The following is a 115,343-nucleotide window of genomic DNA, read 5'->3' as shown; positions in this document are numbered from 1 at the left end:
GAAGATCTGAACACTGTTGTTGAAGAGTTAAGAGGGAAACTTACAACATTTAAATTGGATACACCAATAAGGCTGAGACATTTTTTCGCTCAAATTAAAGGTGAGGTTGGTGCTCAAATGAAAGGAAAAACCGAAAGTTTTCAATTTTCCCCTGCTACGCTGAGATCGTTTAGCTCTTATTATCGGGCAAATCACACCGAATCTGAAGAGGATGGTTATGAGAAAAATTCGGCAGGGAGAATTATTCGCGGAGCTAATGAGCAGGCTATTGGAAGAAAACATTATTTACGATTGAATGGGAATAGGCAATCTAACCCCGATGATGGATATAACTTTAGAGGAAGAGGACTGATTCAAATTACAGGATACGAAAAGTATCATGGATTTTCTCTGGAGTATAATAATTATTGGAGTGATGCTGTACCTGACACAGTAAATCATCCTGAAAAAATTAATGAAATGCCTTATGCTATTCGTAGTGCGCTGTGGTTTTGGACAAAATATAAGCCTTACAGGGCAGATTCAAACAGAGGTTATGATGATGTTGAAAGTATTACAAGAGAAGTTAGTTTATTATCTATCAGTGCTGATGGGAAATGGTGTAAGGCAAGGTATATTAATAATAAAAATAAATCTATGGATAGTAATATGCTATGTTCAGATTTAAGTATTTAGCTAGTTACGCATGAACTGATATATCATAAAATAGTCAACTTACTATATTTATAGATCCTTATTTTGATTTATACGCAATTTACGTGAAGGCATGTGGCTGGACTGTTGAAAGAACAGGGAATTCAGCCGTGATTTATTATAGTGATGGCTTGTTAACTCAGGGGAAAAGAATAACCACCACAGAATTGAAAACTTTGTTAAGGCTGGGGGGCACAGAAAACACACGCAACCAGAAGGTATATAATAAACCTCTTGCCGCACTCGTGAAAGTTCTGGCATTGCTTGAGTATTTAGATATTCAAGTTTAATATTTTATAGAAAGGCTTCACAGTGCAGAAAACAAAGTGGTTTTAAATACAGGTAATAAAAAATTAAAGATTTTGTAAAAAGTAGTTTTGGCAGAGTTGTTGTTCTGGATGATTCAGTTAATCGTCGAGGATATGTGTCGACTGATTTTAAAAAAGCTATCGAAAATTTCATGCAAATAATCCATCTGTAAGTTTAGATCCCCAGTCGTGGGGGAGTGAAAGTACATTATATGAAAGCAAACTTCTGGAAGAGTATAAATTAACCAAGAGAATGACTGATTCTTCTCTTCGTTTTAATACGTTAAAGGCAAAGTTATGATTAATAGAATGTATGCGAGCGTTGTGCTATTCTCTTTTTTTTACTAAAGCAAGCTATGCAGATATAACTATCCAATCTCCGGTTGGAGGGAGTTTTACTTTTCTCAGAAAAAATAATGAGCACTACGATGATCACTTATGGGGGGGGTTATTTTTTCCAATCATGATTACTCTGCTGATCTCAATCGGGATGATCGAACTTACATTGAGGATGGTACTTCAAAAGTGTCTCCATCCGGAAAATATCTTATTGTTAATAGTGTTTCTGGTGGAACTGTGAAGTTCGACGATGGCACTACAAAGTATACCGATAGAGCTTATTGTAGCGTCGTTGACATGAGCAATGGGTGTATTGTTAGTGACTGGGATGGAGAAGTATGCGGGTATACCTGGATGGAAGGGAAAGATGTATTGGCCAATTCTGAAGATGCCGGTACTGATGTTTTTGATTTTAATTCAATGCGACCTTCAATCAATAAAATTAAAAATAAACTATCGTCAATGGATATCAGGCGTACAAGTAATATGCTTCGTTGTGATAAGCCCTCTAAAATAAACATAAATAACTATCAGCAATTGGTGAGGGAGGATAAAAATATAAAAGCGTTGTAACAAACGCCATTTCTTATTATTTGCATACTATTGAGAATCAATCATCAATAAATAGTAAGTCGTATTTATTTAATTCTCCAGATAATCATACTCAAACTAAATCCTATCTTGTGTCTGGAGACAAAGTAAAATCATACAATATTCTTCTGATAATTAATGAGTGAATATTGGTTATAATAATTCGGGGAATGTTCCGATTGTTGCCTGTATCAAGTCTGATTCTCTAATTAAATAAATGTTTATTTAAAAATCGGGTGACAAAGACAGCCCGTATTATCTTGATAATATCCAACAGATTAATAGAGGCAAAGGTGTTGCAAATTATTCGAAAAGGCGACAAAACCACCCACGGTGGTTCCGTAATGACCTGTTCCGAAACCATGATTTTTGGTGGAATTGGCGTGGCACGTAAAGGTGACAGGGTTTCCTGCCCGATACCTGGACATGGTCCGACAACGATTATCGAAGGTAATCCCAACTATTTGGATAATGGTATCCCTGTTGCTTTTCACGGCCACAGGTGCGGCTGCGGCTGCACTTTGATCAGTTCTTTTGTTCCTGCAAAGGTTGGTTGAACATGCCCGTCTGGCTGGACGCCATTCCCGAAAAAGCGCCGAAAGTTATGCGCCCCAATCCCCGGCGTTGGTTGCTGTTTCTGGTACTTATGCTGGTGACTGGTATCACGTTAACGTTCTGGCAATGGACCTCCGGTAGAAACGGATTCATTTTCTGGTTTACCGCGCTGGGGCTGCCATTTTGTTTATGGGGATTGCTCTTTTCCCTGCGGCGGTTTGCGTACAAAGCGGAACAGGTCGGGGCTGAATCCCGTAATGCTGAGCGGGAAGCGCTGATTCAGCAGGAAATCCGCCGTGGTCAGCGTTGCGGCAGGGTGCTGGGTTATCACATTCAGCACCCTGCAGGAAATAAGCCCGGAGCATTAATGCAGACGGCTAGCCATACTATGCCCATAGTGCAGTTCTCAACGCCGCGAGGCAGTAAAGTCGCTGTCAGATATGCAGCCCTGACAGGATTTCAGGTTGACCTGGAGGCTGAAATCATTGCCACCACCTCAACACTTGCCGCCCGGGTGCAGGATATTACCGCAACACTCCCGACGGATATTCCCTGCTGCCTGATGCTGGACTGTGATGACGATATCAGGCAATGCGTTGAGTCACATCTCAAAAATGAGCTTGCTGCCAAAACAGGGAGAAGTTTCAGGCTCCTGTCTGGCAAAGGTCTGTCGGCGTTTGATGCCTGGCTGGACCAGCGCTGGGAAAACCCGGGCATTCTTGCCGCTGTGACATTCTCGGTACCAGCGTATCCCAGTCAGGGTGACGCCGATGCCATCACACTGGTGGTGCTCTGCAACCGAAAGGCTGCTGCTTATCCTCACGCAGTGTGCCTGCACCGCCCGGAAAAAGGCAAAGAGCCCGCGCTGGTAAAAACGCTGAACCGGGCACTGCTTTGGTCCGACACAGACCCTGAATCACTGAAGGCTGCATGGCATACAGGACCAGCTCTTGCCAGCGGGAGCGGGTGGAACAAAGCTTGTGAAGATAACGGAGTGACATTCAGCCTGTCAGATGACAATCGCAGTATTGATTACGCTATGGGATATACCGGGCGAGCCGCTCCCTGGCTTGTCATTATTCTTGCTTCTGCCGCATGTCACGATAATGGCCCACAGGTCATCGCAGCCCAATCAGCAGCAGACGAAGAAGATGTCTGGGTAGCCGTCGTTAATAAAAAAGACGTTCGTAAGGAAAATCAAGGGAATGGCTAAGGTAAAAGTCAAAACGCTCATTGGCGCAACGGCTGGAGTTCTGTTTTTTTTGACAGCGACCGTCGCATTTCTGTTTTATGCGTTCCCGCAATGGCTGGCATCTGCCACCGGGCTGGGACCGTATGATGGACAGCGCATCCTGACATTTTGCGCATTGTTGAATGCAGCCATATTCCTGTTGGGATGGATGACAGAAAAAGCGTTCAGCTATGCGGGGAAAGCGGGTCTTTATCTTCACTGGGGAAATAGCCAACGGCAGGCCATGGCGCATTCAGCAGAGATCCCGTCTGCTGATGGTGATGGGCAGGTAGCCACTTACAGTGATGAACAGATGTCAGAACATCTGGAAATGCGCTATGGACGTCGCTGGCGGTCTAAGGTCCGGATCCTGCTTGTGCAGGGTAATACTGACGAGACGGAAAAAGCTGCGCCCGGACTTTGTCACGACCTCTGGCAGGAAGGTGACGGTAATGTTCTGGTATATGGCGGCGATGCGCAGTCTCTTCCCGACGAGCACTTCCTGTCCCGGTTAAAACGCCTGCGTCCTGGCAAACCTGTGGATGGCATCATCCACGTAATGGATACCGCAGCGTTGCCAACCGATACAGAGCGCGATGCGTTTTTACGGTGCCGCCAGAAAGCCGATTATCTTCTGGGCTGGCAGGCTCCCGTCTGGCTATGGCTGATCGACAGGACAGCTACTTCCGGCGATCAGGCTGACCCTGTAGCGACCGGCGCGTTATTTGGCCCTGGCGTGACCTCGCAGGATGCGCTCAGCACGCTGGATACGCTGGTTCCGCATTTACGCCAGGTCGGGATGTCAGAGGTGCTGAACAACCCGCATCATAGCTGGCTGCTGCAACTCTCGTCCCGCCTGCAGGGGGACCTGAAGGCAGGCCTGCACGCCCTGTTTGACGGGTTGATGCAGGGCTCTGCTGCTTATCGGCTCCGGGGAGCGATGTTCAGCCCTGAACTGGCCGTTGCCGGTTCAGTACCCAATACCCGGCTTGATACGCCCGGCTGGAAAGCCGTTATTGATGACTGCTCTACCATCCGCGCCAGAAAATTAACCTTCGACTGGCTTAAAGGGCTGCGTTTACTTGTGCTTGCCCTGATTGTCCTCTGGGGAGCCGGTACACTGCTGTCGCTTGCCGTCAACCGGGCGCAGATATACCAGGCTCAGAGTACCGCCCGTCTTGCCGCGGATACTGAAAGTCCGCTGACAGAGCGTCTGCGTAACCAGCTTGTGCTCCAGCAGGCGATTGCCCGACTGCAGAACCGGGAAGCAACCGGTGCGCCCTGGTACACCCGCTTTGGACTCAATCAGGACCACGACACGCTGGTGGCCCTGTGGCCGCTGTATGCCCGTAATAATGCGCTGTTGGTACGGGATGCCACAGCTGCGCACCTGAAACAGCAGCTTCAGGCTTTTGTTAATCTCCCTCCGGCCAGTGATGCCCGTACGCAGGGAACACAACGGGCTTACGATGTGCTGAAAAGTTATCTGATGCTGGCCCGACCGGACAAAGCCGAAGCAGGATGGCTGGCGAAGAATATGCTGAAGGCCTGGCCGAAACGGCAGGGTATGTCAGATGGCGCCTGGCAGGAAATGGCACCCAAACTGCTGGGCTTTTACGCTCAGAATCTTCCTTCACATCCGGAATGGAAAATTAAGCCTGATGCCGGACTTGTCACGACCGTGCGCCAGATCCTCCTTAAACAGATTGGCCAGCGTAATGCTGAATCCGGGCTGTACCAGGACATGCTGAAGCGCGTTTCCAGCAACTGGCCTGATTTAACGCTTGCCGATATGACCGGCGACACGGATGCCTCCACCGTCTTCAGTACAGAAGAAGTGGTGCCGGGCATGTTTACCCGCCAGGCCTGGGAAGAACAGGTGCAGGATGCAATTGAGGAGGTGGTTAAAACCCGCCGCGATGAAATCGACTGGGTGCTGACGGATAAAACTCATCAGCCCGGAAGCGATATTTCGCCGGAAGCGCTGAAGTCCAGACTGACCGAACGTTACTTTACCGATTTCGGGAATGCCTGGCTGAATATGGTCAACAGCATCCAGTGGCACGAAGCGGCCTCGCTCTCTGACGCGATCGCCCAGCTTAATCTGATCGGTGACGTGCGACAGTCGCCACTGGTGGCGCTGATGAATACCCTGGCATGGCAGGGAAAAACCGGCGAGAAGGGGGAAGCGCTGGCGGATTCGATAGTGGATTCGGCGAAAAAGCTGGTCGGCCGGAAAAAGAACGTGAAGCAGTTTATCGAACAGGCGCAGGGACCGCGCGGTCCGCTGGACGATGTGTTTGGTCCGCTGACGGGATTCATGGAGGGAAAAGAGGGAACCGGACGTAACGGTAACCTGAGTTTTCAGTCCTGGCTTGCCCGTATTACCCAGGTACGCCTGAAACTCCAGCAGGTCACCAGCGCGCCGGATCCACAGGCAATGTCTCAAATGCTGGCTCAGACCGTGTTCCAGGGCAAGGCTATTGATCTGACCGACACGCGTGACTACAGCAGTCTGGTGGCGGCGAGTCTGGGCCAGGAGTGGAGCGGGTTCGGCCAGTCACTGTTTGTTCAGCCGCTGGATCTGGCCTGGCGGCAGGTGCTGACCCCGGCAGCAGAAAGCCTCAATACCCGCTGGCAGACGACCATTGTCGAACAGTGGAATAAAGCGTTTGCCGGCCGCTATCCGTTTAAAGCCACCGGAAGTGATGCTTCCTTACCACTGCTGGCGCAGTTCCTGCGCGGCGATTCAGGTCGCATCGCCACGTTCCTGAAAACCAGCCTTGGCGGCATTCTCCACCAGGAGGGGAACCGCTGGGTGGTGGATCCTTCTGCAAGCCAGGGAATGGAAGTGAGCCCGGATTTCCTGCGGGCAATTAACCAGCTGGCCGAACTGTCGGATATCGTTTTTGCCCAGGGCGATGCGGGCGTTCGCTTTGAATTAATGGCGCGTCCTTCCCGTGATGTGGCCCGTATGCAGCTGACGCTTGATGAACAGAATCTGGACTTCTTTAACCAGATGGAAAGCTGGCAGAGCTTTACCTGGCCGGGAAACACGTATTACCCGGGTGTCAGCCTTCGCTGGCGCAGCGTGAACAGCGGGATGCAGCTCTACACCAGCAACCAGGGGAACTGGGGATTCATCCGGCTGCTGGATAAGGCATTAATTACACCTCTTGATGCAAGCCGCACACAGCTGGTCTGGATCACCCCCGACGGTAATCCGCTGAAGTTTGTTATGCGTAGTGAGCTGGGTGACGGTCCGCTTGCCCTGCTGAAGCTCCAGGGATTTACGCTGCCTGAAACCATCTTTACGGTTGTGGCCAGCGCTGAAGATGTCGAATAAAGACAAGACAAGGAAAAACATGAGTTCACCGGAAGCCCTGTTATCGGCATGCACCACTAACCACGAAGCGCAGTTGCGCCTTACTGAAAGCGCCTCCGGCACCCTGTCCCTCTGGGAGAACTGGTTAAAACCGATCCGCCCTGGGGAGGAAACGGGTGACGATCCGGCCTGTGACGATGATTTCCAACTGATGCGTGAAGAAATCAACAAACTTTCGGGCACCGATCCGGAGTTGCTCTGCACGCTGGCGGAAAAAATACTGTGTGAATGCGCCAAAGATATCCGTGTTGTTACCTGGTATACCCAGGCCCGGCTGAGCCGTGACGGCGAGAAAGGCCTGGCGGAAGGGATACTGCTGCTGGTCGCGATGTTGTCCCGCTATGGCAGACACTGTCATCCGCTGCGCCCGAATGCCCGGAAAGCCGCGCTGGAGTGGCTCAACAGTACAAAAGTACTTGATACGCTCTCGCGCTGGCCGGAAGTCGAACGGGAAGATGCCGGCCTGACGGCCGGAGCGGTCACTCTGCTGAGTAAGGTGGTCTCAGACTGGCCTGAAAATGAAAAACCCGCATTCGCTGGCCTTTGTAGCGCGCTGGAAAACCGTCTGGCGCGTTCTGGCGGGGTGACAGCGCTAATCCCCCAGAACAGCAGCACTCAGGATACCGGGTATGACGCTGTCTTTTCTCCGTCGCCACTGCTGACGGACGTGAAGTCGGGGCGCGATTTGCTGGATCAGGCAAAGGTACTCTCCCGCTGGCTCGGAGAACAACCCCAGGGGTGGCTGGCCTCTCACCGGCTGATGAAAACCGTTCGCTGGGATACCGTCGATCAAATTCCACCGCTGGACAGCAGTGGACGTACCCGGCTGATTCCGCCTAAACCAGAGTACCGGGCGCAGCTGAAGCGTCTGTACCTGCAAAAAAGCTGGGCTGAGCTGGTTGAGCAGGCCAGCCAGATGTACTGCGAAGGGGTGAATCATTTCTGGCTCGATCTCCAGTGGTACCTCTGGCAGGGACTCAGCCATGCGGGACAGCCCTGGGAGAACCTGGCGGAGTCAGTCCTGCTGGATCTTCGGTTCCTCCTCAGGCGTCTGCCCGGGCTTGAAAGCCTGGCCTGGAATGACGGTACCCCGTTTGCCGATGAGGTGACAACGGGATGGATTGCGGAAAAGGTGAATGAGGAAGGGCTGTCATTCGGTAGCGAGCCGGTCACGACGGCAACCGGATACGGGGACGAGGTGCTGTCACTTGAGGCCGAGGCGATGGAGAAGGGTGACAGTGAGGGGCCCGAAGCGGCTCTGACGTGGCTCCAGACCCGCCCCGGACTGGACTCTCCGCGAAATCGCTGGCTGATACGTCTGCTGATGGCTCGTGTTGCGGAACAATACGGGCGTAACGACATGGCGCTTCATCTGCTGGCTGAACTGACATCCTGTGCGGCGCAGTTGACGATGGGGGACTGGGAGCCGGGCCTGATGTTCGAAGTTCAGGCCCGCCGTCTGAAACTGTTGCGCATGAAAGCCGGTCGCAGCGAGTCCGATAAAATCCGGCTGATGCCTGAGATGGATGCCCTGCTGGCGGGGCTGATTACCATCGATCCTGCCCGTGCCATGGTGCTGTGTGGCTGAATTTTGTCTGTTAACTATCAGGAATACCGAGCATGGATGATTTAACCCTGCGCTATTTTGAAGCCGAAATGCGCTATCTGCGCGAGGCAGGAAAAGAATTTGCCCGGGCACATCCGGACCGGGCGGCAATGCTCAATCTCGATAAGCCCGGAGCCCGGGATCCGTATGTGGAACGCCTGTTTGAAGGCTTTGCCTTCCTGATGGGCCGTCTGCGAGAAAAGCTGGATGATGATCTGCCGGAACTGACTGAAGGACTGGTGAGTCTGCTGTGGCCGCACTATATGCGGACTATCCCGTCGCTGGCCATCGTTGAGTTTTCGCCTGACTGGCGTGGTCTGCGTCAGGCCGAAATGCTGGCTGAAGGCTTTTCCGTTTTGTCACGTCCTGTCGGGCCGCATAAAACCGCCTGTCAGTACCGGACGACCCGCGATGTTCCGCTACAACCGCTCCACCTTGCAGATGCCCGCCTGCATACTGAAACGGATGGCCGCTCTGCTATCCGTCTGCGCTTCGAATGCCCTGAAAAAGTGGACTGGAGTAAAGCCGGGATCGACAAGGTCGCCATATTCCTTAACGCAGAGAGTCCTGTGAGTTCTGCGCTGCATCTGGCAATGACCCGGCGTGTACATGCCATGTATGCGCGTCATGCCGGGACGCATACTGAACGTCATCAGTTTGATGGCTGGTGCAAACCCATGGGCTTCGATGACAATGACGGCCTGTGGAAAAAAGCCGATACGGCCTTCAGTGGTTACCAGCTGCTGCTGGAGTATTTCAGCTTCCGTCCAAAGTTTATGTTTGTGGAGCTGCGCGGTCTCGACACTATCGGGCTCACTGCGGCCAGCACCTGGTTTGAAATCGACATTGTACTCAGTGAAGCCTGGTCATCCGATCTGCCCTTTGAGACGGAAGACTTCCGGCTGCACTGTGCGCCGGTTATCAACCTTTTTACCCTGGAAGCCGACCCGCTGACGCTAAATCCGCTGGAGAACGAATACCTGCTCAGGCCATTGCGTCTTCAGGATGGTCACACCGAGATTTACAGCGTCGATAATATTCACGGCGCGGTGAAGAATGGCAAACACCCTTATGTGCCGTTCACCAGCTTTCGCCACCGGGGCGGCATGATGCGCCACGATGCCCCTGAACGTTATTACCATACCCGCGTGAAACGCGGTCCCTCTGGCCTGTATGACACCTGGTTAATTCTCGGTGGCAGCTCGTTTGAACTGGAGCAGTTGTCCGAAAAACCGGAGTCACTCTCGATGCGAATAACCGGGACCAACGGTCAGCTTCCGCGTAAGGCACTGGAAAGTACCCTGCTGGATAGGGTGGTCAAATCCGGCAAGGTGCCCGTCAGGGTCCTCAACCTCACAGCACCGACGATGCCGCTGTATCCCCCGGCAAACGACCGTTTTCACTGGCGAGTGATGAGCCACCTCGGCTCAAACTTCCTCAGCATGATGGACAATCCTGAGGTCCTGCGGGGCACGCTGGCGCTGTACGACTGGACCGACGATGAAATGAACCGCCGCCGGCTTGAAGCAATCGTCGCCGTGAAGCACACCCTGATCCGCCGTTTTGAGAAGGGCTTTATGCTGCGGGGAGTGGACATTGAGGTCACGCTGAATATGGACAATTTTGCAGGCGAGGGCGATGTGAATCTCTTCGGCGAGATGCTGCACCGGTTCTTCGCGCTCTATGCCGATATTCACCTCTTTAACCAGCTCACGCTGGTACTGCAACCGACAGGGAAACGACTGAGATGGCGCGAGAATCACAGCCAGCACGTACCGGGCTGACGTTAGCTCTTGATAAAGACATCTGGCGGGTCAATTTCTATCGTTTCTGCCAGTTGCTGGAGCAGGAAAATCCGGGCGCGCCAAAACTGGGCACCACCAGCCATTCGGGCAACGACCCGGTACGTTTCAGACCCTGGCCGGGAATGGGTTTCCCGGTCAGCACCCTGAAAGCGGTTGAGACCGACGAAGACCACCCGACATTGCCCCCAACGGTCCGCACGACTTTTCTGGGGATGTATGGCGTGGACTCCCCTCTGCCGACGTCTTATCTGGATGACATTGCGCAGCGCCGGGAAGGCTATGAGGCGGTCACCTCGTTTCTGGATATCTTCAGCCACCGCATCACCACGCAGTATTACCGGATCTGGCGAAAATACGCGTATCCGGCCACTTTCGAGGCGGGGGGGCGCGATGCCACATCGCAATGTCTGCTGGGTCTGGTGGGACTCGGTATACCGGGCACGGCTGATCAGGTGGCAACACCGGTTTCCCGTTTCCTGGCCTTGCTGGGTACCATGCGATTGCCCACCCGCAATGCTGAAGGCATCCGGGCTCTGGTGAGCCTGCTGGCACCGAATACCCGGGTATTTATCACCGAACCGGATCCGGTAAAGGTCCATATCGATAATCGCAGTGGGTTGGGTACCGGAAACCGCGTCCATCTTTCACAGCGGGCCACGCTGGGTAAAACGGGCAGAGAAGCCTGTAGCAGAGTGCTGGTGACACTGGCCACGGAAGATCCCGGCGAAGCCGAAGGCTGGTTACCCGGTGGCATCCTCCATACCGATTTGCTGGTCCTGATGCGCGTCTATCTTGGTTACCGCAGCAATGCCCGACTGCGCCTCACTGTACCCGTGTGGTTGTTGCCTGAGCCGCGCCTTGGCAAAGGCAGGCGTATTCAGCTCGGGCGTACCGGCCTGCTCGGACTGAAGGACGGCAGACTCAGCGATAACCGGGAAACACTGACTGTCAGTCTGGGCTGCTATGAAGGGCTCCGGTGTTCTGCGTTCCCTCCCGCTGAAGACGGACATTACCGCTTCGACTAAACGTATTCACATTCTCAATAAAGGAACTTTTGAATGGCAACAGTAACCCGCTGGCGGGCGCTGACGCTTATTGCCTGTGGTCTGCTCACAGGCTGCGGTCTGACACAGACCGTCACGGACGGTACGGTCAGCATCACGAAATCCATCTTCTACAAGAAAATTAAAACGCTGCATCTGGATTTTACCCCGCGCAAGGCCATAAACGCCGATGGCGCACAGACGCCGCTGGCGACGATGGTGCGGGTCTACCAGCTTAAAGACCGTAAGAATATTGATACAGCAGACTACCAGACGCTGCTGCGTAAGGCCGATACGGTCCTGAAAGAGGACGAGCTGGCGTCAAAAGAGCTGCTGGTAATGCCCGGGGGCAGCGTGACGCTCAATATGCCCATGGATGAAGACGCTGAGTTCGTGGCGGTGGTGGGGCTGTTTAACCGTCCCGACATGCAGGACAACCGCTGGCGGCTGGTACTGACCCGTGACGACCTCGACCCGGACAAACCCCGTACGATTGAACTGGGTGATGGCTGGCTCAGCCTCGTTCCGGTAAAGGAGTGATGTAATGGATAACTGGCTGGCGCTTTTTGACGGACAGACGCGTTATTTTCTGGATATTAATGACAGTACCATGACGGCGGATGTTTTACGCTTTCGCGGCAGGGAAGCCCTGAGCGAGCCCTTCCGGTGGGACATTGAGTTCACCTCCGGGCAAGCAAACATTCCCCCGGAACAGGTGCTGATGAAATATGCCACCTTCCGGATGCGCAGCGGCAAAAATGTTCACGGTATGGTGACCCGCCTGCAATGGCTGTCCACATCAAAAGACCAGTCTCACTACCGGCTCACGCTCAGTTCCCGGCTGGCGCTGCTGGGATACACCCGGCAGTGCGCCGTATTTCAGAACCAGTCCGTGCCGGAGGTGGTGGAGCAGGTTCTGCGTCAGCACGGGCTGGAAGGGCCGGACTTTGAGTTTCGTCTGGAGCGCAGCTACCCGGCGCGTGAACTTATCACCCAGTGGCGGGAGACGGATTTACAGTTTATCCAGCGCATTCTGTCAGAGGTGGGGATTTACTGGCGTACGGAGATGGATGATGTGCGCGGTCTGGATACGTACATTTTTGCCGACAGCCAGCTTAACTACCGGTTTGACGTGCGCCTGCCGTACCGTGAGCCATCGGGTCTGTTTGACGGTGCGGCGGAGTCAGTCTGGGATGTGCGGACCTGGCACAGGGTAGTCACCGGCACCGTCGCCACGCGGGATTACAACTACCGGACAGCCACCACGCCGATGGATGCGACGGTCAGCGTGCGCAGTAATGCGGTGACGACGGGCGAGCACTACCGCTACGCCGCGCCGTACCGCACGGCAGGGGACGACAGCGACCCGGAGCCGGAAACCGAGTCCGGTGCCTTTTATGCCCGGCTTCATCACGAGCGGGAACTCAATAAATCAGCCCGCATTCACCTGTTCAGCAATGCCTCACTCCTCGCGCCCGGTCAGGTGCTGGAGCCGCAGGGCGATGTCATTGATGCCCTGAAAGAGGGGGTCATCCTCACGCTGGTGACCTTCCGGGGAGCGCGGGATTCCCGCCTGCATGTGTCGGTCCGGGGAATGCCCTACACTGAGCGCTACTGTTTCCGCCCGGCGGATAGCCCGCGCCCGGAAATTCACGGCACGCTTCCGGCGCGGATTGAGAGCCGTGAGAAAAATGACATTTACGCCCATCTGGATGAGCACGGACGCTACCGCGTCAGGCTGGACTTTGACCGGAACGATGCAGAACAGGGATTCGCATACCTGTGGCTGCGGATGGCGAAACCGTATGCCGGAGAGACGTACGGCTGGCATACGCCACTGACCGACGGGACCGAAGTGGCGATTGCGTACAGCAACGGCGACATCGACCTGCCGTACATCGCGTATGCGCTGCACGACTCGGAACATCCTGACCCCGTGACCCGCGACAACCACACCCGCAACGTGCTGCGCACTCCGGCGAACAACAAGCTGCGGATGGAGGATAAGCGCGGTGAGGAGCATATCAAGCTCGCGACGGAATATGGCAAAACGCAGCTTAACACTGGTCACCTGGTGCACGCTCAGGGAAAAGCCCGCGGTCAGGGAACGGAGCTGCGCACCGATGAGTGGGGAACCCTGAGAGCAGGGAAGGGGTTGTTTGTCAGTGCGGATGCGCAGGCGAAAGCGCAGGGTGCTGCACTGGACATGGATGCCGCACTGAAGGAAATCGGCCGGCTTAACCAGCAACTGCAACAGCTGGAAATGGCGGCAGAACAGGCGCAGGCGCTGAAGGCGGATGTTGACAGCCAGATACAGATGTTTGAGCAGCGGTTGAAGCCTCTCAATGAGGCGCTGCTGATGTCCGCCCCGGAAGGGATGGCGCTGACCAGCGGGGAGCACCTGCAAATTGCCGCCAGCAAAAACGTCGCCATTAACGCCGGGGGCGATATCAGCATTGGAACAATGGGCAATGCGACCCTGCTTACCGGGGAGAAACTGGGGCTGTTTGCCCGCACCGGACAACTGAGCCTGAAATCCGGGGAAGGGCCTGTGGAGGCGCAGGCGCAGAACGGCAATATGAGGCTGTTTGCGGAGAAAAAGTTGACGCTGAGCTCGGCGGGTGACATCTCCCTGACCGGGAAAAAACGCATCACGCTGATTGGCGGCGGGAGCTACCTGCGGCTGGAGGCGGGGAAGGTTGAGTACGGTACGACAGCGACGTATCTGCGCAAAGTTAAGCGGACTATGGTGGCGGCCTCTAATAATTTACAAGTCACAACAAAGCCAATGCCATTTATTGATGATCTGAGAAAAGATGGTTTATATGATGAGCAATTCCGTGTCCTGGATGATAATGGCAAGCCTTTAGCCAACGTTCCGTACTTTATCCGTAACGAATATAATGAAACATTTAAAGGTGTCACCGATGCTCAAGGTTTATGTAAACGCGTTTTTACAAAGGAACCATCCAAACTAAGGAAGGTGCGAATAAGCGGGGAAATTCTTCTCGGCTGACTCAGTCATTTCATTTCTTCATGTTTGAGCCGATTTTTTCTCCCGTAAATGCCTTGAATCAGCCTATTTAGACCGTTTCTTCGCCATTTAAGGCGTTATCCCCAGTTTTTAGTGAGATCTCTCCCACTGACGTATCATTTGGTCCGCCCGAAACAGGTTGGCCAGCGTGAATAACATCGCCAGTTGGTTATCGTTTTTCAGCAACCCCTTGTATCTGGCTTTCACGAAGCCGAACTGTCGCTTGATGATGCGAAATGGGTGCTCCACCTTGGCCCGGATGCTGGCTTTCATGTATTCGATGTTGATGGCCGTTTTGTTCTTGCGTGGATGCTGTTTCAAGGTTCTTACCTTGCCGGGGCGCTCGGCGATCAGCCAGTCCACATCCACCTCGGCCAGCTCCTCGCGCTGTGGCGCCCCTTGGTAGCCGGCATCGGCTGAGACAAATTGCTCCTCTCCATGCAGCAGATTACCCAGCTGATTGAGGTCATGCTCGTTGGCCGCGGTGGTGACTAGGCTGTGGGTCAGGCCACTCTTGGCATCGACACCAATGTGGGCCTTCATGCCAAAGTGCCACTGATTTCCTTTCTTGGTCTGATGCATCTCCGGATCGCGTTGCTGCTCTTTGTTCTTGGTCGAGCTGGGTGCCTCAATGATGGTGGCATCGACCAAGGTGCCTTGAGTCATCATGACGCCTGCTTCGGCCAGCCAGCGATTGATGGTCTTGAACAATTGGCGGGCCAGTTGATGCTGCTCCAGCAGGTGGCGGAAATTCATGATGGTGGTGCGGTCCGGCAAGGCGCTATCCAGGGATAACCGGGCAAACAGACGCATGGAGGCGATTTCGTACAGGGCATCTTCCATGGCACCGTCGCTCAGGTTGTACCAATGCTGCATGCAGTGAATACGCAGCATGGTCTCCAGCGGATAGGGCCGTCGGCCATTGCCCGCCTTGGGATAAAACGGCTTGATGACAGCGGTCATATTCTGCCATGGCAGAATCTGCTCCATGCGGGAGAGGAAAATCTCTTTTCGGGTCTGACGGCGCTTAGTGCTGAATTCACTATCGGCGAAGGTGAGTTGATGGCTCATGATGTCCCTCTGGGATGCGCTCCGGATGAATATGATGATCTCATATCAGGAACTTGTTCGCACCTTCCCTAACTGTTTGGTTAGGTGTTCATGCTCTGGAGAAGTGGTAAATGACTGAACAATCAGCTTTAACCAATGAAACCCCACATTCAACATATGATATAACTGGGTTGTTAATGCCCGCTCGAGCATTTTTTTTACTGTTGTTGATGAGCCAGGTAAAGATGGCTTCTTGGTTAGGAAAATATATGCTTCTAATTCTGATCCTTACCTTTCAAAAATGGATTTATCAGAGGCAAAGATGCTTTCTGAAACTAATCCAGAGCGATATGGTTTAATTCCAAAGGATTTTTCTGCTTCCTATTCTGTAGCAGAGCATGTGATGGGCAAGAATGCATCAGCTTATATTTCTACTAGTTCTGCATTTCCGGAAGGATCTCCAAGGTTTGAAGGTAAAACAATTATTGTTGATATTGATAAAGCCGTTAAGTCAGGTGCGAAATTAATTTCTACAGAAGAGATACTTAAGAGTCTTGACGACTACAAGAAACAAAACCCACATCTTGGGAAACGCATTGACAAAATATCAAATTATGTTAGGGACATAGATAAGGAAGTATTGTTGCACGGTGAAAAAATACCAGCTGCTGCGATTTTTACTCCAGAAACGTTAAAATACACAAAGTATTTTACACGTGGTGCTCGTGTGGTACAGGTAACAGGGATTGTCTTTACAGCCTATGATCTAGAGCAGGCGTCTGAAAAGTCGCTTAAAAACGGTAGCGTTAAACCAATAACTGCTGAGGTCATCAGACAAGCTGGAGGATGGGGGATGGCTGTTGCTGGAGCAAAAATAGGTACAGCGGCAGGTGCGGCGGTTGGTATTGAGACAGGGCCAGGGGCGGTGCTGACGGGGCTCGTTGGTGGGATTATATTCGGAACTGCAGGTTACTTTGGAGCAGATTGGGTGGCGGATTACATTGATGAAAATTAACATATTTAATTTGTTTAGAAAAAAAATGAATTTCAGGATGATTTTCCTATGGCACAATTCAGCGCTTTGCCAAGGGGGGGGGCTACATATCCGTCATTTTTATCTTTGGAAAAAAATAATATACATGCTTATTCAGCACGGTTTATGATAAAGCCTGAAGATCTATCAGCTATTGAATGTTTAATTGGGTTATTTTTTCATGGAAAAGTTAAAATAGATGAGAGGGAAGAAAAGGTTATAGACCATAATAAAGTTCTCATTTGTTATAAATTTAAAGAATTTGGACAGGATATAGTAAGGATTATTACGAATAATAATGAATTTATCAAATGCCTTTGTGAGAAAGGCTTAGAACCTCCAGGGCCAGAAAATGTATTTCCTGATAAGGATTTTGGTAATTATGGTAGCCTGCAAGGAGATATGGCATTCTGGTGGGATGTATATTGGGAGCCGTTTTGGAAAAGCTTAAGAGAGGAAGAGAAAAAACAATATATCGAGCGAAATAATTTCTCGGTTGATACCATTCAATTTTTGGAGTACCGCCATTAGCTAAAATATATACAACATCATTCACCTCGATTATCCAAAATTCTCTACCTAAAATTTATTAGTGCCCTCTATTAGTGTTAGGTCTGCTCGTAAGCCAGCACTGACGGTGGGGTCTGGCAGCTCAGGGATTGTAAAGCGGTTGATGCCGCCGATTACCAGACGCTGCTGCGCAAGGCCGATACGGTACTTAAGGACGATATGCTGGCGTCAAAAGAGCTGCTGGTGATGCCCGACGGCAGCGTGACGCTCAATATGCCCATGGATGAAGACGCTGAGTTCGTGGCGGTGGTGGGGCTGTTTAACCGTCCCGACATGCAGGACAACCGCTGGCGGCTGGTACTGACCCGTGACGACCTCGACCCGGACAAACCCCGTACGATTGAACTGGGTGATGGCTGGCTCAGCCTCGTTCCGGTAAAGGAGTGATGTAATGGATAACTGGCTGGCGCTTTTTGACGGACAGACGCGTTATTTTCTGGATATTAATGACAGTACCATGACGGTGGATGTTTTGCGCTTTCGCGGCAGGGAAGCCCTGAGCGAGCCCTTCCGGTGGGACATCGAGTTCACCTCCGGGCAGGCGAATATTCCCCCGGAACAGGTGCTGATGAAATATGCCTCCTTCCGGATGCGGAGCGGCAAAAGTGTGCACGGCATGGTGACCCACCTGGAATGGCTTTCCACCTCAAAGGACCAGTCTCACTAACTTATCATTCATTTGAATAAGGTAGATAAGCAGGAATATATTTACTGGAAAGAGGTGAATATAAATGCATAGCTTTATAAAAAAAACGTGCTGCTTCATGTTGATATCAGTTTTCTTCTTTTGCGTTTTGCTAATGGTGATTAAGATCATGGCTTATCAAAACGCAATCAAGAATGATACTATATGGAGTCGAGATAATAAATGCGAACTGACTACTTATATTCCTGACTATCGACCATATGGTGGTATCGGGAGAGTGTTACGGTTGTTTTCCAATCAATCTTTTTTTGTTGTATATGATTCCAATGGGAATAAAATAAAAAGCTCTGCATGGCACTTTTGGCAAGCTCAGTTCTCTGATTCGGTTGCACCAGAATGGCACGGGAAATATGCAATGTATCCAACAAGTGAAGGGTGGGCTGGATGGAAAATTCCAGAGTGTGGTTAACGTTTAAAATGCCAATTCCCTTCGCCCCCTTGGTCAGAATTGACCTGGAAACGCGATTAAGGCAATGAAATAGTATGGGCTATAGCGACTTATTACCATAAGTACGGTAAGGATCATATCAGTATCCGGTCATACTAATCGCTGATACGGATGAATATAAACTCTTAACAAATGGGTGAATACTGAAAGGTTGCTCTGGCGGCCAGTGTAATGACAAAGACAGGTAAGACCAGGACTCACTACACCTGAATCAGTCACTGGGCTTAAAGCCGCGAAGGAAATAAGGGTGAATCAGCGAATTACATTGGGGCTGGCAGCGTTATAGCTGCAAATAAGCCAGGAATAATGTTGAACCCTACCCGTCAATGTCTAAACAATGGATGCTTTGCAAACGGAATGTGTTCATATAATGACTTATGCCACAGGGACACAACACGCCATCGCTGTATGAAATGCTGAGCGGCAATTTCTCAGGTGGCCTGAGCCTCAACCAGGTCAGCGAACAGAATCAGGTGATTTTATCAGTACTCGATAACATGCAGCGCATCCTCAACTGCCGCGCCGGTACGCTGGCTCACTTGCCGGACTACGGCCTGCCGGATATGACAAAAATCCTCCAGGGAATGCCCGGTACCGCCCATCAGCTGATTACCACACTGTCGGCCATATTGCTGAAATATGAGCCGCGCCTGAGCCGGATTAACGTGGTGATGCAGGAACAGATTCAGCCCGGTGAACTCCGCTACGCCATTGATGCGGAGCTGAAGGGGGTCGGGCTGGTGCGCTACGGCACGGAATTTATGCCCGAGGGCAGGGTATTAATCCGTCATCTGAAACAACAGCAATACCTCAATGCACGAGCCGCCATCTAGTTATTACTCAGGTTAAAACAGTTATGACAATAAATTCTGAACGCCAACTTAAAACCGGCGGGGATCCGCGCACACTTGCGGATTACGCTGCCTTGCGCGAAGAAATGAACAAGCTCACCCATCCGGCACGCCCGGATGTTAACTGGCAACACGCGGAAACGCTCTGTCTGTCACTGTTTGAGCATAACGGTGTGGAGCTACAAACGGCTGCCTGGTATACGCTCGCCCGCACGCATCTCGCCGGACTCTACGGCATGAATGAAGGGCTGGCGCTACTGGCTGCACTGGTCGTCCGTCAGTGGGGTAGCCTCTGGCCACAGCCTGTCCATGCGCGAGTTGAAATCCTCAGTGCACTGAGCAAACGCCTGCAACAGGTGGTGAGAACGCTGACGTTGACGTATGCCGATTTAGGACAACTTTATCAGGCTGAGGAGAATCTGAACGCTCTGAGTGACATGTTGCAGCGCCTCGAACTTAAGCATGCTGCTCAGCTTGATGCTCTGCGCACGATGATGCAGAACGCAGCAGTGCGTCTGGAAAACAGTGAAAATTCGGGCGTAAGTCTGCCGGGTAACGCGGTAGGCGCCGCGGAACTCCACCTCACAGAACCGACAGAGCGTTGTAAATGGGTTTATGTGGTTCAGCCCGAACCGTTGCCGAATAAAGAGCCTCCTGTGCCCGTGAAGCAGTGGAAACCATTTGCTGCGGGTATGTTGTCCATGCTGGTGGCTGCCAGTGTTGTCGTAGTGGGATGGCAGATGATGCATGCGCCAGATTCGGCGCAAATGCAGCTGGCTGCGACTCTGACTCCTTTACCTGAAGGACTTTCTTCAGCACAGTTGCAGGCGCTGCAACAAACGTCACCGCCACCTGAACCGGGGATCAGCAAGACACAGCAGCTGTTAGCGCAGCTTTTACGCCTAAAACCAGACTGGGCAATAAGCTACGGCGACCGTCTGGTGCAGCAGACGCTGACGTTGTGGCCTGAAGAGGCCAAACCCCTGGCACAACAGTGGCACAAGCAAATTAGCGTTGCCGGACTTGCAGAGTCAGATCTGAATGGCTGGCATCAGGGAATGACGCAGTTACAGCAGTTGACGAACAGGCTAAACGCGCTGGATGAACAGAAGGGGAAGTACATGACGGTCAGCGAACTGAAATCAGCCGTGTTTGCCATGTCGCAGTCCTTCAGCCATACCGTTCCGCTTGAGGAGCGGCTTCGTCTGCTTTCCATTTTACCTGCCGGGCAACCCCTGTCAGCAGCGCAGCTAAACCAGACCGAACAGCATCTTCAGCAGTTGATTGCCAGCTATGCCCTGCTGAAGCACCAAAAAGAATAATGAGACTGGCGAAAAACACGGAGTTGACATGTCAGCAAGAGAGCGATTTTTTAAGAAAGTGCAACAGAATATCGGGGACAAACCAATCTATGTTAATACGGCTGAGGCCGAAGTCAGGGCGTTTTGTGAGCGGATGGAGGATCTTGCGCAGCAAATCATTACATGGTTTGAAGGTTCTGGTATTGAAATATTTTTATCTAAAAAACATATCACCGATTTAAGTATGGTTGGCTACAGCCTCAGTAACGGTATATGTCGTTATGCCATTACGACGATCATTTTGCAAAATGGGGATCGCAGCGTCACCATTATGCCAGAACAGGTGATCAGGGGGCCGGAGAAGGGGTGTGTGACGATGAGTATTAATGTCCCCGATAGTCTGTCGGGGGCGAGGATATTCCATTTAAGCATGGCGCCTGAAACAGGCTGGTATATTCGTCGCGGGCATCAAAGTCCAAAAGAGAATATCCTCATGACAGAGGACCGTTTTTTCCAGACTATCGACTGTCTGGCCTGAACGTAAGCCACTCTAACGAGAGGAGCGCGTATTAACTACGTTAACTTATTAAGCACCACTAAACAACGGCGCCCTACAGTACCCCTCCTTAAATATATAATTGCCATTTTTGAAGGGGTATCAGCAACCAAACGACAAGCCAGACATTTAGCGTAAAACATGCTTTTTATCCGCCTTAAGTAAAACTGCGCAAATCAAACTGCAAAACAACAAACCAGCGACGAACGTGAGGACAAATTCGTATGGCAATGCTATAACCCTTAATGCCAACCAAAATATAATGTCCCAGGAAAACGTATGCTAAGAAATATTAGTGTCAGAACGTTCATTGTCTATTTCCTTTTATGTGTATTTTTGGTAAGTGATGGAGTTATAGCGCTATTTTCACGGAATTCTTCGCTTTTTATTGCAGTCATAATTGTACAATTCATCGCCTTATTTTTACTCTGGGCGTACATGACCAAATATCTTGTGACGCCGATCAATACGGTGAAAAAAAGTATTGAAGAAGTGACGTCAGGCAAACTTGGCGTGTCGATACCTGAATTTGGCAACAACTGTGCGGGACGACTGATCCCGGGGATTAACAGTCTCTCCAGCAACATTGCAACGCTGGTCCGTGAGATCCGCGCCTCCTCGCAAACCGCGATGACCCTGTCAGATCAACTCTCTTCACGCAGCGCGCAGCTTTCCGTCAAAACAGAACAGCAGTCAGCTTCGCTGGTGCAAACGGCAGCCAGCATGGAAGAGATGGCTGCAAGTACAAAAAATAATGCCGACAATACCCGTTTAGCCAGCGAGCAGGCGAATATCGCGACGTTGCAGGCGCGTAAAGGCGGGGAGTTAATGGGGCAGGTCGCGAACAATATGCAGTCGATTACCGACTGCGCCCAGCAAATGACAGAGATTATCTCGCTGATTGACGGTATCGCTTTTCAGACCAATATTCTGGCGCTCAACGCCGCCGTTGAAGCGGCAAGAGCGGGAGACCATGGTAAAGGGTTTTCTGTGGTCGCGGGTGAAGTGAGAAGCCTTGCGCATCGTAGCGCCGAAGCGGCAAAAAATATTAAGTCATTGATTGAAGTAACCAGCCATAACGTGACGCAGGGCGTTAACGTGGTCTCTGAAGCCGAAAAAAACATGCATGATATTGTTACCGGTTCGGGCAATGTGAGCAGACTGATGGATGAAATATCCGCCTCAACATCAGAACAGGAAAAAGGTATTTCACAAATTACGCAGGCATTGTCAGAGCTTGAACGCGTAACGCAGAGCAACGTGTCGATGGTTGAGGAACTCAATGGGTCGTCAGATGTGCTGCGCAATCAGGTGATTGAGCTCCAGACACGAACACGCAATTTCCGTCTGGAAAATGAGTTCCAGACTGACAATGCGTTAAGAAGCCGCGAATGGGCGGTGAATTCCTGAACGTATTCAGGACGATGCCTCACATAATTATTGCTTAACCCTCGGCGAAAGCTAGACTGACACCGAAAGAGATAAAACGGTGGAGGCGCTGTGGAGAGCATTAAAGGGTCTGAGGTTAACGTACCTGACGCAGTTTTTGCATGGGTGTTTGATGGACGTGGCGGCGCAAGGCCGCTTGAAGATCAGGATCACATCGACAGCGAACATCCATGCTGGCTGCACCTCAACTACACGCACCCGGACAGCGCCGAGTGGCTCGCGTCCACGCCGCTATTGCCCAACAACGTTCGGGATGCGCTGGCGGGAGAAAGTCTCAGACCCCGCGTCAGCCGGATGGGTGAGGGGACGCTAATTACGCTGCGTTGTATAAACGGCAGTACGGATGAGCGTCCGGATCAGTTGGTGGCAATGCGTGTTTATATGGATGAACGGCTGATTGTTTCCACCCGCCAGAGAAAAGTGCTGGCGCTGGATGACGTCATTAACGATCTGAAAGAGGGCACCGGACCTACGGATTGCGGCAGCTGGCTGGTGGATGTGTGTGATGCGCTGACCGATCATGCCAGCGAGTTTATAGAAGAACTTCACGATAAAATCATCGATCTGGAAGATAACCTGCTCGATCAGCAAATCCCCCCACGTGGTTTTCTGGCGCTGCTGCGTAAGCAGCTCATCGTGATGCGCCGCTATATGACCCCTCAGCGCGACGTTTATGCGCGGCTGGCCAGCGAACGCATGAGCTGGATGAACGACGATCAACGCCGCAGAATGCAGGATATCGCTGACCGGCTCGGACGTGGACTGGACGAGATTGACTCATGTATTGCCAGAACGGCAGTCATGGCGGATGAGATAGCCCAGGTAATGCAGGAGTCGTTAGCCAGGAGAACGTACACCATGTCGCTGATGGCGATGGTCTTTTTACCGAGTACCTTCCTGACGGGGTTGTTTGGCGTAAACCTCGGAGGGATCCCCGGCGGTGAATATCACTATGGCTTCACCACGTTTTGCGTCATGTTAGTGGTTTTGATTGGGGGTGTTGCATGGTGGTTGCATCGTAGTAAATGGCTGTAAATTTACGCTTTTCTGAGGCAGAGTCGGCTTCAAAACGACATTTTAATTGAGCGAAGTCAATAAACTCCGACCATGTTAGGTGCAATATTACTCCCGCAGGTGAATGCAACGTCAAGCGATGGGCGTTGCGCTCCATATTGTCTTACTTCCTTTTTTTGAATTACTGCATAGCACAATTGATTCGTACGACGCCGACTTCATAGTCGGCTTTTTTTTTGCCTCCTGTTTATCTGCGTCTACCCTTTAGGGGTCAGCACCCTAATCTGGAGGAAAAGATGAGTATGCTACTTGCCCTGCAACGCCTCAACACCTGGCAGTCCGATCCGGTGCCCACCGATCCGACGCCGATACCCGATCCTGTCCCACGTCCGCAGCCGATGCCGGATCCGCCGCCCGATGAAGAACCGATTAAATTGTCGCATCGTTAGCGCAGATCTGCGAGGATACGCGCCATCTGACTGCAATCATTACCACGAGAGTATATTGTGACCGCTTTTTCCACGCTGAACGTTCTGCCTGAAGCCCAACTGACTAACCTGAATGAGTTGGGCTACCTCACTATGACCCCTGTCCAGGCCGCCGCGCTGCCGGCTATCCTTGAAGGCCGTGACGTGCGCGTGCAGGCGAAAACCGGCAGTGGAAAAACGGCTGCATTCGGGCTAGGCCTGTTACAACACATTGATGCAACCCTGTTTCAGACTCAGTCCCTGATACTCTGCCCGACGCGCGAGCTGGCCGACCAGGTCGCGGGTGAGCTGCGTCGTCTGGCGCGTTTTTTGCCTAACACTAAAATTTTAACGCTCTGTGGCGGGCAACCGTTCGGTGCGCAGCGCGATTCCCTTCAGCACGCGCCGCATATCATTGTGGCAACGCCGGGCCGTCTGCTCGATCACCTGCAAAAAGGCACTGTTTCACTCGATGCACTGCAAACGCTGGTGATGGATGAAGCTGACCGCATGCTGGATATGGGCTTCAGCGATGCGATTGACGAAGTGATCCGCTTTGCCCCAGCCACGCGTCAGACGCTGCTCTTTTCTGCCACCTGGCCCGAGGCGATTGCAGCGATCTGCGGGCGCGTGCAGAAGAACCCGCTGACCATTGAAATCGATACTGTCGATGCGTTACCGGCGATTGAGCAGCAGTTCTTCGAGACATCGCAGCACGGCAAAATTCCACTGCTACAAAAATTGCTGAGCCAACACCAGCCAGCGTCCTGCGTGGTGTTCTGTAATACCAAAAAAGATTGTCAGGCGGTGTGCGATGCTCTGAATGATGCCGGACAGAGCGCATTATCGCTGCATGGCGATCTGGAACAGCGCGATCGCGATCAGACTCTGGTGCGTTTCGCTAACGGCAGCGCTCGCGTGCTGGTTGCAACGGATGTGGCGGCCCGTGGCCTGGATATTAAATCGCTTGAGCTGGTGGTGAATTTCGAACTGGCATGGGATCCGGAAGTGCATGTCCACCGCATCGGGCGTACCGCGCGTGCAGGTAACAGTGGTCTCGCCATCAGCTTCTGCGCACCTGAAGAGGCGCAGCGCGCCAATATTCTTGCGGAAATGCTGCAACTGAAACTCAACTGGGTGAATACCCCTGGTAATATCAGCATCGCTCCGCTGGCGGCGGAAATGGCCACCCTGTGCATCGACGGCGGTAAAAAGGCCAAAATGCGTCCCGGTGACGTTCTGGGGGCGTTAACTGGGGATATCGGTCTCGACGGGGCAGATATTGGCAAGATCACGGTCCATCCTGCGCATGTCTACGTAGCGGTTCGCCAGTCGGTTGCGCATAAGGCCTGGAAACAGTTGCAGGGCGGGAAGATTAAAGGGAAGACCTGCCGCGTTCGACTGCTGAAATAAGCTTAAAACGCGTCTCAGAAACGATATTTGAGACGCTGCCAGGTTACTTGACTTCTACCACGTTCAGGCGCAGTTCATCGAATTGCGCATCCTCTTCCTCTGGCTGCCAGCCAGCAGGCTGCATCGGGATCTCTTCGCGGTCAAACGCCAGATCCCCGCCATTCACCACCTCTGAACCGTGGTTAATCCCTTTGAAATCGAACAGTTCAACGTCGGCAAGGTGCGAAGGCACCACGTTCTGCATGGCGCTGAACATGGTTTCGATGCGGCCCGGATAGCGTTTATCCCAGTCACGCAGCATGTCGCCAATGACCTGACGTTGCAGGTTCGGCTGTGAGCCGCACAGATTGCACGGAATGATAGGGAAGGCTTTGGCCTGGGAGAAACGCTCAATGTCTTTCTCGCGGCAGTAGGCGAGTGGGCGGATCACGATGTGTTTGCCGTCGTCGCTCATCAGCTTCGGTGGCATTCCCTTCATTTTGCCGCCATAGAACATATTCAGAAACAGCGTTTGCAGAATGTCGTCCCGGTGATGACCAAGCGCAATCTTGGTGGCGCCCAGTTCGGTTGCGGTGCGGTACAGAATGCCGCGACGCAAACGTGAGCAGAGCGAGCAGGTCGTTTTGCCCTCTGGGATCTTCTCTTTAACAATGCCGTAGGTATTCTCTTCTACGATTTTGTACTCAACGCCCAGGTTCTCAAGGTACTCCGGCAGGATATGCTCCGGGAAGCCCGGCTGTTTCTGATCGAGGTTAACCGCGACCAGAGAAAAGTTCACCGGTGCGCTTTGCTGTAGATTGCGCAGGATCTCCAGCATGGTGTAGCTGTCTTTACCGCCCGACAGGCAGACCATGATGCGATCGCCTTCTTCAATCATGTTGAAGTCTGCAATGGCTTCGCCCACGTTACGGCGCAGTCGCTTTTGCAGTTTATTCAGGTTGTACTGTTCTTTCTTGTTAATTTCTTGATTTTGTTGCATCTATTCGTTACTCAGATCTCAAATGGGGCACAGGGTGAGGAAAACGATTTCAAAGCGTCAGCTTCGTGTTCATCTCTTCTATCCATGTAGCATAGATTTCATACACCATCTGCGCATGTACGTGCCCCATCTGGTTAGCGATAAAAGACGGGTATGCGGCTACCGGTAAAAACCAGCATGCGAAAGTGTGTCGTGTATGGTACGGATTGCAGCGCCGAATGCCAGCACGATTTACAAATGAGCTCCACAGGAGAAGTTTGGTTAAGACTGAAGGGTTGTCTACACTTACAGCTTACGCAGTAAAAACGGAGGTGAAAATGACTGACCGTCCCGTTAATGGTGACCATCCTGATTATAATCCCAGCCCGGATAACCCGGACAAGGATGGAAAAAAACCGAAAGATGATCCTGGCTCAGCGCCTGAATCAGGCGATAAAGATCCAGAGTAATGACCTGCCGCCTTTTCGAAGGCGGTTTTAACACCCATTCGGCCTCTCTACGCGCACCGCTATTCATGTTGTCCTCTTCAACGTTGTCTGATAACCGCTCAGAACCCCTACTGTTTTGCCTGGCGAACAGCTGAGATACAGCACGGATCTCATTCCCGCGTACCAGCGCGTTTTACAGTTCTCCTGCTACGCTTTTGAGGGGGACAAGGGAGCGCTTCTATGAAAAATAAAGACGAGCAGACAGGATTAGTTGGGCTGGCGATTGGTGCCGCCGTTATCGGGCTGGTTTCATCCCAGAAGATCATCAACCGTGAAAGTATTGTCGCTGAGCTGGTAAGGCTCGGCAGGCAGAAGGGGGATGGTGTCGAAGATGAGGTCTTTTTAAAAGCGGCTGAGTTAGTGAGAAAAGGAGTATAACAATGGCTGATATTCGTCATGCACAGTGTCATTGTGGGGCGGTGAAATTTACGGTTGAGCTGACGGACGGCCTGAATACCGCACGTCGATGTAGTTGCTCGTTTTGCAGGATGCGTGGGGCGGTAGTGGTTTCAGCGCCTTTGACGGGCATTAAGGTGACGCAGGGCGCGGACACGCTCACAGAGTACCGTTTCAACACCGGCACGGCGCGCCATTTCTTCTGTTCGATCTGCGGTATTTACACGTTCCACCAACGACGTTCCAATCCCAATGAATATGGTGTGAATGTCGCCTGTCTGGAAAATGTCACGCCATTCGACTTCCCGGAAGTGGCGGTAATGGATGGAGTAAATCACCCTATGGATGGCGACAGCGGGGTAATTGGTTATCTCTCTTTTCGCAAAGAACAGGCGAAACAGCGATAAAATTAGCCCGCAGATCGCTGCGGGCTAACGGGATTAGAACTGGTAAACCAGACCTAACGCTACGATGTCATCCGTACCGATACCATTGTTTTTGTAGAACGAATCATCTTCATCCAGCAGGTTGATTTTATAATCAACATAGGTGGACATGTTTTTGTTGAAATAGTAGGTAGCACCGACGTCAGCGTATTTCACCAGATCTTTATCGTCCTGGCCATTGCCCAGGTCTTTACCTTTGGACTGTAAATAGGAAATAGCCGGACGCAGACCGAAATCGAACTGATATTGTGCGGTGACTTCGAAGTTCTGGGTTTTGTTTGCCACCGCATCTGCATTGTCGCCGTACGGCGTCATATTGCGGGTTTCGGAATACATTGCCGCCAGATAAATGTTGTTGGCATCGTATTTCAGACCTGCGGTCCATGCATCCGCAGTATCGCCGCCCGCAGTAGTGTAATTTACCTGATCGTTGGTACGGTCAGATGAAGTATATGCCGCACCTGCGCTGAAGCCCATGCCGAAATCGTAGGTTGCGGATATACCGTAACCGTCACCATTTTCATGACGTGTATCACGACCGTTGTTGGTCCCTTCATTGGTAGAGCAGAAATTCTCGTCGCAGTTATTACCTTCATTATTACCCTGATACTGCACCGCGAAGTTCAGACCCTGCACCAGACCAAAGAAGTCGGTGTTACGGTAGGTAGCCACGCCGTTTGCACGACCGGTCATAAAGTTATCGGCATAAGTATAAGAGTCGCCACCAAATTCTGGCAGCATATCGGTCCAGCCTTCAACGTCGTACAGGACGCCATAGTTACGGCCGTAATCGAAGGAGCCGTAATCGCCCACCTTCACACCCGCGAAGGCCAGACGCGTCCAGGACTGATTGTCAGACCCTTCGGTGTTGTTTGCCTGAATGTTGTATTCCCATTGTGCGAAGCCGGTCATCATGTCGTTGATTTGGGTTTCACCTTTGAAGCCCAGTCGCATATAGGTTTGATCGCCATCTTTAGACGCGTCGTCAGAGAAATAATGCAGACCATCTACTTTGCCATACAGATCCAGTTTATTGCCGTCTTTATTATAAATTTCAGCTGCGTGAGCGGCGCCAGCCATTAACAAAGCGGGGATCATCAGTGCCAGTACTTTTCTTTGCATTTTGATTATTCCTTTGCAGTTATTTTTTTATTACTTCGTGAACTTTCCGGGCTGGAAAGCTGTCCCATGCTAAATCACTCTGACGGCGGATGAATAAAATATAATTGTTACGGGTTAAGTAAAATCTAAACCAAATGATGCGGTAGAAATAACGATTGATGCCATGAATGAATTATTATAATCAATACAAAATAAAAATTATTAATTACGTGGAAAACAAGGTAACCTTCACGCCGTTATATGCCTTTAAGATTTTTTCATCCATAATTCACGTGAATATTGTTCAGAACATTGAGGCAATTTTCACCGATCTTCTGGATTCGCCCGGTGCACGTGCATCGGGCTTTTTTTGGCAAAAAAATGCCCGGACATGCCGGGCATACAGGTTATTCGCTGGTCGATTTTTCGGCTTTCCCCGCCAGTTGCGCCAGGAAGTCATACCGCTTCTGTAGATCCGCTGCCGCATCCTTCCATAGCTGCTCTGCCACTTCTGGCTGTTGAGCGTTCAGCCTGCGGAAACGCTGCTCCTGAAGTAAGGTTTCGGCAAGGGCGTCTGACGGCGGACGCGAATCCAGCGCCAGCGGCAATTTCCCTTCATCGGCACGGCGCGGGTCAAAGCGGTACAGTGGCCAGAAGCCGGTTGCGGTGAGCTGACGCATCTGGTCGTGGCTGAGCGCCAGATCGTAACCATGCTCCTCACACGGACTGTAGGCGATAATCAGCGACGGCCCTGGATACGCTTCCGCTTCCTGAATGGCTTTCACCGTCTGGTTGAGCTGTGCCCCCAGCGAAATCTGCGCGACGTAGACGTGTCCATACATCATCATGCTGACGCCCAAATCTTTACGCGCCTTGCGCTTGCCGTGCTCACCAAATTTCGTGACCGCCCCCAATGGCGTTGCTTTCGAGGCCTGTCCGCCGGTGTTGGAATAGCACTGAGTATCAAGCACCAGAATATTGACGTTTTCGGTCAGGCTCAGGACATGATCAAGACCGCCGAAACCAATATCGTAGGCCCACCCGTCGCCGCCGATCAGCCAGATAGATTTTTCAACCAGCGCGTCAGCATCAGTCAGGAGTTGTTCAGCCCCTTCAACACCCTTAAGCGCGTTGCGCAGTTCAGCAACCTGCGCGCGACGAACGTCAGGTGTGGCCTCCGCATGCAGGGCATCATTCAGTTCTGCCGGGATCTTATCGGCAAACTGTGCGAGCAGACGCATTACGCGGGCGCGGTGCTGATCGACCGTCAGACGGAATCCCAGACCAAATTCTGCGTTGTCCTCGAAAAGCGAGTTTGCCCACGCCGGGCCGCGACCGTTCGCGTCGGTGGTGTATGGCGTGGACGGCAGGTTACCCCCGTAGATCGACGAGCAGCCCGTCGCGTTGGCAATCAGCATTCGGTCACCGTAAAGCTGAGTGAGCAGTTTGATATACGGTGTTTCGCCGCAGCCGGAGCACGCCCCGGAGTACTCGAAGAGCGGGGTGATGAGCTGCGAGGTACGAATGTCAATGCGTTCCAGCTTGTTGCGATCGATTTCGGGCAGGTCGAGGAAGAAATCATAATTCACTTTCTCTTCTTCAACATGTTCAAGACGCGACATCATATTGATGGCTTTGATTGACGGGTCCTGACGATCTTTCGCCGGGCACACCTCGACGCACAGGTTACAGCCGGTACAGTCTTCCGGCGCCACCTGTAGGACATATTTCTGACCACGCATATCGCGGGATTTTACATCCAGCGAGTGCAAACTTTCCGGCGCGCCATCTAACGCTTCTGGCGACACCACTTTGGCGCGAATGGCCGAGTGAGGGCAGGCCGCCACGCAGTGGTTGCACTGGGTGCACAGCTCTTCTTTCCAGATGGGAATCGCTTCGGCAATGTTGCGTTTTTCCCAGCGGGTCGTGCCCATCGGCCAGGTGCCGTCAGGCGGAAGCGCAGAGACGGGAAGGGTGTCGCCTAGTCCGGCAAGCATCGCCGCCGTGACGGTTTTGACGAAATCCGGGGCGGCGTCAGACACCACTGGCGGCCGGTTCGGACTGCTGGCATTGACCGGCTGCAACGGCACCGCGAACAGCGATTCGCGGGCCAGCGCCAGCGCCTGCCAGTTGCGCTCAACCAGTTCCTGACCTTTGCTGCTGTAGCTTTTGGCGATTGCACCCTGAAGCTCCATCAGCGCGCTGTCGCCCGGCAGAATATTGGTCAGGTGGAAGAACGCCATCTGCATAACCGTATTGATGCGCGCCGCCAGGCCGCATTCGCGGGCGATCTTCGCGGCGTTAATGACATACAGGCGCGCCTGTTTCTGGTTAAGCACCGCCTGCACTTCCTGGGGCAGGCGTGCCCAGACCTCGTCGGCGCTGTAAGGGGTGTTGATCAGGAAAATACCGCCGGGCTTCAGGCGCTCGGCCATCTGATATTTATCAATGAACTGGAGCTGGTGACAGCCAACAAAATCTGCCTGAGAAATCAGGTATGCCGAACGGATCGGGTGTTCGCTGACGCGCAGGTGGGAGACGGTCAGTCCGCCCGCTTTTTTGGAGTCGTAGACGAAATATCCTTGCGCATACCACGGCGTAGAGTTGCCGATAATTTTGATGTTGTTCTTGGTCGCCGAGACGCTGCCGTCGCTACCCAGACCGTAGAACAGCGCTTCCAGTTTCGCATTCGAGGGCAGGGTGTTTTCCGGCAAGGGCAGAGAAAGGTTAGTCACGTCATCATAAATGCCGACCGTAAAGCGCGGCTTCGGTTTTGCCTCGCGGAGTTCAGCAAATACCGCCAGGACGCACTCCGGTCCGAACTCTTTGGAAGACAATCCATAACGCCCGCCAATGACGCGCGGCAGCGTTTCGCGCTCACCGCGGTTAAACGCCTCAGCCAGAGCGGTCATCACATCCAGATAAAGTGGCTCAGCCTGTGCGCCAGGCTCTTTGGTGCGGTCCAGTACCGCCACTGCACGCGCGCTATCCGGCAGGGCTGCGAGCAGGTGTTTCGCTGAGAAGGGACGGTAGAGGCGAACTTTGAGCACGCCAACTTTTTCACCACGCGTCAATAGCTCATCAACCACCTCTTCACAGGTGCCAATGGCGGAGCCCATCAGGACGATCACGCGCTCGGCCTGCGGATGACCGTAATATTCAAACGGCTTATATTCGCGGCCCGTCGCAGCGGCAAAATCGTCCATCGCCTGTTCAACGTGTTCATAGACCGCGTTGTACCACGGGTTCGTCGCCTCGCGGGACTGGAAATAGGTATCCGGGTTCGCAGAGGTACCCCGGATCACCGGATGTTCCGGATTGAGGGCGCGAGCGCGATGCGCATCGATGTCAGCCTGCGGCAGCAGATTAAGAATAGTGTCGTCCGGTAGCGGAACGATTTTATTGATCTCGTGGGACGTACGGAAACCATCGAAGAAATGAATAAATGGCACTCGGCTTTTCAGCGTGGCGATATGCGAAATCAGCGCGAAGTCCTGCGCTTCCTGCACGCTGCTGGCGCAGAGCATAGCGCAGCCGGTCTGACGCACGGCCATCACATCTGAGTGGTCGCCAAAAATAGAGAGAGCGTGAGTGGCTACGGTGCGTGCGGCGACGTGCAACACAAACGGCGTTAATTGCCCTGCCAGCTTGTAAAGCGTGGGGATCATCAACAGCAGCCCCTGAGACGACGTGAACGAGGTCGACAGGGCACCGGTCTGCAACGCACCGTGCACGGTGGCAATGGCACCGGCTTCGGACTGCATTTCTACAACTCGCGGGACATCGCCCCAGACGTTTTTTATCCCATTACCAGCCCAGGCGTCAGCCTGTTCAGCCATCGTGGAGCTGGGAGTGATGGGGTAGATGGCGATCACTTCGCTGGTACGAAACGCAACAGACGCGACTGCACCATTGCCGTCAATAGTTTGCATAGGACAACACCCTTACATTGCGCAAAAAGAGGGGCCTGAAAAACGACGACAGACCCTGAATATTATCTGTGTATTTTAGCAAAGCTCAGGTTTTACGATTTTCGCTTTTGTGTCCTTGGTATGCGCTGTATCAATGACTCGATGGCTACTCGCGTTAAAAAATTGCGAGAAATTGTTACCAGGGCGCATAAATACGCACATCCGCTCTCGACGATGCGGCGCGTGATGCCTATTATGCATAGGTTTCGCGTTAATTATGGGGAGGAAGGTATGCGTTCAGCATTTTGGGTCGGATGTGCCGCGTTACTGTTGTCGGCATGCAGCAATGAACCTGTACAGCAGGCGACAGCGGCACACGTTACGCCAGGTATGCGGGCGGCTATGTCCAGTTCAGGTCAGGCCAACTGCGCAATGATCGGCGGTTCACTCTCCGTTGCCCGTCAGCTCGATGGCTCCGCCATCGGCATGTGCGCATTGCCAAATGGCAAACGCTGTAGTGAGCAGTCGCTTGCCGTAGGTTCGTGCGGAAGCTACTGAGTTATTCAACTCGCTTAAACATCAATGTCTTATTGGCTGTCGCCAGGGTTAACTGGTCTTCGGTCAGGTCTACCTGTGCGCCTGTGCGTAGCATATCGGCGATGGTCTGATCCAGTTCATTTAGCTGCGGCTCGGTGCAGAGTTTCCGCGTCATTGCCAGCGTTTTGACCGTCAACTCTCCTTCGGACAGTTTCCCCTGGCCGTTGAAGCCGTTGCACATTGTGCCGGAGACGACAATGTTGTTAATCAGGCTGATATTGGGTTGCGCACTGAAGCGAATTTCAGGCTGGTTTTTCCCGCCTTTAACCGCTTTGCCATCCACATTTTCCAGAACGAAACGATGATTCTCTAGCTGTTCGGTCTGAACGGAGGCTTTACCAGGATTAACGCATCCAGCCAGTGCGAGGCTGATTAAACTTACTGCCGCGAGCTTTTTCATTTTTTTTCTCAAACTATCAATACCGTAAATATTTTTTCAGTGTAACCATACCCTCCTGAGTGTTAATGGGGTTTATCTGAAAGTGCGGGAAGGGACCGGGCGGCGGCGCACCCGGTCAGTGAGTTAGTGCGATTTAAATCCGGCTGCGGCCATCAGCATTTTAAAGAGCATACTTACGCAGGCCAGCGCCAGAACGCTGCCGCCCCAGATGATGGCAAGCCACATCAAACGTTTCCATACAGGTTGTTGCATCAGTGATAACCCTCCCCATGCTGTACTTTTCCGCGAAAAACGTAATAACTCCAGAAGGTGTAGACCAGAATCACGGGAATGATCAACAGTGCACCCACTAACATAAAGCCCTGGCTTTGGACTGGCGCAGCGGCCTGCCACAGGGTAATGTCCGGCGGGATAATATGCGGCCAGATGCTGATCCCAAGCCCGCTAAAGCCAAGAAAAACCAGCCCTAATGTCATAACAAACGGCAGAGTATGGCTCGCAGGATCGTTCAGGCAGCGCCACTGGCACAGACTCAGGATCGCAACCAGCGCAGGAACGGGCAGCAGATAAAACAGATTCGGCAGCGTAAACCAGCGCGCAGCAATAGCTGGTTGGGCGAGAGGGGTCCAGATACTGATTACTGCAATGAATACCAGAAGCAGGAGCAGAAGCACTTTCGATACCTGACGCATCCGCTGTTGCAGGGCATTTTCGCTTTTCATTACCAGCCACGTTGAACCTAGCAGCGCGTAAGCCACTACAAGACCCGCACCGCAGAAAAAATTGAACGCGGTAAACCAGTCAAACGGACCACCGCTGTAAGCGCGACCAGTGATGCTGAACCCATGGATGACCGCGCCGACGGTGATGCCCTGGCTAAAGGTCGCCACAATTGATCCGCCAATAAAGGCCTTATCCCAGAACGGGCGGTGCGCCGGAGTGGCCTTGAAGCGAAATTCGAAGGCGACGCCACGAAATATAAGCCCGATCAGCATTATTGTCAGTGGAATGGTTAGCGCGTCGATGATAACCGCATAGGCGAGAGGAAAGGCGCCAAACAGGGCCGCACCGCCAAGCACCAGCCAGGTTTCGTTGCCATCCCAGACGGGAGCCACGCTATTGACCATCACGTCGCGGTCGTCCGCATTCGGCGTTGCCGGAAACAGGATGCCTATCCCCAAATCAAAACCGTCCATCACGATATACATCAACGTGGCGAAAACGATAATCACGAACCAGATAATGGAAAGATCGATACCCATTACGGTTACTCCTTAAATTCAGTGGTGACGGCAGAAAGCGGACGAGCAGGGCGGCCATCGGATTCAGTCGCGAAGGATTCATGGGGCTGCGGCCCTTTTTTAATCAGACGCACCATATAGCTGTAACCCACGCCGAATACCGCGGTGTAAACCACGAAGAAGGCCAGCAAACTGACGCTCATGTGCAGATCGCCATGCGCGGAAACCGCATCCTTTGTACGCTGTAGACCATAGACGACCCAGGGCTGGCGGCCGACCTCCGTTGTTACCCATCCGGCGAGGATCGCGATCAGCCCGGACGGCCCCATCAGCAGGGCAAACCACAGGAAGGAACGTGAGGTATAAAGGCGCTGTTTATAACGCAGCCAGATTGCCGTCACGCCCAGGAGCAGCATCAACATTCCCAGGCCGGCCATGATGCGGAAAGACCAGAAGACAATGGTGGCGTTCGGGCGATCTTCTTTTGGGAACTCCTTCAATGCCGGAACCTGTTTATCGAGACTGTGGGTCAGGATCAGGCTGCCGAGAGCGGGAATTTCCAGGCCAAAACGGGTCCGTTCCTGCTCCATATCCGGCCAGCCAAATAGCAGCAGTGGGGTAGGCTCACCCGGCGGATTCTCCCAGTGGCCTTCTATGGCGGCTATTTTCGCTGGCTGGTGTTTTAAGGTGTTAAGCCCGTGCATATCCCCCACCAGCGCCTGGACTGGGGCCACGATCAACGTCATCCACAACGCCATGGAAAACATGGTGCGAATAGCGGGCGTATTGTTTCCGCGCAGCAAATGCCAGGCCGCGGAAGCACCGACAAACAGCGCGCTGCTGAGAAATGCCGCTATCGACATGTGCAGCAGGCGGTAAGGGAAGGAGGGGTTAAACACCACGGCAAACCAGTCCACCGGAACGACCTGACCGTTGATGATTTCATACCCTTGCGGTGTCTGCATCCAGCTGTTTGACGAGAGGATCCAGAACGTAGACATGAGGGTCCCCAGTGCGACCATGCAGGTCGAAAAGAAGTGCAGCCCCGGCCCGACCTTATTCCAGCCAAACAACATTACCCCGAGGAACCCCGCCTCAAGGAAGAACGCGGTAAGCACTTCATAGGTCAGCAGGGGGCCGGTAATACTGCCCGCGAACTGGGAAAACCCACTCCAGTTAGTGCCAAACTGATAAGCCATCACCAGGCCGGAGACCACACCCATCCCAAAGTTGACGGCGAAGATCTTCGACCAGAAATGGTACAGCGAGCGCCAGACGGGATTTTTTGTTTTCAACCACAGCCCTTCCAGCACGGCGAGATAGCTCGCCAGGCCAATGGTTATCGCCGGAAAAATAATATGAAAGGATACGGTAAAGGCGAACTGTATTCGCGCAAGATGAAACGCATCTGGACCAAACATGCACTGCCTCAATGTTAAACGGTGTACTGTTATGATAGAGAGGCGGCAAGTGAGATATCAGAAGCAGAAATCGATAATTTATCTATAACAGTTGTGGGAAAAGCTGAACTTTATCTGGCTGATATAGGTAACAAGGAAGAATAAAAAATTTCTTTTTATGATTTTTACGCATTAAACAGCTTGCTTTGTCGCCAGCAACATGCGTTAATGGATTTCTGGTTTTGAATCCAAATAAATATCTGACGTAGTTTTATAAAGCAGTTCTCATCACGTTGTGCCTCTCCGCAGCCTCTCTTGGGTCTTTATCTACATTCCGATTAGTTTTGTATCGAACCATTTATTGCCTGATCGGCTCATGAGTAATTTACGTTTTTACGTTTACAGGAGAATCCTATGACTTCTTATATCCATTTCCGCTGCCCATGCTGTCATGGCTCGCAGTACCGCACCTCAGCTTTTGATGTGTCTGACAAAAACCCGTTCGGCGCGAAATGCATTTTCTGCAAATCGTCGATGATCACGCTCGACCACCTGGCCGCAGCGCGTTCTGCTCAGAATCACATTACAGAGTACCGCAAGTAATCTGCCGCGTTTCCTATAACAGTTAGCAAAATCTTCTCTTTTTCTCCTGCTGATATACACTGTCAGCAATAAGGAGAATCTGATGAAAAAATACCAGCGTCTGGCGCAACAAATTATCTCGCAGATTGAGCTTGGCGTATGGTTGCCGGGCGATAAGCTGCCTTCTCTGCGAGAGCAGGTGGCAAGCAGCGGCATGAGTTTTATGACCGTGGGCCACGCGTATCAGATGCTGGAAAGTCAGGGGCGCATTGTTGCCAGACCGCAGTCAGGCTATTACGTTGCCGCCCGCCCGACCACACACCAGCCTGCACCGCCCGCGCAGGTGATGCGCGATGAAGTGGTCGACATCAACACCTATATTTTCGACGTGCTACAGGCCAGCCGCGACCCCTCCGTTGTCCCTTTTGCCTCGGCGTTTCCCGATCCGCGCCTTTTCCCGCTTCAGCAACTCAACCGATCGCTGGCTAACGTCAGCAAAACGGCTACCGCCATGAGCGTGATCGAAAACCTGCCGCCGGGTAACGTCGACTTACGTCATGCCATTGCCCGTCGCTACGCTCAGCAGGGAATGAATATCTCCCCGGATGAAATTGTGATCACCGCGGGCGCGCTTGAGGCGCTTAACCTCAGTTTGCAGGCTGTGACTGAACCAGGGGACTGGGTTATCGTTGAAAACCCCTGTTTTTATGGCGCACTCCAGGCGCTTGAACGTCTGAAACTGAAAGCGCTGTCGGTTGCCACTGACGTGCGTGAGGGCATCGATCTCAGTGCCCTTGAGCAGGCGTTAAATGATTATCCGGTGAAAGCCTGCTGGCTGATGACCAACAGTCAGAACCCGCTCGGCTTCACGCTGAGTGCAGAGAAGAAAGCTCAGCTGGTTGCCTTACTCACCCGGCATAACGTCACGCTGATTGAAGACGATGTTTACAGCGAACTATACTTTGGCCGCGAAAAGCCGCTTCCGGCAAAGGCCTGGGATAAGCAGGATATGACGTTGCACTGCTCCTCATTCTCCAAGTGTCTGGTGGCCGGTTTCCGTATTGGCTGGGTGGCGGCGGGAAAACATGCGCGCCGTATTCAGCAGTTGCAGCTGATGAGTACGTTGTCCACCAGCTCTCCCATGCAGCTGGCGCTGGTGGATTACCTGGCGACCAAACGTTACGACGCCCACCTTCGCCGTCTGCGACGCACGCTTGCTGAACGCAAACAGCAGGCCTGGCAATCGCTTTTGCGTCATATGCCTGCCGGCGTCAAAATCCATCATAACGACAGCGGCTATTTTTTATGGCTGGAACTGCCTGAACAGCTGGATGCGGGGCGGTTGAGTGAGAAGGCGTTAACCCATCAAATCAGCATTGCGCCCGGCAAGATGTTTTCCACCTCCAATATCTGGACACCGTTTTTCCGTTTCAATACCTCATGGGGCTGGGGCGAGCGGGAGGAGCAGGCGGTCGTCCAGCTGGCGGGGTTAATCCGCGAAATGATGCTGCACCCAGTCACACCTTGATGAAAATTCCTGAAGCGACATGACGCGCGGTCTACCTTTAGTAAGGGAGCGCGGATTGGTAACGTGACGTTGTCACGTTTCTGCCCGCCAGAACGTGTGCTGACAGCGAAAACAATGTCGATTTCAACAGGACGATGCTATGCAAAATCAATTGCTGATTAATGGTGAACTGATGACCGGCGAAGGTGAGAAGCAGGCGGTTTATAATCCTGCCACGGGTGAAGTGCTGCTGGAGATTGCTGAAGCGTCGGCAGCACAGGTGGACGCTGCCGTCCAGGCTGCCGATCGCGCGTTCACAGAGTGGGGACAAACGACGCCGAAAACGCGCGCCGAATGTCTGTTGAAACTGGCTGATGTGATAGAAGCCAACGCTGACGCGTTCGCAAAAGTGGAGTCCCTTAACTGCGGGAAACCGCTGCACTGTGTTCAGGGAGATGAGATCCCGGCCGTGGTCGATGTGTTTCGCTTCTTTGCCGGGGCCGCCCGCTGCCTGAACGGGCTGGCTGCCGGAGAATACCTCGAAGGACATACCTCAATGATCCGCCGCGACCCGGTTGGCGTTGTCGCCTCTATTGCGCCCTGGAACTACCCTCTGATGATGGCGGCGTGGAAGCTGGCGCCCGCGCTGGCGGCGGGAAACTGTGTCGTCATCAAGCCGTCTGAAATTACCCCGTTGACGGCGCTGAAGCTGGCGGAACTGGCGAAAGATATCTTCCCGCCAGGCGTGCTGAACGTGCTGTTTGGTCGCGGAAAAACCGTAGGAGATCCGCTGACCGGCCACGAAAAAGTCCGTATGGTTTCTCTCACCGGCTCTATTGCTACCGGAGAACATATTATCGGGCATACCGCATCTTCAGTTAAACGTACCCATATGGAATTGGGCGGAAAAGCCCCGGTCATTGTCTTTGACGATGCAGATTTGGATGCCGTGGTTGAAGGCGTGCGTACGTTTGGTTTCTACAATGCTGGTCAGGATTGTACCGCAGCCTGTCGTATCTATGCCCAGAGGGGGATTTACCCCGCGCTGGTCGAAAAGCTGGGCGCAGCCGTTGCCAGCCTGAAAATGGGCGCGCCGGACGATGCGTCAACCGAGCTGGGACCGCTCAGCTCCGCAGCGCATCTTTCCCGCGTTTGTGCTGCCGTGGACGAAGCCAAAACCCTTGGACATATCCGCGTCGTCACCGGTGGCAGTAAAAGAGAGGGGGCAGGATATTACTTCCAGCCAACGCTGCTGGCCGGGGCGAAGCAGGAAGATGCGATCGTCCAGCGAGAAGTGTTTGGCCCGGTGGTCAGTGTGACAGAATTTGAGGATGAAGCGCAGGTGCTGAACTGGGCCAACGATTCGCAATACGGCCTGGCCTCGTCCGTCTGGACAAAAGACGTCGGACGCGCCCATCGCCTCAGCGCACGGTTGCAGTATGGCTGCACCTGGGTCAATACCCATTTTATGCTGGTGAGCGAAATGCCGCACGGCGGGATGAAGTTATCCGGTTATGGCAAAGATATGTCGGTCTACGGACTTGAGGATTACACGGTAGTCCGGCATGTAATGATCAAACACTAAACCCTCATGCCCGGCGCAGTGCCGGGCGATTCAGCTTACCAGCCACAGACCTCGTGTTCATTTTCCGTATCGTAGGCGCGAACGGTGTTCACCAGATCCTTCACGACATCTGCCGCGACGTCCGGGATCAACAGCTCCATTGGCGCTTCTGTTTCATAATCCACCGACACGCCGTTGCTGTTGTTGGTGACGGTCACGGTATAGGTAGCCTTACCCATTATTTACTCCTTATGCGTGTTGACCACTTTACCGATGCCCGCACCGCTGAGCGTGACGGCAGGATCCGCGAAAAAGTCGATATTAAAATAGGTGTCGTCGGTCAGTAGCTCAATGCGGTGCCATTTTTGGGGTGGGGAGATGCCAAAAGAACCGGCCTCAATGACCACTTCCAGATCGGGTTCGGTGGCGTCGCCATCGGCAAAGCCAAAGTAACGCACTGCACCCTGCATGACGGATAACCGACCGTACACGCCGGCTTTGGTGTTGTGATGGGTAAAAAGCGCTTTTGGGGCGGTCTCTTTATTCCAGAACGGCGTCGAGCGGGTATGAACAAAGTTTTCAGGAATACGTAACATCATAGTTTCCTTCATGTTGGCGGGCGCTTAAAGGGACTTAAGCACCTCAGGTTCAACAAAGAATTCAATATTGAACAGGGTGTCGTCGGTCATCACCTCAATGTGGTGCCATCTCTCTGGCGGGAAAACGCCGAAACGACCCGCTTCAATGACGAGCTCGCTGTCAGGCTCAGGTGTAAATTCATCAGCATAGCCCAGATAACGCACTGCGCCACGCATCACCGACAGGCGAGGGTAAACGCCCGGGCGCGTGCCCGTATCAAGGTGACGTTTAAAAATGCCGGCGGGGGCCGTTTCTTTGTTCCAGAAAGGCGTGGAACGGGTGTGAATGCAACTCTGCGGAATGCGTAGCATGTTTCCTCCCTTAAAAGCCTGCTGTTATTAAACTGCTTTCTGCGGGGATGAATTTATCAATAAGTGCATTTAATATGCATCTTATCAATAATAACCGTTTTGCTTTACCCGGCGTTGTTACACAAGGTACTCAGTTGTTATTATCCTTAGTATTTAAGTGGTTATGATGTAACGAAAAAACTTGATCTGTGTCAACATATGACGCATATTGCGTGCGGTTATTTTTCGGCTCAGGTAAACAGAATGACGTTGTATCAAAAGATGTTGGTGTTCTACGCAATCATGGCCTCCATCTGCGCATTAATCACCTGGTTCCTGTCTAAAGATCGTAAACGTATTCGCCTGTTGAGCGCATTCCTGGTGGGTTCCACCTGGCCGATGAGCTTTCCTGTTGCCCTGTTGATCTCTCTTTTCTGAAGCACGCTTCCAGAATCGGCATCCAGACATAGCATTCCATACATTGAGGCTGTATAAATATACAGTCCGTCATACATGGAGTGCTTATGAACAGTTTCTATTCGCAGCAAGCAGGCTGCACTGTGCGCTGGCAGGATCTTCCCGGTTTCGGTGACCCGGTTGTGTTTATCCACGGGTTGGGCTGTGCATCGTCGTATGAATATCCTCGTATTGTCTGTGATACCCGTTTCGGGGGGCGCAGAGCCATTTTGATCGATCTTCCCGGTAGCGGTTACAGTGACAAACCTGACAACTACCGTTATCGCACGAGCGAACAGGCGCAGGTGGTGGTTGAACTGTTAAACCATCTCGCCCTGGATAGTCTCTGGCTGTATGGTCATAGCATGGGGGGGAGTATCGCGATCGAAACGGCAGCACTGTTAACGTCGCGCGTTAAGGGCCTGATAGTATCTGAACCCAATTTTCATGCGGGTGGCGGGATGTTCAGCCGAGCAATTGCGGCCCAAACGGAACAACATTTTCTGGCTCAGGGCTATGATGACATGCTGCGGGCGGAAACGTCGCCGTGGGCTGGAAGCCTTCAAAGCAATGCCCCCTGGGCCGTCTGGCGCGGCGCAACAAGCCTGGTCGAGGGCGTTAAACCTGACTGGGCACACCTGTTCTTGTCATTGAGCTGCCCGGTAATGTTAGTTTTTGGTGAGCGCTCCCTGCCTGATGACGATTTTATTCGCCTGCAACAAAACGGCGTTGCTGTAAAAATTATCCCTGATGCGGGCCATTCAATGTCCTGGGAAAACCCGTCAGCGTTGGCTCAGGCTTTGTCTGGCTTCATAAACGGCTCATGAAGGGGTAGCCCGCATTGCTGCGGGCTGCAATGATTAAGACAGCAAGGCAGACAAGGCTTTCCGCGCAGCAGGCTGAACGTCATACGGGCACTGATAATCCATGTTTTCAATCGCGCGGGTGTAGAGCGCAACCAGCCAGTCATAAACATAGGCTGTCGCCGCATGGACAGGCTGCTCGCCAAGTCGGGTAAGACGGGGAGAAGCGCTGCTCACAACTGGCGTCACAAAAATTGGCTGACCTTTGCGGATCCGGCTTGCAGGCCGTTCAGAAACGGGCGTCATTTCATAGCCAAGCCAGCTAATGAAATTGCCTGTCGCGGCATGCAGCTGCGCGGCACTGCTTTTATCTTTTTCTGCAATGCGTTGCAGTTGCAGCGGCAGATCCAGCCGGTAGCTGGTAACGATCAGCACATCCGCAATCTGCTGTAATACCTCTGCGTCCAGGCCCAGACGGGCAGCCGCCGCGTCGTTGCGACTCCACTGACGAAGATGGTTAACCCACACGTTATGGGCCAGCCGCGCCTTGTCTTTGGTCTGCAACGCGCCTGGATTTTCCTGCGTCTCTTCCGCAAACAGATCGATAACATCGTTAAACAGGCCGTTGACCTGTTCCTCACGAGGCTGGTGAACGGTCAGCAGCGTCTCAAACGCGTTTAACGGCGGCAGAAGTCCCTCAAGCAGTTCACCATGACGAGCGGCACTGCCTTGCAGCGTTCGGACCATTTTTTCGGCCTGTGCCCGCCCTGCGCCTGGCTCCTGAGTGAGAGGCGCGACATATGGGCGAATCAGCGTCGACAGCGACTCTTGTAACAGCCTTTTCAGCGCGCGGAGACGCTTCTGGCGCTGTGCCGGCAGGGTAGCCTGCGACAGCCACTCAATCACCCGCTGCATGCTGTGGGTATCGAGCGCCTGGAGCGTGCCCCAGCGCAGACCCGGCTGGCCCAGCAATTGCTGCACCGCTTCGTCCAGATTCTGCTTTGTGGTAAACCGCGCATCATGAGGGGTAATGGCCCAGACCAGCCCCGGCAATGCGGATTCTTCAACCGGCTGCGTCTCTTTGACCCAGTTTTGCAGGAGCCTTGCCGTTTTCGCGGTCTGCTGGTGGTGCGCCGTCGCATTGCAGATAACCAGGACATCCGGCTGAATGTGCTGACGATAATGCTCCAGCAACCACAGGCATTTTGCCTGCATCATCAGCGGCGTGTTTTCCTCAGAAATGGCCGGAATATCAATGACGTCAACGTTATCCAGCACGCAGTTCTCAACGGGCAGCTCCACTTCGCGGGTCAGAGATGCCAGTACATCGACGGGCAGGCTAATGGCGTTAAGCAGCTCGCCGTTTTTTACCGGATGAAGCAGTGTTTCCTGTGCTTCCGGCACGGTAAACGCCCCGTGCGTAAGGAAGCCTTCGCAGGGCAGACCAAAGCTGTCCACCAGCAGACTCAACGGCGCCGCAAGCGCGCTGGCATGGCTGGTTTGATGCAGCACCTGGGCGAATTTAAGCCACTGCTGGGTTAACTCCTGCTGCTCACCCCACAGCAGAGACCAGACGCTGGCGCGGGTGCTGAGATCAAGCGACGGAACCAGCAGGGCAAACTGGTGCCACAGGGCATCATCAATATGCTGCTTAGAGCCGGGTACTACGCTTTGCCAGAACCGGGCAATGGTCGCGACTTCCCGCGCCGTCATTCCCGGCACGCTCTGCGGTTGACGCAGCGCCCGCCACTTCTCAAGCCGGGCTTCAATCACCGATTTATCCACCGCGCGGATCTGCGGATCCAGCGTGGTGCGCGCGATAAACAGCTGCACCAGCTCGGCCTCCGTTACCAGGCGCAGGCGCAGGGGAAACGCGTCGTCTGCGACCTCGCGGGACGCTCTGCTGAAACGCACGGCCATGTTGGTCGGTGCATGCCCGGGGTTAATATGCGAGAAGTAATCAAACGTGCGTTGACCCGGCGTAACGTTCAGCCGTTCGTCGCCGCTGCCGCACAGGGCAGCCAGCAGGTGCGCTTTCGCGGCCTGCGAGTGGCCATATAAGCCGATACTGCCCTGGCTGACAAGGGCGCGATCGAGCGCCTCTTCACGCGCGCTTACTGCGTTAAGGCGGGCAAGCAGGGCGTCGGCTTCGTTATCCAGCATCGGGGCGTGCTGTCGCGTCTCGTTGATCCACCCGATTAAGGCCTGAGTGGTGGCAGTCGTCGCAGTCATTTGAGGTATACGCTCCCGCTGTCGATCCAGTAGTGGCTGCCGCTGTGTCGGCGATCGGCCAGAGTATTCAGTTTAAAGGTCAGGGCATCCGGCGGCACTGGCGTGCCGTCCTGTAGCCAGGCATCACTCAGCTCGAAAGATTCCGGGCCTTCCTGCTTAGTGCCGCCACGCAGCTTCAGGCGCACGTTCAGTACGCCGTCGCCCGCAATGGCTTTCGCCAGCTCGGCTGAGTTGATGCTCAGGGTATAGAGCGGCGTCGCGGGCCAGCGGGCATTGGCCAACTGCCGGAAGCCGAGCGTAACGTTGCCGCGCAGCGGGAAGTGCAGACGGGCGTCCAGTTTCGCGCCGGGTTTATCGAGGTCGATATCGTGATACCAGACGTTCTCGTCCCGCAGGGTATTGATCGTGTTATCCAGCACGCCCAGATAGCGCACCGTAGAGTACGCGCCGATATCCGCTGCTTTAAAGTTAAAGCGCGGCAGACGAAGATCCAGCGCCAGGCTACAGAGCATCGCTCCCACCGCAGCGGTGGATTTCGGGTTGCCGATCCGTCCCTGCTGGCTGAACGGATACCATTCATGAACCTGGTATTTATCCAGCCAGACGATGCGGTTGACGGGCACCGGTTGCAGGTGGCGAATCAAGGCCTGAACGCCCGGCAGACAGCCCGGCCGTCCCGTGATAAGCAGGATATCGCAGCTGTAATGAGAGATCGCCTCACATACCGCATGAAGCGGGGCGGCAAGCGTGAACTGACCCGCCAGCATGGCGTCCCGCATCTCCCGGAAGCTGACGTGCAGCGGTACGCTGAACAGATCAAAGTGTTCTGAGCCGGCAGGCAACGCATGGTCGATCGCCTGCTGGAGATAATTCATCACGTTGCGCGTCGGTTTTTGCGCAAGCAGATCGCCAAAGGTGGCATGCAGCCCGGCCAGCGGATCGTCAACATCGCTCGATTCCCACGCCGCCAGGATCGCGTGACCGATCGGCATAAAGAGCTGAAGCGCCGTCTGCTGGCGCAGGATCGCCTGGGTATCGATCCGCCCGGAGTCACCGAACAGGGATGCCATCAGCTGGGAGGCATCGGCTATGCCGGATTTCTGAAGCTGGGTTTGCAGGGCGGGCAGAACGTAGCGCTGGATCACGTCCAGCAGCGTGTCGTCGCCAGCGACCTTGAACCCTTCGCGGAACAGCAGCTGCGGGGTGATTTTGACGTTATTCCCGGAACCATCATCTAACTGATAGTGCGTGATGGCCATATCCGTCGTGCCGCCGCCGATATCAATCGAGGCCACGCGCAGCGCACGCCCCGGCTGGACGCCAGGCTCAGGCGCGCGATCCGGACGGGCGAGGGAGGCGAAAAAGGCCTCGGTCTGGCCACCAAAATGGGAAATGGCTTCGTTATACAGCCACACCAGCTGGCCGCAGCTGGCCTCGTCCCACTCCATCTGGATCTCAGGGACCGGCACCACGCTTTTTTCCTGCTGCTTGCGGCTGGCAAAATCTTCATCCTGCGGGTGCCAGCCCATCGCTTTCCAGACGATGGCGATGGCTTCGAACATGCGGCGACGGAAAATCTCGCGCTCCTGTTTCGGCATTGCCGACGGCAGGGTAAGGATCAGCGTCCGCAGCTGGCGCGGAGAGGCCGGGAAGCCGAGCCGCAGGCGGGTGGCCACGCTGTTAATCTGGCCAAGCGCCTGAGCCAGCAGCTCGCAGAGCATGTGCGTCATCAGGGTGCTGCGGCTGTACTGCGGAGAGAACACCGGCAGGCGCTCATCCTGCGGCAGCGTAAAGAGCGGTTCCCCGTCGTCGTTCATCAGGTTCATCAGCGGAAACGCAGTTGCCAGCGGTTCGCGCTGGGTTTTGCTGTTCATCTGGCTAAAGCGCCAGTCCTGCACCACCGGCGTCTCGTCCCACAGATAGCGACGCGGGCTGGAGATGCCGCTGTTGCCTTCCGTGCCCAGACGCTGCATCGCCAGCTTACGCGCTTCATCACCCACGCGGACAATCGACGGCCAGACGAACGCATCCTCCCGGCCGCTTTCCACGGAGAAGTGCTGTTTGCCAAAACGCGCTTCAGAAAACTCAAGTCGGCTGGTAAACAGCGGCTCATTCAGGAACTGCGGCTCACTCAGAGATCGTACCTGAAGTTCAGCCGTCTGGCGCAGGCCGTCGTTGGCATCACCATGATCTTCAATAATCACGCCGCAGGTATGGGTGTTGCCTACGTCAAGGATCAGATCGACAGGAATAGCAGGGGTGCTCAGGGTATGGGTGACAAACTTCACTTCCGGCACGGTGAGTTGTTCACCGAGCATGGAGAGCAGGTTGAGCCAGTGCGCCTGATATTCAAAGCTGCGCATGGCCTGATGCAGCTCGCGCTCGGAGCGTTTTTCAACCCCGTCGGCAAACTGCGTGAAGGCTTCGCGCAGCCAGCCGTCAATCCAGGTCTGGTCGAGGAAACTCTCAACCTCACTGTCGCGCCAGGCGAGCGCGAAACGCGTGCCGTTCAGGATATCGTTTTCAACCGGCGACAGGGCAGACGTCGCATGCTCTGCAATCTGGCTGTCGAGCGCGACGGTGACCCGGTGCGTATTGCCAGCTGCGTCGGGCGTGGAAAGCTTTCTTACCTGGACGCGCGCCCAGTTATCCGGGCCTTCAACAAACGTCCGCGGCGGGTTAAAGCGCAGGAAAGGGATCGGCAGCCAGACGCCGTCCAGCACGGTCAGGGAGTCATGCAGTGGAATGGTGCTTTCAGGCTTGACCACTTCCGGCTGCCCGCCATCGGTGGCAGGGAGCGTGTACCGGCCGTTAACCAGGTCAAAATCCAGACGCAGCAGCGGGCCATTTGCTGTTTTACGCACGAAACGACCGTTGCTGGCGGTGTCCTGCGGAGTCAGGCCAAAATCGAGAAACTGCACGCCGCTGTTAGCAATCAGCGTCACGCTCTGTTTATAGTCGCAAAGATTAACCAGCATAGGATCAGACACCTGCTTTCTTGAACGTCAGAGGAACGACGGTGTTGGCATCGTAACGTGCGGTGCATTCCGCCACATCGCTGGCACCTGCCTTACAGGTCACTTCCGGCATCGGATAGCGTGAACCGTCGGTGCAATGCGCGTTTCCGCGCGTTTTGATCAACAGCTCGCCGTTGCTGTGTAATCCGGAAAAGACGTCTACCCGGCAGACAATGTTGTCGCCATGCACGACCCGGGCGAAACCTTTATTGTTCTGGATCTGGTAGCGCAGCGACGGCGGTTTGCCGGTGAGCGGATCCTGCACATCGAGAAACGCGCGCCAGGTGCCGTTCAGGAAGCGCGTTAACCCCGCTTTGACCTGGTTTGCCTCCATCACCATCGCATCTTTCGGTATCGCGGTAATGACCACCGGTTCGGCTGCCGGGGCAGGCGTTTTCACCTTCGGCTCTACCACTTCGGCCTGGTGCAGCGGGAGTTTCAGTTCAAGCGGCTCAACCGACTTTATGGGGGCCGGAGCAATGGCGACGGGTACTGGCGCTGGTGTGGCAACAGGCGCTGCGATTGGGGCCTGTTTTGGCCAGAGCAGCGGGGTGGCGATGGCTGCAATAATGACGGCGGCAACCGGCAGCAACCACAGGGGGGAGCGACGTTTTTTCTGTATGGCCGCCGGTGCGGGCTCTGGCGGCGCGGCGTTCATGCGCACCGGCTCTGGCGTATACAGTTCATCGTCGGTGATACGGACTGTAGTCACAGGCGTGATAAGCGGCGCGTCGGCCTGCTCAAAGGTCACCACCGGGGCCGGTTCTGGCTCCGGTTCAGGTTCAGGCTCGTTAATCACCACTGGCTCAGGTTCAGTGACCAACGATTCGCGCAGGCAGTCCAGCACGTCATCGCGCGCGTTTTCGTTAAGGTTGACGAAACCCCAGAAGCAGATCACCGGTTTGCCATCCACCAGGAAAACAAAGTTTTCACCGGGAAACTGAAAGGCTTTTGAGAGCAGAGAGCCAAACAGTTGCTGCGCCGTTTTCGGTGACTGAAGGCATTTTTTACTCAGCGACTCCACGCTGGTGAGCGTGTTTTCCAGATAGCGCAGGGCGCGATAACGATCATCTTCATCCGCCGCCTTCCAGCTGGAGACGGTTCCCTCAACCGGGGAGTACCAGTCAACGCGATCGCCGCCGTCGTTGACCTGGGGGATGGCCAGGCAATCAACGATAGCCTGTTGTTTGCGCAACCGAAGCGCTTCGCGGATTTGCAGCGCTGATTCAAAAACGGCCTGTCCGCCGCCGCCAACGGCCTGAAAATCATCCAGATTACCGCTGCGTAAAAGTGTTTTTGCCACGATTTGGTCCTGTAGACTTTTTCACGCCATTACTTTAGCGAATCAGGTAAGCAAGCAAACGGCTGAGGAGACGGCAAAAGGGACGATTTCTTGCGGCATTGATCGTGACGGTTGTGCTTGACGAATAATGGACCTTAAGGCAAATCGGTTTCTGCGGGCTGATGCTAAAACCAGCGAAATGTACGGCTTTAGAATAACCTGATAGTGATTCGTTATTTGTCAGGCCAAAACGTCTGTGCTGTTATTACTGTTCACTATAATAAAACCGAAAGGGTAATAACCATGTCTACAGGGAAAACCGTGCTCGCCCTCGCGCTGAGCGCGCTGCTACCGGCAAGCGCCGCATGGGCGGCAAACAAAGACACCATTATCTACTGCTCCGAGGCGTCGCCGGAGTCGTTTAACCCGCAGATCGCCAGCTCTGGGCCCTCATTTGTCGCCAGCTCGCAAACGCTGTATAACCGTCTGATTAACTTCGACCCGGTAAAAAACACGCCGGTGCCTTCTCTGGCCGAGTCGTGGACCATTTCGCCAGACGGCAAAACATACACGTTTACCCTGCGTAAAGGGGTAAAGTTCAACAGCAATAAATACTTCAAACCGACCCGTGATTTTAACGCTGATGACGTTATTTTCTCCGTTATGCGTCAGAAAGACCCTAAGCATCCCTATCACAATGTTTCCCAGGGTAATTACGAATACTTCAATGACGTGGGCCTCGACAAGCTCATTCAGGATGTGAAAAAGATCGACGATTATCACGTTCAGTTCACGCTGAGTGAACCCAACGCGGCGTTCCTGGCCGACTGGGGAATGGACTTCGCCTCGATCCTCTCTGCCGAGTACGCGGACGCGATGCTGAAAAAGGGTACGCCTGAAAATGTGGATACCTGGCCAATCGGCACCGGCCCGTATGTGCTTCAGCAGTACAAGGTGGATTCGCTGATCCGCTACGTCGCCAATCCGAACTACTGGGAGGGAGAGGTGCCGACCAAACACCTGATCTTCTCCATCACGCCAAACGTTGAGACGCGTCTGGCTAAGCTGCAAACAAACGAGTGTCAGATCATTCCTGCGCCGTCGCCGGTGCAGTTTGAAGCGATCAAGAAAAACAAAGACCTGACCCTGCACTCGGTGGATGCGCTGAACGTGGGGTACCTGGCGTTCAACACGGAGAAAAAACCGTTTGATAACGTGCTGGTGCGCCAGGCTCTGAATTACGCAACGGACAAAAAGGCCATTGTTAACGCGGTCTTTATGGGGTCTGGTACGGTCGCTAAATCGCCGATCCCGCCGAACATGCTCGGCTTTAACAAAGACCTGAAGGATTACGGCTACGATCCGGAAAAAGCGAAAGCGCTGCTGAAGCAGGCGGGTCTGGATAAGGGCGCGGAAGTGACCCTCTGGTCCATGCCGGTTCAGCGTCCGTACAACCCGAACTCGCGACGCATTGCGGAGATGATCCAGGCTGACTGGGCGAAAGTGGGCGTGAAGGCGAAAATCGTCTCATACGAGTGGGGGGAATATCTCTCCGGCATGCGTAAAGGCGAGCATGATTCCGCGCTGTTCGGCTGGATGTCTGATAACGGCGATCCGGACAACTTCGCCGATGTGCTGCTGGGTTGTAACAGCATCAAAACCGGATCTAACGCCGCGCGCTGGTGTGATAAGGGGTATGATGAGCTGGTGCAAAAGGCCAAACTGACCAGCAACCCGGACGAACGTGCGAAGCTGTATGGCCAGGCACAGGAGATTTTCTACCAGCAGGCACCGTGGATTGCGTTAGCTAACGGCAAAACGTTCTACGCGACCCGCAGCAACGTGACCGGGTACAGCGTGAGTCTGATGGGCAGTGACTTCTCGAAAGCGAAGCTGAACTGATCGTATTCTTGCCGGGTGGCGGCTATGCCTTACCCGGCCTACAGTTACCACCCGTAGGCCCGGTAAGCGTAGCGCCACCGGGCATTTGGAAAGGAGTGACAATGTCACATTTAAACGATGTTATCGCCCGCGTCGATGCCGCCATCGAAGAGAGCATAATTACCCACATGAACGAACTGCTGATCGAATTAAGCGACGATGCAGAGCTCAGCCGTGAAGATCGCTATACCCAGCAGCAGCGCCTGCGTACCGCGATTGCGCATCATGGTAAGCAGCATAAAGAAGAGGCGGAGGCGCGCCATGCCCACCTCACGCAGGGTGGGACTATCCTGTAAGGGTTAAAACTGGCGCCGTGCCACCAGCCAGGCGCCGACCACCAGCATCGCTGCGCCGCAGACCGGGCCTACCAGCGCGCGCAGGGGAACGCCGTTGCTCTTGAGGATGTCCATCACCAGGCCGCCAATCAGCTGGCTTGCTACCAGCACGGCAATGGTCGTTGCCGCGCCCACATTCTGATACCCGCTAATACTGGCAAAGACAAAAAATGACCCCAGCAGGCCGGGGATCAGCGTCCACCAGCGCACCGTCGACGCCAGTTCGCTAAACCCCGCCAGGCCATTTTTCACCAGCAAAAGGCTGACAAACAGCACAATCCCCACCAGCGAGTTCAGCAGCATGGCGATAAGAATAGTGGAAGAGGATTGCGTAATGCGCACCATCAGGGTGTTTTGTACCACCAGCCCAATCCCGGCGGCCACCAGAAACGCTAACGTCAACGATTGATTCATGGCAGAGCATCCGGATCGCTGCGCTCATCGAGCTGGAGTTGCATAAAGGTTAAATCCAGCCAGCGACCGAATTTGGTTCCCACCTGCGGCATATTTCCGGTGGTAATAAAGCCCAGGGTTTCATGCAGATGAATCGACGCCTGGTTCTGCGCCTCGATACCGGCAACCATCACATGTTTACCAATCTGGCGGGCTTCCTTGATTAATTCCGTCATCAGCAGCCGACCGATGCCTTTGCCCTGATGATCGGGATGAACGTAAACCGAGTGCTCCACCGTATGGCGAAAACCGTCGAACGCTCGCCAGTCGCCAAATGAGGCGTATCCGGTCACAACACCTTCTTCTTCACTGACCAGCACCGGATAACCCAACAGCGTGCGCGCCTCAAACCATGCAATACGGTTATCGGTGTCGACAGTTGTATCGTTCCAGATGGCGGCGGTGTGCAGCACCGCATGGTTATAAATTTCACCGATAGCGGCACAATCTTCTTTGCAGGCATGACGAACGATCATGGTTAACCTCTGGCTGTGTTGTTTACTATAGTAGTACGATTCACTCACAATATTACACAGTTCTTGTGTTGCATCGCTACGACAAAATCCCTATTTTTTTGTCACCAAACTGCCCCGAAAAACCATCCGTACACTATAGTATGACGTCATGAACACAATGACAGACAATATGAATCAACGCATTAGCGCCCGCATACGCCTTGAACGCGAGTCGCGGGGCTGGTCATTAAGCGAACTGGCCGAACGGGCAGGTATTTCACGCGCCATGATCCATAAGATTGAACGGGGGGACAGTAGCCCAACGGCGACGCTACTTGCCCGGTTATCCGGTGCCTTCGGTATTAGCATGTCTACGCTCATTGCGCGCGCGGAAATGCAGGAGGGCAAACTGTTACGTCTGGCGAACCAGCCCGTCTGGCGCGATCCGCAAACCCACTATTTACGTCGTCATGTGTCGCCGCGCAGCGATATGCCTATTGACCTCGTCCAGGTGGAACTGCCCGCGGGCAGCGATGTGCCGATGCCCGCCTCCTCTTATGCGCTGGCGCGACAGCTGATTTGGTTGCAGGCAGGTGAACTGGTCTTTCTGGAGGGGGACACCCGCCATGAAATGAAGGCCGGAGATTGTCTGGAACTCGGGCCGCCGAACGACTGCCGGTTTATTAACGAAACGGATGAATCGTGCCTTTATCTGGTCGTGCGGCTTAATCAGTCCGGCTCATAATGCAAAGGCGATCCGCAGGATAACGTGCCAGACTTGAATGACATTTTCAGCTGTAAGGAGCGATGAATGAGTCAATCAACTACGCAAAACCGACGCTGGGTACTGGCTTCCCGTCCACACGGCGCACCGGTTGCCGAAAATTTCCGCCTGGAAGAGCAGCCGATCCCCACGCCCGCAGAGGGGCAGGTGTTATTACGCACCGTATGGCTCTCGCTTGATCCGTACATGCGTGGCCGTATGAGCGATGCGCCATCCTATTCACCTCCTGTCGAGATTGGCGCGGTGATGGTGGGCGGCACGGTAAGCCGCGTCGAGACCTCCCGCCATCCGGATTATAAAGAGGGCGAGTGGGTTCTGGGCTACAGCGGCTGGCAGGAGTATGAACTTTCCGACGGGAAAGGGCTGGTCAGGCTGGGCGAAAACCCGTCGCACCCTTCATGGGCACTCGGCGTGCTGGGAATGCCGGGCTTCACCGCGTATATGGGGCTGCTTGATATCGGCCAGCCTCAGGCGGGGGAAACGCTTGTCGTGGCGGCAGCCACGGGGCCGGTCGCCGCAACGGTGGGGCAGATCGGTAAAATCAAGGGGTGCCGGGTTATCGGCGTGGCCGGCGGGGAGGAGAAATGCCGCCATGCGGTCGACGTGCTCGGTTTCGACGCCTGTCTGGATCACCATGCGGATGATTTTTCCGAACAGCTGGCGAAAGCCTGCCCGCAGGGCATTGACGTGTATTATGAAAACGTCGGCGGTAAAGTCTTTGACGCCGTACTGCCGCTCCTGAATACCTCCGCGCGCGTACCTGTTTGCGGACTGGTCAGCGGCTACAACGCGACCAACCTGCCGGATGGTCCGGATCGCTTGCCGCTGCTGATGGGGACCATCCTCAAAAAACGCATCCGCATGCAGGGCTTTATCATCGCTCAGGACTATGGTCATCGTATCGACGAGTTCCAGCAGGAAATGGGACGCTGGGTGAAGGAAGGCAAAATTCACTATCGCGAGCAGGTCACCGAAGGGCTGGACGCGGCGCCGGAGGCGCTGATTGGGCTGCTGGAAGGGAAAAACTTCGGCAAGGTCGTGATCCGCGTGGCGGCGGACTAAACAGAGCATCGGTTATGGCGGGCAAAGTCCGCCATAATTATTTGTGAAGATACGATATATTGTCTTTAATTAATCCATAAGCATTGCGCGCCATCGGCCCAGCTGAGCCAGAAGTGGTAAACGTAATATTAATTGAACAATTTTTATTTTAACGCGCGCCCTTCATACCAGGCATGACGATACAGGATATATCAAACCGGCGATGTTTTTTTAAACAGTCGCTGAAAATGGCATTTTGTTTTGGCTACGGGAATTAAACATGCTTGATTTGGAAAACCTGGAAAAAGCACAAAGAATCAGTCTGACGATGCAAGTTGAGAACAGTTTAAAGGGAGCGTTAATTACGGGCTCATTAAAACCTGGGGCTCGACTCATCACGAAAGAGATTGCGGATAAATTAGGCACCAGCATCACACCGGTGCGCGAAGCCCTGCTGCGCCTGGTGTCGGCAGGCGCATTACAGGCCACGCCTGCTCAGGCGTTTTTGGTGCCAGAGGTTACGCTGGAGCGTTATAACGAAATTAACGCCATTCGAAAACAGCTTGAGCCGATGGCCGTTGCGGCGGCGTGTCAGAATATGACCGAGACCAAACTGGATGCATTACGCGCGCTGTCAGATAACTTCAGCACCGCCATGCATCAGGGCGATGTGCAGAAGGCGATCCATGCCAACCGCGTGTTCCGGTTTACGCTTTATCAGTATGCCGAAATGCCGACCCTGAACTCGCTGATTGAGCAGCTCTGGGTACGGATTGGTCCGTGTATCAACTACCTGCACGAAGAGATGAAAGATATCCCTGCAACGACTTACCATTATGCCGATCTGCTTTCTGCGCTTGAGCAAAGGGACGTGACGGCCAGTCGGGAAGCGATCGACCGAGCCATTGATGAAGCTAATATCCTCCTGCAACGGCAATACTACAGTTAAGGATCGCACTGGCGCACTTATTTTTTTATTCGTTTTAAACTTCCCTGAGTATATTCCCGGCGCTTAAGGCTACCGGGAATGATGTTATTTTTTTACCGGCAACGTGCGCTGCCGGAAAATGTTTTACTCAAAGCGATAAGAGACCGACAGGCCCACGCCATAGTTACGGCCAGGGGCGGGTTCGTAATAGCGATTGTAGCCGGCGTTTACAATCTCTGAACCGACGTACTCTTTATCAAACAGGTTATCGACGCGACCAAAGATGTCCATTCCCCATTTGCCGTAATTGAGTTTATACCCGGTATTCAGACCGACCACGGTATAAGAGGGCGCTTTGGCGGTATTGGTGTCGTTTGCCATCACGTCGCTCATGTAGCGGGCATCTGCCCCCGCGTACCAGCCTTCCTCAGGCTCCCAGCCAAACGACGCATACCCCATGTTACGGGCAATCCCCGGCATCCGGTTGCCGCTACAGTCTGCATTGTTACAGACGTTGGTACGGTAGGTCGCATCGAGATAGGTCCACGCCATTTTCAGCTTCCAGTTTTCGGCAAACTGCTGGTCGAGCGCAATTTCCACACCCTGACGACGCGTTTTCCCCGCATTTTTGTAGGTAGTGCGACCATCTTTGTTTTCGTCCACCACGATCTCGTTGTCGGTATCCGTGCGGAACAGCGCCGCCGTCAGGATGCCATTACCGATGCGGGTTTTGCTGCCAATCTCATAGGTGTTGTTGGTTGACGGTTGCAGATTAATATTGAGGCCGCCTTTGCCATCAGAACGGTAGGAGAGTTCGTTGATGGTCGGGGTCTCAAATCCACGTCCCGCCGCGGCATAAAGGTTCCAGGCGTCGGTCACGGCGTATTTCACCGCACCAGCCGGGAGCCATTTATGGTAGCTGGCGTCACCGCTGTCATCGCCGTTTTGCGGGGTAATGTAATGATCGTTGGAGTCAAACCAGACGGAGCTGTAACGCACGCCCGCCTCAACGGACAGCTTTTGCGTGAGCTGCCACTGGGTTTGCAGGTAGGGATCAAGGTTCCACATCAGGTTACGTTCGTCACGGCGTTTGTTACCCTTCACGCCAAAATCCGGCACGCCGTTGTTCATCACAAAGTTTTCATACCCGCGGCGATTTTCACTCATATTTTCGTAGTTAAGGCCGGTGGTAAACGTTACCGGCACCAGCAGCAGCTCGCCGCGGTGGGTCCAGCGGGTATCAATACCCTGATAATGGCGCTGCATATCAATTACGCCGCCCGAATGCGCAGGATTTTCAGTCTGCGTGGTATCCGGAATGGACTGGTACTGGGTCATTTCACGCTCACCGGCGTACATCATCACGCTGAGGTCGTCCTGTTCGCTCAGCTGACGGTCGTAGCGGATCCCAGCCTGGGTCTGCTTAATGGTTTTACGCGTATTGTACTGATCGCCACGGGGTGACTGGCGCGGGTTGTTCTGCCACTCCTGATAACTCAGTCCGCCCGGATCGTTGGCTTTCATGTCCACGCTGTTAAAAATCAGCGTTAGCTTGCTGGCATCATCAATGCGCACGCCCAGTTTCGCGTTGGCGAGGTTTTTCCGTGCGCCGCTGTGGTCACGATAGCCATGGGTGGTGAAGCGGGTGGTGGATACCGCATAGTCCACATCCCCCGCCTGAGTCCCGTCGCCCACCGCACCGGTGGCCTTCATGCCGTAACGCCAGGTGCCGTAGCTGCCGTAATAGCTGCTGGCTTCAATTGTGGCTGGCTGTTGTCCGGTCTGGGTGTTGATGTTGATCACGCCGCCGGAGGCATTGCCGTACAGGGCAGAGAAGGGGCCGCGCAGCACGTCGACGCTCTCAATGCTGTTGAGGTCAATGTTTGACGTCTGCCCCTGGCCGTCGGGCATGGTTGCCGGAATGCCGTCCACGTACATGCGGATCCCGCGTACGCCGAAGGTCGAACGCGCGCCGAATCCGCGAACGGAAAGTTGCAGATCCTGAGCATAGTTCTGGCGGTTCTGGATTTGCAGGCCTGGTACGCTCCCAAGGGATTCAGAAAGGTTGATGCGCGGTGTGGCATGTCGCATATCCTCGCCGCTCACCACGCTGACTGCGGCCGGGGTGTCCAGTTCGGAGACGGTTTGCGGCGTGGCGCTGACGATCAGGGTCTGTTCATCCGCGGCCATCGCACTCAGCGGGCCAAAAATGACGGGAACGAAGAGCAGTGGTAGTGATGCCTTACGGGCAGTAATAATTTTCATGGAGTAAACCGGTTAAGAAAAATTCGAACCAAATCAACTGGAACCTGTGTATATATGTTAAATCCTTTGTAAATGTTATGAAAACTATAACCGCACATTTCGTGAATGTAAGGTTTTGAAGGAAAGAAATACTCCACATTCAACTCATTAATGATTACTATTCTCATTAAAATAACGGCAAAGCGATGACTTTGCCCACCGGAAGTGATGTCAGCGGTAAATCTCCTCATTTAAAAAGGAATTGTTATGTCTTTACGTCATCTGTGCTCGCCGCGCCTGCGTGGGTCTCTGCTGTTGGGCTCTTTACTGTTTGCCGGTACGTTCCAGGTTCATGCCGCTGAAGAGATGCTGCGCAAAGCGGTCGGCAAGGGCGCGTATGAAATGGCCGTCAGCCAGCAGGAAAACGCGCTGTGGGTTGCGACGTCACAAAGCCGCAAAACCGATAAGGGCGGCGTGGTCTATCGTCTGGATCCGGTCACGCTGGAAGTGACGCAGGCGATTCATAACGATCTCAAGCCGTTTGGCGCCACGATCGATAACGCCACCCAGACGCTGTGGTTCGGTAACACCGTCAACAGCGCCGTGACGGCGATTGACGCCAAAACGAGCGAGGTGAAAGGGCGCCTGGTGCTGGACGATCGCAAGCGTAGCGACACGGTGAAGCCGCTTCAGCCGCGCCAGCTGGTGGCCGATGACACGACCAATACGGTTTACATTACCGGTATCGGCAAGGAGAGCGTGATCTGGGTTGTTGATGGCGCAACGCTGAAGCTGAAGGACACTATCACGAACACCGGCACGTTCAGCACCGGGCTGGCGCTGGATGCGAAGGCAAAACGCCTGTATACCACCAATGCGGACGGCGAGCTGGTGACCATTGATACGGCAACCAACAAAATCCTCAGCCGTAAAAAAGTGCAGGATGACGGAAAAGAGCACTTCTACCTGAACCTGAGCCTGGACACTGCCGGCCAGCGTGCGTTTGTGACGGATTCAAAACAGCCAGAAGTGCTGGTGGTGAATCTGAAAGATGGCAGCGTGATGCAGAAAATCGCCGCGCCAGCATCGCTGGCCGTACTGTTTAACCCGGCGCGTAACGAAGCCTATGTGACGCACCGCGAGGCGGGCAAGGTGAGCGTGATTGACGCCAAAACCTACAAAGTGACCAGGACCTACGATACCCCGGTTTACCCGAACAGCCTGGCGCTGTCTGCGGACGGTAAAACGCTGTATGTAACGGTGAAACAGAAATCAACCCGTCAGCAGGAAGCGACCCAGCCTGACGATGTGATTCGTATCGCGCTGTGATGGTGGAATTGCCCGGTGGCGCTGCGCTTACCGGGCCTACAAAACCATGAGATGTAGGCCGGGTAAGGCGAAGCCGCCACCCGGCTTTTTTATTAACGCGAGGTTTCTTCTACCAGCGGTGCGTCGTGCTTTTCATCGTCGTGATGAAGCGGCGCGGTGCTGTGGATCTCGTGAACGCGCTTACGCACGCCGAACCAGCCAGCAATCAGCAGAACCGCCAGCAGTGGAATCGTCGCGATGGTGTAAGTACCGTTCGGGTAGTCAAACGCCATCAGTACCAGCACGCTGAACAGGAACAGCAGGGTGAGCCAGGAGGTCACCGGTGCGCCCGGCATCTTGAAGCACACATCAGCCGCTTTGCCTTCTTTGATCGCTTTGCGCAGACGCATCTGGCAGACCACAATAAAGGCCCAGGAGGCGATAATCCCCAGTGCAGCCACGTTCAGAACGATCTCAAATACGCGGGACGGCACCAGATAGTTCAGGAACACGCCAAAGACGTAAACCACCAGCGTGGCCAGAATCCCCGCATAAGGAACCTGCTGCCTGCTCATCTTCGACATAAACTTCGGCGCAGAGCCTCCCATCGACATGGAGCGCAGGATACGGCCCGTCGAATAGAGCCCGGAGTTCAGGCTGGAGAGCGCGGCGGTCAGTACCACTATGTTCATGATGCTGCCCACGTACGGCACGCCCAGCTTAGAGAAGAAGGTTACAAACGGGCTTTGCCCCGCCTGGTATGCATTCCACGGCAGCAGCAGCACCAGCAGCACCACGGAACCCACATAGAACAGACCGATACGCCAGATCACGCTGTTGATGGCTTTTGGCACCATCGTCTGCGGATCTTTACATTCGCCTGCCGCCGTACCGACCAGTTCGATGGAGGCAAAGGCGAACACCACCCCCTGTACCAGAACCAGCGCTGGCAGCAGGCCGTGCGGGAAGAAACCACCGTTATCGGTAATCAGGTGGAAGCCGGTTGCGTTACCGTCCAGTGGTTTACCGGTACCGAGGAATACGGTCCCGACCACCAGGAAGATCACAATGGCCAGCACCTTCACCAGTGCGAACCAGAACTCCATCTCGGCGAACCATTTCACGCCGATCATGTTCATGGTCCCGACAATTGCCAGCGCCCCAAGGGCGAACACCCACTGCGGCACATCGCCAAACGCGCCCCAGTAGTGCATGTACAGCGCAACGGCGGTGATATCGACGATACCGGTCATCGCCCAGTTAACGAAGTACATCCAGCCCGCGACATACGCGGCTTTTTCACCAAGAAACTCGCGGGCGTAAGAGACAAAGCTGCCGCTGGAAGGGCGGTGGAGTACCAGTTCGCCGAGGGCGCGAAGGATGAAGAAAGAGAAGATCCCGCACACCAGATATACCAGGGCGAGAGCGGGGCCAGCCATTTGCAGACGTGCGCCTGCACCTAAAAACAGACCTGTACCGATAGCGCCGCCGATGGCGATCATCTGCACCTGACGGTTGCCCATCGCCTTGTGATAGCCCTCTTCATGAGAGTTCAACCAGCGACGTTTCGCAGCATGATGATCGGCTGCGCTTTTATTGCTTGTTTTCATTGAGTTACCTGTTTGCCTGTCTGAACCATTAACGTGATAGTCCTGCCTGGCAGAAGCCGAAACAAACGATTGCTTCTGCGCAGACACATGCCGCCTTTCCAGTCATTCTGTGTATGGATAAGGCAAAACATGGCGAGGCATCCTACCCGCAATTGTTAAGTGACGCAAAATATAACCGTGTCGAAAGTGATGCTCGTCGAAGGAAATCGTGTGGTCAGAGCAGACGGCGATCACAACGCGCTGAATCGTGACGTTTTTTTAGGCAAAAAGGTCTGCGAATGCTGATTTAATCATCAGGTTTACTTAATAGTTACTTATAGGTAGAGCTTATGAATGCCGCAGGGCTGCAATAAGTAATGCAAACGCGGTAGTGTGCTGGCGGCGGCTCGGATAGTACAGATGGTATCCCGTAAAAGCCGGGCACCAGGCTTCAAGCACACGCACTAACCGGCTCTCAGCAAGGGCGTCCTGAACCGCATCTTCCGGGACGTACGCCAGCCCCAGACCGTTTTCGGCGGCATCGATGCGTTGCGGCAGGCTGTTGAGGTTCAGCTGGCCGTCAACCCGCACGCGCAGCTCACGTCCGTCCCGTTCAAATTCCCAGGCATATAATCCGCCGCGTGTGGGCAGGCGCATATTAATGCAGCGGTGCTGATCAAGCTGCTCCGGCGTTTCCGGTACGCCGAAACGTTGCAAATACTCTGCCGACCCGACGACCGCCATGCGCATGTCCGGCGCAATACGAACGGCAATCATATCTTTCGCCACCTGCTCACCCAGACGCACCCCCGCGTCAAAGCGGCCATCGACAATATCAGTCAGCCCATTGTCCACCGTGACTTCAACGTTGATATCAGGATACTGCGCCATAAAGGGTTTAAGCACAGGCCACAGCACCGCAGACATGGCGTGCTCCCCGGCGGTAAGGCGAATATTCCCGGCAGGTCTGTCGCGGGTATCACGCAGCGCGGTGAGTTCCTGTTCGATCTCCAGCAGATGGGGGCTTAAGCGCATGAGGAGTTGCTCGCCGGCCTCGGTAGGGGCCACGCTACGGGTGGTGCGGGTTAACAGACGGACTTCCAGCCTCGTTTCCAGATTGCGCATTGCGTGGCTGAGCGCCGACTGAGATACCCCAAGCTGCGCCGCGGCGCGGGTAAAGCTGCGCTCCCGGGCGACGACCATAAAGGAAAGCAGATCGTTGAAGTTGTCTTTTAACATGGCGGTTTACTCGATTTATGAAATGAATTCATGGTTCCTTTCTGATTATGCACTCTAATGCTCCCCATGGCTTTACGCTACTGTTAACGCAACAGCAAACGAGGAGTTAATCATGAAAATTATCCGTAGCGGTTCGTTACCTTCCGTTCAGGGGCCAGAGGCCTGGTTTACCGGCTGCGTGCGCATTGACGCGCCTTTCCAGGCGACTGAACCGGCAAAAGTCGGCGGCGCGACCGTCACCTTTGAACCCGGCGCACGTACCGCCTGGCATACGCATCCTCTTGGACAAACGCTGATCGTGACGCAGGGGCGCGGCTGGTTACAGGAGTGGGGGAAAGAGGCGGAACCCCTGAATCAGGGTGATATCGCCTGGATCCCACCCGGCGTGAAGCACTGGCACGGCGCAAGCGCGCAGACGGCCATGACCCATATCGCCATCGCAGAAGCTGTCGACGGGAGCCCGGTGGCATGGCTGGAGAAGGTCACCGACGAGCAGTATCCGAACGAGTAGTCTGGCGTTTCGTAAACAAATTATTAACGTTATGATTCGATCCGTTTTCTTCAGCATGTGCAGGCGGAACGGTGAAAATCAATATCATAGGCACCAGCGGAAGTGGGAAAAGCACGTTTGGCAGGCGAATCGCGGAGGCGCTGGCTATCCCTTACATTGAAATGGACAGGCTTTACTGGCGAGCGAACTGGCAGGGAACACCGGATGATGAGTTTCTTGCAACCCTGGAAAAAGCGCTCGCCGCCTCGCCTGACTGGGTCCTGGACGGGAATTACAACCGCACACGCGACGTTAAGTGGCGCGACGTCGATCTGGTGGTGTGGATAGATCGTGGGTTTATCCGCACGCTCTGGCAGGCGGTGACGCGGGCCTCCAGACGCGCCTGGCACAAACAGGAGCTCTGGCCCGGCACGGGGAACCGCGAAAGCTTTCGTCGGTCATTCCTTAGCAAGGACTCTATTATCATCTGGACGATCAAAACCTGGCGCAGCAACCGCAAACGATATGAGGAGGATATGCAAAACCCGCAGTACGCACACATTCGCTTTCTCCGCATTACCCGACGGCAGGATGCGGAAAGACTCATTGCCTCGCTTAAATCACGCCGATGACAGACTCTCTATTGCCGTTTTCCGGCAATCCAAATGTAAATTAATTGTTTCTCAGAGGTGAAATCCGCCTTTAATAATGACGACATGTTAAGTCAAACGAGAACGCAACATGTCATGGCGAATCAGCATTCTGGATAAAAGCCCCGTCGCAGAACACGAAACAGCCGCCGATGCGCTGGCGCGAACCTTAGCACTGGCGCAACAGGCAGAAACGCTGGGTTATCACCGCTTCTGGATTGCCGAACACCACAATACCCCGCAGCTTGCCAGCCCCTCGCCGGAGCTGCTGATTGCCTGGATCCTCGGGCAAACAAAACGTATTCGCGTGGGCTCAGGCGGCGTCATGCTGCAACATTACAGCCCCTATAAAGTCGCCGAAAATTTTAACGTACTGGCCGCCATTGCGCCGGGCCGGGTTGATCTGGGCGTTGGCAAAGCGCCCGGCGGTCTGCCGCTCTCTACCCGCGCCTTGCAGCACGGCCTTAATCCGCAGGAAAAAGGCAGCTTTGCTGAACAACTGACGCAGCTCGATCGCTGGATCCGCCCTGAAAATCAGTCAGCGGAGGAGGACGTTCGCGCCACGCCGCTGCCGCCGGTGCCTGCCCGGGGGTTTCTGCTGGGCGCCAGCACAGAAAGCGCGTTGCTGGCGGCCTCCCTCGACTGGCATTTTGTCTTTGCCGCCCATCTGAACGGTGATCCTGAGCTGCTGCGCGAGGTCGTCACAGCCTGGCGTCAACACAGCGTCCGGGAGGTGATTGTGGCCGTGCAGGCCATTGTTGCCCCAACCCAGGCTGAGGCCGATGCGCTGGCGCAGAAGGTTGAAGTGTGGGGCGTGGAGCTGGCAAACGGACAGCGCGTCACCGTCGCCAGCGAAGAACAGGCCTACGCCTTTGCGCGGCAGGCGGGGAGTGAACCGGTGCGCATCGCGCGTCGGGCGCAGTCTCTGCTGGCCGGAACGGCGGCGTCGGTGCTTGAACAGCTCAACGCGTTGCATCAGCAGTGGGGGATTGACGAATTTATCATCGACACGCCGGTCGCTGATGGCGCAACGCGCGTACAGTCCCTGCGACTGCTGGCCGAGGCGCGTCTTAACAGGGAGGTTACCGTATGAGCTTTAGCGAACAACTGATTGCCTGGCGCCGTGAGCTGCACCAGAACCCTGAACTCTCTGGTCAGGAGGTCGAAACAACGGCGCGCCTGCGCGAGTGGCTGACGGCAGCCGGGATTGCCCCGCTGCCTTACGATCTCCAGACCGGGCTGGTTGCGGAGATCGGCACGGGCAACGCACTGGTTGCGCTGCGCGCCGATATCGACGCGTTACCCATCGACGAGCGCAGCGGGGTGCCGTTTAGCTCCCGGCGCGCCGGGGTGATGCATGCCTGCGGACACGACATTCACACCAGCGTGATCCTCGGCGCCGCGCTAAAGCTGAAAGAGCGGGAAGCCTCGCTCAACGGTCGCGTGCGGATCCTGTTCCAGCCAGCGGAAGAGAATTTCGGCGGAGCGAAAAGCATGGTGCGGGCCGGGGCGTTACGCGACGTACGCGCGATTTTTGGGATGCATAACGAGCCGTCACTGCCGGTCGGCGAGTTTGCCACGCGCGGCGGCCCGTTCTATGCCAACGTTGATCGCTTCGTTATTCACGTGACCGGCAAAGGCGCGCATGCCGCACGTCCCCATGAAGGCAACGACGCCATCGTGCTCGCAAGCCAGCTGGTAACCGCGCTGCAAAGCGTAGCCAGCCGTAACGTCAACACGCTGGATTCGGTTGTTCTGAGCGTGACGCGCATCGCCGGGGGGAATACCTGGAACGTGCTGCCGGAAAGCGTTGAGCTGGAGGGCACGCTGCGCACGCACCGCACGGAAGTGCAGCAGAACGTGAAAGCGCGCGTCGGTGAAATCGCCGCCGGATTTGCCAGCGCCTTTAGCGCGCAAATCAACATCACCTGGTACGCCGGGCCCACCGCGCTGGTGAACGATGAGCACTGGGCCGGGTTTGCCACCTCGGTCGCGCGCGAAGCGGGATATGAAACCCGGCATGCGGAACTGCACATGGGCGGGGAGGATTTCGCGGTCTATCTGCAAAACATACCCGGCGCGTTTGTCAGCATTGGCAGCAACAGTCCGTTTGGGTTACATCACCCGGCATTTAACCCGGACGAAGCATTAATCGAACCCGCTGCCCGCTATTTTGCTCAGCTCGCGGAAAAAGCCCTGCAACACGTTTAATTAATTTGAGGTGAATATGTCTGCACATCGTCAATTGCGGCTGGGGACCATTTTGCATGGTGCATCCGGAAATATGTCTGCCTGGCGCCACCCGGCGGCGGTCGCGGATGCCAGCATTAATTTTGATTTCGTTAAAGAAACGGCTTTAAAAGCAGAAGAGGGCAAGCTCGACTTTATATTTGTGGCCGACGGCCTTTATATTAACGAGAAATCCATTCCGCATTTTTTAAACCGCTTTGAGCCGCTGACGGTGTTGTCCGCGCTGGCGAGTATCACCTCGCGCCTGGGGCTGGTCGGCACGTTATCCACCTCCTACAGCGAGCCTTTCACCGTTGCACGCCAGTTCGCCAGCCTCGATCACCTGAGCAACGGACGCGCGGGCTGGAACGTGGTGACGTCACCGCTGGAAGGGTCAGCCAGGAACTTCTCCCGCGAAAAACACCCGGAGCATGCGCTGCGCTACCGCATTGCCGATGAGTATCTCGACGTGGTGAAGGGGCTGTGGGATTCCTGGGAAGGGGATGCCTTTATCCGCAATAAAGAGAGCGGACAGTTCTTTGATGCGTCGAAACTGCATACTCTTGATCACCACGGTGATTTCTTCCAGGTTTCCGGCCCGCTGAATATTGGCCGCACGCCGCAGGGACGTCCGATTGTCTTTCAGGCTGGCGCGTCCGACGACGGTAAAAAGCTGGCGGCAAAACACGCTGACGCCATCTTTACCCATCATGACACGCGGGAAGAAGCCCAGGCTTTTTACCGCGATGTTAAACAGCAGCTGGAAAGTCACGGCCGCCGCGCAGGGGATTTACATATATTCCAGGGCGTCAGCGTGATTGTTGGAAACGACGCCGATGACGTAGAAAACCAGTATCAAACCACGGCGGCACTGGTCTCCATTCATGATGCGCTGAATTACCTCGGACGTTATTTCGAGCATCACGACTTCAGCCAGTATCCCCTCGACGCGCCGTTCCCGGATATTGGCGATTTGGGCAAAAACAGCTTCCGCAGCACCACCGATGAAATCAAGCGTAACGCCCGTGAGCGCAACTTAACTCTGCGTCAGGTCGCGCTGGAAGCCGCATCGCCGCGCCCGCGTTTTTCCGGCACACCGGAGCAGGTGGCCGATGGTTTACAGGCCTGGTTCGAAGAGAAGGCGGCGGATGGCTTCATCATTCAGGGCGGCACGCCGGACACCTTCCCGCGCTTTGTTGACCAGGTGGTGCCCGTTTTACAGGCGCGCGGCCTGTTCCGCACCGACTATCCCGGCACCACGCTGCGCGAAAGTCTGGGCTTAGACGAGCCCAAAAATCAGTTCACACAACAATAAAAGAGAAAAACGCTATGCAGAAATCATCGCTTATTCTGGCGCTTGCGCTGGCCTTTACCCCTGCCGTCTGGGCAGAGAACGTCAATATTAACGGCACCGGCGTGAGCATTGAGGCCAATAAAACGCCGATCAATACCGCCAAAAACAGCGATGCGATCGCGCAACTGCCGAAAGACTATCGTTTTGCCGTGCCGGGGAAATTTACCGTGGCGGTGGCGGGACTGAATCAACCGCCACTGACGGTCTTTTCCGACGACAACAAAACTCTGCTGGGAAGTGAGGTCGACATTGCGCGTCTGGTGGCGGACAGCCTCGGACTGGAGCTGAACGTGGTGCCCACCTCCTGGGAGGACTGGCCGTTGGGGGTTGCCTCCGGGAAATACGACGCGGCTATCAGCAACATCACAGTCACTAAAGCGCGCAAAGAGAAGTTCGACTTCGCCACCTACCGCAAGGATTCACTTGGCTTCTACGTGAAATCCACCAGTCCGATCAACTCGCTTGTGAAGGCAGAGGATATCGCCGGGCTACGCATCATCGTGGGTTCCGGCACCAACCAGGAGGCCATCCTTCTGGCATGGAACGAAGAGAACCTCAAAAAAGGGCTTAAACCCTTTACGCCGATCTACACCAAAGACGACGCGGCCCAAACGCTGGCGCTTCAGTCCGGACGCGCGGACGCCTACTTTGGCCCGAACGTGATCGGTGCCTGGAAAGCGGCGCTTAACGGTAAAACCAAACTGGTCGGCAGCGTCGACGGCGGCTGGCCGAAGGCGGCGCATATCGCGGTGACGCTGAAAAAAGGCAGCGGCCTGGTCGAACCGGTTCAAACCGCGCTGAACGGCGCGATCAAGAACGGAGATTACGACAAAGTGCTGAACCGCTGGGGGGAAGGCGTGGAGCGTATCCCCAGTTCCGAAGTTAACCCGGCGGGTCTGGGCGATTAAGGAGGCGCTATGCGCGAACAATTTCGTGACGTTTCGCCGGAAGATGCCGATCTTCAGCCCATTATCGAGGGGCTTTTCGGTGAGTACGCCGCTCGTTACGGCGACTACTTTTCAAAGGATGCGGAAGTCGAGCTGACAGAGTGGTACCTGGCGCCGCAGGGGCTGTTTATCGTCCTGGAGCGCGATGGCGAGATCATCGCCACCGGTGCGTACAAGCCCTTCGACGAACATACCGCAGAGATCAAACGCATCTGGACGAATAAAACGCTGCGCCAGCAGGGACTGGCCGCGCGCGTGGTACAGGAGCTGGAGCGCCGGGCGGTGCTGGCGGGCTACAGCCGCATCTACCTGACCACGGGGTTTCGCCAGCCGGAGGCGGTGCGGCTCTATCTCAGTCAGGGGTATCAGCCGCAGTTCGATCTTAACCGTGATCCGGAAGAGTATAGCCAGCCGCCGTTCGACGGTCGGCTGCGTTTCACTAAGACGCTGATCCGCGAAGCGCTCAGCAAAACCGCATAAGGAGCGACGATGAGCAACGTTGAAACTATAAAAGTGGTCCCGGCACGTTATCCGCTGCGCGCTGCTGGCGCCGTGGTGGCGCTGTTTGTGCTGGCGGTCGTGATCCAGTCCGTGGCCTTTAATCCGCGCTGGGAATGGGCGGTATTTGCCCGCTGGTTCTTCGACCCGGTGATCCTCGAAGGCGTCGGACAGACGCTGCTGCTGACGTTGATAAGCACCGTACTGAGCGTGGTGATTGGCGGCATGCTGGCGCTGGCGCGGCTCTCGTCATCATGGCTGTTGAGCAGCCTGGCGTGGGGGTACATCTGGCTGTTCCGTTCCCTGCCGCTGATCGTGGTGCTGATTATCCTCTATAACTTCTCCTACCTCTACGACACGCTCTCTCTCGGCGTGCCTTTTACCGGCATTACCTGGGGCAGCTTTGAAACTATCAATGTTCTCGGGCAGTTTTCTACCGCCATCGTGGGGCTGACGCTGGTGCAGAGCGCCTATACTGCGGAGATCATTCGCGGGGGGTTCCTTGGGGTCGACCACGGTCAGTATGAGGCGGCCGCTGCGCTGGGGCTGCCGGCGTGGCGTCGCACGGTGCGCATAATTCTCCCGCAGGCGCTGCGCACCATCCTGCCGTCCGGGTTTAACGAAATCATCAGCCTCGCCAAAGGGACGGCGATGGTTTACGTGCTGGCGATGCCGGAACTGTTCTACACGATCCAGATGATCTACAACCGCACCCAGGAGGTGATCCCGCTGTTGATGGTGGGGGCCGTCTGGTATCTGGTGATCACCACCGTACTGTCTGCCATCCAGCATGTTATTGAGCGTGGACTCGCCCGCAGCGAGCGCCGCTCCGCCGTAAACCAGAACGGGGCGGCCAATCGCGCGCGCTCCGTCACCACTTCGCCAGCACAGGAGCCTGTTCATGCAAGCCTCTCCTGAAGGACACATTTCCATTACCGGCGTCAGTAAGTTTTTTGGCCGACATAAAGCGCTCGATAACGTCACGCTTGAGATCCCGCCGGGCTCCGTGACGGTGATCCTTGGCCCCTCTGGATCGGGAAAATCGACGCTGCTGCGCACCATTAACCATCTGGAGCGCGTAGACGAAGGCTTTATTCAGATTGACGGGGATTACATCGGCTATCGCCGTCAGGGTGACAAACTCTACGAGCTAAAAGAGAAAGAGATCCTCAAACAGCGCGTCAACGTTGGGTACGTGTTTCAGAACTTCAATCTTTTTCCGCATCTCACGGTGCTGGAAAACCTGATTGAAGCACCCATCGCGCATAAAAAGTTCAGTAAAAAAGAGGCTGTTGAAAACGCCTACAGCCTTCTGGATGTGGTAGGTCTGCGCGATAAAGCCGATGCCTGGTCGCGTCACCTCTCCGGCGGCCAACAGCAGCGTATCGCCATTGCCCGCGCGCTGGCGCTGCGCCCGCGCGTGATGCTGTTTGATGAACCCACCTCGGCGCTGGATCCGGAACTGGTTGGCGAAGTGCTGGACGTGATTAAAAAGCTCGCCCGTTCCGGCACGACGCTGGTGGTGGTCACCCATGAGATCGGCTTTGCCCGGGAAGTGGCGGACCAGGTGGTATTTATGGTCGACGGTAAAATTGTGGAGCAGGGCAGCAGCGACGACGTGTTAAACCGACCGTCGCATCCGCGAACGCGCCAGTTCCTCTCAAAAGTGCTGTAAGGAGCGCAGATGAAATATGGACTCCTGGCGGGGCTGGTCTTCACGACGGCGAGCTACGCCAGCATTGATTTAAAGGCCAACGAACAGCCGCTGCCGGTGACGGTTGATCAACAGGCAGTGGCGAAAATCCCGGCGAACTATAAATTTGTTGAGCCGGGTACCCTCACGGTGGCGATTTCAGCCCTGAATTCTCCGCCGCTGGCGCTGCTGGCCAGTGATAACCGCACCCGTATTGGCAGCGACCCGGATATCGCCCGGTTGCTGGCGGGCAGTCTGGGGCTGAAGCTGAAGCTGGTGCCAACGGCGTGGGAAGACTGGCCGCTGGGGATCACTTCCGGGCGTTATGACGTGGCGTTGGTGAATATCGCCGTCACCGAGCAACGTAAGGCGAAGTTCGATTTTGCGACCTATCGCGTCGATTCCCTCGCCTTCTCGGTGAAATCCACCAGCAACGTACAGTCGATCACCCGTGCGAAAGATCTGGCCGGTAAAAAGGTGATTGTCGGGTCAGGCACCAATCAGGAACGTATTCTGCTGGGCTGGAACGAAGAGAATAAAAAGGCCGGGCGCGAGCCTGCGTTGCCGGTTTATCTGACCGACGACGCCTCAGGCAATCTTTATATTCAGTCCGGCAGGGCGGATGTTTTCTTTGGACCGCAGTCCGTTTCGGCCTACAAAGCCGCGTTAACCGGCAAAACCCGCGTCGTGGGATTAGGGCCGAAGAAAGCCTATGTCGCCACCACAACCAAAAAAGTTAATGGGCTGGTGTATGCGTTGCAGGCTGCGCTGGACGGTGCGATTAAGCGCGGGGAGTATCAAAAGGTGCTGGCGCGCTGGGGGGAGGCGGGCGAAGCGGTGACTTCTTCTGACGTTAACCCGCCCGGGATAACCTACTAATGGTGCTCTACACTTAGGGTTTTCATCCCTGAGGGGGCAACATGATCAAACTCTATGGCGTACCCGGCTGGGGATCGGCAATCAGTGAAGTGATGCTGACTCTGGCAGACATCCCGTATCAGTTCGTCAACGTGGACGGGTTTGACCAGCCCGGCCCGCAGCGCGAATTGCTGTTAAAACTGAACCCGCTGTGCCAGGTGCCGACGCTGGAGCTGGAAAATGGGGCGATCGTGACGGAAACCGCAGCGATCGCCCTGATGGTGCTCGACAGACGTCCCGACCTCGCGCCGCCCGTAGGGCAGGCCGAGCGCCAGCAGTTTCAGCGCCTGCTCATCTGGTTTGTGGCGAACGTCTATCCCACCTTTACGTATGCAGGTTACCCGGAACGCTGGGTGCCTGATGCCCCGGAACAGCTGAAGAAAAATTGCATTGAGTACCGAAAATCGCTCTATCTGTGGTTCGACAGCCAGCTCAGCGCCTCGCCGTTTGCGTTTGGCAAACAGCTGACGCTGCTTGACGTCTATATTGCCGTTGCGCGTACCTGGGGGCCACGTCATGAGTGGTTTGCCACTAACACGCCTAATATTACCGCCGTCGCGGATGCCGTCTGCGCGCTGCCGGAACTGCACAAGGTGCTAAAAGCTAACGATATAATCTGATAACGTGGAACGCTCACCTATAAAAGGAGCCCTGCCCATGCCACACGTTGATATCAAATGTTTTCCACGCGATCTGACTGACGAACAAAAAACGGCCCTGGCGGCGGATATCGCCGAAGCGATCGCCCGTCATCTGAACAGCAAAGATCGCTCAATCTCCGTGGCGCTTCAGGAGGTTCAGGAAGCTGACTGGAAGGCGCAGGTCTGGGATACCGAGATCGGCCCGAAACTGGATGAACTGATTAAGAAGCCCGGTTATTCGATGTAACTTGCCTGCCGGGTGGTGCAATATCACCCGGCGCTCCTCGCTTTTATTCCCTTTCGCAAAAATCGATAATAAAAACCATAACGATTCCGCTACAATTCATCCTTCCGAACAATATTCGTTGAATCAGCAGGTAAGCACTGCAACTGCACCAGATTAAGTACAAATTAGTAAAAGGATAATTTTTCCATGACAAAATTACCTCAGTTTTCACTCGCCTTTATTCATCCTCGTTACTGGCTCAGCTGGGCAGGCATTGCCGCGCTCTGGTGCACGGTTCAGCTTCCGTACCCGCTGCTGTTGAAAATAGGTCACGGGCTTGGGCGTCTGGCTATGCGCCTGCTTCCACGCCGCGTGGAGATCGCCAGACGAAATCTTGAGCTTTGCTTTCCTGATATGAAAGAGGACGAGTGCGAGCGTTTACTTGAGCGTAATTTTGAATCGGTTGGAATGGGCGTCATCGAAACGGGGATAGCGTGGTTCTGGCCAGACTGGCGCGTACGGAAACACTTCAGCGTAACCGGCTACGAACATATGGAACAGGCGCGGGCGCAAGGAAGGGGAGTGGTGCTCATTGGCATGCATTTTCTCACGCTGGAATTAGGCGCACGCATCTTTGGCATGCTCAACGCGGGTATTGGTGTGTATCGTCCCAACAATAATGCGTTGCTCGACTGGCTGCAAACGCGCGGTCGTCTGCGTTCCAATAAAACCATGCTTGACCGCTATGACCTGAAGGGCATGATCCGCGCGCTGAAGCAAAACGAGATCCTGTGGTATGCCCCGGACCACGATTATGGCAAAACGAATAGCGTGTTTGTGCCGTTTTTTGCCGTCCCGGACGCCGCGACAACTGCCGGGAGCTACATGCTGGTGAAAAGTGCCAGACCGGCCGTGATCCCGTTTGTACCGCGCAGAAAAGCAGACGGCACAGGGTATGAGCTGATTATTCTGGAAGATATTAGCGATACCTTGCAGGGAGGCGACAAAGCGTCGGTGGCCACGCAAATGAACAGAGCGATTGAGCGCGCCGTGATGATGGCGCCTGAGCAATATATGTGGCTGCATCGCCGGTTCAAAACCCGCCCTGAAGGCCAGCCGGACCGGTATAAACGCAAAAAACAGGTCGCGTCTACTGCAAGAACCTTTTCTGCCAGCGATATTTCGGACCGGTCGAGTATCCAGCAGTAGCCCGGCAGGGCGGATGCCGGTGCGCTCCGCCCTTTATAAATCCTGCCGCGCTGGATAGAATTACCGCATCCATATTGACGGGATGCCCAACATGACCGGAAGAGTCGATTATCATCTGGAAAAATACCTCCTCACCGAAGCCGGCGAGCCGGAACGTCTGACGCGCCAGTGGGCGGAGGTGATGCGCGAGTGTCATGACCAGAAATCCGGGGCAGAAGAGCGGCTGCGTCTCGCGCTGCTGAACGTGGATTATGTGACCAGCTTTGAGCTTCCCTTCCGGTTACTTCTTACCCGTGCACCGCAGCTGATTGATAGCATCAGAAATGAGTTTCAGCTCAGTCAAAAAAATGTCCTGTTCAACGGGAAGCGGTTTGGCTGCGTCTACAGCCTTAAACAGGATTTGAACGGCATTCCCGATGAATTTACCTACCACCTGAAGACCCGTATTCAGCGAATCGATGCGTCCGGCGGTTCGGAAGTGCCTTACCGGCAAATCGCTCAGCAGGTGAAAGCCCCCCGCGAGCGCCTCCAGCTGGCGCTGGAACAGGGGCTTGCGGTCACCGCGCTTGACGGGCTTTTCTGGTTTGGCCTCCAGCGCATAGCCGCCGAGGTGCAGCGGTTAAGGAAGACCGGGATGAGAATAGTGACGTCCGATACGGAGGTGTTCGACACCCTTACCGGAACAACACGGCGCATTCCGGTTTATCGTCTTGAGGACGCTGCCGCTACTTAGCCTGGAGCAGGATCGCCAGCAGCCCAGGAAAGCGGGCGTCCAGATCCTCTCTTCTCAGTGAGATCATATTCTCGCGCCCCTGCGGGCGCTGCCAGATCACGCCGCTGTCGCGCAGCACGCGCCAGTGGTGAGTCATAGTGGATTTCACCACCTCTTCCGGGCGCAGTGCGTTACAGCTCAGTTCGCTGCCGTCGGCCAGCCTGCGAATAATCGCTAATCGCAGCGGGTTGCCGAGGGCGAATAGCACATTTTCCAACACTATTTGTTCAGGTTCCGGGTGGTTTGGGATCATCGTTTTCCTGCGTCTCGCGTGAGATTGAGCTATATCAACGATAGGTCAACCGTTAAAAAATAGTTCGATAATACTCGTACAATAGGACTATTATAACAAACGAACGAACACGCGACCATCCCGGTCGTCACAAACCAGTCATGAAGACTTAAGGAAATATCATGCCCCGACCCATTCCACTCGAACGTTATCGCAACATCGGTATCTCCGCGCATATCGATGCGGGCAAAACAACCACCACTGAGCGCATCCTGTTTTACACCGGGATGAGCCACAAGCTGGGTGAAGTACACGATGGCGCGGCAACCACCGACTGGATGGCGCAGGAGCAGGAGCGCGGGATCACCATTACGTCGGCGGCGGTAAGCTGTTTCTGGCCCGGTATGGACAGAGGCTTTGAACCGCACCGCATCAATATTATCGACACCCCCGGGCACGTGGATTTCACCATTGAGGTGGAACGTTCCATGCGTGTGCTCGACGGCGCGGTAATGGTCTATGACTCCGTCGGCGGCGTGCAGCCGCAGTCGGAAACCGTCTGGCGTCAGGCGAACAAATATCACGTTCCGCGTCTGGCGTTCGTCAATAAAATGGACCGCCCGGGTGCGGATTTCTTCCGCGTGGTGCAGATGATGCAGGAGCGGCTGAAAGCCAATCCGGTCCCGATTGTGATCCCCGTGGGGGCAGAAGAACACTTCACCGGCGTGGTGGATCTCATCAAGATGCGCACCATTCTGTGGGATGATGCGACGCAGGGCATGGCGTTTAGCTATGCGCCAGTGCCTGACGATCTGCTGAGCACCGCCCAGGCGTGGCGAGAAAAAATGGTTTCGGCTGCGGCAGAAGCCAGCGATGAGCTTATGGATAAGTACCTTGAGACGGGCGAACTGGATGAAGCGGAAATCATCCAGGGGCTGCGCGTCCGGACCATCTCCGGTGAAATACAGCCCATGCTGTGCGGCAGCGCTTTCAAGAACAAGGGTGTGCAGCGCATGCTCGACGCGGTGATTGAATTGATGCCGTCTCCACTGGACGTGCCCGCTATTGATGGGGTAGAAGAAGACGGACAGCACGCCGAGCGCCACCCAAGCGATGATGAACCGTTCTCCGCGCTGGCCTTCAAGCTGATGAGCGATCCGTACGTCGGCCAGCTGACCTTTATCCGCGTCTATTCCGGCATACTGCGTAAAGGCGACGCGGTGTACAACCCGGTGAAGGGTAAGAAAGAACGTATCGGGCGCATCGTGCTGATGCATGCCAACGATCGCCATGAGGTGGACGAGCTGCGCGCAGGGGATATCGCGGCCTGTGTCGGGCTGAAAGACGTCACCACCGGTGACACGCTGACCGACCCGAATGCGGTGATCACCCTTGAACGGATGGAGTTCCCGGACCCGGTTATTTCGCTGGCGATTGAGCCGAAAACCAAGGCCGATCAGGAGAAAATGGGGATCGCCCTACAGCGCCTGGCGGCGGAGGATCCGTCGTTTCGCCTGCACACGGACGAAGAGTCCGGACAGACCATTATCTCCGGGATGGGCGAGCTGCATCTGGAGATCATCGTTGACCGCATGAAGCGTGAGTTTGGCGTTGAGGCGAACATTGGTCGTCCGCAGGTCACCTACCGTGAAACTCTGCGTAAAGCGGTGAAGGATATTGAAGGTAAATTTGTCCGACAGTCCGGCGGGAAAGGGCAGTACGGTCATGTGGTCCTGAGCCTTGAGCCGTTAGCCGCCGGGAGTGGTTTTGTGTTTGAAGATGCCACCAAAGGCGGGGTGGTGCCGCGGGAGTACATCCCGTCGGTGGAAAAAGGCTTGCGAGAAGCCATGAATACGGGAGTGCTGGCGGGCTATCCGGTGGTGGATGTGAAAGCGACCCTGACGTTTGGTTCCTACCATGACGTTGACTCCTCGGAGATGGCCTTCCGCATGGCGGCGATCCTCGGCTTCAAAGAGGGCGCACGGCGGGCGGATCCGGTTATTCTTGAGCCGGTCATGCACGTTGAGGTGGAAACTCCGGAAGAGTACGCCGGGAACATTATGGGCGATCTCTCCTCCCGTCGCGGCCTGGTGCAGGGGATGGCAGAGCAGTACGGCAGCCAGATTATTCGCGCTGACGTCCCGCTGGCTGAGATGTTTGGCTACGCCACCACGCTGCGCTCGATGTCCCAGGGGCGCGCGACGTATACGATGGAGTTCCATCATTTTGCGGAAGCTCCGCGGAATGTGGCGGATGAGATTATTGCGAAGCGTGTGAAGAGTTAATTAATTGCACATGGTAGTCATTTGGCTACCATGTGCCTTTATTATTACGACAGGGAGTTTATGCCTGTTACTTAATTAGCGTCGCCGATCGCACTTTCCATTTTCCTTGCTCTTCAACGAGACAATCTGCAATCACATGATCTTGCTTCTTACCAAATGCGACATAGACGTTTGTGCAAACGGCGTCAAAATCAGAATGTAAGACGGTTATCTGATTCCAGTCATCATCCCAGTCCTGCGCTTTGATAAACATATCCGCATCGGGCATATCTTTGTCGTTACTGTCGCCAGAGTACATTTTTTTAATTGCTGCAATGGTCCCTGAGGCTACGTACTCGTTCATAATGTCTGGATTGAGTACGGGTGGTTTGTTCTGATCTAACTGCGCTATATACCATTGATTGAATTTAAGCGCCACTAGCCCCGGTGCATAGGTGGTTTCCGCGCCCGCTAAGGAAGACAGGATGAAAAGTAAAAAGAAGAGTGGCTTCGATGACATAATGTGCCCAATTACCGATGCTTTTTGCTTGAGCATTTTATTTGGAATATAAAATTTCGCCATATCTATCCAGGACATTAATATTTCCTTAACGGGGAATTGCTAACTCAGCAACTCAAGAAATATCCTCCGTTCTACAACGCAGTGGTAAACATAAAATGCCATAGAAATTTTATATAATTCAGATGGGTATAATTAAAAAATCATTCCAGCGCCTTCACCATTTTCCCGCTCGCGACAAACGTACCCGCACCCAGATGATGCAGCGTATTCAGCTTATCCCCGTCAAACTGCCAGCGTCCGGCGACAAATGCGCGTTCATCCGCCGCGGCGGAAACCACTTCGCCAAACAGAGTGTCATATTTCTCGGCCGCAGAGGTTACAGGTAATAACCGGCACTCCATCCACGCCAGACATTTCTCTTCTATAACCGGCAGGCCAAGCTCAGGGCCATAAATAACCGGGATCCCGTAGCAGTTAAATTTATCCTCGTCGCGCCCGCTGACGCTGCCGACCGCCCAGGTCCAGTTGGCTGCCGCCACGCCGGGGATCACAATGCCGAATTTCCCGCTGCGTTCGATCAACTCCCGTGACCACGCGCTTTTGTCTACCACAATCGCGATACGCGGGGGCTCAAATTCCACCGGCATAGACCATGCGGCGGCCATGACGTTGCGACGATCGATGGTCTCATCCCGGCTGGTGATGAGCACGGTTGGACCGTGATTCAGAAGACGGCTGGCATGGCGTAATCCAACAGGGCGAAAGTGGTTCATAGGATCTCCTCATGTACACGATGAGTATGACGAAAAAGCACTTTTGCGCATATGCATAAGGGAAAATAGTTTATAAACAGGGGATATCACATCCTGGAGCAAATCATGTCCCCATTTCTGAGTGCTTATTTCGCCCGCACGGGCTGGCAGCAGCCCGTACAGGTTGATATCGATACCCTGCGGGGGCTGCATTTAGACCATAACTGCGCAATCCCTTTCGAAAATATCGATGTTGTTTTGCCGCGTGAAATCCATCTGGACGACGGGTGTCTGGTGGATAAACTGGTCACCGCGCGGCGGGGGGGATATTGCTTTGAGCAAAACGGCCTGTTTGAGCGGGTGTTGCGCGAAGTCGGTTTTACGGTGCGCAGCGTGCTGGGGCGGGTTGTGCTGGCTAATCCGTCGCAGATGCCGCCGCGTACGCACCGGTTGCTGCTGGTTGAGCTGAACGGCGAGCGCTGGATCGCCGATGTGGGATTTGGCGGACAAACGCTGACGGCGCCGATTCGTTTGATCGCCAACGAGGAACAGGAAACCCCGCACGGGAGTTATCGTTTGCTGAGCGAGGGTAACGACTGGGTACTGCAATTCCGCCATCACGAGCACTGGCAGTCAATGTACCACTTCGACCTGGCGACCCAGTACTTCAACGATTACGTGATGGGAAACTTCTGGTCGGCGCACTGGCCGCAGTCCCATTTCCGTCATCACCTGCTGATGTGTCGCCACCTGCCGGACGGGGGCAAGCTGACGCTGACCAACTTTAATTTTACCCACTGGCAGAACGGGCATGTGGAGGAGCAGATCCATTTGCCGGATGCGGAGGCGCTGTATAAGCTGATGCAGGCGCGGTTTGGCCTGGGCGTTGATGACCCGAAGCACGGCTTTACCCTGGCCGAGCTGACGGCGGTGATGGCGGGGTTTGATACGCATCCGCAGGCAGGGAAATAGCCCGGTGGTGGCTACGCCTTACCGGGCCTACAGCGGCTTGAAACGTAGGTCGGGTAAGGCGAAGCCGCCACCCGACAAAATCAACGGCGCGATCTCACTACCTGATAGCGACGGGTGAAGTACTCAAACGGCGCGCTCCACACGTGCACCAGACGGGTGAACGGGAAGATAAGGAAGATCGTCATCCCCAGCACCAGATGCACGCGGAAGATCGGTGCGACGCCGCTCAGCATTTCTGACGAGCCTCCCTTAAACGTCACGATCCCCTGCGCCCAGCCGACCAGCTTCATCATCTCGCTTCCGTCAGGATACTGGGCGGAGAAAGGAATGGTCGACAGCCCAAGGATGCACTGAAGCAGCAGGATACTCATGATGATAATATCCGGCGTGGTGGACGTGGCACGCACCCGCTGGTTGAACAGGCGGCGGATCAGCAGCATCGACCCGCCAATCAACGTCAGCACCCCGCAAATACCCCCCGCAATCATGGCTAACTGCTGTTTAACCGCGATGGGTAAAAACCAGGCGTACATCCAGTGCGGGGTTAACATGCCGAACAGGTGCCCGAAGAAGATCCCCAGAATGCCAATATGAAACAGGTTAGAGCCCCAGTTCATACCGCGCTTGCTGAGCATCTGGCTGGACGATGCGCGCCAGGTGTACTGCCCGTAGTCGTAGCGCAACCAGCTGCCAAGGAAAAACACGGTGGCGCAGATGTACGGATAAATGTCATAGAAAAACACGTTCAGGTAATGTGTCATTTTGGGCCTCCGGCGCTGACGTCCACGTACTGCGGCGCGACGTCTTGGCTAAAGCGTCGTTGATATTGCTGCATCGGCGAGCTGTCGCACGATGTGGCGTTGTCTTCAATAAACTTCACCTGTTCCTCTTCCCACACGGCGTCCAGCGCCTGACGGGTATCATCCCGTTTTTCACCGGACACCTGTTTCGCCACGCTGTCGCTGGAAAGGCGCGTTCCGGCCAGCGTCAGCAGGGCGTCAAACAGCTGGTAATGTGCTACCTCACGCTGTTTCAGGCGTCCACCAATCAGCGCCAGGATCGGCGCGACGTTTTGCAGCCCTTCACGCGCCTCGTCATCGCTGACGATACTGAGATATTCCAGATAGAGCGGCAGATAGTCCGGCAGCTCGCGGCAGTCAAGCTGAAGGCCGGCTTTCTCATACTGGCTCATGAGATCGACCATCGCCTGACCGCGATCGCGGGACTCGGCGTGAACGTGTTCGAACAGCAGTAGCGAGGTTGCGCGCCCCCGTTCAAACACTTCGCACCATTCGGCCTGCTTATCCAGCAGCGGGGCGCTCAGGTGCTGCTGCGCAAACGGCAGCAGCATGGGCGCGTCCTGTTCCACCAGGGAAAGCGCTTCGTCACGGTTTTCCCACAGCAACTCATCGGGATACTCAATGAGCAGCGCGATGATTTTGAGGATCTGCATTACTCTCCCTCCCCGTGTTCACGCACCTCGGTGATGTTGATCGCGTCAATGCGGCTGCTGTTGAAGAGGTTGAATTTGGTGTCGGAACCGTGGCAGCCGTCGCCAAAGGTGAAGCCGCAGCCGTTTTTCTCCGGGAAGGCGTCGCGCGCCATTTCGCGGTGGCTGGTCGGGATCACGAAGCGGTCTTCGTAGTTGGCAATCGCCAGGTAGCGATACATCTCTTCTACCTGTTCTTCCGTCAGGCCGACCTCTTCGATGGCGCGGGTGTCGGTCACGCCTTCCACGGTCTGGGAACGCTTGTAGTGGCGCATCGCCATCATGCGCTTCAGGGCGCGCAGCACCGGACCGGTATCGCCCGCGCTGAGCATGTTTGCCAGGTACTGCACCGGAATGCGCAGGCTTTCTACGGCAGGCAGCACGCCGTCGCTCTGCGGCAAACCACCCGCGTCCGCGTAGGACTGAATCGGTGACAGCGGCGGCACATACCAGACCATCGGCAGGGTGCGGTATTCCGGATGCAGCGGCAGGGCAAGCTTCCAGTCCATCGCCATTTTGTAAACCGGGGAACGCTGTGCCGCGTCGATGACGTTCTGCGGAATACCCTGTTTTAGCGCTTCCTCAATCACCGCCGGATCGTTCGGGTTAAGGAACACGTCGCACTGGCGCTCGTACAGATCGGTTTCATGCTCGGTGCTCGCTGCCTCCTCGATACGGTCCGCGTCATACAGCAGCACGCCAAGGTAGCGGATGCGCCCGACGCAGGTTTCCGAGCAGACGGTCGGCTGACCGGACTCAATGCGCGGGTAGCAGAAGATGCACTTCTCTGACTTGCCGCTCTTCCAGTTGAAGTAGATTTTCTTGTACGGGCAGCCGCTGATGCACAGACGCCAGCCGCGGCATTTGTCCTGGTCAATCAGCACAATGCCGTCCTCTTCACGCTTGTAAATCGCACCGCTCGGGCAGGTGGCAACGCAACTGGGGTTCAGACAGTGCTCGCACAGGCGCGGCAGGTACATCATGAAGGTGTTTTCAAACTGGCCGTACATCTCCTTCTGGATCTTCTGGAAATTGCGGTCGCGGGCGCGTTTTTCGAACTCGCCGCCCAGCAGCTCTTCCCAGTTGGGCCCCCATTCGATTTTATCCATTCGCTTGCCGTCAATCAGCGAGCGCGGGCGGGCGGTAGGGAGGTGATCGCCCTCTGGCGCGCGGTGCAGATCCTGGTAATCGAAGGTGAAGGGTTCATAGTAATCGTCAATCTGCGGCAACACGGGGTTAGCGAAAATCTTCGACAGCACACCCATTTTGCCGCCGAGGCGCGGGGTCAGCTTGCCGTGAATACCGCGGATCCAGCCGCCTTGCCACTCATCCTGATCTTCCCAGTTTTTCGGATAGCCGATACCCGGTTTGGTTTCGACGTTGTTGAACCACGCGTATTCCATCCCTTCGCGCCCGGTCCAGACGTTCTTACAGGTGACCGAGCAGGTGTGGCAGCCAATGCATTTATCGAGATTCAGAACCATGCCAACCTGTGAGCGTATTTTCATTTTTTCGCCTCCTGTACCTGATCCCGACCTTCGCCGTCCAGCCAGTTAATGTTTTTCATTTTACGGATCATGATGAACTCGTCGCGGTTCGAGCCGACGGTGCCGTAATAGTTGAAGCTGTACGCCAGCTGCGCGTAGCCGCCGATCATGTGGGTCGGTTTCGGGCAGACACGGGTGACCGAGTTGTGGATCCCGCCGCGCCGTCCGGTTACTTCTGACCCCGGAATGTTCAGAATGCGCTCCTGAGCGTGGTACATCATGGTCATGCCCGGCGGCACGCGCTGGCTGACCACCGCGCGGGCGGTGAGGGCGCCGTTTGCGTTAAAAGCTTCGATCCAGTCGTTGTCCTCTATGCCCAGCTCGCGCGCGTCGGTTTCGCTGATCCAGACGATTGGCCCTCCGCGCGACAGGGTCTGCATCAGCAGGTTTTCGCTGTAGGTGGAGTGAATGCCCCATTTCTGGTGCGGCGTCAGGAAGTTAAGCGCTTTTTCCGGGAATCCGTTCGGCGGGATTTCGCGCATATGGGTAACGCTGCGGGTGTCAATCGGTGGACGATAGGCCACCAGACTCTCCCCGAAGGCGCGCATCCAGGCATGATCCTGATACAGCTGCTGGCGGCCCGAAATCGTGCGCCACGGGATCAGCTCGTGAACGTTGGTATAGCCTGCGTTATAGGAGACGTGCTCGCTCTCAAGGCCGGACCACGTCGGGCTGGAGATGATTTTGCGCGGCTGCGCCTGAATATCGCGGAAGCGGATTTTCTCATCTTCTTTGTTCAGCGCCAGATGAGTGTGATCGCGTCCGGTCAGTTCGCCGAGGGCTTCCCAGGCTTTGACCGCGACCTGACCGTTAGTTTCCGGCGCAAGGGCGAGGATCACCTCTGAAGCGTCAATGGCGGTCTCGATGCGCGGACGACCTTTCGCCGGGCCGTCGAGCTTGACGTAGTTGAGCTTGCCGAGGAAATCGACCTCGTTCTGGGTGTTCCACGATATGCCTTTTCCGCCGTTACCGAGCTTGTCCAGCAGCGGCCCAAGGGCCGTGAAGCGCTCGTAGGTTTCCGGATAGTTGCGCTCGACGACTGCAATGTTTGGCGCGGTTTTGCCGGGGATCAGATCGCACTCGCCTTTGCGCCAGTCCAGAATATCAAAAGGCTGCGACAGCTCCCCCGGGGAGTCATGCTGAAGCGGCTGTAGCACCACGTCAGTTTCGGTGCCGAGATGTCCGACGCACACTTCAGAGAAGACTTTGGCGATGCCCTTGTAAATCTCCCAGTCGCTGCGGGACTCCCACGCCGGGTCAACGGCTGCGGAAAGCGGGTGAATAAACGGATGCATGTCCGAGGTATTCATATCGTCTTTTTCATACCAGGTGGCGGTGGGCAGGACGATATCCGAGAACAGGCAGGTGCTGGACATACGGAAATCGAGCGTCACCAGCAGATCCAGCTTGCCCTCAATGGCGGCGGTTTGCCATTCCACCTCTTCAGGTTTCACGTCGTCCGTTGAGCCTAAATCCTCACCCTGAATACCGCTCTCGGTGCCAAGCAGATATTTCAGCATGTATTCATGGCCTTTCCCGGACGAGCCAAGCAGGTTAGAACGCCAGACAAACAGGTTGCGCGGGTGGTTCTTGCCGTTGTCGGGCTGTTCACAGGCGAAGCGAATATCACCTGATTTTAACGCCTGCACGGTATAGTCCTGCGGCGACATCCCGGCGGCGTCGGCGCGGGCTTTCACGTGCAGCGGATTAAGGTTGAGCTGAGGGGCCGACGGCAGCCAGCCCATGCGCTCGGCGCGGACATTGAAATCAATCAGGTGACCGGTAAACTTCGATGCGTCTGCAAGGGGAGAAAGCAGTTCCTGTGCGGTGAGCTTCTCATAGCGCCACTGGCTGGCGTGGTTGTAGAAGTACGATGTGCTGTTCATCTGGCGCGGCGGACGGTTCCAGTCCAGCGCGAAGGCCAGCGGCAGCCAGCCGGTTTGCGGGCGCAGCTTTTCCTGGCCGACATAGTGCGACCAGCCGCCGCCGCTCTGCCCGACGCAGCCGCAGAAGACCAGCATGTTGATCATCCCGCGGTAGTTCATGTCCATGTGGTACCAGTGGTTCACACCGGCCCCGAGAATGATCATCGAACGACCGTGAGTTTTGTGCGCCGTGTCGGCAAATTCACGGGCGATTTTTTCTATCAGATAAGCGGGGACGCCGGTAATTTGTTCGCCCCAGGCCGGGGTGTAGGCTTTTATCTCGGCGTAGTTTGTCGCCGCGTTACTGTCTTCCAGACCGCGATCGAGGCCGTAGTTTGCCAGCACCAGATCGTACACGCTCACCACGCGTCTCTGGCTGCCGTCGGCCAGCGTCAGGGTTTTACTCGGTACTCGGCGCGTCAGCACCGGCTCCTGCTTCACGCTGCGGAAATGCGGATTCTCGTTGCCCCCGAAGTAAGGGAAGGCCACGTCTGCCACGCTGTCGTGGGTGATGAGCAGGGAAAGCGTCAGCTCGGTTTCCTGTCCTGCTGCCAGCGACTCCAGGTTCCATTTGCCTTTTTCACCCCAGCGGAAGCCGATGGAACCATTCGGCGCCACCAGATTTCCGGCCACGTCAAAGGCGATGGTTTTCCACTCCGGATTATTGGTTTCACCCAGCCCGTCGGCCAGATCCGACGCGCGCAGCATGCGGCCCGGCACCACGCGACCGTCAGCCTGTTCATCCAGCAGGACCAGCATCGGCATGTCGGTGTAGCGGCGGCAATAGTTGAGGAAGTACTCGCTCGGGTTATCGAGGTGGAACTCTTTAAGGATCACATGGCCCATCGCCATGGCAAGGGCGCTGTCGGTACCCTGTTTGGGGGCCAGCCACTGGTCGCTGAGCTTCGCCACCTCCGAGAAGTCCGGCGTAATGGCGACGGTCTTGGTGCCCTTGTAACGCACTTCGGTAAAGAAGTGGGCGTCCGGGGTGCGCGTCTGCGGCACGTTCGAGCCCCAGGCAATGATATAGCTGGAGTTGTACCAGTCCGCCGATTCCGGCACGTCGGTCTGTTCGCCCCAGGTCATCGGCGACGCCGGAGGCAGATCGCAGTACCAGTCATAGAAGCTCAGGCAGGTGCCGCCGAGCAGGGAGAGATAGCGCGTACCGGCGGCATAAGAGACCATCGACATGGCCGGGATGGGGGAAAAACCGGCTACCCGATCCGGGCCGTAGTTTTTGATGGTCCAGACGTTGGCGGCAGCAATCAGCTGGTTAAGCTCTTTCCAGTTTGAGCGGATAAAACCGCCTTTTCCGCGCGCTTTTCTGTAGCTCTGCGCTTTCTGCGGATCGTTTTGAATGGCATCCCAGGCCAGCACCGGATCGGTATGCTGCGCCAGCGCCTCTCGCCAGAGTTCGATCAGCCTGCGGCGTACCAGCGGGTACTTGAGACGGTTGGCGCTGTAGAGATACCAGGAGTAGCTTGCGCCACGCGGGCAGCCGCGCGGTTCGTGGTTAGGCAGGTCAGGGCGGGTGCGCGGGTAGTCGGTCTGCTGGGTTTCCCAGGTCACCAGGCCATTTTTGACATAAATCTTCCAGCTACAGGAGCCGGTGCAGTTAACGCCGTGGGTGGATCGCACAATTTTATCGAACTGCCAGCGCTGACGGTAGCTGTCCTCCCAGTCGCGGTTGGTGTGGTACACCTGCCCGTGCCCATCGGCGAAACTGTCGCCTTTTGTTTTGAAGTAACGGAAGCGGTCCAACAGTTTGCTCATGACATTTCTCCTGCTTCGATAGCATGGCCGGAGGGTGAGACATCACGCTCCGGCGAAGAGGTAGTTATTATTTTTGTGAGGATTTGCGGCCGTACACCAGCCAGGTGACGAGCACGCAGACGATGTAAAACACGAGGAAGACTTTCATGGCGCCCACCGGGGAACCGGTCATCGCCAGGGATGTGCCAAAGGCTTTGGGAATAAAGAACCCGCCTACCGCACCGATGGCAGAGATAAAGCCCAGCGCGGCAGCCGTTTCGGTCACCGCTTCATGCTGTGCCTGTTCGTCGCTCCCGCCCTGTTTTTTCACGCGGTCGAGGGTGATTTGGCGAAAGATAATCGCGATCATCTGGAAGGTCGAGCCGCTGCCCAGGCCTGCGGTGAGGAACAGGCCCATAAAGACCAGATAGAAGGCGATAAAACTGCCTGAACGAGACCCGGGGAGCGTCAGGAAAATCAGGGCGCTAAAGATGGCCATAAAGACGAAGTTGATCAGCGTCACCCGTACGCCGCCCAGCCTGTCTGAAATCATTCCGCCAGCCGAACGCGCCAGAGCGCCGATCAGCGGGCCAAAGAAGGCGAGGTGGAGGATATTTACGTCCGGAAACTGGGTTTTCGACAGCATAGCAAAGCCTGCCGAGAAACCGATAAACGAGCCGAAGGTTGCCAGATAAAGCAGGCTCAGCAGCCAGAGGTGAAAGCGCTTAAGCACCGGAAGCTGGCTGGCAATGGACGCTTTCGAGCTGGCGATGTCGTTCATGCCAAAAAACGCCGCAAGGGTAGCAAGAATCAGCAGCGGGGCCCAGATCCACGCCGCGTTCGCCAGCCACATCGTCGAGCCATCCTCCTGGGGGACGCCGTGAACGCCGAGGAAGGTAAACATCGGCAGAAAAATCACCAGCGGCGCAACCAGCTGCATCACGCTCACGCCCAGGTTACCCAGCCCGCCGTTAATGCCCAGCGCGCTGCCCTGTCTGGCTTTCGGGAAGAAGAAACTGATGTTTCCCATGCTGGAAGCGAAGTTGGCCCCGGCAAAACCGCACAGCAGTGCGATGATGATAAAGACCCAGTAAGGCGTAGCGGTATTCTGGATGGCGATCCCAAGCCAGACACAGGGTACGACCAGGATAACGGTACTTAACACGGTCCAGTAACGTCCGCCAAATATCGGCACCATAAAAGAGTAGGGGACACGCAATATCGCGCCGGAAAGAGAAGGTAATGCCGTTAGCATAAAAAGCTGATCGGTGCTGAAATTAAATCCGACCTTATTAAGATTTACCGCAATAGCGCTAAACAACATCCATACACAAAACGCGAGAAGCAAACACGCCACGGAAATCCACAGGTTTCTACGTGCGATATGTTTCCCTTTATTCTCCCAAAATTGCGCGTTTTCCGGTTTCCAGTTACTCAACAGATGCTGATTACTCTTCTCGCTTTGATGTGACATATCACCCTCTTGCTTACCCAAATGGAGAGAAAAAAGAAGTGAAAACAGAAAGATACCTTTCGGCAGTTTGTGGAAATTTTTGGATGTTATGGGATACATCTGAAAGGATAGATAAAAAAGCGAATCCCTGAGTTTGGAATGGGAATCAGGGTTCGCTTTATGTGTTACTAATTGTAACTATTTGCGGAAATTAATACCCCGATGGGAGTATTAAAACAATTCGAGGGAAATAAGCTTATCCAGATGCTTATTAAATGCCGCGTCGTCCATTTCAGGCATATTTAATACGTATATGCCATCCAGGCCACATACCAGACCAATTAAACGCCAGGCGATATTTTCCGGCTGGTCAGCAAGCGTAAAGGCGTTGGCCTCCGCCCCGGCGCGGATAATCGCGACCGTTTCCTGGTGCCACATCTCCATGGTCAAAACGTAGGCGCCTTTGATATCGCTATCCCGGCTGGCGAGAATTTGCGCCTCCCGCCACAGTCGAATGTAGGGCTCAAACCCGCCGTCATCGCTGCCGAGCATGGCATGCAGGCGCTCACGCCAGCCGGCGTTTTCGCCAACGATTTCAGCATCCAGCAAATCGCGGATCAGCCGGACAAACGCCAGCGACTTAAGCTCGCCCGCCGACGCAAAGTGGTGATGCACCTGCCCGGTGGCGACGCCCGCTTCGGTGGCGATGCGGCGCACGGTCATCGCAGCGAATCCTTCGGTCAGCGCCACGCGCATCGCGGCCTGGAGGATCTCTTCCCGCCGCTCGTCCTTGCTCAGATAACGCATAATTTCTCACTCTCAATGGCAACGAAACGAGTGTAACAAAGAGCTGGACAAGTGTTCAACTTTACGTAGGATCGCATTCTGGACATGTGTCCAGTTTTTAACTGAAAAGGAAATTTATGTTTCGTCAGTGGTTAGCGTTAGTGATTATCGTGCTGGTGTATATCCCGGTGGCGATTGACGCGACGGTGCTGCACGTGGCGGCGCCAACATTGAGCATGACGCTGGGTGCCAGCGGCAACGAATTGCTGTGGATTATTGATATTTACTCGCTGGTGATGGCGGGGATGGTGCTGCCTATGGGCGCGCTGGGGGATCGCATTGGCTTCAAGCGCCTGCTGATGATCGGCAGCGTGCTGTTTGGCCTGTCTTCGTTAGCGGCGGCTTTTGCGCCTTCCGCGGGCTGGCTGATTGCCGCCCGCGCGTCGCTGGCGATAGGGGCGGCGATGATCATCCCGGCTACGCTTGCAGGGATCCGCACCCTGTTTATTGACGTGCGGCACCGTAATATCGCCCTCGGCGTCTGGGCTGCCGTTGGGTCGGGCGGCGCGGCGTTTGGCCCGCTGATTGGCGGCATGCTGCTGGAGCACTTTTACTGGGGGTCGGTGTTCCTGATTAACGTGCCGATCGTGCTGATCGTGGTTTCGCTTGCTGCGCGCCTGGTGCCTGCTCAGCAGGGGCGGCCCGAGCAGCCGCTCAATATCAGCCATGCCATTATGCTGATTGTGGCGATTTTACTGCTGGTCTATAGTGCCAAAACCGCCCTGAAAGGGGTGCTGTCGCCGTGGATGGTGGCCTGTACGCTGCTTACCGGAGCGGTAATGCTGTTTATCTTCGTCCGTATCCAGCTACGCGCGCGCGTGCCGATGATCGACATGCGCCTGTTTTGCCATCGCATTATTTTAAGCGGCGTGGTCATGGCGATGACCGCCATGATTGCGCTGGTGGGCTTTGAACTGCTGATGGCGCAGGAGTTGCAGTTCGTGCATGGTTTTACGCCGTTTGAAGCAGGGATATTTATGCTGCCGGTGATGGTGGCGAGCGGATTTAGCGGGCCGATCGCGGGTGTGCTGGTTGGGCGTCTGGGGCTGCGCATTGTCGCGGCCGGAGGCATGGGGCTTAGCGCGGTCAGTTTTATCGGCCTGTCGACGCTCGATTTCAGCACCCAACAGTGGCAGGCGTGGAGCCTGATGGTGCTGCTGGGCTTCAGTGCTGCCAGCGCACTGCTGGCATCGACGTCAGCGATCATGGCTGCGGCGCCGAAAGAGAAAGCGGCCGCCGCAGGCGCGATCGAAACCATGTCCTACGAGCTGGGTGCTGGTCTGGGGATCGCCATTTTCGGTCTGCTGTTAACCCGCAGCTTTTCGGCGTCTATTGTACTGCCGCAAGGGCTGAGCGCGTCGCTGACCGATAAAGCCTCGTCGTCCATCGGTGAAGCGATGAAGGTGGCGCAGGAGCTGACGCCGTCGCTGGCCGAGCCGGTGATGACGGCGGCGAAAACCGCGTTCATCACCTCGCACAGCGTGGCCCTGGGCAGTGCGGGAGGCATGCTGCTGATTCTGGCGGTCGGGATCTGGTTTAGTCTGGCGAAGGTCGGAGGGCAGCAGTAATAAAAAAGGCCAGCCGCGAGGGCTGGCCTTTTGAACTAACAGATCTTAGAACTGGTAGGTCAGACCTACAGCTACGATGTTGTCGGTAGCCACTTTGGCATCTTTGGTGAACTGGCTGTCATCCACGAGGTTGATTTTGTAATCAACATAGGTGGACATGTTTTTGTTGAAGTAGTAGCTCGCGCCAACGTCAACGTATTCAACCAGGTCCTGGTCGCCATAAGAACCGATGTCTTTACCTTTGGATTTCAGGTAAGCGATGGACGGACGCAGACCGAAGTCGAACTGGTACTGAGCCACAACTTCGAAGTTCTGCGCTTTGTTGGCAACGTGACCGTTACCGAACGCCGTCATGTTGCGGGTTTCAGAGTAGGTGGTTGCCAGGTAGATGTTGTTCGCATCGTACTTCAGGCCAGCAGCCCAGACTTCTGCGTTTTCGCCACCGGCGTTCAGGTTGCTTGCAGCACGAACCTGACGGTCGGTACGGTCAGATTTCGCGTAGGTCGCACCCACACCGAAGCCGTCGAATTCATAGGTAGAAGAGAGACCCCAGCCGTCACCGTTGGATTCGGTGATATCGTCACGGTCGTTTTTACCCTGGTACTGAGCAGCCACGTTCAGGCCGTCAACCAGACCAAAGAAGTCGGTGTTACGGTAGGTTGCAACGCCAGTGGTACGGCCGGTCATGAAGCCGTCAGTCTGCGTCCAGGTATCGCCACCGAACTCTGGCAGAACGTCAGTCCACGCGCCGATGTCATAAGCCACACCGTAGTTACGACCGTAGTCGAAGGAACCGAATTCATCGAATTTCAGACCAGCGTACGCCAGACGGGTTTTGTTGCCGTCGGAACCTTGAGCTTCAGAGCGATTGCCCTTGAACTCATATTCCCACTGGCCGTATCCGGTCAGCTGATCGTTGATCTGAGTTTCACCTTTGAAGCCCAGACGAACATACGTTTTGTCGCCGTCGCTACCAGCATCATCAGAAAAATAGTGCAGACCAGTAACTTTGCCGTACAGATCCAGTTTGTTACCGTCTTTGTTAAAAACTTCAGCCGCGTTAACAACGCCAGCTGCCAACATGGAAGTCACTGCCACTGCAACTAATTTAAGTTTCATCTTAAATAATCCTTATAATTTTATTTAGGTATTTCCTAAGCCACCTGAGCGATTTTTAAACGAGGCTTATCGTCAATGGCAGACTATTTTTAAAATTCCGTAGACTGCTTTCAATAATAAGTTTCAAAATATTAAAGATAATTTCAAATAGTGTGATCCTGATCGGATAAATTGCCCTTAAATCGGCCAATCAGGTTAATATATAGACATAAAGTGATTATTAACCAATCAAGATAATATGGCTGTGAATAGTTGTCGGACGTTTTAGTTTTTTGGTGGGATTAAAAGGTTTTGGCAGGGAATGTCAAAGCATGTGGCAGGATAACCTTTTTTAAAACAGTTGATTATAAACTTCTCGGGAAACCAGAACCTGTTTTTAAGAGAAATATTCAGAAATAAACTATTGCACTTTGTGCTATATAGCGCGGGAATATAGGCGCTGAATTAATTACCTGCGTTGTCAGTTTATGTCAATTTCCACAACAACGCTGGCTTTCTGACAGCACTCTATACAGAGATTTAATTACTCTCTAATGTTACGAATTATATTCGAGGGTGTGATCACATATTAAAATATTGTTAATATTTTGCCGGGCATATTCGGTACCCGGCAAAAATAAAAATGCTATTTGCGGGTGGCATACCAGCACAGTAACGATCCGGCGCACACCATCAATGCCCCTTGCCAGAATGAGAGTGAAAGCGGAGAACTCAGCAGAATAGCCGCCAGTGCGGCGGAAAGAACTGGCGTGAAATAAGAGACAGCCGCAAGCACCGTGACGTTACCGTGAAGAATACCGATATTCCAGGCGGCGTAGCCAAAGCCAAGCGCAACCCCACACATCAATAGCTTCACCACAACCGGGACGCTGAACACCATTTCGGGCTGATCGCTGACGGCATATTTGACCCACAGGCTCAGGGCGGTCAGCAGGACGAAAAGGGTAATGCCATTTTGCCCTTTGGCATACTTGCTGGTGACGGTGCAGTAGGCGGCCCAGATAAAAGCGCCAGCAAACGCCAGCCCATAACTTAGCGGACTGGAAACGACGTTCTGCATGATGTCATTCAGTTGCAGACCGTTTTCGCCACCTAAAACCCAGCACACACCCAACAGCGAGATGAGAAGCCCAGGGATCACCCACAGGGTGGTTTTTTGCCCGTTGAACAAAATCGCGAACGCAATCGTCAGGCTTGGCCACAGATAATTGACCATACCGACTTCAATCGCCTGTGAGCGCGTCGCGGCATACCCCAGCGACAGGGCCAGGCACATCTCATAGCTGACAAACAGGATGCTGCCCGCAATGAGATAGCGCGTGGAAAAACGCCGAAGATCGGGAAAACCCACCGTCACCAGACACAACAGCCCGCTGACGGTGTAAATCATCGCCGCGCCGCCCACCGGGCCCAGTCCTTCACTGACGCTGCGGATGAGACCCACCATGGTGCTCCACAACAATATGGCCGCCAGGCCTGTCAGCGTTGCTCTTTTTCTGTCCATTACCCTGCCAGTCTTCTAAAAATCAAAGGGAAAACTTATAGCATCTATTTGCTACACCTGGCGAATTTTCAAAGAGCCTGTTAACCCGAAAGGATTAGCAAATCGTACCGGCAGTGACTATTAAGGGGGCGAAGTCTGACGACCTTGATTTGACGCAAAAAAAACAGGGGCTTTGCTGTTAGTTTGCGGCGCGAAGTCTTATCAGATAACGAGGACAGCAATGGACGTCAGCCGCAGACAATTTTTTAAAATCTGCGCGGGCGGTATGGCCGGAACAACAGCCGCAATGCTGGGATTCGCTCCCAAAATGGCGCTGGCTCAGGCACGCAACTATAAACTGCTGCGCGCGAAAGAGATCCGTAACACCTGCACATACTGCTCCGTGGGTTGTGGGCTATTAATGTATAGCCTGGGTGATGGCGCAAAGAACGCCAAAGAAGCGATTTATCATATTGAAGGGGACCCGGACCATCCGGTGAGCCGCGGGGCGCTTTGCCCGAAAGGGGCGGGGCTGCTGGACTACGTCCACAGTGAAAACCGTCTGCGCTACCCGGAGTATCGTGCGCCGGGCTCTGACAAATGGCAGCGTATCTCCTGGGACGAAGCCTTCTCCCGAATTGCAAAACTGATGAAAGCGGATCGCGACGCCAACTTTATTGAGAAGAACGAGCAGGGCATCACGGTAAACCGCTGGACCTCCACCGGGATGCTGTGTGCCTCTGCGGCAAGTAATGAGACCGGCATGCTGACGCAAAAATTTGTGCGCTCCCTCGGCATGCTGGCGGTTGATAACCAGGCGCGCGTCTGACACGGACCAACGGTAGCAAGTCTTGCTCCAACATTTGGTCGCGGTGCGATGACCAACCACTGGGTTGATATCAAAAACGCTAACGTCGTGGTGGTAATGGGCGGTAACGCCGCTGAAGCCCATCCGGTGGGATTCCGCTGGGCGATGGAAGCGAAAAACAACAACGATGCGACGCTGATCGTCGTCGATCCGCGCTTTACGCGTACGGCATCGGTGGCTGATATCTATGCGCCGATCCGCTCCGGTACGGATATTACGTTCCTTTCCGGCGTGCTGTTGTACCTGATCGAAAACAATAAGATTAACGCGGAATACGTTAAGCATTACACCAATGCCAGCCTGCTGGTACGGGAAGATTTCGCCTTCGAAGATGGCCTCTTCAGCGGCTATGACGCCGGGAAACGTCAGTACGATAAATCGTCCTGGAACTATCAGTTCGACGAAAACGGCTACGCGAAACGCGATGAGACCCTGAGCGATCCGCGCTGCGTGTGGAACTTGCTGAAACAGCACGTTTCCCGCTATACGCCGGACGTGGTGGAAAACATCTGCGGTACGCCGAAAGCGGACTTCCTGAAAGTATGTGAAGTGCTGGCTTCCACCAGTGCCGCCGACAGAACCACTACATTCCTGTACGCGCTGGGCTGGACGCAGCATACCGTGGGCGCGCAGAACATCCGTACCATGGCGATGATCCAGCTGCTGCTCGGCAACATGGGGATGGCCGGTGGCGGCGTGAACGCCCTGCGCGGGCACTCTAACATTCAGGGCTTAACCGACCTCGGCCTGCTGTCGACCAGCCTGCCGGGTTACCTGACCCTGCCGTCCGAGAAGCAGACCGACTGGCAAAGCTGGCTTGACGCCAACACGCCAAAAGCGACGCGTCCGGACCAGGTGAACTACTGGAGTAACTATCCGAAGTTTGCCGTCAGTCTGATGAAATCGTTCTACGGCGACGCGGCGCAGAAAGAGAATGACTGGGGCTTTGAGTGGTTGCCGAAATGGGACCAGGCTTACGATGTCATCAAGTATTTCAACATGATGGATAAGGGCGACGTCACGGGTTACATCTGCCAGGGCTTTAACCCGGTAGCGTCATTCCCGGATAAAAACAAAGTCGTTCGCAGCCTGAGCAAGCTGAAGTACATGGTGGTTATCGATCCGCTGGTCACCGAAACGTCTACGTTCTGGCAGAACCACGGTGAATCAAACGATGTCGATCCGGCAGCGATTCAGACCGAGGTGTTCCGCCTGCCGTCGACCTGCTTTGCGGAAGAGGACGGTTCAATTGCCAACTCTGGCCGCTGGCTACAGTGGCACTGGAAAGGTCAGGATGCGCCCGGCGAAGCGCGTAATGACGGCGAAATTCTGGCCGGGATTTACCATCGTCTGCGCGAGATGTACCGCGCCGAAGGCGGCAAAGGCGCTGAGCCGCTGCTGAAGATGAGCTGGAACTACAAGCAGCCGGATCATCCTGAGTCCGAAGAGGTGGCAAAAGAGAACAACGGCGTGGCGCTGGCCGACCTGTACGATGCCAACGGTAATCTGGTGGCGAAGAAAGGACAGCTGCTCAATAGCTTCGCGCTGTTGCGTGACGACGGTACCACGGCCTCTTCCTGCTGGATCTACACCGGCAGCTGGACGGAGCAGGGTAACCAGATGGCCAATCGCGATAACGCCGATCCGTCAGGCCTGGGCAATACCCTGGGCTGGGCATGGGCGTGGCCGTTGAACCGCCGCGTACTGTACAACCGAGCCTCCGCAGACGTGAACGGTAAGCCGTGGGATCCGAAACGCATGCTGATCGAGTGGAACGGCACGAAGTGGACGGGGAACGATATCCCGGACTTCAACACCGCCGCGCCGGGCAGCAACACCGGGCCGTTTATCATGCAGCCGGAAGGGCTGGGACGTCTGTTTGCTATCGACAAACTGGAGGAAGGGCCGTTCCCGGAACACTACGAGCCGATGGAAACGCCGCTCGGCACTAACCCGCTGCACCCGAACGTGGTCTCCAGTCCGGTGGTACGCATCTATGAAGACGACGTGCTGCGTTTAGGTAAAAAGGACAAGTTCCCTTATGTCGGCACCACCTACCGCCTGACCGAGCATTTCCATACCTGGACCAAGCACGCGCGGCTTAACGCCATCGCGCAGCCGGAACAGTTTGTGGAGATAAGCGAAACGCTGGCGAAGGCGAAAGGCATTGCCAACGGCGATCGCGTGAAGGTCAGCAGCAAGCGCGGCTTTATTCGCGCGGTGGCGGTGGTCACCCGTCGTCTGCAAACGCTGAACGTGCATGGCCAGCAGGTGGAAACCGTCGGTATACCACTGCACTGGGGCTTTGAAGGGGTAGCGCAGAAAGGCTACATCGCCAATACCCTGACGCCAAACGTCGGCGATTCAAACTCGCAAACGCCGGAGTATAAAGCGTTTCTGGTCAACATCGAGAAAGCGTAAGGAGCGATTAAATGGCGATGGAAACACAAGACATTATTAAACGCTCCGCGACCAACCCGATAACGCCCGCGCCTCGTGCGCGGGATTACAAGGCAGAAGTCGCCAAGCTGATCGATGTCTCCTCCTGCGTGGGCTGTAAGGCCTGCCAGGTGGCCTGCTCGGAGTGGAACGATATTCGCGACGAGGTGGGGCACTGCGTTGGGGTCTATGACAATCCTGCTGATCTGAGCGCCAAGTCCTGGACGGTGATGCGCTTTAGCGAAACCGACCAGAACGGCAAGCTGGAGTGGCTGATCCGTAAAGACGGCTGTATGCACTGTGAAGATCCCGGCTGCCTGAAGGCATGCCCGTCTGCCGGGGCAATCATTCAGTACGCCAACGGGATCGTCGACTTCCAGCAGGATAACTGCATCGGCTGCGGTTACTGTATTGCGGGCTGTCCGTTTAATATCCCGCGCCTCAATAAAGAGGATAACCGGGTCTATAAATGCACGCTGTGCGTCGATCGCGTCAGCGTCGGCCAGGAGCCTGCCTGCGTGAAGACCTGTCCTACCGGGGCGATCCACTTCGGCACCAAAAAAGAGATGCTGGAAGTGGCGCAGCAGCGGGTGGATAAGCTCAAAGCGCGCGGCTATGACAAGGCCGGGATTTATAACCCGCAGGGCGTGGGCGGTACGCACGTCATGTATGTTCTGCACCACAATGACCAGCCGGAGCTGTATCACAATCTGCCGAAAGATCCGGCGATAGATACCTCGATCAATCTCTGGAAAGGGGCGCTTAAGCCGCTCTCAGCGGCGGGCTTTATCGCCACCTTTGCCGGGCTGATTTATCACTACATCGGTATCGGGCCGAATAAAGAGGTGGATGACGACGAGGAGGAGCATCATGAATAAGTCGAAAATGATAGTGCGCACAAAATTTGTCGATCGCGCCTGTCACTGGACGGTGGTCATCTGCTTCTTCCTGGTGGCGGTATCCGGCATTTCGTTCTTTTTCCCGACGCTACAGTGGCTCACGGAAACCTTCGGGACACCGCAGATGGGGCGCATTCTGCATCCGTTCTTCGGCGTGCTGATTTTCGTGGTGCTGATGTTTATGTTCGTGCGTTTCGTTCATCACAACATCCCTGACAAGCAGGATATTCCCTGGATTAAAGGGATTGTTGAGGTTCTGAAAGGCAACGAGCATAAAGTCGCGAAGGTGGGCAAATACAACGCCGGGCAGAAGATGATGTTCTGGACCATCATGAGCATGATTTTCGTGCTGCTGGTAACCGGAGTGATTATCTGGCGTCCGTATTTTGCCCAATATTTCCCGATCCAGGTGGTGCGCTACGCACTGCTGATCCACGCGACCTCGGCCATTATTCTGATCCACGCCATCCTGATCCATATGTATATGGCCTTCTGGGTGAAAGGATCGATTAAAGGCATGATTGAAGGGAAGGTGAGCCGCCGCTGGGCGCAAAAACACCATCCGCGCTGGTATCGGGACGTCGAGCGTCTTGAAGCGCAAAAAGAGAGTTCGGAAGGGTTGAAGTAAACCTCGCGCCGTCGGCATTGTCCGGCGGCGCTGCACTTGCGCGGCTCTGAGCTACGTATTGGTAATTAACGCATCAATTCCTGCAAGAACACTACTTCTTGCACTGCGCAGATTACATACATAATTCTTATTATTAAGTTTCTTTGTCTCCACGTGTGTGATGTTGGCTGTATTAAGAAAATATGTCTGGAATTCAATGTTCACCAGTGGCGTTGCAGCGTTTGAATGTCCTCTTAAATGATTGTGATAGCTTAACGGTACAATAAGTCTCGTTGATAAGTCGTCATAAAAATCGTGCTGAATAATCATAAAATAGGGCTGGTATTCACGCGTTCTGTCTGATGGGTTGCGATAAACGTCAAACTGAAAACACATCAAAGCCCTCCAAAATAAGGGTCATCCGATAATAGCCCTGCTTTGGCCGTTAATTCATTCATCGCTTTAATAAATCCCTGATCCTGTTGATGCTGTCGCTTGTGCTCTGCTGTTGTAGAGAGTGGGCGAGGCTTTTTCCCCGTAAAAGGCTTTGTTGTAACACATCTTTCTGTGCGGTTCGGTTTCATGTTTTCTCCTTTGTTGGTGCGGTCATTATCAACCGCAGCCAACAAAAAACAATACTGTTTCCCCTGGTAATCTACATTATGCGAGCCGTCTTCCAGTAATATCAAAATCGCTCTGCAATATAGCGGAAGGGATATTTTGTAGGCTTCACTTTGCCGATCTTGCGTTTCGGTAAATCCACCTTGTCTACGTGAATTTCTTTATAGGGGATCTGGGAAAGCAGATGCGAAATAATATTCAGCCGCACCCGTTTTTTATCTTCTGAGCGCGCCACAAACCACGGCGCCCAGGCGGTGTCGGTCGCTTTAAACATCGCGTCGCGGGCGAGGGTATACTCATCCCACAGATTGAAAGATTTAATATCCATTGGAGACAGCTTCCAGATCTTGCGACCATCATTAATGCGATCGCGCAGGCGTCGCTCCTGCTCTTTTGGCGTTACTTCAAGCCAGTATTTCAACAAAATGATCCCGGCATCGACCATCGCTTTTTCCATTACCGGCGTTCCATCAAGAAATTTTTCGGCCTGCTCTTCGGTACAGAAACCCATGACTCTTTCCACGCCCGCGCGGTTGTACCAGCTGCGGTCAAAAATGACGATTTCACCGGCAGAGGGTAGATGGGGAACGTAACGCTGAAAATAGAGCTGACTTTTCTCTTTATCGGTGGGGGCCGGTAACGCAACAACGCGAAACACCCGGGGACTGACGCGTTCGGTGATGGCTTTGATGACGCCGCCTTTACCGGCGCCGTCTCGTCCTTCAAAAACAATACAGACCTTTAACCCTTTGGCGACCACCCATTGCTGGAGCTTAACCAGTTCAACATGGAGGCGGCGAAGCTCTTGCTCGTACGCTTTGGTTTTGAGCGGCGCGTTTTTAACGACATCATCAACAACACGGGTTTTCTTCTTACTGACCATGGTGGGTCTCCCTTTGTATCCGGTCGCGGGATCGAGGCCGTACTAAGAGTGTAATCGGCCTGAATGAATGGATTAATGTGTCAGAAATCTGATTTGAACTGGTTCACCATACAAGTTTAATCAATAATGCACGCTGCATATTTTTTAACAGTGGTCGCGGTATGAAAAAGACAATTTTTTCGTTAGCACTGGGTACCTTTGGCCTGGGGATGGCTGAGTTTGGCATTATGGGCGTGCTGACCGAGCTGGCTCATGATACGGGCATTTCGATTCCCTCCGCCGGAAATATGATTTCGTTTTACGCTTTTGGCGTGGTGATCGGCGCGCCGATTGTGGCGCTGTTCTCCAGCAAATTTTCGCTGAAAACAACGCTGCTGTTTCTGGTGGCGATGTGCGTCGTCGGTAACGCGCTCTTTACCTTCTCTGACTCCTACGTGGGGCTGGCGGCGGGGCGCTTAATCTCTGGTTTCCCGCATGGCGCGATTTTCGGAGTGGGGGCGATAATCCTGTCAAAAATCGCGCCGCCGGGTAAAGTGACGGTCGCTGTGGCCGGGATGATTGCCGGGATGACCGTTGCCAACCTGCTTGGCGTGCCGCTCGGGACGTGGCTGGGACATGAATTTAACTGGCGTTACACCTTCTTTTTGATTGCGGTCTTTGACGCGCTGGTGATCCTGTCTGTTCTGCTGTGGGTGCCTGACATTCACGACACGACAACCACCCGGCTGGCAGAACAATTCCACTTCCTGAAGAAACCGGAACCGTGGCTGATTTTTGCCGCTACGATGTTTGGCAATGCCGGGGTGTTTGCCTGGTTTAGCTTCGTGAAGCCGTTTATGGTCAACGTGTCAGGCTTTTCTGAGGGCGTCATGACCGCGATCATGATGCTGATGGGGCTGGGCATGGTGCTGGGAAATGTCTTCAGCGGCAAGCTGTCGTCACGCTTTAGCCCGCTGCGCATTGCTGCCACCACTGACCTGGTGATTGTGGCTTCGCTGCTGGCGTTGTTCGCCTTTGGCGAGCTTAAAACAGCTTCACTGGTCATGGGATTCATCTGCTGCGCCGGGCTGTTTGCGCTCTCTGCGCCGCTGCAAATTCTGCTGCTGCAAAATGCGAAAGGCGGCGAGATGCTGGGGGCCGCAGGCGGGCAAATGGCGTTTAACCTCGGCAGCGCAATTGGCGCCTATTTCGGTGGATTAATGATTACGCTCGGCTTTAGCTGGAGCTATGTCACGCTGCCGGCCGCGATTTTATCCTTCTCTGCGATGACCTCTCTGCTGATGTATGGTTATTTATGTGCCAAAAAGCGTCAGGCCAACGCAGGTGCGCTGGCGTGATTGCACACTTTGCCCGCTGGTCGCGGGCGCAGAAGGGGACTAAACGAATTTCGCCAGCGGGTCAGCGGCGGCAAAAGCGACCGCTTTGTCTGCTGCTGGTGGGTAAATCAGTTCGTTGGTGATGGCGACTTTGATCTTTTTGCCTTCCTCGCGCACGGATTTAACGCGCTGTTCCCAGCCCTCGGTGTATACCGCGCCCCAGCCACCTAAATCCAGACAGGTGACGTAGTTCACCTGACGGTAAGGGTACGGCTCCAGATTTAACAGGCTGGCCGCCGCGTTGTGTCCGGCGAATTTCCCCAGCTGGATCGCGTGCTGGCAGGTCATCAGCGCCGTGTTGCCCGCATCGTCCGTTTTGGCGTGCGCCATATCACCCGTCGCGTAAACCTCCGGATGCGCAGGAACCTGCAACGTGTCGTTGACGATCAGCCGTCCCTGAGTATCGCGTTCCCCGTCAATTTGCAGGCTGAGGAGGTTAGCTTCTACCCCTGCCGTCCACACTACAGTGGCGCTGGCAATGCGCTCTCCGTTTTTCAGCGTTACGCCGCTGGCATCGATGGCTTCAATTTCACTGTTTAAACGCCATTCAACGCCGAGCGCGTTGCTTGCTTCTTCAATTGTGTTACGCAGCGCCTCGCTATAACGCCCGCCGATGGTTGCACCTCTTTCAACTACGATTACTTTAGTCTTTGTATCAGCGCCGAAGCGAGTACGGAGTCGGGCAGGGAGTTCCGTTGCCAGTTCGATGCCGGTAAAGCCGCCGCCACACACGGCCACGGTATTACGCTCCGGGGTGGAGGGGCGCGAAACCAGCGAATCAAGATGCTGCTCGAATAATCTGGCGGAGTCGAGTTGGTCGATATCAAAGGCGTATTCAGCCAGACCGGCAACAGGAGGACGTTTAGTCTGGCTACCGGTTGCGAGGATCAGACGTTCCCAGGCGACGTCAGCAATCGCGCCGTTTGAATCGCGATACAAAACGGTTTTAGACGAGGTATCAATACGTTGTGCTTCGCCCGCAATAAAGGCGATACTCAGCTCAGCAAACAGTTCGGTCAGCGGCGCGACCATCGTCGACACGTTCTCTTCATAAAAGCGTGGGCGAACGCGTAGCTCCGCAACAGGGGCCAGCACGGCAATGCTGAGGCTATTGTTACCCGCCAGAGCAGAAAGGCGCGCGGCGCTGACCGCAGCCCACATACCGGAAAACCCACTACCCACAATTAAAATCTGCTTTTTCATACTCGATCCTTTAGTGCGTCAGGCTGTATGTCTGACATAACTGCCACTATACTTGTCGGAGTTAACTGCGACAACTTCTTTCTGAGTTAAAAATCGTTATAATGCAGCGAACAATGACCCGGAGTGAGCCATGGCGTTTTACAGTTCTGGTGTGGAATATGGCATTCATAGCCTGATGTGTATGGTGGATGCAAAAGGCAATGAACGTGAGATGAGCGTCCGGGAGATGGCGGCCTTGCAGGGCGTGCCGTACGACTATCTTGGAAAAATCTTCACCCGTTTATCACGCGCGGGGCTGGTCATCAGCACCGAGGGTAAAGGGGGAGGCTTCCGGCTGGCGCGTCCGGCAGAGCTGATCAGCGTGCTGGACGTGGCGCATGCCATTGACGGCGAGAAGAATATGTTTGAGTGTCGGGAAGTGCGTCAGCGCCTGGCGGTGTTTGATGAAACGCCACCTGCCTGGGTCTGTAACGGCCCGTGTGGGGTGCGCTCGGTCATGGACAGCGCGCAGCAGCGGATGGAAGAGGAGTTAGGGCGCCATACCATCCTGGATCTGGCGCGGAAGATGTATCGAAAAGCGCCGGACACGTTCCAGATCGAGGTTCAGGAATGGATTTCCGATCGCCGTTCGTCCACGTGAAAAGCCGGGCAGGGCAGAGCCGCTACCCGGCCACCGCGGTTAAGAACGTAAATCAATCACCATACGGCCACGGATCTGGCCCTGTTCCATTTCTTTGAAGATGGCGTTGATATCTTCCAGTGGGCGCATTGTAACTTTCGGTTTCACCTTACCTTCAGCCGCAAACTGGAAGGCTTCGAGCAGATCCTGACGGGTACCCACCAGGGAACCCACTACCTGAATCCCATCCAGGACCAGACGTGGAATATCCAGGCTCATCGCTTCCGGCGGCAGGCCAACAGCCACCACGCGGCCACCGGCGCGTACTGCGTCAACGGCAGAGTTGAAGGCCGCTTTCGCTACCGCCGTCACCACCGCCGCATGTGCACCGCCGGTTTTCTCCTGAATCACTTTTGCCGCATCTTCACTGCGGGAGTTCACGGTTAAGTCTGCGCCCATGCTGGCAGCGAGCTTCAACTGCTCGTCATTCACGTCAATGGCGATAACCTTCGCATTGAAGACATTTTTGGCGTATTGCAGCGCGAGGTTGCCCAGACCGCCCAGGCCATAGATCGCAATCCACTGGCCGGGTTTGATGTCAGAGACTTTTACCGCTTTGTAGGTGGTGACCCCGGCGCAGGTGATGCTGCTGGCCGCCGCAGAGTCCAGTCCGTCCGGAACTTTAACCGCGTAATCCGCGGTGACGATGCACTCTTCCGCCATGCCGCCGTCAACGGAGTAACCCGCGTTTTTCACGTCACGGCACAGCGTTTCGTTGCCGGTATTACAATATTCACAGTGGCCACAGCCTTCGAAGAACCACGCCACGCTTGCACGATCGCCTACTTTTAGCGACGTGACGCCAGGACCAATCTCTTTGACGATACCAATCCCTTCGTGGCCGAGGATCACCCCGGTTTTGTCGCCAAAATCGCCATTCTTAACATGGAGATCGGTATGGCAAACGCCACAGCACTCCATCTTCAGCAGCGCTTCACCATGTTTGAGCGCGCGTAAGGTTTTTTCTGTGACATTAACCTGATGATCCTGAGTGACAACAGCAGCCTTCATGTATTTCTCCTTTCATGATGAGTATCTGCATAGCAGGTCTGATTACCCATTAAGGATTAATACTTTGGCGCTGTAATGCAAGGTAACCGCAACATAATGTCATTATTTGATGCATTTTCGGATTAAGAAAAGGCTGTACCCCTCATAAATTGGGGTGAAAAACACTGGCCCGGCGACGCCACCGCCGGGCTCAGATTTACAGTTGCGCTTCTATTACCTCAATCTCTTTTCGCCATTGCGCCTGTAACTGCGGTTTTTGATGTTTTGGCTTACGCGCCAAATCTTCTTCCAGCAGTGTTTCCAGGGCAACCAGGCGTTCGAGCAGATCGTCAGACGCTGAAGAGGGTGCCTTCGATGCGGCCTTCGACGCTTCAGGTACAACCGGACCGGTGTCCTCACGCAGGCGCTCAAACACCGCCTCCGCATCGTGCCATTCGCTCAGCCTGCCGTCCTCAATCAGCCAGAAGCGGTTACAGCTCTGGCTAATTAACTGACGATCGTGGCTCACCAGCAGCACTCCGCCTTCAAACTGTTGCAGCGTTTCCGCCAGCGCCTCTTTGCCTTCCATGTCCAGGTGGTTGGTCGGTTCATCCAGCATCAGCAGGCTATAACGGGCAAGCGTCAGGCCGACGAACAGCAGGCGCGAACGTTCCCCGCCGCTCAGCGTACTGACTTTTTGCCCGTGACGCGCCCACGGGAACCCGGCACTGATGAGCGCCATTTTACGGGTCTGCGGATCTGGCGCGAAAGGCTCCAGCGCATCAAGCAGCGCCGCATCATCTGGCAACTGGTGCAGCGTCTGGTCGTAGTAGCCGGGTGAGTCGCGCGGATGACGCTTAAGCCGCTCGTCCGCGATCTCGTCGCGAAAATGTCGCCAGATAAGCTTCAGCAGCGACGATTTTCCGCAGCCGTTACGACCCACAATCGCCACGCGATCGCCGCTCTTCAGCCGCGCGCTGTCGAGAGTAAACAGGTCTGGCAGACCCGGCGCCGGGGGGACGCCTAGGTGAGTCATTTCCAGCAGGCGGTCGGCCCGAAGCGCGTCCCCGCGCAGGGTTAAGGTCCACGGGCTTCCCGCCGTCAGTTCCGTCTGGGTCTCTTTCAGGCGTTCGACCTGTTTTTCCATCTGCTTAGCCTTACGGGAGAGATCTTCGTTGTCATAGACCTTGCCCCAGTTCGCGAGACGCCGTGCGCTGGCCGTGACGCGGTCGATCTCTTTTTGCTCTGCCTTATGGCGCAACGCATCGCTTTCGTCTTTTGCGTCGAGCGCCAGACGGGCGGCAGTGCAGGGAAGGGCAAAGGCGTGCAGCGTTTTATCGCGCAGGATCCAGCTGCCGTTGGTTACCGCGTCCAGCAGTTGCCTGTCGTGTGAGACCAGCACAAAGCTGCCGGACCAGTTTTGTAGAAACTGCTCCAGCCACAGCAGGGTCGGCAGGTCAAGGTGGTTGCTCGGTTCGTCCAGAAGCAGCAGATCCGGATCGCTTATCAACGCTCGTGCCAGCAGCAACCGCGTATGCTGGCCGCCGCTCAGCGTGGCGGAGGTTAACGCCGTTTCCTGCGTCGTGAAGCCCATTCCGGCCAGCAGCGACTCGGCTTTCCAGCGCAAACTGTCGCGCTCACCGATCGGCAGCTGCGCCAGCACCGCATCCAGCATGGTCAGGGGATAAAGGGCCTCCGGCAGATGTTGTTCCACGCGCGCCAGCAGGCAATGCCCCGCCAGTGAAACGGTTCCGGCAGCAGGGGACTGCGTCCCGTCAAGGATTTTCAGCAGCGTACTTTTTCCGCAGCCGTTATCACCCAGCAGGCCGATGCGATCGCCTTTTTTCAACGTAAAGGAGAGAGAGTCGAAGAGCGTGCCGAACGCCGTATCAACGCGTAAAGAATGTGCAGTGAGTAAAGTGCTCATTGTTGCTTACCCAGGAGTTACAGGCATGTTTATGCCTCGTCAAACATCGCTGACGATAACTCAGTAAGCCCGAGAGAAGGGATTTCAGGGGTTGGTGTCTTCGCTCAAGCGGAAGTTATCGCAGCACGATACCGATAACGCTTGAGCTGGTGCGATCACCAAATGTATGTGAAACATTGAAAATTTCACAGTACAGCATAATTGGCCTCCTTATATATTCAGTAGGTTAATGGATGAAGGGAGTGTAGCGGGGGAAAATGGGTTTGGCTAGTGGGAGGTGCCGTATATTCCCCTCACCCTAACCCTCCTCCCCTTTGGGGAGAGGGCTGGGTGAGGGGCAATGCTTAAATAGAAGTACGACGATAGCTACGGTATTCCGGCATCCAGAAGTTATCGTCAATCGCTTGCTGCAACGCATCGGCAGAGGTTTTCACCGCGACGCCTTGCTGCTGCGCCATTTTGCCTACCGCGAAGGCAATTGCGCGGGACACTTTATGAATGTCTTTCAGCTCCGGCAGTACCAGGCCTTCACCGTTATTCACCAGCGGTGAGTGACCTGCCAGCGTTTCGCTCGCGGACATCAGCATTTCGTCGGTGATGCGTGACGCGCCGGAGGCGATAACCCCCAGACCAATACCCGGGAAGATATAGGAGTTATTGCACTGTGCGATGGGATAGAGTTTGTCCTTCCACAGCACCGGATCAAACGGGCTGCCGGTCGCGACCAGTGCCTTACCTTCTGTCCAGGCGATGATATCCTGCGGCGTTGCCTCCACGCGTGAAGTCGGGTTAGACAGCGGCATCACGATAGGGCGTTCGCAGTGCTTGTGCATCTCGCGAATAATCTCTTCCGTGAAGAGGCCGGTCTGCCCGGATACGCCGATCAGAATGTCCGGCTTCACGTTGCGCACCACGTCAAGAAGCGAGAGCACTTCGTTATCCGTATCCCAGTTTTTCAGGTTTTCACGCTTCTGCACCAGTTTGGTCTGGAACGGGAGCAGGTTTGGCATACCGTCGGTCAGCAGGCCAAAACGGTCCACCATAAAGACGCGGGAGCGAGCCAGCTCTTCGCTTAAGCCTTCGCGCTGGGTCTGGGCAATAATTTGCTCGGCGATGCCGCAGCCCGCGGAGCCTGCACCCAGGAAGACAATTTTCTGATAGCTGAGCTGGCTGCCTGCCGCACGGCTCGCGGCAATCAGCGTCCCCACGGTCACTGCCGCAGTGCCCTGAATGTCGTCGTTGAACGAGCAGATCTCATCGCGGTAGCGGTTCAGCAGCGGCATGGCGTTTTTCTGCGCGAAGTCTTCGAACTGCAACAGCACGTCCGGCCAGCGGTGCTTCACGGCCTGGATGAAATCATCAACAAACTGATAGTACTCGTCGTCGGTAATGCGCGGATGACGCCAGCCCATGTACAGCGGATCGTTCAGCAGTTGCTGGTTGTTGGTTCCCACGTCCAGCACCACCGGCAGGGTGTAGGCCGGGCTGATCCCGCCGCAGGCGGTATACAGCGAGAGCTTACCGATGGGAATACCCATCCCGCCAATGCCCTGGTCGCCAAGGCCCAGAATACGTTCGCCATCGGTTACCACGATCACCTTGATGTTGTGGTTAGGAACGTTTTGCAGAATATCGTCCATGTTGTGACGGTTCTGATAGGAGATGAACACGCCGCGGGAACGACGGTAGATCTCTGAGAAGCGTTCACACGCCGCGCCGACGGTTGGGGTGTAAATGACGGGCATCATCTCTTCGAGATGGTTCTGCACCAGGCGGTAGAAGAGGGTTTCGTTGGTGTCCTGGATATTACGCAGGTAGATGTGCTTATCGATTTCGGTTTTAAAGCCCTGATACTGGATCCAGGCGCGTTCCGCCTGTTCTTCAATGGTTTCAACCACTTCAGGCAGCAGGCCCAGCAGGTTAAAGCTGCTGCGCTCTTCCATGCTAAAGGCGCTGCCTTTGTTCAGAAGGGGAAACTCCAGTAAAACCGGACCGGCGTAAGGAATATAAAGGGAACGATGTTTTTTCAGTTTGTTGTCCATGTCACTCACTCTTTTTAAGAAGATCCGTCCCTGACACTGCTGTTTGTCATCTTTCTGGCCTGTGCTACGGGGTGCGGTCGGGCGGTATTATAAAGGAGCTAAATATTAATTACCGCAACACATAAACAAAAACACCACCGGGGTGACCGATGGTGTTGTGGATTTCGTACTGGAACTTACTTGCCTGCCTGACGTTTCCTGCCGGTGGCGTGGGTCACTTGCGTTTCGCTCCCCTCTTCAATAACCACTTTGCGCTGGTTTGAGAGCTTGTAGTTCAGTCCCAGAATGTGGCGTGCCTGACGGTTCGATTTCATATTAACTCCTCAATCCCGTTGATAGTTTTAAGGACAAGTTTGCTCACGCAAACGAAATGTAACCCCTTAGGTTGCAGATCCAGCTTAGCAGGTTTTTACAAAGGTGCATTTTGCCCGCTAACGACATAGTTGATGGTTTGCTGGTAGATGTCACTGAGGATGTCATTGTCTGTGGCTTCCACCCACCTGGTCAGTTCCATCAAAATGTCATCTTCGGTAACAACACCGTGCTCCGCCTGAAGACCCTGCGCAATCGCGTTAACGAGTTCGGGTTGTGCTGCTGTGGTATGTGCCGGGTAATAAGTAAACATGCTGCCTCCGTGTCGTTGTCTGTTTAATGTTACGGCGTGCAAAATCGTAATTCGCATTCAGATTGGCAAATATTTTTGCCGTTGTGGTTCAGATTCGTCCTGGAAATAAAAATATCATCTCCCGTAGCACAGAAATAAAATTTAGGGTTTCCAGCGGCGTAAATTTGTCGTTTTTTCATAAGGCATGGGCGTTGGCCAGGAAATCAACTCTACAATGCTGCCCCAGGGGGTTTGCCCATAGCAGAAAGCATTACCTTCACCTTGCTCATCCGGAAACGTGAGCGGCTTTGGCGCGGTAAACATCTCCCCGCCAGCAGCGGTGAAAGCGGCTATCGCCTTATCAAAATCATCAACATAAACAGCAAAATGCTGGAGGCCAAAGTCGCTGGCGCGGGCGGGCATTCCCTGTTCAGGGCCATGCATTTCGAAAAGTTCTATGCCGGGTCCGTGGGGCATGACGAGCATGCGAATGGCGTGAATTTTTGTGCCGGGAAATAATTTTAAGGTGTGCTGCTGGGCGGGCTGATCAATATTATCGGTTTGCGCATCGACAGAATGATATAAAACCTGGGCGTCGAAAGCGCGTTCAAAAAATAGGGTGGCTTTTTCAATGTCGGGCACCGTAATACCGATATGGTCGATGCCCCTTACTGAAGATGGCATAGTTAACTCCTGCTATAAAAAATTTAAATATAGCAGGAGATAATCAGGCTATTACCACTTCATTTCGCCGGTATTCACTTTGGCACTCAGTTCCAGCGAACTGGCTTCCGCCAGATTCGGCCACTGTTTTTTCATTGTGTTGATGACGCCGGTTGACGCTTTATCTGCCGTGAGGGCCTGTTCAAACTGCTGTAGATAGCGACGGGTAAAGTCGATAGCGCCGGTACCTGCTGGCGGTGTCCCCAGGTAGTGGCCCGGAATAACGTGTTCGGGCTTAAGGGCTGCCATGCTATCCAGCGTCTGCTGCCACTGTTTGCGGTTTTCCGGCGTTTGGGTATCTGCCGTCCAGACGTGAATGCCCCATGAGACGCCCGTGCCGCCGAGGATGGTTTTTGCGGATGGGATCCAGACATACGCCGCATAGCTCTCAGGCTCTTCAATATTCACTCTCTCACCGTCAATCATAAAGGTGGTTGAGGCAAGCACTTGCGGCACGTAGAGCTGCGTCGGCGCGCCGTCTTTCATCTGTGGCCCCCAGAAGGCGAGCTTCGCGTCTTTTGTGGCCTTGATATGGTCCACCACCTGTTGCGTGGCGACAACTTTGGCATTAGGGAAGGCTTTCACCAGCGGTTGCAGGCCGAAATAGAAATCCGGATCGCCGGAAGTGATCACGATTTTGTTCAGCGTTTTACCGCTGTGGCGAATTTTTTCTACCAGCGCTTCGCCATCTTTCACGCTGAACTGGGCGTCAAACAGTACCGCCTCTTTCGGGCCAGACACCAGGGTGGAAGAAACGGCAAAAATGCCTTTTTCCTGCGGGTTGTACGTATCAACGGTCAACGGCGCGGCAAAGACGGCCGGAGTGAAAAGGGTTGTCAGCAAAGCAAGGCGGGGGATGGTCATGGTCATGTCTCTGTTCTTCAGGAAAGTCTCTATTGTACGGATCTCTTCATTTGCCAGAATTCCTGAAACAGGAGATGCTTAGTTTCATAAATCGAGCAAATGGAGGTCAAAATGGATCGCGTTATTGCCGCCCAGGTGTACAACCGCATCTGTGAGCTGGGGAGTTTAAGCGCGGCGGCGCGGGCGCTGGGGATCTCCCGTCCGATGGTGAGCCGTTATCTGGAGCAGATGGAGAAGTGGGCCGGGGCGCGGCTGGTGAACCGCTCCACCCGCAAGCTGACGCTGACGGCGGCGGGAGAGAAGGTCCTGCAAAAGACGCGTACGCTCTCGCAAATTTCTCAGGAAATTGAAGATCAGTCAGTGAAGGATTTACCCTCAGGCACGCTTCGCGTCGCCTGCGCGCATTTCACCGCGATGCAGATTATCGCTCCGGTGCTGCCCGATCTGTTGCAGCGTTACCCTCAGCTGCGCATTGAGCTGGATGTTAATAACCATCCGGTAAGCCTGGTGGGCGAGCGAATTGACGTGGCGATCCGCATCACCGATAACCCCGAACCGGGCATGATCGCCCGCCGACTGGGAGAGTGTCGGTCCGTACTTTGCGCTTCGCCGCACTACCTTGCCAGCCGGGGCGTTCCAGAGCAGCTGGAGGATTTAGCCCGGCACAACTGCCTGCATTACAGCTTTTTTGCCGGTCAGTCGTGGCGTTTTTTGACGCCCGAAGGGGAGCCGATCACGACAGCGGTCAGCGGCAATCTCAGCGCCAGCATCTCGTCACTGCTGATGGCGGCGGCGATAAACCACTGTGGTATTGCCATGCTGCCCGAGCGAGAGGCTGACGCGGCGCTACGGCAGGGCAGCCTGGTGCCGGTGCTCAGCGCCTTTACGCCAAAACCAATCGGTATTTTTGGTATTTATCAGTCGCGAGACTATCAGCCTGCGGCGCAGCGTGTGTTCCTCGACGCGCTGGCAAACCACCTTGCCACGCGCTCGGACTAATCTGTCTTCCCTGCAAAATGGATTATGCGTCCTATACTTATCCCTTTGTAAGCCAAAAGGAGAGCAAGAATGACGATTCATAAGCACGGTTCAGCACACTGGTCTGGCGACATCAAACGCGGCAAAGGGACGGTCTCAACAGAAAGTGGCGTCCTTAACCAGCAACCTTACGGCTTTAACACCCGCTTCGAGGGCGAAAAAGGGACCAACCCGGAAGAGCTGATTGGCGCAGCGCACGCGGCCTGTTTCTCTATGGCCCTGTCGCTAATGTTGGGCGAAGCGGGTTATACCGCCGATTCCATCGATACCACGGCGGATGTCTCGCTGGATAAAACCGACAGTGGTTTTGCCATCAGCAAAGTGGCGCTGCAAAGCAAGGTGACGGTCCCGGGTATCGATCCGCAGCAGTTTGACGGCATTATTCAGAAAGCGAAGGCGGGTTGTCCGGTGTCGCAGCTGTTGAAAGCCGAAATCACGCTGGATTACAAACTGAACTGATATCTGGCCGGGCAAATGCCCGGCTAACCTTTCACCGCCGCAGGGAAGACCTCGGCAAGCCACGCAATAAACACTCTCAGGCGATGTGTTAAATGCCGACTCTGTGGATAGACTACGTGAAAAGGATACGCCTTAGGACGCCAGTCGCTCAGGATCTCTACCAGCGCGCCCGTTTCCAGATGCGCTCTCGCAGCATAGCCAAACGTCTGAATAATCCCTAAACCCGCCAGCGCCGCGGCCAGGTGTGCGTTGCTTTCATTGACTCCAAGATGGTGCGGAACGCTGATCTCCAGCGGTTCATCCCGATCGAGAAACCGAAACGGGAATGCGCGTCCGGTAACGGGGGAAAGGTAGCTAATCAGCTTATGGCCGTTGCGCAGCTCCTGCGGATAGGCAGGGATGCCGTGGGTCTTAAGATAGCCCGGCGTCGCGCAGGCTATCATCCGGGCGTCACCGATATGCCGGGCGATAAGCGAAGAGTCATCCAGCGGGCCGCCGCGGATCACGCAGTCTACGTTTCCACTGATTAAGTCTACCGGACGGTCGGCTACCCCCAGGTTGATGCGCAGGTCCGGGTAGCGCTGAAAAAAATCCGGCAGCAGGGGGATCAACACGTCCCGGGCGGTTGACCCCCCCACATCGATACGCAAATGGCCTTTAGGCGTGCAGCACGATGCGCGAAAGGCGGTATCAATGTCCTCTATATCAATTAATACCCGCAGCGCTTTCTCGTAGTATTCCATGCCTTCTGCCGTCGTGACCACCCGGCGCGTAGTACGATGCAGCAGCCGTGTTTCCAGGTGCGCTTCAAGTGATTTTACCAGCTTACTCAGCGTAGCTATCGGCATGTTCAGGGAGTCTGCCGCTCGGGTAAAGCTTCCGGATTCAACCACCCGCGTAAAGGCGCGCATTGCCATTAGCTGATCCACACAGATCTCCTCTGATTATTTCCTGCTGTGAAAATTCATTTTCATTTTTGCCCGTTTATCACGAATCCTGCAAGATCTAAAGTCTGCCTGACGCGGGCAAACGCTCCTCTTTTACATCACAACAGAAGGTTATGAGTATGAATACAACGCTTGCAGGAAAAATTGCTCTGGTGACCGGCGGCAGCACCGGTATTGGTCTCGCAACGGCACAGGAGCTGGCGGCGCAGGGAGCGAAGGTCTATATCACCGGACGTCGTCAGGCCGAACTGGATGCTGCGCGGGCAGACATTGGCGCCGCGGCGGTAGCTATCCGCGCGGACGTCTCCAGAATGGCCGATCTGGATGAGGTTTACGCGCAGATTGCTAAAGAAGAGGGACGACTCGATATTCTGTTCGCCAACGCCGGGGGCGGCGACATGCTGCCGCTGGGCGCCATCACCGAGGAGCAGTTTGACCGGATTTTTGCCACCAACGTGCGCGGCGTGCTGTTTACCGTCCAGAAAGCGCTGCCGCTGCTCTCCTCTGGTTCATCCATTATCCTCACCGGATCGACGGTTTCAATTAAGGGGACGGCGAATTTTAGCGTCTACAGCGCCAGTAAAGCCGCCGTGCGTAACTTTGCCCGCTCCTGGGCGCTGGACTTACAGGGCCGCGGGATACGCGTCAACGTCGTCAGCCCTGGCCCCGTGAAAACGCCCGGTCTTGGCGATCTGGTTCCCGAAGAACAGCGTCAGGGATTATACGATGCGCTGGCGGCCCAGGTGCCGCTGGGTCGCCTGGGCGCGCCGGGCGAAGTCGGAAAAGCCGTGGCGTTTCTGGCGTCCGATGCCGCCAGCTTTATAAACGCCACGGAGCTGTTTGTCGATGGCGGGATGGCGCAAATCTAGCGGTTACGCCAGCAGCGTACGCTTCGGTCTCCGGCTGCGGGCTGAAGCGGCTGCGGCCGTTCGCATCCTTCAGCTGCCAGCGGGCAGCGGTCGCGGAAGTAGCAGCCATCGGGCAGGCGGCGATTACCGGGGAGATCGGTTTTGCGTAATGCCAGATCTTCGTCCAGCGGTTCTCCGGTACGGGGAACGGAGTCAAGCAGCAGCTGCGTATACGGATGCCGTGGCTTGCCCAACACCTGGTCCGCCGGACCCAGCTCCACGATCTGCCCCAGATACATTACCGCCACCCGGTCGCTCATGTGCCGGACCACCGAGACGTTGTGCGAGATCAGCACGTAGGTCAGATTTCGCTGCTGTTGCAGGGCAACCAGCAAATTGAGGATCTGCGCCTGGACGGAAATATCCAGCGCGCTGGTGGGTTCATCCAGCACGATTATGTCCGGATCCGAAGAGAGCGCCCGGGCAATAGCGATGCGCTGGCGCTGTCCACCCGAAAACGCATGCGGCAGGCGGTCAAGATATTCCGCCCGAATGCCCACCTGCTGCGCCAGCGTCTCAGCCAGCTGACGACGCTCCCGTTCGCTGCGGCGTTGCTGTATCCACACCGGCTCGGTAATGATGCGCCAGACGGGTAAACGCGGGTCGAGGGACGAGAGCGGGTCCTGAAATACCATCTGCATACCGCCTGCCGCATTCGCGCGCTGACAGGCACCGGTACTCGGTTTGAGCATGCCCATCAGCAGCTGCGCCAGCGTGCTCTTTCCGCAACCAGATTCCCCCACAACGCCCAGCGTTTCGCCGCGATGGATCCGGAGATCCATGCCGTTGAGGGCGTGTACCTGCTCCGTCACGCGCCCCAGCCAGTTTTTGCGCGCAGGAAAATTCACATGCACGCTATCCAGTTCCAGCAGTACCTCAGACATGGCGTGTCTCCTGTTGTGGGTACCAGCAGGCAGCCTGCTGGCCTTCTGCGCCCGTGGAAATTAAGCGCGGCGTTTCGCTGCATTTCGCTCCGGCAGCAAAACAGCGCTCGCGAAAAGCACATCCGCGCGGGAGGTGGCTGAGGTTAGGCACCGTGCCGGGAATGGCCGGAAGGATCTCGCGCGGTTCACCATTTTCCGGGGCACACCGCAGCAGGCCAATCGAATAGGGGTGTACAGGATGGTGGATCAAAGTCTGCGTGCTGCCGCTTTCGATCACGCTGCCCGCGTACATAACGTACATCCGGTCACAAAGCTGCGATACCACCGCCATATCGTGACTGATAAACAGCACCGACGTCCCGCTGGCGCGCGCTTTGTGTTTCAGCAGACGCAGCACCTGACGCTGAACGGTCACGTCCAGCGCGGTGGTCGGCTCATCGGCAATGATCAGCTCCGGCTCGCAGGAGAAGGCAAGGGCGATCATCACCCGCTGGCGCATGCCGCCGGAAAGCTCAAACGGATAGCGATCCAGCACCTGTGCCGCATCCGGGATTTGCATCTCGCCCAGTAGGGCGATCGCCTTCTGCTGCGCGTCGCGGCGGGAAAGCGACTGATGCTGGCGGATCACCTCCACCATTTGCCTGCCAATCCGGCGCGTGGGGTTGAGCGCCGTCATCGGCTCCTGAAAAATCATCGCCACCCTGGCGCCGCGCCACTGACGAAGCTGTTTTTCCGACGCATTCAGGACATCTTCCCCGAGCAGCGTGACCCGGCCATGGTGAACATGGTAACTGCCTTCCGGCAGCAGGCGCATCGCCAGCATTGCAGTGACCGATTTTCCCGAGCCAGATTCGCCCACCACGCCGACAATTTCACCCCGGCCAATCTCCAGCGAAACGTGATTGAGCGCGTGGACGTCACCGCGAAAAATGGGGAAGCTCAGGTGCAAATCTTCAATTGATAATACGGAATCACTCATGACTGCTTCCCTCCTGATTTGGGATCCAGCAGGTCGCGAAGACCATCGCCAAACAGATTAAACCCAACTGCCGTGATCAGAATTGCCGCCCCCGGAAACGCGCAGTACCACCACTGGTCAAGCACGTAGTTACGCCCCACGGCCACCATCGCGCCCCATTCGGCGGTGGGTTGCTGCGCGCCTAATCCAATAAAGCCCAGCGTGGCGGCCATCAGAATGGCGCTGCCGATATCCAGCGATGCCTGAACGATCAGCGGCGGCAGGGCGTTACGCAGGATATGCCAGCTGATCAGGTGCCAGCGCGATGCGCCAAAGGTGCGGGCGGCCTGTACGTAGGTGAACTGGCGCACCACCAGCGTTTGCCCGCGTGCCAGCCGCACGTAAAACGGAATGCGTACAATCGCAATCGCCAGCATTGCGTTAAACAGGCTTGGGCCGAGCGCGGCGGCCAGCGCCATCGTCAGCACCAGCGAGGGGATGGAGAGCATAATGTCCATGATACGCATAATGATGGCGTCGCCGCGCCCGCCGAGTACGCCGGACAAACAGCCGAGCAGAGAACCGATGCCGCCCGCAATCACCACCACCGCCAGCCCCGCCGTGATGGACTGCTGGCTGCCCACCAGAACGCGACTGAACAGATCCCGGCCTACCTCATCGGTGCCAAACCAGTGCTGGGCTGAAGGCGCCTGCAATCGCGCGGTCAGATCCAGCGCGTTCGGATCGTGCGGGACTATCCACGGCGAGACCACCATCATCAGCAGCATCACGATCATAATCACCCCGCCGATCAGCGTGAGCGGGCTTTTGCGTAACATCCAGAACAGCTTTGCCCAGTTGATGCGCTGTTTGGCGGTGCTGACGGGGACGGGCGTTTCCTGAGTTAACATCATTCGGCACCTCCGCGCCCGATTCGCGGGTCGATCCACAGATACAGCAGATCCACCACCAGATTGACGAAGACATAGGCCAGCGATACCACGACCGCGAAGCCCATGACGGCAGGGAAGTCCAGCGCCTGAATGGAGGTCACCACCCAGGCTCCCATTCCCGGCCAGGCAAACACGGTTTCGGTAAGGACTGCCCCATACAGCAGATCGCCCAGCGCCAGCCCGAGCACGGTAATGGAGGGGATCATGGCGTTGGGTAAGGCGTAGCGCAGCACGATGTACCAGCCCGGCAACCCGCTCGCGCGGGCGGTACGAATATAATCCTCGCTCAGCTGCTCCAGCATCGCGGAACGCACCTGACGCGCCACAATACCCAGATGCACAAAGGCCAGGGTCAGGGAGGGTAGAATCAGGTGCTGTAGGGCGTTGAAAAACACCTCGCCGTTGCCTTCCAGCAGGGCGTCCAGCAGATAAAAGCCGGTAACGTGGGCAGGCGGATCGAGCCAGTCGTCCAGCCTGCCGCCGCCGGGCAGAATTTGCAGTTGCCCGTAGAACAGAACGATTACCCCCAGTCCCAGCCAGAAGGCAGGCGTCGAGATGCCCGTCATCGCCATCAGTCGCACCAGGTGATCCAGCCAGCGGTTACGGTACACCGCCGATAAAATGCCCAGCGGTACGCCAATCACCAGCGCCAGCAGCAAAGAGCAGAAGGCCAGCTCCAGCGTGGCGGGGAAAAAGGCTTTCAAATCTTCCGCAACGGGGCGACCGGTACGAATGGAGGTGCCCAGATCGCCGTGCGCCAGCGCCTCTACATAGCGGCCAAACTGAATATAGAGCGGTTGATCCAGCCCCAGCTGCTGGCGGATGCCCTGCACGATTTCATCGCTGGCGCGGTCACCGGCCAGCAGGCGGGCCGGATCGCCGGGGATCAGGTGTGAAATAATAAAAGTAATAATACAGACACCGGCCACCACCAGGATTAACCCCCAGCAGCGCTGGCGCACGATGCTCCAGAACGTCATACACTTCCCCCCGGCGTGGGCCGTTACTTACTCATGGTGGCGATGTTAAAGACCTGCTCAAGCATCGGATTAAAGGTGAAGCCTTTGACCTCTTTGTTCATCGCCAGCTGGTAGTTCTTCTGGAACAGATAAACGTAAGCCGCCTCGTCAATCACCACTTTCTGCGCCTGCTGGTAATCTTTGGTGCGTTCCGCCTGATCGGTGGTTTTCAGTGCCGCCTGCAACAATGCATCGACCTCTTTGTTCTCATAGAATGAGCGGTTACCCGGCAGCCCTTTTTTGTCCGATTCGAACCAGTAGTTCATGAACATGTACGGGTCAGCGAAGTCCGGGCTCCAGTTACCAATCGCAATGTCATAATCACCTTTGCCGACGCGGTCGCGCATGGTGGCGTTCGCCAGTTTCTCGAGCTTGACGTTAATCCCCAGCTTGCCCAGGCTCGCCTGCGTGGAGAGGGCGATAGGCTCCCAGTTCGGGTCGTTATCGGAGTAGAGGAACGTCAGGCTGGCCGGTTTATCGTTGACTTTCTCCAGCGCCGCTTTGGTCTTAGCCTCGTCAAAGCTGTACTGCATGGCGTTCGCATCGAAGCCCCACATGCCCTCCGGGATCGGGCCGCGCATCTGCTTGCCGTTCCCGCTGAGAATGCCTTTCACCATCCCCTGATAATCGGTGGCCCAGGAGACCGCGCGGCGCAAATCCACCTGATTCATCGGAGGCTTACTGTTGTTCAGATAGAGGTAGGTCACCCGCAGGGACGGGTATTCCGCCACGGCCACTTTGCCTTCCTGCTTCAGAGCGGCAAGCTGATCCACCGGCAGGGCGTCGGCGATATCCAGATCGCCA

Annotated in this window: 105 protein-coding genes and 4 pseudogenes (2 of these 109 only partly in view); 61 read left to right on the top strand and 48 right to left on the bottom strand. The window is 55.1% G+C overall.

Annotated features, from left to right (window positions below; genetic code table 11):
• The 10 genes from L379_RS26300 to L379_RS11150 all read left to right on the top strand — a co-directional run.
• Positions 1-675 carry the 3' portion of a glycoside hydrolase family 19 protein gene (locus tag L379_RS26300; protein WP_255360352.1) on the top strand. The gene continues 1,122 nt to the left of window position 1, outside the view, so the window shows 675 of its 1,797 coding nt (coding positions 1,123-1,797); the start codon falls outside the window, past its left edge; the stop codon is at positions 673-675.
• A gap of 764 nt (positions 676-1,439) precedes the next feature.
• Positions 1,440-1,913, top strand: a complete 474-nt coding sequence (locus tag L379_RS25650; RefSeq protein ID WP_139155333.1) for a hypothetical protein — start codon at positions 1,440-1,442, stop codon at positions 1,911-1,913.
• Between the two features lie 311 nt (positions 1,914-2,224).
• A complete protein-coding gene (locus tag L379_RS25045) occupies positions 2,225-2,488 on the top strand; it encodes a PAAR domain-containing protein (RefSeq protein ID WP_071887075.1) in 264 nt (87 codons plus the stop codon).
• Positions 2,489-2,490: 2 nt separating this feature from the next.
• Positions 2,491-3,699, top strand: coding sequence for a membrane protein (locus L379_RS11120; protein WP_032653748.1), 1,209 nt, complete (start codon positions 2,491-2,493; stop codon positions 3,697-3,699).
• A complete protein-coding gene (locus L379_RS11125; protein WP_032653746.1) occupies positions 3,692-7,063 on the top strand; it encodes an ImcF-related family protein in 3,372 nt (1,123 codons plus the stop codon). The genes L379_RS11120 and L379_RS11125 overlap by 8 nt, the downstream gene beginning before the upstream one ends.
• A 19-nt stretch (positions 7,064-7,082) precedes the next feature.
• Complete coding sequence (gene tssA, locus L379_RS11130) at positions 7,083-8,690, top strand: type VI secretion system protein TssA (RefSeq protein ID WP_032653743.1); 1,608 nt, start codon at positions 7,083-7,085, stop codon at positions 8,688-8,690.
• A gap of 32 nt (positions 8,691-8,722) precedes the next feature.
• Complete coding sequence (tssF, locus tag L379_RS11135; RefSeq protein WP_032653740.1) at positions 8,723-10,492, top strand: type VI secretion system baseplate subunit TssF; 1,770 nt, start codon at positions 8,723-8,725, stop codon at positions 10,490-10,492.
• Positions 10,456-11,538: a type VI secretion system baseplate subunit TssG gene (gene tssG, locus L379_RS11140; protein ID WP_032653738.1), complete on the top strand. Its 1,083-nt coding sequence runs from the start codon at positions 10,456-10,458 to the stop codon at positions 11,536-11,538. The genes tssF and tssG overlap by 37 nt, the downstream gene beginning before the upstream one ends.
• 33 nt (positions 11,539-11,571) lie before the next feature.
• Positions 11,572-12,096: a type VI secretion system lipoprotein TssJ gene (gene tssJ / locus L379_RS11145; RefSeq protein ID WP_032653735.1), complete on the top strand. Its 525-nt coding sequence runs from the start codon at positions 11,572-11,574 to the stop codon at positions 12,094-12,096.
• A gap of 4 nt (positions 12,097-12,100) precedes the next feature.
• On the top strand, positions 12,101-14,572 hold the full coding sequence (locus tag L379_RS11150) for a type VI secretion system Vgr family protein (protein ID WP_050597036.1): 2,472 nt from the start codon (positions 12,101-12,103) through the stop codon (positions 14,570-14,572).
• A 108-nt stretch (positions 14,573-14,680) separates the two neighbouring features.
• Here the strand turns inward: L379_RS11150 and L379_RS11155 are convergent, their stop codons facing one another.
• On the bottom strand, positions 14,681-15,661 hold the full coding sequence (locus L379_RS11155; RefSeq protein ID WP_001575870.1) for an IS5-like element IS5 family transposase: 981 nt from the start codon (positions 15,659-15,661) through the stop codon (positions 14,681-14,683).
• A 301-nt stretch (positions 15,662-15,962) separates the two neighbouring features.
• Here L379_RS11155 and L379_RS0124050 point away from each other — a divergent pair, with 301 nt between their 5' ends.
• The 12 genes and pseudogenes from L379_RS0124050 (at position 15,963) to dbpA (ending at position 25,448) form a co-directional block, all read left to right on the top strand.
• Positions 15,963-16,655, top strand: coding sequence for a glycine zipper family protein (locus L379_RS0124050; RefSeq protein ID WP_228099946.1), 693 nt, complete (start codon positions 15,963-15,965; stop codon positions 16,653-16,655).
• A gap of 48 nt (positions 16,656-16,703) precedes the next feature.
• Positions 16,704-17,204, top strand: a complete 501-nt coding sequence (locus L379_RS11160; protein ID WP_032653730.1) for a hypothetical protein — start codon at positions 16,704-16,706, stop codon at positions 17,202-17,204.
• A 111-nt stretch (positions 17,205-17,315) separates the two neighbouring features.
• Positions 17,316-17,630, top strand: a pseudogene (gene tssJ, locus L379_RS0124045) (type VI secretion system lipoprotein TssJ); the annotation flags it as partial.
• A 4-nt stretch (positions 17,631-17,634) separates the two neighbouring features.
• Positions 17,635-17,907: pseudogene (locus L379_RS11165) on the top strand (type VI secretion system tip protein VgrG); the annotation flags it as partial.
• A gap of 151 nt (positions 17,908-18,058) precedes the next feature.
• On the top strand, positions 18,059-18,358 hold the full coding sequence (locus L379_RS25035) for a hypothetical protein (RefSeq protein ID WP_233168391.1): 300 nt from the start codon (positions 18,059-18,061) through the stop codon (positions 18,356-18,358).
• 416 nt (positions 18,359-18,774) lie between these two features.
• Complete coding sequence (gene tssE / locus L379_RS11170) at positions 18,775-19,230, top strand: type VI secretion system baseplate subunit TssE (protein ID WP_032653725.1); 456 nt, start codon at positions 18,775-18,777, stop codon at positions 19,228-19,230.
• Between the two features lie 23 nt (positions 19,231-19,253).
• Positions 19,254-20,570, top strand: coding sequence for a VasL domain-containing protein (locus L379_RS11175; RefSeq protein ID WP_032653722.1), 1,317 nt, complete (start codon positions 19,254-19,256; stop codon positions 20,568-20,570).
• 28 nt (positions 20,571-20,598) lie between these two features.
• Positions 20,599-21,087 carry a hypothetical protein gene (locus L379_RS11180; RefSeq protein ID WP_032653720.1) on the top strand — a complete coding sequence of 163 codons (489 nt, stop codon included), beginning with the start codon at positions 20,599-20,601 and terminating at the stop codon, positions 21,085-21,087.
• Between the two features lie 297 nt (positions 21,088-21,384).
• Positions 21,385-22,515, top strand: a complete 1,131-nt coding sequence (locus tag L379_RS11185) for a methyl-accepting chemotaxis protein (RefSeq protein WP_080276444.1) — start codon at positions 21,385-21,387, stop codon at positions 22,513-22,515.
• 90 nt (positions 22,516-22,605) lie between these two features.
• Positions 22,606-23,589, top strand: coding sequence for a zinc transporter ZntB (gene zntB, locus L379_RS11190; protein WP_006810774.1), 984 nt, complete (start codon positions 22,606-22,608; stop codon positions 23,587-23,589).
• A gap of 281 nt (positions 23,590-23,870) precedes the next feature.
• Complete coding sequence (locus L379_RS25870) at positions 23,871-24,017, top strand: proline-rich small protein YnaL (RefSeq protein ID WP_275427718.1); 147 nt, start codon at positions 23,871-23,873, stop codon at positions 24,015-24,017.
• Positions 24,018-24,074: 57 nt separating this feature from the next.
• Positions 24,075-25,448, top strand: a complete 1,374-nt coding sequence (dbpA, locus tag L379_RS11195; protein ID WP_032653716.1) for an ATP-dependent RNA helicase DbpA — start codon at positions 24,075-24,077, stop codon at positions 25,446-25,448.
• A 43-nt stretch (positions 25,449-25,491) separates the two neighbouring features.
• Here dbpA and ttcA read toward each other — a convergent pair whose 3' ends face one another.
• Together ttcA and L379_RS26295 are read right to left on the bottom strand one after the other, a co-directional pair.
• Complete coding sequence (ttcA, locus tag L379_RS11200; RefSeq protein ID WP_001186974.1) at positions 25,492-26,427, bottom strand: tRNA 2-thiocytidine(32) synthetase TtcA; 936 nt, start codon at positions 26,425-26,427, stop codon at positions 25,492-25,494.
• Between the two features lie 49 nt (positions 26,428-26,476).
• Positions 26,477-26,674: pseudogene (locus L379_RS26295) on the bottom strand (site-specific integrase); the annotation flags it as partial.
• A gap of 70 nt (positions 26,675-26,744) precedes the next feature.
• On the opposite strand from L379_RS26295, the gene L379_RS26290 reads away from it, so the two are divergent.
• The 3 genes from L379_RS26290 (at position 26,745) to L379_RS11210 (ending at position 27,718) form a co-directional block, all read left to right on the top strand.
• Entirely contained in the window at positions 26,745-26,876 is a 132-nt protein-coding gene (locus tag L379_RS26290) for a hypothetical protein (RefSeq protein ID WP_017693355.1), read from the top strand.
• A gap of 219 nt (positions 26,877-27,095) precedes the next feature.
• Positions 27,096-27,293: a hypothetical protein gene (locus L379_RS11205; protein ID WP_000790642.1), complete on the top strand. Its 198-nt coding sequence runs from the start codon at positions 27,096-27,098 to the stop codon at positions 27,291-27,293.
• Positions 27,294-27,295: 2 nt separating this feature from the next.
• Positions 27,296-27,718 carry a GFA family protein gene (locus L379_RS11210; protein WP_032653714.1) on the top strand — a complete coding sequence of 141 codons (423 nt, stop codon included), beginning with the start codon at positions 27,296-27,298 and terminating at the stop codon, positions 27,716-27,718.
• Positions 27,719-27,751: 33 nt separating this feature from the next.
• Here L379_RS11210 and ompC (L379_RS11215) read toward each other — a convergent pair whose 3' ends face one another.
• Positions 27,752-28,879 (bottom strand): porin OmpC, encoded by a 1,128-nt coding sequence (ompC, locus tag L379_RS11215; RefSeq protein ID WP_017382260.1) that lies wholly within the window; start codon positions 28,877-28,879, stop codon positions 27,752-27,754.
• Between the two features lie 386 nt (positions 28,880-29,265).
• Entirely contained in the window at positions 29,266-32,790 is a 3,525-nt protein-coding gene (gene nifJ / locus L379_RS11220; RefSeq protein ID WP_032653713.1) for a pyruvate:ferredoxin (flavodoxin) oxidoreductase, read from the bottom strand.
• A 270-nt stretch (positions 32,791-33,060) separates the two neighbouring features.
• Between nifJ and L379_RS11225 the strand changes: the two genes are divergently transcribed.
• Positions 33,061-33,327: a putative hemolysin gene (locus tag L379_RS11225; RefSeq protein ID WP_003856935.1), complete on the top strand. Its 267-nt coding sequence runs from the start codon at positions 33,061-33,063 to the stop codon at positions 33,325-33,327.
• Between the two features lies 1 nt (position 33,328).
• Here the strand turns inward: L379_RS11225 and hslJ are convergent, their stop codons facing one another.
• The 4 genes from hslJ to L379_RS11245 form a co-directional block, all read right to left on the bottom strand.
• Entirely contained in the window at positions 33,329-33,766 is a 438-nt protein-coding gene (gene hslJ / locus L379_RS11230) for a heat shock protein HslJ (protein WP_032653712.1), read from the bottom strand.
• A 123-nt stretch (positions 33,767-33,889) separates the two neighbouring features.
• Complete coding sequence (locus L379_RS11235; protein WP_017693358.1) at positions 33,890-34,018, bottom strand: DUF2474 domain-containing protein; 129 nt, start codon at positions 34,016-34,018, stop codon at positions 33,890-33,892.
• Positions 34,018-35,028, bottom strand: coding sequence for a cytochrome d ubiquinol oxidase subunit II (gene cydB, locus L379_RS11240; RefSeq protein ID WP_032653710.1), 1,011 nt, complete (start codon positions 35,026-35,028; stop codon positions 34,018-34,020). Before cydB ends, L379_RS11235 begins: the two co-directional genes overlap by 1 nt.
• Before the next feature lie 5 nt (positions 35,029-35,033).
• Positions 35,034-36,428 carry a cytochrome ubiquinol oxidase subunit I gene (locus L379_RS11245; protein ID WP_032103603.1) on the bottom strand — a complete coding sequence of 465 codons (1,395 nt, stop codon included), beginning with the start codon at positions 36,426-36,428 and terminating at the stop codon, positions 35,034-35,036.
• 393 nt (positions 36,429-36,821) lie between these two features.
• Here L379_RS11245 and L379_RS11250 point away from each other — a divergent pair, with 393 nt between their 5' ends.
• The 3 genes from L379_RS11250 (at position 36,822) to patD (ending at position 40,081) form a co-directional block, all read left to right on the top strand.
• Positions 36,822-37,010 (top strand): cold shock small protein YmcF, encoded by a 189-nt coding sequence (locus tag L379_RS11250; protein ID WP_017693360.1) that lies wholly within the window; start codon positions 36,822-36,824, stop codon positions 37,008-37,010.
• An 82-nt stretch (positions 37,011-37,092) separates the two neighbouring features.
• Complete coding sequence (locus L379_RS11255) at positions 37,093-38,517, top strand: aminotransferase-like domain-containing protein (protein WP_017693361.1); 1,425 nt, start codon at positions 37,093-37,095, stop codon at positions 38,515-38,517.
• A 139-nt stretch (positions 38,518-38,656) separates the two neighbouring features.
• Positions 38,657-40,081: an aminobutyraldehyde dehydrogenase gene (patD, locus tag L379_RS11260; RefSeq protein WP_032653709.1), complete on the top strand. Its 1,425-nt coding sequence runs from the start codon at positions 38,657-38,659 to the stop codon at positions 40,079-40,081.
• Positions 40,082-40,116: 35 nt separating this feature from the next.
• On the opposite strand, the gene L379_RS11265 is transcribed toward patD, so the two are convergent.
• Genes L379_RS11265 through L379_RS11275 form a run of 3 tightly spaced genes read right to left on the bottom strand, consistent with a single transcriptional unit; the run spans position 40,117 to position 41,010 of the window.
• On the bottom strand, positions 40,117-40,299 hold the full coding sequence (locus tag L379_RS11265; protein WP_003856955.1) for a DUF1869 domain-containing protein: 183 nt from the start codon (positions 40,297-40,299) through the stop codon (positions 40,117-40,119).
• Between the two features lie 3 nt (positions 40,300-40,302).
• Positions 40,303-40,656, bottom strand: a complete 354-nt coding sequence (locus L379_RS11270) for a TehB family protein (protein ID WP_003856958.1) — start codon at positions 40,654-40,656, stop codon at positions 40,303-40,305.
• Positions 40,657-40,683: 27 nt separating this feature from the next.
• The gene (locus L379_RS11275; RefSeq protein ID WP_015570441.1) at positions 40,684-41,010 is read right to left on the bottom strand and encodes a TehB family protein; all 327 of its coding nucleotides are present in this window, start codon (positions 41,008-41,010) and stop codon (positions 40,684-40,686) included.
• A 243-nt stretch (positions 41,011-41,253) separates the two neighbouring features.
• Here L379_RS11275 and L379_RS11280 point away from each other — a divergent pair, with 243 nt between their 5' ends.
• Both L379_RS11280 and L379_RS11285 read left to right on the top strand, forming a co-directional pair.
• On the top strand, positions 41,254-41,427 hold the full coding sequence (locus L379_RS11280; RefSeq protein WP_003856960.1) for a GhoT/OrtT family toxin: 174 nt from the start codon (positions 41,254-41,256) through the stop codon (positions 41,425-41,427).
• An 86-nt stretch (positions 41,428-41,513) separates the two neighbouring features.
• A complete protein-coding gene (locus L379_RS11285) occupies positions 41,514-42,272 on the top strand; it encodes an alpha/beta fold hydrolase (protein WP_017382270.1) in 759 nt (252 codons plus the stop codon).
• Positions 42,273-42,305: 33 nt separating this feature from the next.
• Here L379_RS11285 and L379_RS11290 read toward each other — a convergent pair whose 3' ends face one another.
• Genes L379_RS11290 through L379_RS11300 form a run of 3 tightly spaced genes read right to left on the bottom strand, consistent with a single transcriptional unit; the run spans position 42,306 to position 48,800 of the window.
• On the bottom strand, positions 42,306-44,480 hold the full coding sequence (locus L379_RS11290; protein ID WP_032653706.1) for a virulence factor SrfC family protein: 2,175 nt from the start codon (positions 44,478-44,480) through the stop codon (positions 42,306-42,308).
• A complete protein-coding gene (locus tag L379_RS11295) occupies positions 44,477-47,458 on the bottom strand; it encodes a virulence factor SrfB (RefSeq protein ID WP_032653703.1) in 2,982 nt (993 codons plus the stop codon). The genes L379_RS11290 and L379_RS11295 overlap by 4 nt, the downstream gene beginning before the upstream one ends.
• Positions 47,459-47,462: 4 nt before the next feature.
• Entirely contained in the window at positions 47,463-48,800 is a 1,338-nt protein-coding gene (locus tag L379_RS11300) for an SrfA family protein (RefSeq protein WP_032653700.1), read from the bottom strand.
• Positions 48,801-49,082: 282 nt separating this feature from the next.
• On the opposite strand from L379_RS11300, the gene L379_RS11305 reads away from it, so the two are divergent.
• Both L379_RS11305 and L379_RS11310 read left to right on the top strand, forming a co-directional pair.
• Positions 49,083-50,681 (top strand): ABC transporter substrate-binding protein, encoded by a 1,599-nt coding sequence (locus L379_RS11305; RefSeq protein ID WP_017382274.1) that lies wholly within the window; start codon positions 49,083-49,085, stop codon positions 50,679-50,681.
• Between the two features lie 101 nt (positions 50,682-50,782).
• Entirely contained in the window at positions 50,783-51,016 is a 234-nt protein-coding gene (locus L379_RS11310; protein WP_017382275.1) for a YdcY family protein, read from the top strand.
• A gap of 3 nt (positions 51,017-51,019) precedes the next feature.
• Here L379_RS11310 and L379_RS11315 read toward each other — a convergent pair whose 3' ends face one another.
• Both L379_RS11315 and L379_RS11320 read right to left on the bottom strand, forming a co-directional pair.
• Positions 51,020-51,469, bottom strand: coding sequence for a DMT family transporter (locus tag L379_RS11315; RefSeq protein WP_017382276.1), 450 nt, complete (start codon positions 51,467-51,469; stop codon positions 51,020-51,022).
• Positions 51,466-51,984 carry a GNAT family N-acetyltransferase gene (locus tag L379_RS11320; RefSeq protein ID WP_003856975.1) on the bottom strand — a complete coding sequence of 173 codons (519 nt, stop codon included), beginning with the start codon at positions 51,982-51,984 and terminating at the stop codon, positions 51,466-51,468. The genes L379_RS11315 and L379_RS11320 overlap by 4 nt, the downstream gene beginning before the upstream one ends.
• 148 nt (positions 51,985-52,132) lie before the next feature.
• On the opposite strand from L379_RS11320, the gene L379_RS11325 reads away from it, so the two are divergent.
• The 3 genes from L379_RS11325 to L379_RS11335 all read left to right on the top strand — a co-directional run bounded on the left by L379_RS11325 (position 52,133) and on the right by L379_RS11335 (position 54,737).
• Positions 52,133-52,708, top strand: a complete 576-nt coding sequence (locus L379_RS11325; protein WP_017382277.1) for a helix-turn-helix domain-containing protein — start codon at positions 52,133-52,135, stop codon at positions 52,706-52,708.
• 66 nt (positions 52,709-52,774) lie between these two features.
• Positions 52,775-53,809, top strand: coding sequence for an NADP-dependent oxidoreductase (locus L379_RS11330; protein WP_032653696.1), 1,035 nt, complete (start codon positions 52,775-52,777; stop codon positions 53,807-53,809).
• Between the two features lie 259 nt (positions 53,810-54,068).
• Positions 54,069-54,737, top strand: coding sequence for a GntR family transcriptional regulator (locus L379_RS11335; RefSeq protein ID WP_003856981.1), 669 nt, complete (start codon positions 54,069-54,071; stop codon positions 54,735-54,737).
• 123 nt (positions 54,738-54,860) lie between these two features.
• On the opposite strand, the gene pqqU is transcribed toward L379_RS11335, so the two are convergent.
• A complete protein-coding gene (gene pqqU / locus L379_RS11340) occupies positions 54,861-56,981 on the bottom strand; it encodes a TonB-dependent receptor PqqU (RefSeq protein WP_032653693.1) in 2,121 nt (706 codons plus the stop codon).
• Positions 56,982-57,227: 246 nt separating this feature from the next.
• On the opposite strand from pqqU, the gene L379_RS11345 reads away from it, so the two are divergent.
• Complete coding sequence (locus L379_RS11345; RefSeq protein WP_017382280.1) at positions 57,228-58,289, top strand: 7-bladed beta-propeller protein YncE; 1,062 nt, start codon at positions 57,228-57,230, stop codon at positions 58,287-58,289.
• Positions 58,290-58,381: 92 nt separating this feature from the next.
• On the opposite strand, the gene ansP is transcribed toward L379_RS11345, so the two are convergent.
• A complete protein-coding gene (gene ansP, locus L379_RS11350) occupies positions 58,382-59,878 on the bottom strand; it encodes an L-asparagine permease (protein WP_015570454.1) in 1,497 nt (498 codons plus the stop codon).
• Between the two features lie 327 nt (positions 59,879-60,205).
• Positions 60,206-61,096, bottom strand: a complete 891-nt coding sequence (locus L379_RS11355; RefSeq protein ID WP_032653690.1) for a LysR family transcriptional regulator — start codon at positions 61,094-61,096, stop codon at positions 60,206-60,208.
• A gap of 112 nt (positions 61,097-61,208) precedes the next feature.
• Between L379_RS11355 and L379_RS11360 the strand changes: the two genes are divergently transcribed.
• The 13 genes and pseudogenes from L379_RS11360 (at position 61,209) to L379_RS11425 (ending at position 72,684) form a co-directional block, all read left to right on the top strand.
• Positions 61,209-61,607, top strand: a complete 399-nt coding sequence (locus L379_RS11360; protein WP_015570456.1) for a (R)-mandelonitrile lyase — start codon at positions 61,209-61,211, stop codon at positions 61,605-61,607.
• Positions 61,608-61,678: 71 nt separating this feature from the next.
• Positions 61,679-62,218 carry a shikimate kinase gene (locus tag L379_RS11365; protein WP_017382283.1) on the top strand — a complete coding sequence of 180 codons (540 nt, stop codon included), beginning with the start codon at positions 61,679-61,681 and terminating at the stop codon, positions 62,216-62,218.
• Between the two features lie 109 nt (positions 62,219-62,327).
• Positions 62,328-63,329, top strand: coding sequence for an LLM class flavin-dependent oxidoreductase (locus L379_RS11370; RefSeq protein ID WP_032653686.1), 1,002 nt, complete (start codon positions 62,328-62,330; stop codon positions 63,327-63,329).
• The gene (locus tag L379_RS11375) at positions 63,326-64,447 is read left to right on the top strand and encodes an amidohydrolase (RefSeq protein WP_017382285.1); all 1,122 of its coding nucleotides are present in this window, start codon (positions 63,326-63,328) and stop codon (positions 64,445-64,447) included. Before L379_RS11370 ends, L379_RS11375 begins: the two co-directional genes overlap by 4 nt.
• Before the next feature lie 16 nt (positions 64,448-64,463).
• Positions 64,464-66,727 (top strand): annotated as a pseudogene (locus L379_RS26285) (NtaA/DmoA family FMN-dependent monooxygenase).
• Between the two features lie 9 nt (positions 66,728-66,736).
• Positions 66,737-67,246: a GNAT family N-acetyltransferase gene (locus tag L379_RS11390; RefSeq protein ID WP_015570459.1), complete on the top strand. Its 510-nt coding sequence runs from the start codon at positions 66,737-66,739 to the stop codon at positions 67,244-67,246.
• A 9-nt stretch (positions 67,247-67,255) separates the two neighbouring features.
• Positions 67,256-68,182, top strand: coding sequence for an amino acid ABC transporter permease (locus tag L379_RS11395; RefSeq protein ID WP_032653681.1), 927 nt, complete (start codon positions 67,256-67,258; stop codon positions 68,180-68,182).
• Positions 68,166-68,939, top strand: coding sequence for an amino acid ABC transporter ATP-binding protein (locus L379_RS11400; protein WP_017693375.1), 774 nt, complete (start codon positions 68,166-68,168; stop codon positions 68,937-68,939). Before L379_RS11395 ends, L379_RS11400 begins: the two co-directional genes overlap by 17 nt.
• A 9-nt stretch (positions 68,940-68,948) precedes the next feature.
• Positions 68,949-69,836, top strand: a complete 888-nt coding sequence (locus L379_RS11405) for a transporter substrate-binding domain-containing protein (protein WP_032653678.1) — start codon at positions 68,949-68,951, stop codon at positions 69,834-69,836.
• A 41-nt stretch (positions 69,837-69,877) separates the two neighbouring features.
• Entirely contained in the window at positions 69,878-70,495 is a 618-nt protein-coding gene (locus L379_RS11410) for a glutathione S-transferase family protein (RefSeq protein ID WP_032653675.1), read from the top strand.
• Positions 70,496-70,532: 37 nt separating this feature from the next.
• Positions 70,533-70,763 carry a tautomerase PptA gene (pptA, locus tag L379_RS11415; protein WP_003857012.1) on the top strand — a complete coding sequence of 77 codons (231 nt, stop codon included), beginning with the start codon at positions 70,533-70,535 and terminating at the stop codon, positions 70,761-70,763.
• A 186-nt stretch (positions 70,764-70,949) separates the two neighbouring features.
• Positions 70,950-71,951 (top strand): Kdo(2)-lipid IV(A) acyltransferase, encoded by a 1,002-nt coding sequence (locus tag L379_RS11420; RefSeq protein ID WP_032653673.1) that lies wholly within the window; start codon positions 70,950-70,952, stop codon positions 71,949-71,951.
• Between the two features lie 91 nt (positions 71,952-72,042).
• Positions 72,043-72,684, top strand: coding sequence for an ECs1377 family protein (locus tag L379_RS11425; protein WP_032653670.1), 642 nt, complete (start codon positions 72,043-72,045; stop codon positions 72,682-72,684).
• Here L379_RS11425 and L379_RS11430 read toward each other — a convergent pair.
• On the bottom strand, positions 72,677-72,976 hold the full coding sequence (locus L379_RS11430; protein WP_000612740.1) for an ArsR/SmtB family transcription factor: 300 nt from the start codon (positions 72,974-72,976) through the stop codon (positions 72,677-72,679). The two genes, L379_RS11425 and L379_RS11430, sit on opposite strands and share 8 nt — an antisense overlap.
• 161 nt (positions 72,977-73,137) lie before the next feature.
• Between L379_RS11430 and fusA the strand changes: the two genes are divergently transcribed.
• A complete protein-coding gene (fusA, locus tag L379_RS11435) occupies positions 73,138-75,240 on the top strand; it encodes an elongation factor G (protein ID WP_032653667.1) in 2,103 nt (700 codons plus the stop codon).
• A gap of 67 nt (positions 75,241-75,307) precedes the next feature.
• Here fusA and L379_RS11440 read toward each other — a convergent pair whose 3' ends face one another.
• Together L379_RS11440 and L379_RS11445 are read right to left on the bottom strand one after the other, a co-directional pair.
• Entirely contained in the window at positions 75,308-75,739 is a 432-nt protein-coding gene (locus L379_RS11440) for a DUF3828 domain-containing protein (protein WP_032655613.1), read from the bottom strand.
• A 203-nt stretch (positions 75,740-75,942) separates the two neighbouring features.
• Positions 75,943-76,515 carry a flavin reductase family protein gene (locus L379_RS11445; protein WP_023303780.1) on the bottom strand — a complete coding sequence of 191 codons (573 nt, stop codon included), beginning with the start codon at positions 76,513-76,515 and terminating at the stop codon, positions 75,943-75,945.
• Positions 76,516-76,620: 105 nt separating this feature from the next.
• Here L379_RS11445 and nhoA point away from each other — a divergent pair, with 105 nt between their 5' ends.
• Positions 76,621-77,466 carry an N-hydroxyarylamine O-acetyltransferase gene (gene nhoA, locus L379_RS11450; RefSeq protein WP_032653665.1) on the top strand — a complete coding sequence of 282 codons (846 nt, stop codon included), beginning with the start codon at positions 76,621-76,623 and terminating at the stop codon, positions 77,464-77,466.
• Between the two features lie 80 nt (positions 77,467-77,546).
• Here the strand turns inward: nhoA and narI are convergent, their stop codons facing one another.
• The 6 genes from narI to L379_RS11480 form a co-directional block, all read right to left on the bottom strand.
• Positions 77,547-78,227 carry a respiratory nitrate reductase subunit gamma gene (gene narI, locus L379_RS11455; protein WP_032653662.1) on the bottom strand — a complete coding sequence of 227 codons (681 nt, stop codon included), beginning with the start codon at positions 78,225-78,227 and terminating at the stop codon, positions 77,547-77,549.
• Positions 78,224-78,919 (bottom strand): nitrate reductase molybdenum cofactor assembly chaperone, encoded by a 696-nt coding sequence (narW, locus tag L379_RS11460; protein WP_017382295.1) that lies wholly within the window; start codon positions 78,917-78,919, stop codon positions 78,224-78,226. Before narW ends, narI begins: the two co-directional genes overlap by 4 nt.
• Positions 78,919-80,463, bottom strand: a complete 1,545-nt coding sequence (gene narH / locus L379_RS11465; protein ID WP_015570469.1) for a nitrate reductase subunit beta — start codon at positions 80,461-80,463, stop codon at positions 78,919-78,921. The genes narW and narH overlap by 1 nt, the downstream gene beginning before the upstream one ends.
• Positions 80,460-84,200, bottom strand: a complete 3,741-nt coding sequence (locus L379_RS11470) for a nitrate reductase subunit alpha (protein WP_032102976.1) — start codon at positions 84,198-84,200, stop codon at positions 80,460-80,462. The genes narH and L379_RS11470 overlap by 4 nt, the downstream gene beginning before the upstream one ends.
• A 67-nt stretch (positions 84,201-84,267) precedes the next feature.
• Positions 84,268-85,653, bottom strand: a complete 1,386-nt coding sequence (locus L379_RS11475; RefSeq protein ID WP_032655610.1) for a NarK family nitrate/nitrite MFS transporter — start codon at positions 85,651-85,653, stop codon at positions 84,268-84,270.
• A gap of 210 nt (positions 85,654-85,863) precedes the next feature.
• Positions 85,864-86,439 carry a TetR family transcriptional regulator gene (locus L379_RS11480; RefSeq protein WP_015570471.1) on the bottom strand — a complete coding sequence of 192 codons (576 nt, stop codon included), beginning with the start codon at positions 86,437-86,439 and terminating at the stop codon, positions 85,864-85,866.
• 116 nt (positions 86,440-86,555) lie between these two features.
• Between L379_RS11480 and L379_RS11485 the strand changes: the two genes are divergently transcribed.
• Positions 86,556-88,046, top strand: a complete 1,491-nt coding sequence (locus L379_RS11485; RefSeq protein ID WP_032648391.1) for an MFS transporter — start codon at positions 86,556-86,558, stop codon at positions 88,044-88,046.
• 45 nt (positions 88,047-88,091) lie between these two features.
• Here the strand turns inward: L379_RS11485 and ompC (L379_RS11490) are convergent, their stop codons facing one another.
• On the bottom strand, positions 88,092-89,165 hold the full coding sequence (ompC, locus tag L379_RS11490; protein ID WP_017382300.1) for a porin OmpC: 1,074 nt from the start codon (positions 89,163-89,165) through the stop codon (positions 88,092-88,094).
• A gap of 625 nt (positions 89,166-89,790) precedes the next feature.
• Complete coding sequence (gene yddG, locus L379_RS11495) at positions 89,791-90,669, bottom strand: aromatic amino acid DMT transporter YddG (RefSeq protein WP_032102980.1); 879 nt, start codon at positions 90,667-90,669, stop codon at positions 89,791-89,793.
• A 220-nt stretch (positions 90,670-90,889) separates the two neighbouring features.
• Between yddG and fdnG the strand changes: the two genes are divergently transcribed.
• The 3 genes from fdnG to fdnI are packed head-to-tail and all read left to right on the top strand — an operon-like array spanning position 90,890 to position 95,482.
• Positions 90,890-93,937, top strand: coding sequence for a formate dehydrogenase-N subunit alpha (fdnG, locus tag L379_RS11505; protein ID WP_096159781.1), 3,048 nt, complete (start codon positions 90,890-90,892; stop codon positions 93,935-93,937).
• Between the two features lie 11 nt (positions 93,938-93,948).
• Complete coding sequence (gene fdxH, locus L379_RS11510) at positions 93,949-94,833, top strand: formate dehydrogenase subunit beta (protein ID WP_003857048.1); 885 nt, start codon at positions 93,949-93,951, stop codon at positions 94,831-94,833.
• Complete coding sequence (gene fdnI / locus L379_RS11515; protein WP_032102982.1) at positions 94,826-95,482, top strand: formate dehydrogenase-N subunit gamma; 657 nt, start codon at positions 94,826-94,828, stop codon at positions 95,480-95,482. The genes fdxH and fdnI overlap by 8 nt, the downstream gene beginning before the upstream one ends.
• Positions 95,483-95,533: 51 nt before the next feature.
• Here fdnI and L379_RS25020 read toward each other — a convergent pair whose 3' ends face one another.
• The 3 genes from L379_RS25020 to ppk2 all read right to left on the bottom strand — a co-directional run bounded on the left by L379_RS25020 (position 95,534) and on the right by ppk2 (position 96,965).
• On the bottom strand, positions 95,534-95,857 hold the full coding sequence (locus L379_RS25020) for a CcdB family protein (protein ID WP_017382305.1): 324 nt from the start codon (positions 95,855-95,857) through the stop codon (positions 95,534-95,536).
• Positions 95,857-96,045, bottom strand: a complete 189-nt coding sequence (locus L379_RS25015) for a hypothetical protein (protein ID WP_017382306.1) — start codon at positions 96,043-96,045, stop codon at positions 95,857-95,859. Before L379_RS25015 ends, L379_RS25020 begins: the two co-directional genes overlap by 1 nt.
• Before the next feature lie 101 nt (positions 96,046-96,146).
• On the bottom strand, positions 96,147-96,965 hold the full coding sequence (ppk2, locus tag L379_RS11520) for a polyphosphate kinase 2 (RefSeq protein WP_017693386.1): 819 nt from the start codon (positions 96,963-96,965) through the stop codon (positions 96,147-96,149).
• A gap of 161 nt (positions 96,966-97,126) precedes the next feature.
• Here ppk2 and araJ point away from each other — a divergent pair, with 161 nt between their 5' ends.
• Positions 97,127-98,302, top strand: coding sequence for an MFS transporter AraJ (araJ, locus tag L379_RS11525; RefSeq protein WP_032619633.1), 1,176 nt, complete (start codon positions 97,127-97,129; stop codon positions 98,300-98,302).
• Between the two features lie 39 nt (positions 98,303-98,341).
• On the opposite strand, the gene L379_RS11530 is transcribed toward araJ, so the two are convergent.
• On the bottom strand, positions 98,342-99,544 hold the full coding sequence (locus L379_RS11530; protein ID WP_032653655.1) for an NAD(P)/FAD-dependent oxidoreductase: 1,203 nt from the start codon (positions 99,542-99,544) through the stop codon (positions 98,342-98,344).
• A gap of 130 nt (positions 99,545-99,674) precedes the next feature.
• On the opposite strand from L379_RS11530, the gene L379_RS11535 reads away from it, so the two are divergent.
• Entirely contained in the window at positions 99,675-100,184 is a 510-nt protein-coding gene (locus L379_RS11535; RefSeq protein WP_017382310.1) for an RrF2 family transcriptional regulator, read from the top strand.
• Between the two features lie 39 nt (positions 100,185-100,223).
• On the opposite strand, the gene adhP is transcribed toward L379_RS11535, so the two are convergent.
• The 7 genes from adhP to L379_RS11570 form a co-directional block, all read right to left on the bottom strand.
• Positions 100,224-101,234 (bottom strand): alcohol dehydrogenase AdhP, encoded by a 1,011-nt coding sequence (gene adhP, locus L379_RS11540; RefSeq protein ID WP_006810706.1) that lies wholly within the window; start codon positions 101,232-101,234, stop codon positions 100,224-100,226.
• A gap of 196 nt (positions 101,235-101,430) precedes the next feature.
• Positions 101,431-103,140, bottom strand: a complete 1,710-nt coding sequence (locus L379_RS11545) for an ABC-F family ATP-binding cassette domain-containing protein (RefSeq protein ID WP_032653652.1) — start codon at positions 103,138-103,140, stop codon at positions 101,431-101,433.
• A 344-nt stretch (positions 103,141-103,484) separates the two neighbouring features.
• Complete coding sequence (locus L379_RS11550) at positions 103,485-105,182, bottom strand: NAD-dependent malic enzyme (RefSeq protein WP_006810704.1); 1,698 nt, start codon at positions 105,180-105,182, stop codon at positions 103,485-103,487.
• Positions 105,183-105,358: 176 nt separating this feature from the next.
• Positions 105,359-105,496: a stationary-phase-induced ribosome-associated protein gene (gene sra / locus L379_RS11555; RefSeq protein ID WP_000841561.1), complete on the bottom strand. Its 138-nt coding sequence runs from the start codon at positions 105,494-105,496 to the stop codon at positions 105,359-105,361.
• A gap of 95 nt (positions 105,497-105,591) precedes the next feature.
• Complete coding sequence (gene bdm, locus L379_RS11560) at positions 105,592-105,807, bottom strand: biofilm-dependent modulation protein (protein ID WP_015570485.1); 216 nt, start codon at positions 105,805-105,807, stop codon at positions 105,592-105,594.
• Between the two features lie 141 nt (positions 105,808-105,948).
• Positions 105,949-106,470, bottom strand: a complete 522-nt coding sequence (locus tag L379_RS11565) for a VOC family protein (protein ID WP_017693390.1) — start codon at positions 106,468-106,470, stop codon at positions 105,949-105,951.
• Between the two features lie 51 nt (positions 106,471-106,521).
• Positions 106,522-107,373 (bottom strand): Vmh family MBL fold metallo-hydrolase, encoded by an 852-nt coding sequence (locus L379_RS11570; RefSeq protein WP_032655607.1) that lies wholly within the window; start codon positions 107,371-107,373, stop codon positions 106,522-106,524.
• Positions 107,374-107,484: 111 nt separating this feature from the next.
• Between L379_RS11570 and L379_RS11575 the strand changes: the two genes are divergently transcribed.
• Positions 107,485-108,372: a LysR family transcriptional regulator gene (locus L379_RS11575; RefSeq protein ID WP_074174229.1), complete on the top strand. Its 888-nt coding sequence runs from the start codon at positions 107,485-107,487 to the stop codon at positions 108,370-108,372.
• A gap of 69 nt (positions 108,373-108,441) precedes the next feature.
• Positions 108,442-108,870 carry an OsmC family protein gene (locus tag L379_RS11580; RefSeq protein WP_003857069.1) on the top strand — a complete coding sequence of 143 codons (429 nt, stop codon included), beginning with the start codon at positions 108,442-108,444 and terminating at the stop codon, positions 108,868-108,870.
• A gap of 23 nt (positions 108,871-108,893) precedes the next feature.
• Here L379_RS11580 and L379_RS11585 read toward each other — a convergent pair whose 3' ends face one another.
• Positions 108,894-109,799 (bottom strand): LysR family transcriptional regulator, encoded by a 906-nt coding sequence (locus L379_RS11585; RefSeq protein ID WP_032653645.1) that lies wholly within the window; start codon positions 109,797-109,799, stop codon positions 108,894-108,896.
• A 137-nt stretch (positions 109,800-109,936) separates the two neighbouring features.
• Here L379_RS11585 and L379_RS11590 point away from each other — a divergent pair, with 137 nt between their 5' ends.
• The gene (locus tag L379_RS11590) at positions 109,937-110,686 is read left to right on the top strand and encodes an SDR family oxidoreductase (protein WP_032648374.1); all 750 of its coding nucleotides are present in this window, start codon (positions 109,937-109,939) and stop codon (positions 110,684-110,686) included.
• Here L379_RS11590 and L379_RS11595 read toward each other — a convergent pair.
• The 5 genes in view from L379_RS11595 to L379_RS11615 are tightly spaced (at most 23 nt apart) and all read right to left on the bottom strand, a layout consistent with a single transcriptional unit that may run on beyond the window.
• Positions 110,683-111,609, bottom strand: coding sequence for an oligopeptide/dipeptide ABC transporter ATP-binding protein (locus L379_RS11595; RefSeq protein WP_015570491.1), 927 nt, complete (start codon positions 111,607-111,609; stop codon positions 110,683-110,685). The genes L379_RS11590 and L379_RS11595 overlap by 4 nt on opposite strands.
• Positions 111,602-112,588: an ABC transporter ATP-binding protein gene (locus L379_RS11600; RefSeq protein ID WP_023296656.1), complete on the bottom strand. Its 987-nt coding sequence runs from the start codon at positions 112,586-112,588 to the stop codon at positions 111,602-111,604. The genes L379_RS11595 and L379_RS11600 overlap by 8 nt, the downstream gene beginning before the upstream one ends.
• Positions 112,585-113,481: a D,D-dipeptide ABC transporter permease gene (gene ddpC, locus L379_RS11605; protein ID WP_006810694.1), complete on the bottom strand. Its 897-nt coding sequence runs from the start codon at positions 113,479-113,481 to the stop codon at positions 112,585-112,587. The genes L379_RS11600 and ddpC overlap by 4 nt, the downstream gene beginning before the upstream one ends.
• On the bottom strand, positions 113,478-114,500 hold the full coding sequence (locus L379_RS11610) for an ABC transporter permease (RefSeq protein ID WP_003857077.1): 1,023 nt from the start codon (positions 114,498-114,500) through the stop codon (positions 113,478-113,480). The genes ddpC and L379_RS11610 overlap by 4 nt, the downstream gene beginning before the upstream one ends.
• Before the next feature lie 23 nt (positions 114,501-114,523).
• Positions 114,524-115,343: the 3' portion of an ABC transporter substrate-binding protein gene (locus L379_RS11615; protein ID WP_032653643.1), read on the bottom strand. Its footprint extends 713 nt past the window's final position; 820 of the gene's 1,533 nt are visible here — the last part of the coding sequence; its start codon lies off the right edge, out of view; its stop codon occupies positions 114,524-114,526.

The organism is Enterobacter sp. MGH 33 (genome assembly GCF_000534535.1).
Lineage (GTDB): Bacteria > Pseudomonadota > Gammaproteobacteria > Enterobacterales > Enterobacteriaceae > Enterobacter > Enterobacter hormaechei_C.
This window is presented reverse-complemented; position numbering and strand designations above follow the sequence as displayed.

Bases quoted from the DNA above. Each gene is read 5' to 3' on its own strand.
- L379_RS11180 (WP_032653720.1), top strand. From the start codon at position 20,599: ATGTCAGCAAGAGAGCGATTTTTTAAGAAAGTGCAACAGAATATCGGG.
- tssJ (WP_032653735.1), top strand. From the start codon at position 11,572: ATGGCAACAGTAACCCGCTGGCGGGCGCTGACGCTTATTGCCTGTGGT.
- L379_RS11345 (WP_017382280.1), top strand. From the start codon at position 57,228: ATGTCTTTACGTCATCTGTGCTCGCCGCGCCTGCGTGGGTCTCTGCTG.
- L379_RS11445 (WP_023303780.1), bottom strand. From the start codon at position 76,515: ATGAACCACTTTCGCCCTGTTGGATTACGCCATGCCAGCCGTCTTCTG.
- L379_RS25020 (WP_017382305.1), bottom strand. From the start codon at position 95,857: ATGTGTTTTCAGTTTGACGTTTATCGCAACCCATCAGACAGAACGCGT.
- tssG (WP_032653738.1), top strand. From the start codon at position 10,456: ATGGCGCGAGAATCACAGCCAGCACGTACCGGGCTGACGTTAGCTCTT.
- L379_RS11275 (WP_015570441.1), bottom strand. From the start codon at position 41,010: ATGCTACGCATTCCGCAGAGTTGCATTCACACCCGTTCCACGCCTTTC.
- L379_RS11315 (WP_017382276.1), bottom strand. From the start codon at position 51,469: ATGAATCAATCGTTGACGTTAGCGTTTCTGGTGGCCGCCGGGATTGGG.
- L379_RS11595 (WP_015570491.1), bottom strand. From the start codon at position 111,609: ATGTCTGAGGTACTGCTGGAACTGGATAGCGTGCATGTGAATTTTCCT.
- yddG (WP_032102980.1), bottom strand. From the start codon at position 90,669: ATGGACAGAAAAAGAGCAACGCTGACAGGCCTGGCGGCCATATTGTTG.
- L379_RS11250 (WP_017693360.1), top strand. From the start codon at position 36,822: ATGACTTCTTATATCCATTTCCGCTGCCCATGCTGTCATGGCTCGCAG.
- ppk2 (WP_017693386.1), bottom strand. From the start codon at position 96,965: ATGGTCAGTAAGAAGAAAACCCGTGTTGTTGATGATGTCGTTAAAAAC.
- patD (WP_032653709.1), top strand. From the start codon at position 38,657: ATGCAAAATCAATTGCTGATTAATGGTGAACTGATGACCGGCGAAGGT.
- L379_RS11400 (WP_017693375.1), top strand. From the start codon at position 68,166: ATGCAAGCCTCTCCTGAAGGACACATTTCCATTACCGGCGTCAGTAAG.
- narW (WP_017382295.1), bottom strand. From the start codon at position 78,919: ATGCAGATCCTCAAAATCATCGCGCTGCTCATTGAGTATCCCGATGAG.
- L379_RS11160 (WP_032653730.1), top strand. From the start codon at position 16,704: ATGGCACAATTCAGCGCTTTGCCAAGGGGGGGGGCTACATATCCGTCA.
- L379_RS11410 (WP_032653675.1), top strand. From the start codon at position 69,878: ATGATCAAACTCTATGGCGTACCCGGCTGGGGATCGGCAATCAGTGAA.
- L379_RS11360 (WP_015570456.1), top strand. From the start codon at position 61,209: ATGAAAATTATCCGTAGCGGTTCGTTACCTTCCGTTCAGGGGCCAGAG.
- L379_RS11270 (WP_003856958.1), bottom strand. From the start codon at position 40,656: ATGTTACGTATTCCTGAAAACTTTGTTCATACCCGCTCGACGCCGTTC.
- narI (WP_032653662.1), bottom strand. From the start codon at position 78,227: ATGACACATTACCTGAACGTGTTTTTCTATGACATTTATCCGTACATC.
- L379_RS25650 (WP_139155333.1), top strand. From the start codon at position 1,440: ATGGGGGGGGTTATTTTTTCCAATCATGATTACTCTGCTGATCTCAAT.
- L379_RS11305 (WP_017382274.1), top strand. From the start codon at position 49,083: ATGTCTACAGGGAAAACCGTGCTCGCCCTCGCGCTGAGCGCGCTGCTA.
- ttcA (WP_001186974.1), bottom strand. From the start codon at position 26,427: ATGCAACAAAATCAAGAAATTAACAAGAAAGAACAGTACAACCTGAAT.
- bdm (WP_015570485.1), bottom strand. From the start codon at position 105,807: ATGTTTACTTATTACCCGGCACATACCACAGCAGCACAACCCGAACTC.
- L379_RS11120 (WP_032653748.1), top strand. From the start codon at position 2,491: ATGCCCGTCTGGCTGGACGCCATTCCCGAAAAAGCGCCGAAAGTTATG.
- L379_RS11330 (WP_032653696.1), top strand. From the start codon at position 52,775: ATGAGTCAATCAACTACGCAAAACCGACGCTGGGTACTGGCTTCCCGT.
- L379_RS11480 (WP_015570471.1), bottom strand. From the start codon at position 86,439: ATGCGTTATCTGAGCAAGGACGAGCGGCGGGAAGAGATCCTCCAGGCC.
- L379_RS11610 (WP_003857077.1), bottom strand. From the start codon at position 114,500: ATGACGTTCTGGAGCATCGTGCGCCAGCGCTGCTGGGGGTTAATCCTG.
- L379_RS11310 (WP_017382275.1), top strand. From the start codon at position 50,783: ATGTCACATTTAAACGATGTTATCGCCCGCGTCGATGCCGCCATCGAA.
- L379_RS26290 (WP_017693355.1), top strand. From the start codon at position 26,745: ATGACTGACCGTCCCGTTAATGGTGACCATCCTGATTATAATCCCAGC.
- L379_RS11280 (WP_003856960.1), top strand. From the start codon at position 41,254: ATGACGTTGTATCAAAAGATGTTGGTGTTCTACGCAATCATGGCCTCC.
- ompC (WP_017382300.1), bottom strand. From the start codon at position 89,165: ATGAAACTTAAATTAGTTGCAGTGGCAGTGACTTCCATGTTGGCAGCT.
- L379_RS11150 (WP_050597036.1), top strand. From the start codon at position 12,101: ATGGATAACTGGCTGGCGCTTTTTGACGGACAGACGCGTTATTTTCTG.
- L379_RS11425 (WP_032653670.1), top strand. From the start codon at position 72,043: ATGACCGGAAGAGTCGATTATCATCTGGAAAAATACCTCCTCACCGAA.
- L379_RS11235 (WP_017693358.1), bottom strand. From the start codon at position 34,018: ATGCAACAACCTGTATGGAAACGTTTGATGTGGCTTGCCATCATCTGG.
- L379_RS11320 (WP_003856975.1), bottom strand. From the start codon at position 51,984: ATGATCGTTCGTCATGCCTGCAAAGAAGATTGTGCCGCTATCGGTGAA.
- L379_RS11545 (WP_032653652.1), bottom strand. From the start codon at position 103,140: ATGAGCACTTTACTCACTGCACATTCTTTACGCGTTGATACGGCGTTC.
- L379_RS11155 (WP_001575870.1), bottom strand. From the start codon at position 15,661: ATGAGCCATCAACTCACCTTCGCCGATAGTGAATTCAGCACTAAGCGC.
- L379_RS11370 (WP_032653686.1), top strand. From the start codon at position 62,328: ATGTCATGGCGAATCAGCATTCTGGATAAAAGCCCCGTCGCAGAACAC.
- tssF (WP_032653740.1), top strand. From the start codon at position 8,723: ATGGATGATTTAACCCTGCGCTATTTTGAAGCCGAAATGCGCTATCTG.
- L379_RS11405 (WP_032653678.1), top strand. From the start codon at position 68,949: ATGAAATATGGACTCCTGGCGGGGCTGGTCTTCACGACGGCGAGCTAC.
- L379_RS11475 (WP_032655610.1), bottom strand. From the start codon at position 85,653: ATGTCACATCAAAGCGAGAAGAGTAATCAGCATCTGTTGAGTAACTGG.
- L379_RS11600 (WP_023296656.1), bottom strand. From the start codon at position 112,588: ATGAGTGATTCCGTATTATCAATTGAAGATTTGCACCTGAGCTTCCCC.
- nhoA (WP_032653665.1), top strand. From the start codon at position 76,621: ATGTCCCCATTTCTGAGTGCTTATTTCGCCCGCACGGGCTGGCAGCAG.
- araJ (WP_032619633.1), top strand. From the start codon at position 97,127: ATGAAAAAGACAATTTTTTCGTTAGCACTGGGTACCTTTGGCCTGGGG.
- L379_RS11470 (WP_032102976.1), bottom strand. From the start codon at position 84,200: ATGAGCAAACTGTTGGACCGCTTCCGTTACTTCAAAACAAAAGGCGAC.
- L379_RS11285 (WP_017382270.1), top strand. From the start codon at position 41,514: ATGAACAGTTTCTATTCGCAGCAAGCAGGCTGCACTGTGCGCTGGCAG.
- fusA (WP_032653667.1), top strand. From the start codon at position 73,138: ATGCCCCGACCCATTCCACTCGAACGTTATCGCAACATCGGTATCTCC.
- L379_RS25015 (WP_017382306.1), bottom strand. From the start codon at position 96,045: ATGAAACCGAACCGCACAGAAAGATGTGTTACAACAAAGCCTTTTACG.
- L379_RS11255 (WP_017693361.1), top strand. From the start codon at position 37,093: ATGAAAAAATACCAGCGTCTGGCGCAACAAATTATCTCGCAGATTGAG.
- ompC (WP_017382260.1), bottom strand. From the start codon at position 28,879: ATGCAAAGAAAAGTACTGGCACTGATGATCCCCGCTTTGTTAATGGCT.
- adhP (WP_006810706.1), bottom strand. From the start codon at position 101,234: ATGAAGGCTGCTGTTGTCACTCAGGATCATCAGGTTAATGTCACAGAA.
- tssE (WP_032653725.1), top strand. From the start codon at position 18,775: ATGCCACAGGGACACAACACGCCATCGCTGTATGAAATGCTGAGCGGC.
- cydB (WP_032653710.1), bottom strand. From the start codon at position 35,028: ATGGGTATCGATCTTTCCATTATCTGGTTCGTGATTATCGTTTTCGCC.
- L379_RS11355 (WP_032653690.1), bottom strand. From the start codon at position 61,096: ATGTTAAAAGACAACTTCAACGATCTGCTTTCCTTTATGGTCGTCGCC.
- L379_RS11125 (WP_032653746.1), top strand. From the start codon at position 3,692: ATGGCTAAGGTAAAAGTCAAAACGCTCATTGGCGCAACGGCTGGAGTT.
- L379_RS11535 (WP_017382310.1), top strand. From the start codon at position 99,675: ATGGCGTTTTACAGTTCTGGTGTGGAATATGGCATTCATAGCCTGATG.
- L379_RS11530 (WP_032653655.1), bottom strand. From the start codon at position 99,544: ATGAAAAAGCAGATTTTAATTGTGGGTAGTGGGTTTTCCGGTATGTGG.
- L379_RS11210 (WP_032653714.1), top strand. From the start codon at position 27,296: ATGGCTGATATTCGTCATGCACAGTGTCATTGTGGGGCGGTGAAATTT.
- L379_RS11570 (WP_032655607.1), bottom strand. From the start codon at position 107,373: ATGACCATCCCCCGCCTTGCTTTGCTGACAACCCTTTTCACTCCGGCC.
- L379_RS11580 (WP_003857069.1), top strand. From the start codon at position 108,442: ATGACGATTCATAAGCACGGTTCAGCACACTGGTCTGGCGACATCAAA.
- sra (WP_000841561.1), bottom strand. From the start codon at position 105,496: ATGAAATCGAACCGTCAGGCACGCCACATTCTGGGACTGAACTACAAG.
- L379_RS11395 (WP_032653681.1), top strand. From the start codon at position 67,256: ATGAGCAACGTTGAAACTATAAAAGTGGTCCCGGCACGTTATCCGCTG.
- ddpC (WP_006810694.1), bottom strand. From the start codon at position 113,481: ATGATGTTAACTCAGGAAACGCCCGTCCCCGTCAGCACCGCCAAACAG.
- L379_RS11590 (WP_032648374.1), top strand. From the start codon at position 109,937: ATGAATACAACGCTTGCAGGAAAAATTGCTCTGGTGACCGGCGGCAGC.
- fdnI (WP_032102982.1), top strand. From the start codon at position 94,826: ATGAATAAGTCGAAAATGATAGTGCGCACAAAATTTGTCGATCGCGCC.
- L379_RS11175 (WP_032653722.1), top strand. From the start codon at position 19,254: ATGACAATAAATTCTGAACGCCAACTTAAAACCGGCGGGGATCCGCGC.
- ansP (WP_015570454.1), bottom strand. From the start codon at position 59,878: ATGAAAACAAGCAATAAAAGCGCAGCCGATCATCATGCTGCGAAACGT.
- L379_RS0124050 (WP_228099946.1), top strand. From the start codon at position 15,963: ATGCTTTCTGAAACTAATCCAGAGCGATATGGTTTAATTCCAAAGGAT.
- L379_RS25870 (WP_275427718.1), top strand. From the start codon at position 23,871: ATGCTACTTGCCCTGCAACGCCTCAACACCTGGCAGTCCGATCCGGTG.
- nifJ (WP_032653713.1), bottom strand. From the start codon at position 32,790: ATGCAAACTATTGACGGCAATGGTGCAGTCGCGTCTGTTGCGTTTCGT.
- narH (WP_015570469.1), bottom strand. From the start codon at position 80,463: ATGAAAATACGCTCACAGGTTGGCATGGTTCTGAATCTCGATAAATGC.
- L379_RS11295 (WP_032653703.1), bottom strand. From the start codon at position 47,458: ATGCTGGTTAATCTTTGCGACTATAAACAGAGCGTGACGCTGATTGCT.
- L379_RS25035 (WP_233168391.1), top strand. From the start codon at position 18,059: ATGGCTTATCAAAACGCAATCAAGAATGATACTATATGGAGTCGAGAT.
- L379_RS11325 (WP_017382277.1), top strand. From the start codon at position 52,133: ATGAACACAATGACAGACAATATGAATCAACGCATTAGCGCCCGCATA.
- L379_RS11265 (WP_003856955.1), bottom strand. From the start codon at position 40,299: ATGGGTAAGGCTACCTATACCGTGACCGTCACCAACAACAGCAACGGC.
- L379_RS11390 (WP_015570459.1), top strand. From the start codon at position 66,737: ATGCGCGAACAATTTCGTGACGTTTCGCCGGAAGATGCCGATCTTCAG.
- pptA (WP_003857012.1), top strand. From the start codon at position 70,533: ATGCCACACGTTGATATCAAATGTTTTCCACGCGATCTGACTGACGAA.
- L379_RS11420 (WP_032653673.1), top strand. From the start codon at position 70,950: ATGACAAAATTACCTCAGTTTTCACTCGCCTTTATTCATCCTCGTTAC.
- L379_RS11225 (WP_003856935.1), top strand. From the start codon at position 33,061: ATGCGTTCAGCATTTTGGGTCGGATGTGCCGCGTTACTGTTGTCGGCA.
- pqqU (WP_032653693.1), bottom strand. From the start codon at position 56,981: ATGAAAATTATTACTGCCCGTAAGGCATCACTACCACTGCTCTTCGTT.
- L379_RS11575 (WP_074174229.1), top strand. From the start codon at position 107,485: ATGGATCGCGTTATTGCCGCCCAGGTGTACAACCGCATCTGTGAGCTG.
- L379_RS11440 (WP_032655613.1), bottom strand. From the start codon at position 75,739: ATGTCATCGAAGCCACTCTTCTTTTTACTTTTCATCCTGTCTTCCTTA.
- fdxH (WP_003857048.1), top strand. From the start codon at position 93,949: ATGGCGATGGAAACACAAGACATTATTAAACGCTCCGCGACCAACCCG.
- L379_RS11430 (WP_000612740.1), bottom strand. From the start codon at position 72,976: ATGATCCCAAACCACCCGGAACCTGAACAAATAGTGTTGGAAAATGTG.
- L379_RS11550 (WP_006810704.1), bottom strand. From the start codon at position 105,182: ATGGACAACAAACTGAAAAAACATCGTTCCCTTTATATTCCTTACGCC.
- L379_RS11335 (WP_003856981.1), top strand. From the start codon at position 54,069: ATGCTTGATTTGGAAAACCTGGAAAAAGCACAAAGAATCAGTCTGACG.
- L379_RS11375 (WP_017382285.1), top strand. From the start codon at position 63,326: ATGAGCTTTAGCGAACAACTGATTGCCTGGCGCCGTGAGCTGCACCAG.
- hslJ (WP_032653712.1), bottom strand. From the start codon at position 33,766: ATGAAAAAGCTCGCGGCAGTAAGTTTAATCAGCCTCGCACTGGCTGGA.
- L379_RS11290 (WP_032653706.1), bottom strand. From the start codon at position 44,480: ATGACTGCGACGACTGCCACCACTCAGGCCTTAATCGGGTGGATCAAC.
- L379_RS11245 (WP_032103603.1), bottom strand. From the start codon at position 36,428: ATGTTTGGTCCAGATGCGTTTCATCTTGCGCGAATACAGTTCGCCTTT.
- L379_RS11205 (WP_000790642.1), top strand. From the start codon at position 27,096: ATGAAAAATAAAGACGAGCAGACAGGATTAGTTGGGCTGGCGATTGGT.
- tssA (WP_032653743.1), top strand. From the start codon at position 7,083: ATGAGTTCACCGGAAGCCCTGTTATCGGCATGCACCACTAACCACGAA.
- L379_RS11565 (WP_017693390.1), bottom strand. From the start codon at position 106,470: ATGCCATCTTCAGTAAGGGGCATCGACCATATCGGTATTACGGTGCCC.
- L379_RS11485 (WP_032648391.1), top strand. From the start codon at position 86,556: ATGTTTCGTCAGTGGTTAGCGTTAGTGATTATCGTGCTGGTGTATATC.
- L379_RS11185 (WP_080276444.1), top strand. From the start codon at position 21,385: ATGCTAAGAAATATTAGTGTCAGAACGTTCATTGTCTATTTCCTTTTA.